A 111176-nucleotide genomic window follows, 5' to 3' on the forward strand; every position below is an offset into this window, starting at 1 on the left:
GATCACCAGCGCCATCAGTGCCGCCGTCGCGCACAGCGCACCCGACGCGTACCAGACCACGTCGTACGAGCCGAAGGCGTCGCGCGCCACACCGCCCAGGAACGCCACCAGTGCCGCGCCCACCTGGTGGGAGGCGAGGACCCAGCCGAAGACGATGGCGCTGTCCTCGCCGTACTGCTCGCGGCACAGGGCCAGCGTCGGCGGCACGGTGGCGACCCAGTCCAGGCCGTAGAAGACGATGAAGAACACCATCGGCGGATGGACCGTCGGTGCCATCAGCATCGGCAGGAAGACCAGCGAGATGCCGCGCAGCGCGTAATAGACGGCGAGGAGCCGGCGGGCGTCGAAGCGGTCGGTGAGCCAGCCGGAGAAGACCGTGCCGATGATGTCGAAGACCCCGATGACGGCGAGCAGCGAGGCCGCGGCGGTGATGGGCATGCCGTGGTCGTGGGCCGACGGCACGAAGTGGGTGCGGATCAGGCCGTTGGTCGAGGCGCCGCAGATCGCGAACGTGCCGGCGAGCAGCCAGAACGGTCCGGTGCGGGCGGCGTCGGCCAGTACGCGCAGGGTCCGCCTCGCCGCCCCGCGAGCGGGCGCGGGCTTCTCCGTGTAGGTGCCGCCGTACGGGGCGAGGCCCACGTCGGCCGGGTGGTCGTGCAGCAGGAGCCAGGCGAACGGGACGACGGCCAGGGCGGCGAGCGCGACGGTCACCGAGGCCGGGCGCCAGCCGTGCTCGTCGACGATCCAGGCGCACAGCGGCAGGAAGACCAGTTGGCCGGAGGCGCCCGCCGCGGTGAGGACGCCGGTGACCAGGCCGCGCCGGGCCACGAACCAGCGGTTGGTGACCGTGGCGGAGAAGGCCATCGCCATGGACCCGGTGCCGAGGCCGACGAGCAGCCCCCAATAGATCATCAACTGCCAGGAGGCCGTCATCCAGACACTGGCCAGCGCCCCGGCCGCCACCGCGCTGAGCGCGACGACGACGACCCGGCGGATGCCGAAGCGGTCCATCAGCGCGGCGGCGAACGGCGCGGTGAGCCCGTAGAGCGCCATGTCGAGGGAGACGGCGAGTCCGATCTCCCCGCGCGACCAGCCGAATTCCGTGTGGAGCGGGTCGATGAGGAGGCCGGGCAGGGAGTTGAAGGCGGCGCCGCCGATGATCGTCACGAAGGTGACGACGGCGACGATCCAGGCGCGGTGAACGCGTCGGCGGGAGCGCGCGCCGGGGGCCGCGGGGGCGGGGGCCCGCCGGTCGTCGTCCCGGGCGGCGCTTTCGGTTGTCTGGGTCACGTCACTCAGCATCCGGTGACCGCGTACGCGCCCACGAGTGGCCGGAGGGTCACCCTTCGCAGGAATCGGGCCACGGGCCGCGGGCGGACCGGCCGCTTCCGGCCCGGACGGACTCGTTTGCGCGTACGATCACCTGTCGTTCGGCGGCCGTGCGCCGCGCCTTCGACGCGTACCGAACCGGGGGATCTCATGCAGTGGCCGGCACGTCAGCGGTTCCACCACCATTCCGCGCTGATGCAGACCTGGGGCGCCGTGCTGCTGATCGCCGCCTGCGCCCTGTGGATCTGGCTGGGTTTCCTGCTGGCGGACCAGCAGGGCACGTACTGCTACCGCGCCTCGCCGTGCGAGGTGGCCACCGAGGTGCCGAAGCAGCTGACCGTCCTCGGAGCCTCCGTCCCCTTGTCCGTCCTCGGTACGGCGCTGCTCGTCGGCGGCAGTGTGCGCAGGCAGACCAGCGCCCATGTCTTCCAGGTCATCGAGATGCAGAAGTCCGAGGAGCGCGAGCGGGCGAAGTAGCCAGGGCCGCCACCGCCCAGGCGCACCCCGCCCCCACCACGTACCAGAACAGATCGGGCGCGTTGAAGGTGGAGCCGAGCACCAGCCGCGCCGCCGTGCTGTGCCGGGAGAGCTCCGCAGGCAGCCCGGTCAGTTGCAGCAGCTCGACCGCCCAGCTGACGGCGAGCGCCGTCCCGGCCGCCGCTGCCGGGCGCGTGCGGGGCGCGATCAGGACCACCACGGCGCAGACCAGCACCGTGTAGAGGGCGTCCCCGGCGTACTTGGCCGCATCGCCGCCGGCCACCGCCCTGGCGCCGAGCCCGGCGGCGACGGTCAGCAGTGCCGCTCCCGCGGCTGCCACCCGTGGCACCGCCACGACCGCCTCCCTCATCCGACCTCACCCGACCTCATCCGATCCGCTCCAGCCGCCGGATCGGCCGGGCCGCCAGCAGTACCGCCACCGCCACCATGTTGATCACCGCTCCGGCCAGCAGCACCTCCGGAGTGCCCACCCGGTCCGCGACCGGTCCGGCCAGCGCCCGGCCCGCCGCCAGCATCAGCAGCGAGCCCGCCACGTCGTACGCGTGCAGCCGGTTCAGCGCCTGGGGCGGCACATGGGTCTGGACCGTCGTCGACCACATCACCAGCCAGAACGCGAACGCGGCACCGGCCACGAACTGCCCGGCCCCGAGCGCGGCCACCGGCATCCCCAGGCCCAGCACGACCAGGTTCACACAGACCGCGCTCAGCGCGACGGCCCCCGCCGCGAGGGGGCGGCGCGGCCTCAGCCGCAGCGCGAGCAGCCCGCCGACGACGCTGCCCGCGCCGTTCACCGCCATCATCACCCCGTACGTCCCCGAACCGTGCGCCTCGGTCACCTCGACCGCGGTGAGCGGGAGCATCGGGCCGAGCACCGCGAAACCGTACACCGTCCAGATCGCGATCACCCCCCACAGCCAGCTCCGGGCGCGGAACTCCCGCCAGCCGTCGACCAGTTCGGCGACGAAGGTGCCGCGCCGCACCTCGTCCGCCGGGGCCGGGGCCAGCCGGAGCAGGAACAGGCAGAGGCCGGAGACGAGGAAGGTCGACGCGTTCGCCGCGTAGACCGCTCCGGCGCTGGCGAGCCCGACGAGCATGCCCGCGAAGGCCGGGCCCGCCATGGTCATCAGCGCCTCGGAGACCCGGAGCACCGCATTGGCGCGCTGCACGTCCGAGGCCACCCGGGGCACGGTCGACGCCACGCCCGGCTGGAAGAGCGCGGCGCCCACCCCGGCGACCGCGCTGAGCGCGTACACCGCCCACAGGGGCGGGTTGCCGGTGGCGAAGGAGACTGCCAGCACCGAGGCACCGACCAGCCGCAGCGCATCCGCGATGATCATCATCCGGCGCGGGGTGAACCGGTCGGCCAGTACACCGCCGAAGAGCACGAAGAGGGCCAGCGGGCCCATCCAGGCCGCGAGCGCGAACCCCACCGACGAGTGCGGCCGGCCCGCCCCCAGCAGGCCGGCGGTGAGCGCCACCGGGATCATGCCGTCGCCGAAGAGCGCGGCGGTCCGGGCGACGAAGAAAAGCCGGAAGTTGCGGTTCCAGAGCTGTGCGGGACGGCCGTCGCTCAGGCCGTCGGCCGGCACGCCCCCCAACGGATCCGGGCTCGACGGACGGGGCGGCGGAGGCGGTGCGCTCTCGGGTTCCGCGGCGGGAATGCGTGCGTGCTCTGCTGACTTTTCCTTCACACCGGTGACATGTATCAGCAGAAGGTCTATACCAGCTAGAGGTGAAGGGAGTCCGCCAATGCCGCACCGAATCGCCGTCCTTGCCCTCGACGGGCTGCTCCCCTTCGAACTGGGCATCCCCCAAAGGATTTTCGGCCGATCGCTCGGTTCCGAGCCGCGCAACAAGGGCCGCAAACTCTATGAAGTCGTGACCTGTTCCGTCCGCCCGCCGGGCCCGGTCCGCACCGACGCGGACTTCACCATCACCGTCGAACGCGGCCCCGAGACACTGGCCACCGCCGACACGGTCGTGATCCCCGCCAGTTACGAACTGGGCCCCGTCTACACGGAGGGCAGGCTCACCGACGAACTGGCCGCCGCCTTCGCGCACATCAGGCCGGGCACCCGGATGGTCTCCATCTGCACGGGCAGCTATGTGCTGGCCGCCGCCGGATATCTCGACGGACGCCCCGCCACCACCCACTGGTCGTCGGCCGACCACTTCCAGCAGCTCTTCCCCGAGGTCCGGGTCGACCCGGACGTCCTGTTCATCGACGACGGGGACGTCCTGACCTCCGCCGGGGTCGCCGCCGGAATCGACCTCTGCCTGCACATCGTGCGCCGCGACCACGGCACCGCCGTCGCCAATGACATCGCCCGCCGCACGGTCGTGCCCCCGCACCGGGACGGCGGGCAGGCCCAGTACATCCAGCGCCCCGTGCCCGAGGCGCAGCTCGCGGCCACGACCTCCGCGCGCGCCTGGGCGCTCGGCCGGCTGGAGCGCCCGATCCTGCTGCGCGACATGGCGCAGCAGGAGTCGATGAGCGTACGGACGTTCACCCGCCGGTTCCGGGAGGAGGTCGGGGTCAGCCCCGCCCAGTGGCTGACCCGGCAGCGGGTCGAACGGGCCCGCCAGTTGCTGGAGTCGACGGACCTGTCGATCGACCAGGTGGCGCGGGACGCGGGCTTCGGGACGCCCACCTCGCTGCGGCAGCATCTGCAGGCGGCGCTGGGGGTGTCCCCCACGGTGTACCGGCGCACCTTTCGCGCGGGAAGGGCCTGACCGGGCGCTCCGGCCGCTCCCCTCCGCGTCGCCCGGATCCGGGCGACGCGGAGGGCGGCCGCATGAAGTACGTCACAGCGCCACCCGTGGACCACGCCCCGCCCCGGGGCCCCGGTACCGGCAACGGCCCACTCCTGCCGACCGATCCGAGGGCTCCTCCGCCAGAGGCCGGGGCCCCTTCGCCCCCGGAGCGACTTAGGTCACCCTTCCCTGTCGCCGGTTCCGCCTGATAGGCATGGGGAGTTCCACCGGCACTTCGGAAGTTTCGCCATGAAAAAGGGAAATCCAGACAGTCTCATACCCTTCACGATCGATCTGACGTTCGAAGAATCTCGGCGCCGAGCCGAGGTCGTGGCCGCACTCGGGCCCGACTGGGACCCGGTCGCCGCCCTCCAGGGCGAGGACGAGGCGTACGCGCTCCTCTACTCGGGCCTGGACGCCGAACAGCAGCGCACCTACGACCTGCTGGTGGCGACCGGCGTTCTGCCGGGAAGGGGGCCGGGTCGTGCGACTGCCCATTGATCCGCAGGCGGACGTGGCCCGCCGCGCCTGGATGCCCTGCCCGGTCTGCGACGACGCCCGTCATTGCGAGAACTGCGCCGACCTCCGTACCTGCCGTGAGCATTGGCGCTATCTGATATCCAACAGCGGACCGGTCGTTCACCTCCAGTGCCCGCAGTGCACCCACATGTGGTCCGTGAACACCCGGCCCGGTGTCACCCGGCGCGACAGCAGCGCCTTCGGCGACTGACCGACGGCAACGCGGCCGGGCGCGGCGCCGGGGCGCGCGGCCCCGGCGGGATCCGGACAAGAGGGCCCGGCAGAGGGCCGGGCTTCGCCGGTCCGGGAAGACTCCGGCCCCGGAGAGCCGTCGCGGGACGGGCGGAACTTTCACCGCACGCCTCAGAACACCAGGACCCCCCGCGCCACCCGGCCGTGGTGCGCGTCGTCCGCCGCCTTGGCGAAGTCCTCCACCGGGTAGGTCTCGGTGACGAGTTCGTCCAGCAGCAGCCTGCCCTGCCGGTACAGCTCCGCGTAGAGGGCGATGTCCCGCTGCGGGCGCGAGGAGCCGTACCGGCAGCCCAGGATCGACTTGTCCAGGAACATCGACGAGACGAGGAACGATGCCTCGGCCGTCGCCGCGGGGACGCCCAGCAGGACCGCCTGGCCGTGCCGGTCCAGCAGGTCGATCGCGGTACGGATCAGTTCCGTACGGCCCACGCACTCGAAGGCGTGGTCGGCGCCGTTCGGCAGGATCTCCCGCACGGCCTGCGCCGACGTCAGGAAGTGCGTCGCGCCGAACTGCCGTGCCACCGCCTCCTTCGCCGGGTTGGCGTCGACGGCGACGATCGTCAGGGCGCCCGCGATCCGGGCACCCTGGATGACGTTGAGTCCGATGCCGCCGGTGCCGATCACCACGACGGAGTCGCCCCGGTCGACCTTCGCCCGGTTGAGTACGGCTCCGACCCCCGTCACCACCCCGCAGCCGATCAGGGCCGCCGAGGTGAGCGGCAGGTCCGCGGGGATCTTCACCGCCTGCACGGCCTTGACCAGGGTCCGTTCGGCGAAGGCCGAGTTGGACGCGAACTGGTACAGCGGCTCGCCCCGCCGCGAGAACGGCTGCCGCGGCATCCCGATCGCCTTGCGGCACATCGTCGGGCGCCCCCGGTCGCACTGTGCGCACGCCCCGCAGCTGGCCAGCGTCGACAGCGACACGTGGTCACCGGGCACCACATGGCCGACGCCCGCGCCGACCGCCTCCACCACGCCCGCGCCCTCGTGCCCGAGCACCACCGGCGACGGGAACGGAATCGTCCCGTCGATCACCGACAGATCGCTGTGGCACAGCCCGGCCGCGGCCACCGCCACCAGCACCTCGCCGGGGCCCGGATCGCGTATCTCCAGATCGTCGACGACCTCGGTCCGCTTGCCGTCGAAGACGACGCCTCTCATCTCGGCTCCCTCGGTAGGCCGAGCACCCGCTCGGCGATGATGTTCCGCTGGATCTCGTCCGAGCCGCCGTAGATGGTGTCGGACCGGGTGAACAGGAACAGCCGCTGCGCCTCGTCGAGTACGTACGGCGATCGCGCCGACCAGTCGTCCGGGCCGACGGCGCCCGCCGCGCCCCGGACCTCCACGGCCAGCTCGCCGAGGCGCTTGTGCCAGCCGCCCCAGAGCAGTTTCGCCACGCTGGGTGCGCCGGGGTCTCCGGTGGAGCCCAGGGTGCGCAGGGCGTTCCAGCGCATGGTCTGGAGCTCCGCCCACTGCCTCACGAGGCGTTCGCGCAGTACCGGGTCGGTGACGGCGCCGCCGTCGACGGCTGCGCGGACCACCCGTTCGAGTTCGGCGGCGAAGCCGATCTGCTGGACGAGTGTGGAGACGCCGCGCTCCAGGGCCAGCAGCCCCATGGCGACCGCCCAGCCGTTGCCCTCGCCGCCGACGCACTCCTCGGCGCGCGCCCCGTCGAAGAAGACCTCGTTGAACTCGCTGGTCCCGGACATCTGACGGATCGGCCGCACCTCGATCCTGCCCGGCTGGTCCATCGGCACGAGCAGGAACGACAGGCCGTGGTGGCGGCTGGAACCGGGCTCCGTACGGGCCAGCACGAAGCACCAGTCGGCGTCCTTCGCCAGCGACGTCCAGATCTTCTGCCCGCTCACGCGGTGGCCGCCGCGGTCCGCGTCGGGTACGGCGGTCGTCCGCACCGCGGCGAGGTCCGACCCGGCGCCCGGCTCGCTGTATCCCTGGCACCACAGTTCTTCGCCGCGTGCGACGGCGGGCAGGAAGCGGCGCCGCTGCGCGTCGGTGCCGTGGGCGATCAGGGTCGGGGCGAGGAGGTTCTCGCCGATGTGGCCGACCCGGGCGGGGGCGTCGGCGCGGGCGTACTCCTCGGCCCAGACGACCTGCTGGGTGAGGCTCGCGCGGCGGTTGCCGCAGCCGGCGCCGTGGTCGCCCCAGCCGAGGCCGATCCAGCCGCCGCGGCCGAGTTCGCGCTCCCATGCGCGGCGGATCTCGATGCCCTCGTGCTCGCTGCCCGGGCCGCCGGTACCGGCGGCCGCGGCGTACGCGCCAACGAGGTGCGCCGCCAGCCACGCGCGGGCTTCCGCACGGAAGGCGGCGTCGTCCGGGCCGAAGGTGAAGTCCACGTTGCCTCCTGTTGCCGCTCAGAAACAAGCCCGTCCGGCGATTGAGGACCGGGGTCCCCGGGGCGGAGCCCCGGCGGGGCCGGAGGTCACGCGTTGGGCCTCGCCTTCGCCGCCGCCGCGGCCGCCATCTCCTCCAGCCGCGCTAGCATCGGCATCGGGTCCGTGCCCACCGTCCCCGGCAGGAAGTCCGCGATCCGCTCCGGGGTCCAGGCCCCCTCCGCGTACCCGGCCCGCAGCTCCCTCGGCTGGGCCCAGACCGCGATCTTCGGGCCCGCGATCGTGTACACCTGGCCGGTGATCTTCTCCTTGCGGGCCCGCTCGCTCAGCAGGTAGACGACGAGCGCCGCCACGTCCTCCGGCTCGCCGATCTCCTTGAGTTCCATGGGCACATTGGCGGACATCCGGGTGCGGGCGACGGGGGCGACGGCGTTCGCCGTGACGCCGTACTTGTGCAGGCCGAGCGCCGCGCTCCGGACCAGCGAGATGATCCCGCCCTTCGCGGCGCTGTAGTTCGCCTGGGCGACGCTGCCCTGGTGGTTGCCGCTGGTGAAGCCGATCAGCGTGCCGCCGTCCTCCTGCTTCCGCATCACCGCCGACGCGGCCCGGAAGACCGTGAAGGTGCCCTTGAGGTGGGTGGCGACCACCGGGTCCCACTCCTCCTCGGACATGTTGAACAGCATCCGTTCCCGCAGGATCCCGGCCACGCACACGACCCCGTCGATCCGCCCGTACCGTGCGAGCGCCGTGTCCACGATCCGCTGCCCGCCCGCCATCGTGGAGATGTCGTCGGCGACGGCCACCGCCGTACCGCCCGCCGCCTCGATCTCCTTGACGACGGACTCGGCCACCTCGCTGCTCGGCTCGCCGCCCTCGATGGACACGCCGTAGTCGTTGACGACGACTCTCGCCCCCTCGGCCGCCGCCGCGAGCGCGACCGCCCTCCCGATGCCGCGCCCGGCACCCGTCACGGCCACCACTTTGCCTGCCAAGAAGTTCCCCATGCCCGGCCCCTTCCCGCGGTTTCTGACGGACCGTTAGATTTTATGGGCCATCAGGTCCGCAAGCACAAGCCCCGGGAGGCCCCATGTCACTGCCGGCCGAGTTCCACGACATCGCCGAGCGGGTGAACAACTGGGGCCGCTGGGGCGCCGACGACGAGATCGGCACGCTCAACCTGATCACCGACGCGGTCGTACGGGAGGCGGCCGCCACCGTCCGCACCGGGCTGCGCGTGCCGCTCGCGCTGCCCCTCCAGCAGGACGGCGTGCAGAGCGGGCTGATCCCGGGGCGGATCAATCCGCTGCACACCATGATCCAGATCAACCAGGAACTCTTCGGCCCCGGCACTGTCGCCACCAGCGACGACACTGCGGTCCTGAGCCTGCAGACGGCCACCCACTGGGACGCCCTCACGCACGCCTCGCACTCGGGGAAGATCTACAACGGCCGCCCGGCCGACACGATCACCGCCCACGACGGAGCGCGGTTCAGCGGGATCGACAAGGTGCCGCACATCGTCTCGCGCGGGGTACTGCTCGATGTGGCCCGCGCACACGGCGTGGACAGGCTGCCCGGCGGCCACGCCGTCACCCCCGAGGACCTGGACGCGGCCGAGGAGCTGGCGGGGGTCCGGGTCCGGGCCGGTGACCTCGTGCTCGTACGGACGGGGCAGGTGCAGGTCCTCCTGGCGGGCGACAAGCACGCGTACGGCTATCCGTCACCCGGTCTCTCGATCCGGACGCCCGAGTGGTTCCGTGCGCGCGATGTGGCGGCCGTCGCCAATGACACCCTGACCTTCGAGCTCTTCCCGCCCGAGATCGAGGACCTCTGGCTGGGGGTGCATGCGCTGGACCTGGTCGAGATGGGCATGCTGCAGGGCCAGAACTGGAACCTGGAGACGCTGTCCACAGCCTGTGCGGAAGAGCGTCGCTACAGCTTCCTGCTCTCCGCGATGCCCGAGCCGTTCGTCGGCGCCACCGGCACCCCGGTCGCCCCGGTCGCCGTCCTCTGAAGACGCTCGGCCCGGTGCCGGACCGCGGTCCGGGCCAACTGCTTTAACCTTTATGCACGTTTGCTAGGCGCGATGTCTCACGGTGCGCGAAGCCCGGTACGCCTCGCAGCCCGCGTCGCCCGCACCCGGTGCGTCGAGGGCACCCTGGGCGCCGTGCACGCCCTGCGCGGCCGGGTGCACCGGCACGACCTGGATCAGCGGGGCGTCCCGGTCGACCTCGCACCAGATGCGCTTCCCCGCGCCCTCCGGCTGCCAGCCCCAGCGGTCGGCGAGCCCGTCGACGAGCTCCAGACCCCGGCCGCCGGTGTCCTCACCCGCCGCGTGGCGCTGCTGCGGCGGGCGGCAGCTGGCGTCGGCCACCTCGACCCGTACGGTCCCGGCCGCCCCGGTCGAGCCGAACAGCATGCGCAGTACGGCCGGACACCCGGTGTGGACCACCGCATTGGTGACCAGCTCCGAGATCAGCAGGATGAGCGTCTCGGCCAGCGGCTCGTCGTCCCCTATCCCGGACCCGATCAGTCTCGACCGCGCCCACCTGCGGGCCCGCCCGACCTCCGCGGGATCCGGCCCGACCTCCAGCTGAACCTGAAGCACCTGCACCGCTCACACCATCCGAACCGGCGGACACATCGCCTCGCGCCTCCTCAGGGTCACGGAACGTGATTCCCTTACGCGACAGCATGGTTGACGTACAGTCACCGCAACAAGCGCTTCGGGCATATTCCAGCGCGAAGGAGTACGCGTGGTGCATACTGTGCGACGCACGCTGCGGGGAGTCGAACAGAGGCGCACCGGGACTGTGGGAGTCGCCCCCCGGGCAGGCCCGGCGCTCCTGCGTGGAACGCGAGCAGGGCACCTCTTCCGGACCGGAGTCGCCGCACGGGCCACACCCGGATCACCCGGTTCCAGAACCTCTCGCATCCCACGGAGCGTACCCGAGCCCGGCACCGACTCCATCCCGTGACGAATCACGCAAAGGACACAACCCGGCATCGGAGTCGGCCGACTGCACTGCGTAACTCCGCTGTGTGAGGCCCGGTAGCCCGCCCGTCACGTGCGCGCACCCCTCATGCACCCGCGGCCGCGCGGACGAAGCCTGCACGGAACCCGTCCGGAATCAGCACAGGTCGGCCGCGAGGGCCTCCTCCGCCGTCGCCGCCGCCAGCCACTGCCCGGAGCGCAGCCAGGCCCGCTTGAGGTGCAGATGGACGTCTGCCTCCCAGGTGAAGCCCATGCCGCCGTGCACCTGGAGGCAGTCGCGCGCATTGCGGACGGCCGCGTCGTCGGCGAGCAGTTTGGCGCCCGCGATCTCGGCCCGGTCCGCGGTGACGGCCGCCGCGTAGACGGCGCTGCGGGCCAGTTCGGTGCGGACCAGCATCCCGGCGCACAGATGTTTGACCGCCTGGAAGGATCCGATCGGCGAGCCGAACTGTTCACGCGCACCGGCGTGTTGGACGGCCATTTCCGTCGTGCGGGCGGCGCTGCCGAGCTGTTCGGCGGCGGCGAGCAGGGCGCCCTCCTCGCGCGGCCGGGCCCCGTCGGGCAGCCGCTCGGCGGGCCGGGCGGGGCCCGTGACCCGCCACAGGGGGGTGAACGGATCGAGCGACCGTACGGGCTCGGCGGCCTCCCGGATCCGTACGACGTCCCGCAGCATCCCGCCGGCCGGGCCCCGCCCCTCCCCCGCCCCGAACCCCGTGTCCCCCGCGTCCCTCGCGTTCCCGGTGTCCCCCACTTCCCCCGCGTCCCACGGTCCGAGCACGAGCAGTCCGTCCGCGTCGCCCAGGTGGGCCACCGGCTGTCCCGCGTCCAGCACGGCGATCACCGCCCGGCCCTCCGCCGCCCCCTTCACCGCACCGGCGGCGAGGTGGGTGGCGATCAGCGGTCCCGGCAGCAGCGACCGCCCCACCTCCTCGAAGAGGAGGACCGACTCGGGCAGGCCGAGCCCGACACCGCCCCGCGCCTCCGGCAGCCGCAGCGCGAAGAGCCCGGCCTCACCGAGCTCCCGCCACAGGGCCCGGTCGATGCCCGTACCGCCGTCGAGGTCCGCCCGCATCCGGTCCCTGCCGAAGCGTCCGGCGAGGAGTTCGCGTATCCCGGCCTTCAGGGCCCGCTGGTCGTCCGAGAGCTGGAAGTCCATGAGTGCGTCAGCGCCCCTTCGGCAGGCCGAGGATCCGCTCGGCGACGATGTTCCGCTGGATCTGCGAGGTGCCCGCGGCGATGGTGTACGAGAGCGAGGAGAGCCGGTCCAGGACCCACTCCCGGTCCAGATCGCCGCTGTCCGCGCCGAGCACCTCGGCGGCCGCCTCGTACAGCTCCTGGCGGGCCTGCGAGTAGCGCAGCTTGAAGACCGAGCCGCCGGTGCCCGGGACGCCCCCGGTGCGTTGCGCCTCGCTGACGTTCCACTGGGTGAGCCGCCACAGCGCCCGGAATTCGGCGTTGAGCCTGCCCAGCCGGCGGCGCAGGACCGGGTCGTCCCAGCGGCCGTTCGCCCGCGCTTCGGCGGCCAGGGCGGACAGCGTGCGGCGGCAGGCGACGACCTCGCCGACGAAGGCCGTGCCGCGCTCGAAGGAGAGGGTGACCATGGTGACCCGCCAGCCGTCGTTCTCCGCGCCGACGCGGTGGGAGACCGGAACCCGCACCTCGTCGAGGAACATCTCGGCGAACTCGGTGGACCCGGCGAGGGTGCGCAGCGGGCGGACGGTGACGCCGGGGGCGTCCATCTCCATCGCGAGCCAGCTGATGCCGCGGTGCCTGGGCGCCGCCGGGTCCGTGCGCACCAGGAGTTCGCACCAGTCGGCGACCTCCGCGTGCGAGGTCCAGATCTTCTGCCCGCTCACCACGTAGTGGTCGCCGTCGCGCACCGCCCGGGTCCGCAGCGAGGCCAGGTCCGAACCGGCGTCGGGCTCGCTGAACCCCTGGCACCAGATCTCGTCGCCGCGCAGCACCGGCGGCAGCCAGCGGGCCCGCTGTCCGGCCGTGCCCTCGGCCGCGATCGTCGGCCCGGCGTGCAGCAGGCCGACGAAGTTCGCGCCGACGTACGGGGCGCCGGCCCGCTCCGTCTCCTCCAGGAAGATCAGATGCTGGGTCGGGGTGGCGCCCCGCCCGCCCGCGTCGGCGGTCCAGTGCAGGCCGGCGTACCCCGCGTCGTACAGCATCCGCTGCCAGGCGGTGTCGTACGCACGCCGCCCCGGCCAGTCGTCGGGGCCGGGCTTCGCGGGCAGTCCGGGGAGCACGGCGGCCAGCCACTCGCGCAGCCGCGCCCGGAACGCTTCTTCTTCCTCCGTGTACGCGAGGTCCACCGGACTCCTACTTGTCGAGGTCGAGACCGAGCATCCGGATCGCGTTTCCGCGCATCAGTTTGTAGACGGTCTCGTCGTCCAGTCCCTTGACGTGGTCGAGCGCGACCTCCTTGGTGTGCGGGAAGGTCGAGTCGACGTGCGGGTAGTCGGTCTCGAAGGTGGCGTTGTCCCGTCCGACGACGTCGAGCGAGGCGACCCCGTGCTTGTCGCGGAAGAAGCAGCAGAAGATCTGCCGGTAGTAGTACGTGGACGGCGGCTCGGGGATCAGACCGCGCACCCCGCCCCAGGCCCGGTGCTCCTCCCACACGTCGTCAGCGCGTTCCAGGGCGTACGGGATCCAGCCCATCTGGCCCTCGCTGTAGGCGAGCTTCAGCCGGGGGTGCTTCACCAGGACACCGCTGAACAGGAAGTCCATCATCGAGGCCATGGCGTTGTTGAACGAGAGGCTGGCCTGTACGGCGGGCGGGGCGTCCGGCGAGGCGGCGGGCATCTGCGAGCTGGACCCGATGTGCATGTTGACGACCGTGCCGGTCTCCTGGCAGGCCGCGAAGAACGGGTCCCAGTAGCCGGTGTGGATCGACGGCAGGCCGAGGTGGGTGGGGATCTCGGAGAAGGTCACCGCGCGCACCCCGCGCGCCGCGTTCCGCTCGATCTCCGCCACCGCCAGGCCGATGTCCCAGAGCGGGATGATGCAGAGCGGGATGAGCCGGCCGCCGCTGCCGCCGCACCACTCCTCCACCATCCAGTCGTTGTAGGCGCGCACGCAGGCGAGGGCCACTTCCTTGTCGTGGGCCTCGGCGAAGGTCTGCCCGCAGAAGCGCGGGAAGGTGGGGAAGCAGAGGCTCGCCTCGACATGGTTGAGGTCCATGTCCTTGAGGCGCTCGGCCGGGTCCCAGCAGCCGGGCCGCATCTCGGCCCGGGTGATCCCCTCCAGCGTCATGTCGTCGCGGTCGAAGCCGACGGCGGCGATGTTCCGCTTGTACGGGAATTTCAGGTCCTCGTAGATCCACCAGTCGGTGGGCGGCCCGTCCGGGTCCATCGTGATGACGTACTTGCCCCCCGTGTACGCCAGCTCCCCGATGCCCGCGGTGAGCGGCTGCGGGCCGCGTTCGCGGTACTTGGCGGGCAGCCAGGTCGAGAAGAGGTGCGGCGGCTCGATCACATGGTCGTCGACGCTGACGATCCGAGGCAGTTCCGTCATGGTGTCCCCTTCGGCGCGCACTGCACGTATCTGATGGTGCGTCAGATCCGGTTCGGCACTCAGGCTAGCCCCGCACCCCTGGACCGACAAGGCGCAGCGCTCTACGCTCTCCGCACTATCTGACTACCCGTCAGCTGTGAGGGGTTCGCCGTGAACGAGACCGCACACGCGCTGAGCGCATCGGGCACCTTCTGGGAGCTCGTCGAGGGCCGGGCCGCCCTGACGCCGGACCGTCCGTTCCTGATCCAGGACGACCGCACGCTGACCTTCGGCGAACTGCGCGTCCGGGGCGAGCGGGTGGCGGCCGGGCTGTGGGAGATGGGGGTGCGCCCCGGCGGCGTCGTCGCCTGGCAGCTGCCGACCCGGATCGAGACGGTGCTGCTGTCGTTCGCGCTGACCCGGATCGGGGCCGTGCAGTCGCCCGTCATCCCGTTCTACCGGGACCGCGAGGCGGGGTTCGCGCTGCGCGCGTCGAAGGCCGGCTTCTTCGCCGTGCCGGGCACCTGGCGCGGCTTCGACCACACGGCGATGGCGCACCGTCTGGCGGCGGCCGCGGAACCTCCGCCGCTGGTCTTCGAGGCGTACGAGTCGCTGCCGGACGGCGATCCGTCCGTGCTGCCGCCACCGCCCGCCGACGGGACGGCGGTGCGCTGGATCTACTGGACCTCGGGCACCACCTCCGACCCGAAGGGCGTCCTCCACACCGACCGCAGCCTGATCGCGGGCGGCTCCTGTCTGGCCCACGCGCTGCGGCTGTCGGCGGACGACATCGGTTCGGTGGCCTTCCCGTTCGCCCATGTCGGCGGGCCGGACTACGCGGTGATGCTGCTGCTGTACGGGTTCCCCGCGGTCCTGTTCGAGCACTTCGCCCTGCCGGACGCGCTGGCGGACTACCGGCGCCACGGAGTGACGGTCGCGGGCGGGTCCACGGCGTTCTACTCGATGTTCCTGACCGAGCAGCGCGCGAACCCCGGCCGCAGGCTGATCCCCACCCTGCGGCTGCTGGCGGGCGGCGGGGCGCCCAAGCCGCCGGAGATCTACCACGCGGTGGTACGGGAGATGGGCGTCCAGCTCACCCACGGGTACGGCATGACCGAGGTCCCCATGATCACGATGGGCGCCCCCGACGACACGGCCGAGCATCTCGCCGGGACGGAGGGGCGCCCGCCCGAGGGGATGGAGATACGGATCACCGACGAGGACGGCGAACCGCTGCCGTACGGCACCGACGGCGAGGTCCGGCTGCGCGGCGAGGCCGTCTGCGAGGGCTATCTGGACCCGGTGGCCTCGGCGGCGGCCTTCGACGCGGACGGGTACCTGATCACCGGCGATGTCGGCCGTGTCGAGGCGAGCGGGCACCTGGTGCTCACCGGGCGGCTGAAGGACATCATCATCCGCAAGGGCGAGAACATCTCCGCCAAGGAGATAGAGGACCTCCTGCACCGGCACCCGGGCGTCGGCGACGCGGCGGTGATCGGGCTCCCGGACCCGGAGCGCGGCGAACGCGTCTGCGCGGTCGTGGAACAGCCGGCGGGGGCGGCCCCGCTGACGCTGCCGGACATCACGGGATATCTGCGGGCGGAGGGGCTCTCCGTGCACAAGCTGCCGGAACAGCTGGAGGTGGTGGCGGCGCTGCCCCGCAACGAGGCGCTGCGGAAGGTACTGAAGTACCGGTTGCGGGAGCAGTTCTCCTGACAGGGAGGCCGGGCGCTGTCCTCATGCGCCGGACGGCCCCGGTCGCGGAACCCGTCCCGGCGCGGGGCGGGGTGGCCCGACGGCACGGAGGCGGCACGACGGTGCAGGGGGCTCCTCCGGAGGAGCCCCCTGCACGGGCGCGTGGGTCCCACACGCCCGCGCCCCCGCCGCGCCGTGCCCCTACGCGTCCGGTGCGATCACCGTGAAGTAGGCGGCGAACGCCGCCACCGCCTCGTCCTCGACGATCCTGCCGTCGTGGTCCGCGTCCAGGCTCCCCGCCGCGAACGCCGCCGTCTCCGGGGCCGCGCCCAGCACCCGGAGCGCCCGCTCCACGGCGGGTACGGAGGCCGCGCCCTCGTTGTCCGGGTCCGCCACGGCGATCGCGGCCCGCAGGAACGGACGGGCGATCTCCGCGAACCGCTCCGGGTTGTCGCGCAGCCGTTTCACGGCCCCGCCCACGAATTCCGCACGGGTGACGCGCTGGTCCCCGTCGACGTCCGCGATGCCCGCCATGCCCTGCCAGAGGGCCTCGGCCCCGGTGTAGAGCGCCTGGCCCTTGTCGCAGCGGGCCGTCGTACCGAATTCGGTGAGCAGACGGGCCGCGGCGGCACTGAAATCCGCGCGATCGATGTATCCGTTGCCGTCCTGGTCGAAGGCGGCGAAGCGGAAGGCGATCTTGCGCTCATACTCTGCGCTGTCCATGCGGGGAGCGTACGACGCCGACCGGCGCCGTGTGTCACTTACGCGCACCACCGATGTGACGACCCGGTCTTCGTCGTCACTCCCGTCATTCCCGTCACCGCTGCTCACGCCGAGAGCGGCTGGGCCTCGTCGTCGACGGCCGCGTACCGGTCGGGGTAGACGTCGAAGAGACGGCGTACCCCGAGGGCGGCGAGCACCCGGTTGACGTGGGAGCCCTCCACCGCGCCCCGGGCCGGGAGGATCAGCCGCAGCCGGCCCCCGCAGGAGCGCATCAGACGGCGGGCGGCGATCAGTACGCCGACACCGCTGGAATCGCAGAACAGGACCTCGGAGAGGTCGAGCACCACGTCGTGGCGGCCGACGGCGACCGCCTCGTGGACGCAATGGCGCACGGCGGGCGACGACGCCAGATCCAGTTCGCCGCGTATCCGCAGCACCGTCCACTCGCCCTGCACGGTCTCGGCCACTTTCAGTGGCGTCCGGGAACGTTCCTGGGTGAGCTGGGGGGCGTGGGTGGTTGCAGCCGGTGGGTGGTTCCCACGAGGGCAAGGATTCCTCACGCGACTGGGCCTCTCGTTCCGGGGATTCCGACGATCCGGAAGTTTCCGTTCCTTCTCGCGGCTGCCCCAGCCGCAGACCCATGAAACACCGCACCGCTCGCCAGCGCGCAGCCGCGCTCGGGATGAAATGATCACTTCAGATCCGATTCCGTCATCCACGGCTGACGCATTCCTTATCATCCCGGGCCTCCTCAGGGGCGTACTTGCCGCAAAGAGGCGTGCGTGCTCAGCGCCGCCGACTACATTCGATGTGACGAGGGGAACAGGGCTGGGGGTCGCATGGCGAGAAACGCACCACCCCGCTGGGACCGCAAGATGCAGCAGCGGCTGGCACGCGGTGAGGCGGCTGCTCTCGGCGAGCTCTACGACCGGTTCGCCTCGCTCGTGCACAGCCAGGCCCACCGCATGCTCGACGACGAGACCGCCGCCGACCTGGTCACCCGCGAGGTCTTCGGTTACGTGTGGGAGAACCCGGACGCGTACGACCCGAAGCAGGGCTCGATGCGCTCCTGGGTGGCCCGGCTCACGCACCGCCAGTCCGTGCGGCGGCTGCGCGAGGAGGCGGACGGCCTCCGGAACGGTACGGACGGGACCGACGGCACGGACGGGACGGACGGGACGGACGGCACGGACGGCGGATCCGCAGCCGCCTCCCCGGCCGATCTGGAGGAGCGGGTGCGCCGGGCCACGGCCGCCGCCCGCGCCGACTACATCGTCGCGTCCATGCCCGCCCCGTTGCGGGCCGCGCTGGAACTGGCGTACGTCCAGCGCCGGGACTACCGGCAGACGGCGGCCGACCTCGGGGTCACCGAGGACGAGGCCCGCCGTCGGCTGCGGCTCGGCCTCCAGCTGCTCTCCACCGCGCACACCCGCCCGCTGGAGGGGTCGTCGCCGCCCGGATACGGACGGCCCCTGTGACCGGTGACGACGACACCGGCGGGCCCGAGGGCGGCGGACGCGGCGACGAAGCGCGGGGCGCACGGCGCATACCGGGACCGCGGGCCGCCGCGGACGACTTCGACCTCGGCGCCATTCCCCTGCCGCCGCCCGTACCCCCGACCCCGCTCCCGCCCCCGCCCGGGGAGCCGCGGCCGACCTCGCGACCGACGACACCGGAGCCGGAATCTGCCGTGGCACCACCGGCCCCATCGGACCCGCCCGCCGCAACGGCCCCGGTGCTTCCCCACCGTGTCCTCAAGGCCCTCCTCGGTGCCTGGGCGCTGGCCGCGTGCTCGGCGGAGGAGACCGGGGCCGTCGAGGCCCATCTGACCGAGTGCGCCGCCTGCGCCGACGAGGCCCTCCGGCTGCGCGACGCGGTCGGGCTGCTCCAGACCGACCGCAGCCTGGACCTCGATCCGACGCTGCGTTCCCGGGTGATCGACACCTGCCTGAGCCGCCGCCCGGCCAAGATCCCGGTGCCGGACTGGGCCGCGCCGTACGACGCGGAGACCGCGCGGCTCGACGCGCTGCTGCGCGACATCGGCGGCTCGGAGTGGCACACCCCGTTGCGGCTGAAGTGGTTCGAGGGCGAGCAGGAGGCCGGCCGCAGGACGACGGTCGCGGGTGTCATCGGCCATCTCATGGCCGTCGACGGGCTGGTCGCCGCCGCCCTCGGTCTCGACGTACCGCTCGGCGACGGCACCACGGGCCGGGGTGACGACTGGCCGCTCCCGCCCGCCGCGCGGACGGAGAAGTACTGGTCCGCGGCCCGGCGACCGCCCACCCGCGCGATCCGTGAGCCGTGGCGCGAGCAGAGCCACACCCTCATCCGCACGGTGTCCTTCGCCGGCCGCGGAGTCGCCGAACTCTCCGTCTCGTACGGCGACTTCGCCCTTCCGATGCACGACGCCCTGCTGGACCGGGCCTTCGAGTGCTGGGTGCACGGCGGTGACATCGCCCATGCGGTGGACTACCCGTACGAGGCTCCGTCCGCCGCCCATCTCAACCGGATGGTCGACCTGGCGGCCCGGCTCATCCCGGCCGCCCTCGCCGAACGCCGCAGATCGGGGCTGGCCGGTCCGGCCCGCCATCTGGTGACGGCCGGTTCACCGGGCCGTTCGCTGCACCTGGAGGTCGAGGGCACGGGCGGCGGCGACTGGTACATCCCGCTGGACTCCCCCGCGGCGCTCGGCTCGGCCGCGCACACGGTGGCGCAGGTCGCGCTGGACGGCGTCGAGTTCTGCCAGCTGGTGGCCGGGCACGTGCCTCCGGTGGAAGCCGCGGCCGGTCAGGAGGGCGACCGAGAGGCGATCCGCGACGTGCTGTTCGCGGCGGCGTCCCTGAGCCGGCTGTAGCAGCGGGGCCCGGCTCCCCGGGGCCTGAACCCGGGCGAAGACCCGGGCGTGAACCCGCGCCTGAACCCGGGTGAAGACTCGGACGTGAACCCGGGTGTGAACCCGCGCCAAGACCGGCGAAGTCCTAGGCGAAGATCACCGTACGGCGGCCGTTGAGCAGGATGCGGCGTTCCGCATGCCACTTCACCGCGCGCGCCAGCGCCTGGCACTCCACATCGCGGCCGAGGGCGACCAGCTGGTCCGGCGTGACCCCGTGGCCCACCCGCTCGACCTCCTGCTCGATGATCGGCCCCTCGTCGAGGTCCGCCGTCACATAATGCGCCGTCGCACCGATCAGCTTCACCCCGCGGGCGTGCGCCTGGTGGTACGGCTTCGCGCCCTTGAAGCTCGGCAGGAAGGAGTGGTGGATGTTGATGATCCGGCCGCTCAGCTGCTTGCAGAGATCGTCGGAGAGGACCTGCATGTAACGGGCGAGGACGACCAGCTCGACCCTCTCCTCGCGGACCAGCTCCAGCAGCTCCGCCTCCGCGGCGGCCTTGTTCTCCTTGGTCACCGGGATGTGCCGGAAGGGGACGTCGTACGAGGCGACGAGCTCGGCGAAGTCCGTGTGGTTGGAGACGACGGCGGCGATCTCGATCGGCAGCGCCCCGATCCGGGAGCGGAACAGCAGGTCGTTGAGGCAGTGGCCGAACTTGCTGACCATCAGCACGACCCGCATCCGATCCGAGGCGCGGTGGATCTGCCAGTCCATCCGGAAGGAGTCGCCGACCGCGGCGAAGCTGGCCCGCAGTTTCTCCACGGTCACCGGGCTGTCCGCCGAGAAGTGGACACGCATGAAGAACAGGCCCGTGTCGTGGTCGCCGAACTGCTGGCTGTCCTCGATGTTGCAGCCGGTCATGAAGAGATAGCTCGACACGGCATGCACGATGCCCTTTTTGTCCGGGCAGGAGAGCGTGAGGACGTACTGCTCCGGTGCGGTCTCGGCAGGCTGCGGCGCGGTCATCCCCGTAGCGTGCCACATCGGGCCGGTATCAGGCCGAACTGGTCAGAATGCGGAGCACGTCGAGGGAGCGCGGCGGCGTGTCCGGATCCTCGCCGTCGTTGGCGGCGAGCAGCACATGGGCCTCGCGGGCGGCCCGTACGGCCTCCGGCCAGCCGTGGTGCTCCAGATACGCCGAGACGGGGGCGTCCGCGCCGACCTGGTGCATGATGCGCAGCACCCGCAGCACGGCGACATCGACGAGAGCGGCCTCGTCGGAGTCGCGGAAGATCGTCCCGACGTACTTCTCGGCGGACCAGTTGTCCAGCCAGGTGTCCTCGACCAGGCGGTACACGGCGTCGGTGACGTCGCCGTACCCTTCCCGGCCGGCCAGCCAGCACTCGTGGTGGAAGACGGGGTCGGAGAGCATGTGCAGCGCCGAGCGCACGTTGCTGCGCCAGCGCCACCAAGGCATGTCATTCAGCGGCATGCCGCCCATGGTGGAGGAGCGACGGCCGCGACGGGAAGTGTTCTCCGAACCTTGCTGCACGGTTGTCGATCGTACGTTCCCTTTCCGGCTCCCCGCACAGGCCCCCGCAATTCACCCGGATGTCACCGAGCGTTGTGCGGAGCACACTGCGGCGTTACCCCGCGGGCGGAAATGTTCGGGTCCATGACCGGACGGCGACGCCCCACCTCCCCCCGCCCCTACGCGTTCCTCACGAGTACGGCGGCGGTCGGGGCCTTGCTGGTCACCGGCTGCGGTGCGCTCCCTGGGGCCTCGGGGGACTCCAGGGAGCCCCTCACCGTGGTGACGTGGGCCCCCGGCGGCGCGGCGACACCGGACAACGTCAACACGGTGGACATGTCGGGCATGACCGCCATGGCGCGTACGTACGCCCGCTGGGTCAACACCAGTGGCGGGCTCGACGGTCACGAACTGCGCGTCGTCACCTGCGACGAGTCGGACACCTCGACCGGCGCGGGGAACTGCGCCCGGCTGGCCGTCAAGGAGAAGGCGGTGGCGGTCGTCGGCTCGTACAGCCGGCACGGGTCGTCGTTCATGCCGCCGCTGGAGAACGCCGGAATCCCCTACATCGGCGGCTACGGAGCCTCCGACGAGGAGTTCACCAGCTACACCTCCTACCCCGTCAACGGCGGCCAGGCGGCGCTCCTGGCGGGCAGCGCCCGCCAGCTCGCCCGCACGTGCGAACGGGTGTCCGTGGTACGGCCCGACACCCTGGCGGGCGACGGCCAGGCCTGGCTCCTCAACACCGGGCTCACCGAGGCCGGCCGGCCGGAGCCCGTCGACATCCGGGCGGCGGAGTCGGCGACTTCGTACGACGAGGCCGCCGAACGGGCGCTCGACGCGGCGGGGACGAGCGACGGCTGTGTGACGGCGGTGCTCGGGGACCGTACGGGGACGTTCTTCGACTCCTTCCGGCGGCTCGGGCCGACGTCCGGGCATGTGCGGATCTCGTCCGTCCTCGGCAGCGTCGGGCAGCCGCTGATCGACAGCACCGGCGGCCGGAACAGCCCGTTCGAGGGGGCGTATCTCACCGGCTGGTACCCGGACTCGGGCGACGCCCGCTGGGACCGGATGCGGGAGGTGATCCGCAAGCACGCCTTCGGCGACAACCGGATCGATCCGGACGACACCGGCGTCCAGACCACCTGGATCGCGTACACCGTGCTGAACGAGCTCGTGAAGGCGATCGACTCACCGCAGATCACCGCCAGGAAACTCGCCTCCGCCCTCAGCCACGGCACCCCGGCCGACACCGGCGGTCTCACTCCGGTGCTGAGCTGGCGCTTCAAGGACATGCTCGGCTCGTCCGCGTACCCGCGCGTCGTGAACACCAAGGTGACGTTCCAGGTCGTGCGGAACGGGCGGCTCGTCGCGGACAAGAAGGGCTTCGTGGACGTCACGAAGACACTGTCGGACGCGAGCGCGAAGGGCTGAGGCGAGCGCGAAGGGCTGAGGCACCAGGGGGCTCCACCCCGGGGCCCCGCCCCGCCCCCCGGTCACCGGAGGGGCTCGGCCCTCAGAGCTCGGTCGCCGCGCGCCGCGTCAGCCCGTACTTCGACGCGATCGAGTTCCACAGCCCTGCCGCCTCCTTCTTCGCCTTGCTCGCCTCACCGCTCTGCACGGTGGCCTGCTGCGTCTCGTTGGTCGTACGGGCCTTGCCGTGCTTGCAGACCTTCTTGCCGTTCTTGGCCTGGCCGGCCCACGCGGCGTAGTGCTCGTCGGCGGCGGCGGACGCCTTCCACGCCCTGGTGAGGGAGGCGGTCAGCCTGTCGTGGTCCGGCAGCTTGTCGACGCTCAGCCCCTGGAGCCGGGTCACCAGATCACGGCGCTGCTGGGCCGCGCCCTTCAGATCGGTCACGGCCTGGTCCAGGTCCGTGCAGCTCTTGGTCTTCTCGACGGCCCCGATGACCGCGGCACGGCTGTTGTTGCTGTCCGCCAGCAGCTTGTCGAGCGCGTCGGCCTGCGACTTCGCCGGATCGGCCGCGGTCTTCGTGGAGGGCTGCTCACCGGATGAACTCGCGGCCGCCACCGGCTGCTTGTTGTCCTCGCCCTTGTCGTCGCCGCCGCTCAGCAGCGCACCCGCGCCGAGGCCGACGACCGCGCAGCCGGCGACGACCGCCGCAATGAGCGTGACGTGCGGCCTCTTGCGCTGCCCGGCCCGCCTCTGCGGCTCGTCGTCCACGGGCTGGTACGGCGGCTGCGGGGCCTGCGGAGGCTGCGGTGCCTGCGGAGGCTGATGGGCCCCCTGGTGCTGCGGCCCCGGGGCGAACCGGGGCATCTGCTGGGTGGCGCCCGCGGGCTCCTGGTTGCGGAACAGGTTGTCGAACTCGGCGGGCGGCTGCCGGTCGCCGGGGGCCCCGGGCCTGATGCCGTACGGAGTGCCGCCGGGGACGGGCGGGATGTACTGGGTCGCTTCGGCGTCGCCCCCGTGCACGGGCGGCTGCTGCGGCTGGTGGTACGCCTGCGGCTGCGGCGCTCCGTGGCCGAGGAACTGGGTGGCCTGGGCGGGGCTCTCCGGCGGCAGCCCGCCCGGCCCGGGTCCGGCGGGCACCGGCGCGATGTACTGCGTGGCCTCCGACTCCCCGCCCATACCCATGCCCATGCCGGGCACGGCCTCGGGCGGCAGCGGCTGCGCGTACGGCTGCTGGGGCTGTACGGGAGGCAACGGCTGGGCCTGGGGCTGCCCGTACGCCTGCGCCGGCTGTCCCTGCCCGTACTGCTGACCACCCTGCCCGTACGCCCCCTGCCCCTGAGCGTGCGCCGGTGGCTGCGACACAGCGTCCTGGTGTGCCGCCTGCGGCCCCCAGGGCTGCCCCCACGGCTGGCCGCCCGCCGGGGCGGCCTGATCCGCGGGCCCCCCTGGTATCCAGGGCTCACCGCCACCCGCGGGCAGCACGACACCTTCGTGCGCGGGCCGTACAGCAGGGAGCTGCTGCTCGTCACCCTGTCCGCTCTGCGTCACCGGGACTCCTACGTGTCAACCTACGGAATCGTCGGCTCACGCTATCGGGTGGTTGCCGCCGTTCGCCAAGCGCGTGTTGCCACTCACCACCCCTTCACACGAGCTGTAACACCCAGCGCTCTCAAGACGCTGTTAAGGGGCGACTGAGCGGCGGGGCCGGTTTCCGGCCCCGCCGCTCGTCCTCCACCGGGGTTCGGAGCCTCGCTCCGTCCGTAGTCCTCCGCGGCCGACGCGGCGGGCGAGATCGACGGTGACGTGGCGGTGGACTCCACCGTCGTGCGCGCGCATTGTCCGGCTGCGGTCATGACCGCTCGACAGCCTGAAGCCACTGGCCGGCGCGGCGGTGGAGCCACGCGCGCGGTACGCCGGAGCGAAGCGCTTGACCCTCACGTGGCGTCATGCCGCATGGCCGGTGGCGTGGAGAAACACCTGACCGTGGGACGCGTGGCCGAGCTGGCCGGCGTGAGCGTCCGCACACTGCATCACTACGACGAGATCGGCCTCGTGCAGCCGTCCGCACGGACCTCGGCCGGATACCGGGCCTACTCGGCGGGCGACGTGGAGCGGCTGCGGGAGGTGCTCGCCTACCGGCGGCTGGGCTTCGGATTGCGCGAAATCGCGGATCTCGTTGACGACCCGGCCACCGACGCGGTCGCACACCTGCGCCGGCTGCGCGGCCTGCTGCTGGACCAGCGCGACCGCGCCGCTGCCATGGTGACGGCCATAGACAGGGAACTGGAGGCACGGGCAATGGGCATCAGGACGACGCCGGAGGAACAATTGAAAGTGCTGGGCGCGCAGTTGTACGACACCATCGGGTCTGCTTACCCGGCGACGCGGCGTACCGAGCCGCGGATCGCCGCGAGAGTCTGGGCTGCGCTCGGGGACGCGCGGACGGTACTGAACGTCGGGGCCGGCACCGGCTCCTACGAGCCCACCGACCGCGACGTCACTGCGGTGGAACCGTCGGCGGTCATGCGGGCGCAGCGTCCCGCGGACGGCTTCTTCGAGGCACACTGGCGCCGGCCCGAGGCGTACCTGGACGAACATGTGCGCCGCGCGGTATCGGTATGGACCAGAGTCGGGCCGGAGGCCGAGCAGAGGGCGGTGAACAGGCTTCGCGACGACCTTTCCTCGGGCCGGTGGGCCGAGCGCAACCGCGACCTCGTCGCCCTCGACGCGGCAGAGCTCGGCCTCCGCCTTCTCGTAGCCTGAACCATCGTGCGCGAGAACGCCGCAAGGAGCCGACCCGCCGGAATCAGTGGACGTTGCCGCGGCGGCGCTTGGTCTCGAAGGCGCGCTCGATCACCTCGAACCGACCGGAGGAGACGGCTTCCGGGCGGGCACCCGGTCACGGGCCCGCGGTCACGCCGCCTGGAGCTCCAGCCGCGCCCCGAACTCCCGCACCGCCGTCTCGTCCCCGTAGGGCACCAGCCGCTGCTGCAGATCCTCCAGGTACTCCGCGCCCCGGCTGGAGCGCACCGACCCCAGCAGCTCCATCGCCCGCGTGCCCGTGTGACAGGCCTGCTCCACCTCGCGCAACTGGACCTGGGCCGTGGCGAGGAGGACCAGGCCGATGCCGCGGCGGCGGGTCCGGGACTCCGGGTGGCCGTCCAGGGACTCCTTGGCCCGGCGTGCGGCCGCCTCCGCCTGGCCGAGGTCGCGATGGCAGTGCGCCAACTCGTCGGCGAGATACGCGTGGTCGAAGTGGGCGATCCAGTCGGGGTCGTCCCCGGTGTCCGGTTCGGCGTGCTCCATGGCCGACAGCGCCCGGCCCGTCACCGCCTGGCAGGTGCGGGCGTCGCCGAGCAGGGCGTGTCCGCGGGCCTCCGCCGCGTAGAACATCGCCTCCGCCCTCGGGGTGACCCGCCCGCGCGCACCTTCCTGCGCGGCCCGTGCCAGCTGGGCGATCTCGCGCGGGTTGCCCAGCTGCGCGGCGAGATGGCTCATCGACGCGGCCAGGACGTAGCCCCCGTACGCCCGGTCGCCCGCCGCCTGGGCCAGCCGCAGCGCCTGGATGTAGTAGCGCTGCGCGAGGCCCGGCTGGCCCGTGTCGACCGCCATGTACCCGGCGAGTTCGGTGAGCCGGGCGACCGCCGCGAAGAGCTGCCGGCCGACCGATTCGCGGTACGCCCCCGAGAGGAGCCCGGAGACCACGCTGTTCAGGTAGTGCACCAGGACCGGCCGCACATGTCCGCTGCCGAACCGGTGGTCGAGGTCGACGAGCGCGGTCGTCATCGCCCGTACCGCCGCCACGTCCGACACCCCGACGCGGGCCCCGGCGGACCGTGCCACCTGCGGGTCCGCGCCGCTGATCAGCCAGTCGCGGCTGGGTTCGACCAGCGCCGAGGAGGCGACCGTCGAACCGGACAGGAAGTCGCGGCGGCCGACGTCGCTGCGCCACAGCTCGCAGACCTGCTCGATCGCGCCGATCACGGTCGGGGCGAACTGCAGGCCGACGCCGGACGACAGGTTCTTGCCGTTGGCCATGCCGATCTCGTCGATCGTGACCGTACGGCCGAGCTTGCGGCCGAGCGCCTCGGCGATGATTCCCGGTGCCCTGCCGCGTGGTTGCTGTCCGCGCAGCCAGCGGGCCACGGAGGTCTTGTCGTACCGCAGATCGAGCCCGCGTTCCGCGCCGACCATGTTGACGCGCCGGGCGAGGCCGGCGTTGGAACATCCGGCTTCCTGAATGAGCGCCTGGAGCCGTTCGTTCGGCTGGCGGGCGACGAGAGGCCTGGCTGCCATGTTTCCCCCTGAGGCCGCAGTGATCGATGAGCGGATCACTGCCCGGCAATTCCATGGAAAATGCGCACATTCATCGTGATCGTCACGTCCGTCGTGTTCCTTGTCATTCATGTCGGCATATGACAAAGGCCGACCGTTCCAGAGGTGCCCGTAACTGGCTACCCGCCCTGCCGGGCGCCGCCTCACGCGCGCCCCCGCCCATGCATCCATGCGCCCCGCATGCCGGACCGGCACGCCGTGGCCGCGCCCGCCGCGCCCGTAACCCCGGGTGGTGGGGGCAGTTGTGCTGGACGTGGAAGAGCCCATCGGAGTCGAAGAGCGCATCGGGGTCGGCAAAGCCGCGCAGATCCCCCAGCAGCGGGGCGAGCAACTGCTCGACGCCGCGGTGCGGTACGCGGAGGAGCGGCACTGGGACGTGTGTCCCGGTACCTGGCTGGAGGCCGCGGAGGGCACCGAGCGGTGCTCGTGCGAGGACGCCGGCTGCGCCTCCCCCGGCGCCCATCCCTCCGGACCCGACTGGGCGGGCCGGGCGACCGGCAGCGGTGCGGCGGCCCGCCGGATGTGGTCCGAACACCCGATGGCGTCGATCCTGCTGCCCACCGGCCGCACCTTCGACGCGATCGAGGTACCGGAGTCCGCCGGATTCCTGGCACTGGCCCGGATGGAGCGGATGGGCCTGCCGCTCGGGCCCGTCACCCGCACCCCCGACCGGCGGATGTACTTCTTCGTCCTGCCCGGCGCGGCAGCCCAAGTGGACGAGCTCGTACGGAAGTTGGGCTGGCGGGCCGCCGCGCTCGACCTCGTCGGCCGCGGTGGCGGCCACTACGTGACCGGGCCGCCGACCCGGGTCGGCGGGCGTGGAGTGGTGCAGTGGGCCCGCCGGCCCACCCACGCCAACCGGTGGCTGCCGGAGGCGGCGGAGCTCATCAGTCCGCTCGCCTACGCCTGCGCGCGGGACGCGGCCGACGCACGGGCCCGCCTTTCGTAGAGCACTCTTTCGTAGGGTGGTCCCCATATACGGGGACATTCGAAAGGCAACACATCATGCAGGACCGGACAGAAAAAGACAGATCCGTACGGGCGGGGGCAGCGGGAGAGGCGGGCGGAGCACCCACGGCGCCGCCCGCCGTTCGCGTGCAGGGGCTGTGGAAGCGGTTCGGGGAACAGACCGCGGTCGCAGGGATCGATCTGGAGCTGCCCGCAGGCAAGTTCATCGGTCTGGTGGGTCCCAACGGGGCGGGCAAGACCACCACGCTGTCGATGGTCACCGGGCTGCTCCGCCCCGACCACGGGCTGGTCGAGATCAGCGGCCACGACGTGTGGCGCGACCCGGTCGAGGTGAAGTCCAGGATCGGCGTGCTCCCCGAGGGGCTACGGCTCTTCGAACGCCTCTCTGGGCGCGAACTCCTCGCGTACACCGGCCGGTTGCGCGGGCTGCCGGGCGCCGAGGTGGACAAGCGGGCCACCCAGCTCCTCGACGTGCTCGGCCTGGCGGGCGCCCAGCACAAGCTGGTCGTCGACTACTCGACCGGCATGCGGAAGAAGATCGGGCTCGCGGCGGCGCTGCTGCACAACCCCGAAGTGCTCTTCCTCGACGAGCCGTTCGAGGGCGTCGACCCGGTGTCGGCGCAGACCATCCGCGAGGTCCTTGAGCGCTACACCCGCTCCGGGGCGACCGTCGTCTTCTCCAGCCATGTGATGGAGCTGGTGGAGTCCCTCTGCGACTGGGTGGCCGTCATGGCCGCCGGCACGATCCGGGCCCAGGGCACCCTGGCCGAGGTGCGCGGCGAGGCGTCCTCGCTGCAGAACGCCTTCCTCGAACTCGTCGGCGCGGGCTCCCGGACCACCGGCGACTCCCTGGACTGGCTGGGCGGCGACCGATGAGCGTGCTCGACACCCCCGTGGGCACCGCCGCCGGCCGGGGCGCCACGAGCGGCGCCGAGGGGCTCGTCCCCGTCTTCGTACGGCTCAAACTGACCCTGCTGCGCAACGGGCTGCGGCAGTCGGCCGGCCGCCGGGCCGCCTACATCACCTCCATCGTCTGCGCCCTGCTGATCGCCGCGAGCCAGCTGATCGCGCTGATCGCACTGCGCGGGCACGCCCATGTCGCCGCCCTCGTCGTCCTGCTGACCGGGGTGCTGGCGGTCGGCTGGGCCGTGATGCCGCTGTTCTTCCCCAGCGGTGACGAGACCCTCGACCCGAGCCGCCTGGTGATGCTGCCGCTGCGGCCGCGCCCGCTGATCTCGGCTTTGCTGGCTGCGTCGCTCGTCGGGATCGGTCCGCTGTTCACGTTCTGCCTGGCGGCCGGTTCGGTGGCCTCGGTGGCGCACGGGGCGGTGGGGGCGGTATTCGCCGTGGTGGCCGCGCCGCTCACACTGCTCCTGTGCGTGGCGCTGACACGTGCCGTGGCCACGGCCAACACCCGGCTGCTGACGTCGCGCAAGGGCCGCGATCTCGCGGTACTGAGCGGGCTCGTGATCGCGGTGGGCTTCCAGGTCGTCAACTTCGGTGCGCAGCGGCTCGGTCAGGCGGGCGGCCTCGCCGCGCTCGAACCGGCCGCGGACGTGGTGCGCTGGCTGCCGCCCGCCTCGGCGATCGGGGCCGTGGACTCGGCCTCGCGGGGCTCCTACGGGCAGGCCGCCGGACAGCTGCTGCTGGCCGCGGCGGCGCTGTTCGCGCTGCTGTGGCTGTGGCAGCGGAGTCTGGTGAAGCTGATGACGGCCCCGGACGGCTCGACCCTCGCTCCCGCCGGACCGGGCCGCGAGAAGTCCGGCGCGAGCGGCTCCAGGCTCTCCGCGCTGCTGCCCTCGGGGCGTACCGGACCGGTGATGGAGCGCAGTCTGCGGTACATCGCACGCGACCCGAAGACCAAGTCCGCCTGGGTCACGGCGCTGGCGATCGGGCTGATCGTGCCGATCATCAACGCGCTGCAGGGCACCGGCTCGATGTACTTCGCCTGCTTCGCGGCCGGAATGCTCGGCATCCAGATGTACAACCAGTTCGGCCAGGACACCTCCGCGTTCTGGATGGTGGCGCTGACGATCTCCTCCACCCGGGACGCCTACCTCGAACTGCGGGCGCGGGCCCTGGCGCTGCTGCTGATCACCCTGCCGTACACGGCCCTGGTGACGGTGGTGACGGCGGCGGTGCTCGGCGACTGGGGTGCGCTGCCGGGGGTCATGGGGCTTTCGTTCTCCCTGCTGGGCGCGATGCTGGCAACGGGTGCGGTGGCGTCGGCGAACTTCCCGTACTCGATCCCGCAGGACGGGGCGTTCAAGAACGTGGCACCGGGGCAGGCCGGGCTCGCCTGGATCTCGATCTTCGGCGGCATGGTCTCGGCGGCGGTGCTCTGCGCGCCCGTGATCGCGGTGACGATCTGGCTGCACGTCGCCGATCTGGAGCAGTGGCTGTGGGTGCTGCTGCCCGCCGGGACCGTGTACGGGGCGCTGATCTCCTGGGCGGGGCTGCGGCTCGCCGCTCCCCGGACGGCGAACCGGCTCCCGGAGATCCTGGCCGCGGTCAGCAAGGGCTGAGAAGAACGGGGCCCGCGGGGCCCGCCCCCGTACGGCCCGTGAGGCCCGCCCTCCGTGCGGCCGTCCCCTTCTCATGGGGAGGCGGGTCTCATGGGGAGACGGCTTCCTACGGGGATACGGGCTCGCGGTGTCCCTGGGGGTCCTCGGCGAACTGCTCCAGGAAGGGTTCGACCGCCGCGCGCCAGCCCTCCGGCTGGTCGTAGTGGACGAGATGACCGGCGTCGGCCACCTCCGCGTACTGCCCGCGCGGCAGTACGCGGACCATCTCCTGGGCCTCCGCCCGGCCCAGCTCGCCGTCGAGACCGCGGAGCACCAGGGTCGGGCACCGGACCTGCGCCAGCTCCTCCCAGTGCGCGTCGAACACCCAGGTCGCGCGGGACCGGAGCATCTGGCGGCGGGAGAAGACGGGGCGCCAGCCGTCGGCCCGCTCGGCCATCACCTCGGCGAAGAACTCGCCCCGGGCCGGGTTGGGCCGCTCCACCCAGGGGTCGTCCTCGCCGAACCACTTCCGTACGTCGGAGAGCGTCGCGAACGGCACCGGCCAGGACGTGAACCAGTCCTCCCACTCCCGCTGCGAGGCCGCGCCGAGCGCGGAGGCCCGCATGTCGCAGATGACCAGCGCCCGGACGAGATCGGGGCGCTTCGCGGCGAGCTGCCAGGCGGTGAGCGCTCCCATCGAGTGTCCGACGAGGGTGACGGGGGCGAGGTCGAGCTGTTCGATCGCCGCCTCGGCGTCGGCGACGTACGCCTCACGGGTGTAGGGGCCCTCGGCCGGCTTCTCGCTGCGGCCGTGCCCGCGCTGGTCGAGGCCGACGGCGCGGTGCCGCTCGGCGAGCCAGCGGGTGGTCGAGGCCCAGTGCGAGGCCCGGCCCATCAGGCCGTGGAGCAATAAGATCCCGGGGGCGCGTTCGCCCTCCGTGCGCCTTTTTGGCGGGTCGGCGAACTCCCAGGCCGCGAGGCGTACGCCGTCGGTCCCGGTCACATCGATGCGCCGCACCATATGTTCTGGCACCCCCTTCTGGTCCTCGATCACCGCTTGATCCCGCTCGATCACCGCGTGGTCGCACCACGCCAGACTATCGAACCTTTATTCGAAAACCGGGTTCCGGCAGCCAAGACCCCTCGTTCGAGTGACCGGCTCCAAGGGTTGATGGCAGCCGCGGAGGGGAGACCTTCACCGGGAGGCGGGCCACTCGGGGATGAGGGCCCGCAGGGACCGACCCCGAGAGCTCGGGGCTCCGGGTCGAAACAGGGGAGGACAGGCCCCGGCGCCGCACGGCGCCGGGGCCCTCTGCTGTCCTACGGGGCACGATCGGCACCGGAGCGCATGCGCGGGCGGCTGGCGCCGGAGCGCATGCGCGGGCGGCCGGGAGCGCGGCAGCGGCCTTCCGGGGCGCGCGCCGGGCATGCCGAATACGCCGAACGAGCACGTACGACGGGCGCATGCGCCTGCTCCCTCCCCGACCGCGCGGCCAGATGGCCGACACTCTCAGGTATGCCTCAGCCACAGCCTGGCACGGGATCCGTCCGGGCGCTGCGGTTCCGGACGGAAAAACAGCAAGCGGACGTCATGATTCAGCGCCTGTCGGCACCCCGTACCTTCGTTCGCGTATCTGTTCGCGTATCTGTTCGTATATCCGTCAGCGCTTGGCCACGAACACGTGCGAGGCGACCTCGGTGTCCAGCTCCGCCGCCTCGCCGCTGCTGCCGACCAGCACCCCGCCGGGCGACTGCGTCACACTGACCACGGAACCGGGCTGCACACCCGCCCGCCGCAGCGTGTACATCAGCTGGGCGTCCGTCTGGATCGGCTCACCGATCCGGCGCACGACGACCGTCTTGCCCTCGGTGCCCGGGTCGAGCTCCGACAGGCTCACCATGCCCTCGTCGAGGAACGGATCCGCCTCGGCCTTCTCGCCCAGCTCCTCCAGGCCCGGGATCGGATTCCCGTACGGGGACTCCGTCGGGTGGCGCAGCAGCTCCAGCACCCGCCGCTCCACGGCCTCGCTCATCACATGCTCCCAGCGGCACGCCTCGGCGTGGACCTGCTCCCACTCCAGGCCGATCACGTCGACGAGCAGGCACTCGGCGAGCCGGTGCTTGCGCATGACGCGGGTCGCGAGGCGGCGCCCCTCGTCGGTCAGCTCCAGGTGGCGGTCGCCCGCGACCTGCACCAGGCCGTCGCGCTCCATGCGCGCCACCGTCTGGCTCACCGTCGGACCGCTCTGGTCCAGCCGTTCCGCAATCCGGGCGCGCATGGGGACCACGCCTTCCTCTTCGAGTTCGAGGATGGTGCGGAGATACATCTCCGTGGTGTCGATCAGTCCGGACATTCGTGCCCCTCGATGCTGTGACAGGAAAAACGTCGTGCGCTGGCCCTCACCCAATTCTGACGCATACCGCTGACAACCGTGTCGTGCCGACCGAACACCGCGCAGCGGAGCGGCGCGGGCGGTATTGACAGGCCACTGGTCCAGACCGCAACGTGATCCGCGGCACGGACGCCTCACGACCATGTCCCCTCGTACTTCTTCCCCGCCGGAAAGGGCTCCTCGATGAGCGACAGCAAGCTGGCCGGTCAGTTCTTCGACGCAGCGATCGGCCTGCTGGAGCGGGTACGCGACGAGGAGTCCGGCAACATCGCGGCCGCCGGTGCCGCGATCGCCGACACCGTCGCGGCGGGCGGCAGGCTCTTCGCCTTCGGCGCCGGTCACTCCTCGCTCGCCGCCCAGGACGTCGTCTACCGGGCGGGCGGCCTCGCCCTGATGAACCTGCTGGCCGTCCCGGGGACGGTCGGCGTCGACGTCATGCCGGCGACCCTCGGCTCGGCGCTGGAGCGGGTCGACGGGCTGGCGGGCGCGGTCCTCGACTCCAGCCCCGCCAGGGCGGGCGACGTCCTCGTGATCATCTCGCTCTCCGGGCGCAACGCGCTCCCGGTGGACATGGCGATGAACGCGCGCGCGCTCGGTCTGAAGGTCATCGGCGTCACCTCGGTCGCGTACGCGGACGGCACCCGGTCCCGGCACGCCTCGGGCGGCTTCCTGCGGGACCACTGCGACATCGTGCTCGACAGCAAGATCTCCATCGGCGACGCGGAGCTGACCACCGAGGGGATCGAGGCGCCGTTCGGGCCCGCGTCGACGGTGGTCACCAGCGCGGTGATGCAGGCGATGATGGCCGCCGCGGCGGAGCAGCTCGTGGCGCGCGGGATCGAGCCGCCGATGCTGCGGTCGGGGAACGTCGACGGCGGTCACGAGTGGAACGGGCGCGTCATGACGGAGTACCGGGACCGGATCTTCTACCGGCGCTGATCGCGCCGGGCCGCCGTCAGGCGCACGTCGGCAGCACGACCCGGACCGTCAGTCCGCCGCCCGGGTTCGCCGTCGCACTCGCCTCGCCGCCGTGCGCCCTCGCGATCGACGCCACGATGGAGAGCCCCAGACCGGCCCCCTCACCGGGAGCGTGGCGGCGGGCCTGCGCCCGGCGGAACGGCTCGAACAGCAGCGGCACGGTCGCCGGGTCCACCACCGGCCCGGTGTTGGCGACCTCCAGACCGCCCGGCCCCACCCGGATCCGTACCGTCCCGCCGGGGTGGTTGTGGCGCAGCGCGTTGGCGACCAGGTTGTGCACGAGGTGGTCCAGCAGGACCGGGTCGCCCTCGACCGGCAGCGGCCGGACCTCCGCATCGACGGTGATGGACCGCGCCTTCGCCTCCGCCTCCAGCGCCTCGGTCACCGTGGCCGCGGTCGCGTCCAGTCCGACCCGCTCGCGCCGCCGCAGGCCCTCGTCGGAGACCGCGAGGAGCAGCAGTCCCTCGATGAGCTGCTCGCTGCCGATGGCGGTGTCGATGAGCTTGTCCCGGATCCAGGCGACCTTCTCGGGCGGCGGGTCGTCGGCGAGGCCGATCTCGGCTGCGGCCCGCTGCACGGCGAGCGGGGTGCGCAGCTCGTGGGCGGCGTTGGCGGCGAACCGCTGCCGGGCGGCGACCAGCTCCTCGATCCGGTCGAGCATCCCGTCGAAGGTGTCGGCCAGTTCCTTGAGCTCGCCGGGCGGGGCCTTCAGCGCGAGGCGTTCGTGCAGGTTGCTGCCGGAGAGCCGGCGGGCGCGGGCGGTGATGACGCCGACCGGCCGCAGCACCCGGCCCGCCATCCACCAGGCGAGCGCGACGGAGAGCGCCGAGTAGACGGCGAGGGAGACCCCGGAGACCGTCAGCAGCTGGTTGAGCGCGGCGTCCCCGGCGGCGGTGCTGACCCTCCGCGCCACCGCGTACTGCCCGGGTTCCATGACCACGGTCTGCGCCCAGTCCGACACAGGCAGCTCGGGCGCGGTGGCCACGCCCGACCGGATGGCGGGGGTGGCCCCGTCGGGGACCGCCGGGGCCACCGCGGTCAGCACACTGGCGTAGAGGCCCTCACTGACCAGCAGGTAGACCAGCCCCATCAGCAGGGCGCCGGCCAGCACCAGCAGTCCGCCGTACAGCGCGGTGAGCCGGGCGCGCTCGCTGCTCACGGACCCTCTCCCCACCAGTCCGCGGAGCCGTCGTCCGGCTGGTCCGCGGGCCCGTTCACCGGTCCGGTCGCGCCGCCGCCCGCCGGTCCGCCCGCGGGGCCGTGGTCCCCCGGCCGGTCAGCGAGGCCGTCCCCGATGCGGTAGCCGGCCCCCGGGACCGTCTCGATCACCGGGGGCGCGCCCAGTTTGGCGCGGAGCTTGGACAGGGTGACCCGGACCGCGTTGGTGCGGTAACTGGTGTCCTCCTCCCACACCTCCTCGATCAGGTCGTCGCCGCTGACGACCGCGCCCTCGGCCCGCAGCAGGGTCTCCAGCACGGCGAACTCCTTGCGGGAGAGCGAGAGGTAGCGGCCGTCGCGGCAGACCTGGCGGCGGGCGGTGTCCAGCGTCAGCCCGGCCCGTTCCAGGACCGGCGGGAGAGCCGGGCGGGCACGGCGGCCGAGCGCCAGGACGCGGGCGAGGAGTTCGTCGTACGCGAACGGCTTGGTCAGGTAGTCGTCGGCGCCGAGCCCGAGGCCGGCCACCCGGTCGCGTACCGTCCCGGACGCGGTGAGCATCAGGATCCGGGTCAGCAGGCGCATTCCGACGACCTGCCGGCACACCTCGTCGCCGTGCAGCCCCGGCAGATCGCGGTCGAGGATCATCACGTCGTACGCGCCGAACCGAAGCCGGTCCAGCGCCGCCCGGCCGTCCGTGGCGATGTCCACCGCGACGGCGTCGCGGCGCAGCCCCTCGGCGATCATCCCGGCCAGGAATTCCTCGTCCTCCACCACCAGCACACGCATGGGTCCTGTGTAACCGAAAGCGGTGTTTCGCCGGTGTAAACATCCGGCCTGAGAGAAACGAAACCGGCTCCTCACGCACGCTCGGGCCATTCGTACCCGGCCTGTCAGCAACGGACGAGGAGCCCTCATGAACCCGACCATGTCCCGCCGGACCACCACCCGCTCACAAAGTCGCGGCGTCGCCGCCGCCTGCCTGATCGCCGCCGCCGTCGTCCTGTCGGCCACCGCCTGCTCGGGCGACGGGGGCGGAAGCGGAAGCGGAACCAAGAGCGCCGGATCTGCTTCGGACACCAAGAAGACGGACGAGGACCGGGCCCTGGAGCACCGCAAGTGCCTGCGGGAGCACGGCCTGGACATCGCGGAGCCGAAGCCGGGCGAGGACGGCCGCGCCATGACCGTCAACGGCGGCGGCAAGAGCAAGGAGGAGATGGAGAAGGCGTTCAAGGCCTGCCAGGACAAGGCGGTCGGCGGCGGGGCCAAGGAGATGACCCAGGCCGACAAGGACAAGATGCTCGCCTTCGCCCGGTGCATGCGCAAGAACGGCATCGACATGCCCGACCCGAAGTTCGACGGCGGGATGGCGCAGGCGCCCGCGACGCAGCAGAAGGACATGAAGAAGTTCGAGAAGGCCAACGCGGCGTGCGAAAGCGCCGGGCGGTGAGGCGCGGACGGGTCGTGGTGGCCGCCGCGGCGGTGCTCGCCGTGGCGGCCGGGTCACTGGCTCTCACCCAGTTCGGCTCCGCCGGGGAGACGGGTGGCCCGAAGAACACCGGGCTGCCCCCGGCCACCGCCGCGATCGAGCGCGGCGACCTGCGCGACAGCGCCCAGGCGGACGGGACGCTCGGCTACGACAAGCAGCGCAAGGTCAACGCGGGCGGGGCGGGCACCATGACCTGGACGCCGCGCACCGGCTCGACGGTCAAGCGGAACGAGCGGCTGTACGAGGTCGACGGCCGGGCGGTGTGGCTGATGTACGGCTCGGGGCCGATGTACCGGACGCTGAAGCCGGGCGACCGGGGCCGGGACGTGGAGCAGCTGGAGCGCAATCTCGTGGAGCTCGGCTACACCGGCTTCACCCCGGACGACGAGTACACCGAGCTGACCGCGGCCGCCGTCAAGCGCTGGCAGAAGTCCCACGACAGCAAGCGGACCGGAACGGTGGGGCCGCAGGACATCGCCTTCGCCCCGGGGGAGGTGCGGATCAAGAGCGTCGAGGCGGCCGTCGGCGAACTGGCCCAGCCCGGCGCTCCGGTCCTCACCACGACCGGCTCCGAGCGCATCGTGACGTTCGAGCTCGACGTCGCCGAGAGCCGGCTCGCCAAGGCGGGCACCAAGGTCACCGTCGATCTGCCGGACGGCAGCAGCGCGGCCGGGTCGGTCTCCTCGGTCGGCCGGACGGCGAAGCCCGGCAAGGACCCGCAGGACAACAGCCCCAAGGTCACCCTGACCGTCTCCTTCGACAAGCCGGACAAGGTCGGCGGCTTCGACCAGGCGCCGGTCACGGTGAACCTGACCGGCGAGCTGCACAAGGACGTCCTCAGCGTCCCGGTGAACGCGCTGCTCGCGCTGCCCGCCGGCGGCTTCGGCCTCCAGGTCGTCCAGGGCGGCACGGTCCGCGACGTGAAGGCCGAGCTCGGCATGTTCGCCGGGGGCCGGGTCGAGGTGTCCGGCGGCGGGCTGCGCGAGGGCATGAAGGTCGGGGTGCCGAAGATATGAGCACGGTCGTCGGCCTCAGCGGCGTCACCAAGGAGTACCCGGGCCCGGTCGCCGCCCTGCGCGGGGTGGACCTCACCGTCGAGGAGGGCGAACTCCTCGGCATCGTCGGCCCGTCCGGCTCCGGCAAGTCCACACTGCTGCACATCATCGGCACCCTGGACCGCCCCACCGCCGGGTCCGTCCACATCGCGGGGCACGACGTGGCGGCGCTCTCCGACCGCAGGCTCTCCGCGCTGCGTGCCCAGCACGTCGGCTTCGTCTTCCAGGCGTTCCACCTGGTGCCGGGCGTCAGCGCCCGCGACAACGTCGCGGAGGGCCTGCTGTACTCGGGCCTGTCCCGTGCCGTACGCCGCCGCAGGGCCGCCGACGCGCTGGAGCGGGTCGGGCTCGCCGACCGCCTCGACCACAGGCCGCACCAGCTCTCCGGCGGACAGAAGCAGCGGGTCGCCATCGCGCGGGCCGTCGTGGGGGAACCCGCGCTGCTGCTGGCCGACGAACCGACCGGGGCGCTCGACTCGGCGTCCGGGGCAGCGGTGATGGAGCTGCTGCGCGACCTCAACCGGGAGGGCGCCACCATCGCGGTCATCACGCACGACACCGAGATCGCCCGGGACCTGCCGCGCGAGGTGCGCATCCGGGACGGCCAGGTGGTCGCGGACGTACGCAATCCGTCCGCGGACACACGCGATGCGTCTGCTGACGTACGCGCCCCGTCCACGGACGTACGCGACCCGTCCACCGGAATGCGCGATCCGTCCGCGGACGTACGCGAGGGAGCCGGGAACGGCCGCTCCCCCGCCGCCACGGCAGCGGACCACGCCGCGACGGGAGCGGACCAGTGAGGGCGCGGCGCGCGGACCGCGACACCGGCGGCCGGGGCCGGGGACAGCTGAGAGCGGCCCGGCTCCGCCCCCGGGACGTGCTGCACGTCGGCTCGGCGGGGCTGCGCAGCCGGCCGATGCGGGTCGTGCTCTCCGCCCTGGGCATCGCCATCGGCATCGCGACGATGATCTCGGTGGTGGGCATCTCCGCCTCCAGCCAGGCCCAGCTGCTCCGGGAGCTCGACAAGCTGGGCACCAACCTGCTCGTGGCCTCCCCCGGCGACTCGATGTTCGCCGGGGAGGACGTCAAGCTGCCCGAGGCCGCGGTCGGGATGGTGGGCCGGATCAAGGGCGTCCACGAGGTGGGCGCGACCGCCGACCTCGACACGACCGCACGGCGCAACGAGAAGATCGACAAGGACGATACGGGCGGGATCACCGTCAAGGCGGCCACCGGCGACCTGCTGCGGGTGCTGCGCGGCGAGGTCCGCAGCGGCGCCTGGCTCAACGACGCGACCGGACGCTACCCCTCCGTCGTGCTCGGCCATGTCTCCGCGGAGCGTCTCGGCATCACCGCTCCGGGCCGGCAGGTGTGGATCGGCGACCGGTACTTCACCGTGGTCGGCATCCTCGCCCCGCTGCCGCTCGCACCGGAGATCGAGCGCTCCGCACTGGTCGGCTGGGAGGGCGCGAAGCGCCTGCTGGGCTTCGAGGGCCACCCGACGTCGGTGTACGAGCGCTCGGCCGACGCGGCGGTGCAGGACGTGCGCAAGGTCATGGCGGCGACCGTCGACCCGCAGAACCCGCAGAACGTGAAGGTCACCGACCCGTCGTCGGCACTCCGGGCGAAGGCGGCGACCGAGGGGGCGTTCAGCAGCCTGCTGCTGGGCCTGGGCGGCATCGCGCTGCTCGTCGGCGGCGTCGGGGTCGCCAACACCATGATCATCTCGGTGCTGGAGCGGCGGTACGAGATCGGGCTGCGCCGCTCGCTCGGCGCGACCCGGGGCCAGATCCGCATCCAGTTCGTCACGGAATCGCTGATGCTCTCCGGCCTGGGCGGCCTGGCGGGCGTGGCGCTCGGCGCGGCGGCGACCGGGGTGTACGCGTACTCCGGCGGGCTGCCCTGGGTGGTGCCGCCGTGGGCGGTCGGCGGCGGCTTCGGCGCGACGCTGGTGATCGGCACGATCGCGGGCCTCTACCCGGCAGTGCGGGCGTCCCGCCTCTCACCGACGCTGGCGCTGCACGCGGCATGAGGACGGGCCCCGGCCGGGGGCGGTGCCGGGCTCCGCGACGGAGCGGCCGGCACCGCCCCCGGCCGGGCCGCGTCACCGCGCTCCCCGCCGGACCCCGCAGCATCGCCATCGGATGCGCAGGCGGTCGCCACAGCCCTGTCGACCGGACTCCGGACTACGGGAGGAAACGCCGGGCGGGAGCCTGACCGCGCCCGGTCGTGAAACCCGGTGAGCCGCCGGTTCCCCTCCACCGAAGCATGCTGCTGCCGGACGCCTCGGAGTTCTCGGCGTCATCCCTGCCGCGCCCCCGCCAGCCGCCCCCGTGCGGCGGCCTGGATCCGGGAGGGCCCGAGCCCCCACTGGAGGGTGCGTCCGACGGCCGTCGCCAGGGGCCGGTCCCAGCCGGTGCGGACGGGGGCCGGGCGGTGGATGCCGAGTTCGGTGCGGGCCCAGTCGGGGAGGAGTCCGACCGAGGCGTTCGTGAGCAGGCTTACGACCAGCCGCTCCCGTCGTGTGCGTCCGAAGCGGCGGAGGAACAGCACCGACTCCAACGCGGCCGCAGTGGCGTGGAGTTGGGGGCGGAGGCGAGCCAGGTACCGCTCGGCTTCGAGGGACGTGCGCGGTACGTTCCGTGCGCCCAACACCTCGGCCATGGGGGCGACTTGGCGGTAGTAGGCGTCGCACTCGGCGGGGGTCAGCCGGAGCGGCCGGGGTGCGTAGGCCTGGTGGCCGGCGAGGAAGCTGCGTACCTCGGCGGTGTGCACCCAGGTGAGGAGGTCGGGGTCGTCCGCGCGGTACGGCCGGCCGTCGGGGGCAGTGCCGTGCACCCGGGTGTGGATCCGCCGGACGAGGTCGATCACCTCGCGGGCGGCGGCCGCGGAGCCGAAGGTGGTCGTGGTGATGAACCGTACGGTTCCGTTCAGCCGCCCGACCGGATCGGCGCGGAAGTCGGAGTGCTGGTCGACCCCCGCCATGGCCAGCGGATGCAGCGACTGGAGCATGAGCGCGGCGAACCCGCCGGTGAGCATCCCCGTGGCCTGCCCGTGCACCCGCCACACCGGATCCCCCGGCGCGATCCCGAACAGCCCGGGATCACCGGGCGGCCCCGCATACCGCTCCAGCTTGAGATCCCCGCCGTGCATGGTCGCCGTGAGTTCCGCCGCGATCCGTTCCCGCAGTCCCACCAGCACCTCCAGGATCCGTGCCCCTCAGCCGAGGGTACCGACCCGCCCGGCGAGCACGGCCACGAGGATGAGCAGTCCGCACAGAGGATTGCTGCCGAACGCCCGCCCGCAGGCTCCGGCATCCGCAGGGTCGGCCCGCCATACCTGCCATCCCAACTGCCCCGCGACCACGCCCAGTCCGGGCCAGTACAGCGACCCGAGCCCGGCCACGATCCCGAACCAGGCGAGCAGCACCACACACCCCGCGTACACGCCGCCCACCACCACCCGGCTGCGCCGCCCCAGCAGCACGGCGGCCGACCGCACCCCGGCCCGCACATCGGCCTCCCGGTCCTGGCAGGCGTAGATCACGTCCGTCACCACGGACCAGCAGATCAGCGCCCCGTACAGCACCCCGTACACCAGGAGCAGCAGCCCGAGCAGGCCCCCGTCCCGGGGCCCGGGGCTTGTGAGGCGACGGTCATACCGATTCATGCCCCTTTCCAGGGGGGATTGCATGCCGATCGGTCCAACCCAGCCCCGGCCAGGTGGTGCCTTCAAATGGTTGAGCGGTGGATCACGATCAGGGGTACGTCGACATGAACTGCCGGATGCCGAGCGGGAGTTCGTCCGGCCGCTGCTGCCCGAGTCGTTGCGGGGCAGGAAGCGGCTGGACGACACCCGCTACGAGAAGACCACCGAGCCCTACCGGACAGCCGTCACCCTCGCATCGCTCTTGATGTGGGCTGACATGTAAAGACAACTCCCGGACGGCTTCTACGACTGGGCGGTGGCGTCGGACCGCCGCTTCGCGAGGATGCGCCGGTTCCCGCCCGGAGCGGGCCGGGTGGTCACCCCCGTGCGGGGCGTGTGCGGCGTGCGGGGCGTGCGGGGCCCTCCGCTGCGGTGTACCAGAACAGGGCCGCGCACAGGAAGGCCGCTGCCGCGAAGACCAGCGATTGTGTGACGGAGTCGTCGCGTGCGCCGGCGGCGAGCGCGCCGGCCGCTGACAGTGCGAGGGCGATGGCCGGCAGCGCACGAGGGCGCCGCATGACGCCCGGTGCGGCGGCGGGTGGCAGCAGCCGGGCCGCGAGGCTGTAGCAGGCACAGGCCAGCAGTGTGGAGCCCAGCACGTCGCTGGGCCGGTGGTGGTAGGTGGCCTGGACGGCGCCGGCGGTGACGGCGAGCCACAGCATGCCGGCCGCTGTCACGTAGGGGCGGATGCGAGGGGAAGCGACGAGGACGGCGCCGAGGGCCAGCCCGGCGGGGATGGCCGCGTGCCCACTGGGGAAGCTCGGCTCGATGAGGCTGACGCGCGCGCCGACCAGGTCGGGGCGGGGCAGGATCGTCCTGGTGAGTTCCTTGCTCCCGAGCGTGGCCATGACGACCCCGATCGCCGCGCACCCTTGCCACCAGCACCTCCGGACCAGGGTGACGGCCACGATGACCGCGATGCCCACGAGCAGGGTGGGCATCGCGGTCTGGTCCAGGGGCGGCAGGGCCGGCGAATCGTAGGCCGTCCCCGACCAGTCGTAGATCCATGCCGGGTTGGCGCCGTTGTTGTTGAACAGGGCATTTTCCGCCCGTTGCCCGAACGGGGTGCAGACGGCGATCAGGTAGACCGCCAGGAACCCCACGAGGCACAGCAGAGCCGAGATCCATGGCCGCATCGTCCGCGAAGGGCTGCGTTCGGCCGTGGCCCCGGGGACCTGTCCGGGGGTGTCCGGGTGCGTGGGCAGGGTCGAGTGATCTTGCTGAGTCATCGTTTTCTTTCCATGTCCGTCGGCAGCAGTTCGGTCACGTGCCTCCTCCGGCACGCAAGGGGCCGACGGGCTCGGCCGGCCCACCGGAATCTGCTCCTATTCGAGGAGCGCCTGGCCCTGCCGGCGCTGGGCGGCGATCGCCAGGGCCGGGAGGGGCGCGATCAGGAGGAGGAGAACGACCAGGTCCGGCAGGGACTGCATGAACCAGTTCGGCTGGATGACGATCGCCTGCGTGCGGATGAACGCGAACGCCGCGACGGGGATCAGCCACCGGTAGTCCCCGGTGGCGGCCGTCGCCACCCACGCGGCGATCAGCGCGGCGACTTCGAGGGCGAACAGGCCGCGTTGGAAGGCCGGACCGATGGAGATGATGTGCAGGCCCCCGGCCACGAACATGGCGAGCACGACGGGGACCAGCCGGCGGTACGAGTGGCGTCGCAGCCGGCTGGGACGGCAGACCGCCAGCACGGCGCACGCGGTGCACAGTACCCCCGACAGCGCCAGGTCACGGGCCGATATCGGGGCGCCCAGCCCGTAATAGCCCAGGCCCACCTTGCCCTCGTCGCCGAAGAGCGTATTGCTGTTGAACGTGGCACCGGCGCAGATCATCGCCGCCGCGGCCGGCAGTGCGATCCACGGCTTGCCGCGCAGCAGGGCGATCAGGCAGACCAGCGGAAGCAGCCCGTAGGGCAGGAGCCGCGTCCGCGTGCCGGGACCTTGCGCCCACGGGTACCAGCCGGAGAAGTGGAAGGCGATGGCATGCCGGCCGGGATCGATGTGCAGTCCCCAGTGCCAGACATCCTGCAGGTACGGCACCAGCGCCAGCGCGGCGAGGACGAGAGCGGTCAGATGGATGCCGTCCAGCCACCACGGCCGGGCCGTGTCGTCGACGACGGCACGGGCGCGGGCCTGCACCCCGGCACGCGCCAAGGCCACGACCTCCTGCGGCGGGGGCCAGGAACGGCCGGGATACGCCTCGGCCAGGCAGTCCAGCAGCTCCTCACCCTGCCGGGAACGGTAGGACTTGGGGTAGGCAGCAAGCAGCAGACGGTTCATGCCCGGGCCACTCCGACATCCCGCGAGCGTCCGATGACGACGGCTGCCGCCTGCTGCATCCGCAGCGCCTCCCGGCCGAGCACCTGGGTGCCGTCCTCCGTGAGCCGGTAGTAGCGCCGCGCCCGCCCGTCCACGATCTCCTCGCGGTCGGCGGCCACCAGCCCGGCCCGCTCGAATCGCTCCAGCGCGCCATAGAGAGTGCCGACAGCGATCCGGAGCCGCCCGTCGGTGGCCCGCTCGGCAGCCTTGATGATGCCGTAACCGTGCAACGGCCCGTCCATGAGCGCAGCAAGGATGAAGTACTGCGGTTCCGTCAGGGACGGGTTCTGCCTTGTCATGCGTCGAGCATATATCGAGCTACGAAATATATCCGCCGGCCCTGGGTGAGCACGGCAGCGCCTCCACGCCCGCAGCGGGCGTCACCCTCTCAGGAACAATCCGACTCCACGTATCCCGCCCCAGGAACAGCCCCACGCCCCACCGCCACACAGGACACCGGCTTAATTCGGTTGTGCGGTCCCGGAAGGGTTCCTAGGCTGCTGTCAGCGATGAAAGGAGGTGATCCGAAAAGTGCAGTCTTATCGGATTCGTGAGGTGGCTGCGGGCTGACAGCCCGTCGTCGCACACAGTGCACCTCGGCAGGCTGTCTGCCGAAACCCAAGCAGTCACCGACCCGCAGGCTCGCCGGTAAGTCCGGCCGGCTCCTCCGCAAGGAGGGACCAGAGCCTGCGGGTTCCTGCGTGTCGGGGGGCCGTTACGGGCACAGGCGCTCGACGCGCCAGCCCTCGCCCTCGCGCACGTACCGCAGGCGGTCGTGCAGCCGGTTCTCGTGGCCCTGCCAGAACTCGATCGTGGCGGGGACGACGCGGAAGCCGCCCCAGTTCGGGGGCGCGGGGACGTGTTCGCCCTCCGGGTAGCGGGCGGCCAGTTCCTCGTAGCGTGCGATCAGCTCGTCGCGGGTGCCGATCACCGTCGACTGGGCGCTCGCCCAGGCGCCCAGCTGGGAGCCGTGCGGGCGGGTGCGGAAGTAGGCGACCGTCTCCTCGCGGCCGACGCGGGACGCCGTGCCGGTGACGATGACCTGGCGGGCCATCGGGTGCCAGGGGAAGAGCAGCGAGACATACGGGTTGGCGGTCAGTTCGCGGCCCTTGCGGGATTCGTAGTTGGTGAAGAAGACGAAGCCGCGTTCGTCGTACTTCTTCAGCAGCACCGTGCGTGAGGACGGCCGGCCCTCGGGGGTGGCGGTGGAGACCACCATGGCGTTGGGCTCGTGGAGCACCCCGCCCGCGGCGACCTGCCGGAACCAGTGGGCGAACTGCTGGATCGGGTCGGCGGCCAGCGTGTCCTCGGTGAAGGCCACGGAACGGTACTGCTCGCGCATCGCGGCCGGATCGGTGGTGGAATCGGAGGGGGAATCTGCGGTGGGCACGGGGTCATCCTGCCGCAGCGGCCGAGTCCGCCCGGCAGGGAGGGGGTGCCAACCGGTCACCGGTGAATCGGGAAGCTGTGCCGGATGTCACGCTTCCCCGCGTCGTGGGAACCCGCCAATATCTTGGGGCAGGCCACTGTGGCCTCCGTACAGCCGCCGACCGAGGGAGCCGCCATGTCCGACTTCGTACCGGGACTAGAGGGAGTCGTCGCGTTCGAGACGGAGATCGCCGAACCGGACAAGGAAGGCGGTTCGCTCCGCTACCGCGGTGTCGACATCGAGGATCTCGTCGGCCACGTGTCGTTCGGAAATGTCTGGGGACTGCTGGTCGACGGGGCGTTCAACCCCGGTCTGCCGCCCGCCGAGCCGTTCCCGATCCCGGTCCACTCGGGTGACATCCGGGTCGATGTGCAGTCCGCGCTGGCGATGCTCGCTCCCGTGTGGGGGCTGAAGCCGCTGCTCGACATCGACGAGGAGACGGCGCGCAACGATCTGGCGCGGGCCGCCGTGATGGCCCTGTCCTACGTCGCCCAGTCGGCGCGCGGACAGGGGCTGCCGATGGTGCCGCAGAGCGAGATCGACAAGGCGCGGTCCGTGGTCGAGCGGTTCATGATCCGCTGGCGCGGTGAGCCGGACCCCCGGCACGTCAAGGCCGTCGACGCGTACTGGACGTCGGCCGCCGAGCACGGCATGAACGCGTCCACGTTCACGGCCCGCGTCATCGCCTCGACCGGCGCCGATGTGGCGGCGGCGCTGTCGGGCGCGGTGGGCGCGATGTCGGGGCCGCTGCACGGGGGCGCGCCGTCCCGGGTCCTCGGCATGATCGAGGAGATCGAGCGGACCGGCGATGCCATCGCGTATGTGAAGAAGGCCCTGGACAGGGGTGAGCGGCTGATGGGCTTCGGACACCGGGTCTACCGGGCGGAGGACCCGCGGGCGCGCGTGCTGCGGCGTACGGCCGAGGAGCTGGGCGCGCCGCGCTTCGAGGTGGCGCTGGCGCTGGAGAAGGCCGCGCTGGAGGAGCTGCACGCACGGCGCCCGGACCGGGTGCTGGCGACGAACGTGGAGTTCTGGGCGGCGATCATGCTGGACTTCGCGGAGGTTCCGGCGCACATGTTCACGTCGATGTTCACGTGTGCGCGTACGGCGGGCTGGTCGGCGCACATCCTGGAGCAGAAGCGGACGGGGCGGCTGGTGCGGCCTTCGGCGCGGTACGTGGGGCCCGGGTCGCGGGATCCCCGGGAGATCGAGGGATACGAGCAGCTCGCGGACCTGGGGAACTGATCGGGGAACCGGGGGCGGTCCCGGGCCCCGCTCCGGGCCCCGGGACTCAGCCCAGTGCCTCGTCCAGCAGCGCCGCCCACTGCGCCACGACCCTTCGGCGCCGGGCGGTGTCGTCGGTGAGGACGTTGGCCAGGCCGAGGCCGCGGGCCATGTCGAGGAGGCCCTGGACCGTTTCGCGCACGCCGGGCTCCGTCTCGTCGGCGGTGAGGAGTTCGACGGCGATGCGGTGGGTCTCGCGGCCGACGCGGGCTTCGAGTTCGGTGACGCGGGGGCGGAGCTGCTCCTCGTTGGACGCGGCGGCCCAGAGCTGGAGCGCGGCGCGGAAGAGCGGGCCCGTGTAGAGGTCGACGAGGGCGGCCACGACGGCCGTGCGGCCCTGGACGGGCAGGGCGCGCAGGGCGGCGGAGCGTTCCTCGGCGACGTATTCGACGGCTGCGGTGAACAGGTCCTCGCGGGTCGGGAAGTGGTGCTGGGCGGCGCCGCGCGAGACGCCGGCGCGTTCGGCGACGACGGCGACCGTGGAGCCGGCCCAGCCGTGTTCGGCGAGGCAGGCGACCGCGGCTTCGAGGAGCCGTCGGCGGGTGGCGCGGCTGCGGTCCTGCTTGGGGGTCCGGTCGGTGGAGGGCGTCACAACACCCATGCGGGGTCCCGTCGTTCGAGAAAGGCCGTCATCCCTTCCCGGGCCTCGGCGGAGGCGAAGAGTGCTGCCGATCGGGCGATGAGGTCTTCGGCGTACTGGTCGAAACTCCTCAGCACAGTAGCCGTGACCAGCTCCTTCGATGCCGCCAGCCCCTGCGGTGAGGCCCTGCGCAGTCCGTCCAGTACGGGGACGAGCGCCTGGTCCACGTCCTGGGCGGCGAGCGTGATCAGGGAGATGCGGGCCGCTTCGGCCGCGTCGAAGCGTTCGCCGGTGAGGTAGTAGCGGGCGGCGGCACGCGGGTCGATGCGGGGCAGCAGCGGCAGGGAGATGACGGCGGGGGCGAGGCCGAGCCGGGACTCGGTGAGGGCGAACGACGCGTCGGGGCCGGCGACGGAGATGTCGCAGGCGCCCAGCAGCCCGAGGCCGCCCGCCCGGACGTGCCCCGTGACCCGGGCGACGACGGGCTTGGGCAGCGCGACGATCTGCCGCATCAGCGCCACGAAGGCCGCCGGGTCGGGCGGTCCGGTCAGGTCCGCGCCCGCGCAGAACGTGTTGCCGGTGTGGGTGAGGACGACGGCCCGTACCGCGTCGTCGGCCGCGCACGCCTCCAGAGCGGTGGAGAGTTCACCGACCAGCCGCGCGGAGAGCGCGTTGCGGTTGGCCGGTGAGTCGAGGGTGAGGATGGCGATGCCGCGGTCGTGGACGGGTGGGGCGAGCCGGCTCATCGGTCACTCTCCTTGCTGCGGGGACGTCGCGTCGAGCGTGGCAGCGGGAGCAAGAACAATCAAGCACGCTTGCATGATTCCTTCCCTGCCTCGCGGCGGGCCGATGCAACGATCCTGCTGCGGATACCTGATTCCCCGGTCCCGTGCCACCGTCACACGACGAGAACTACCCCTGGCCAGCCATACGATCCTCTTCCGTCGGCTAGGCCCTGACCCTACCGAGCCGGCTGCCGTTCAGAGCTCGGCCTCACTTGCGGGACAGCTCTCAGAGAACGTTGCACCTCATTTCATCAACCGCTCTTGGCTCATGTCCTCGCGCCAGCAGGAGCCTCACCCTGCGCCTGTGGCGGTTCGCCGCCTGCTCACAGCAACGCCCCCGCACGGCCGTCTTCGGCTGTACGGAGGCGCTTTGCGTTTCGCGAAGCCGTTGCCCCGCCCGCATGGCCGCGGGCAGGTCCTACAACGCGCCCTCGGCCATGCTTCCGATAAAGGTCTGCCACCCCTCGGAAGCACAGGTCAGGACCGGCCCCGCCTGCTTCTTGCTGTCTCGCACGGCGACCGCGCCGTCAAGGTGTGCCACCTCGACGCAGTTGCCGTTTCCATTGCTGTGGCTCGACTTGAACCACTCGGCGTTCTCAACCGTTTTCATAGCTCCCTGCTACCTCGGAAATCAGACGTAGCGACGCCTGATCGTCCAGCGATGCTTTCCAGATGTCGTCGAAGGCCGCGTCGTACTGTTGCACCTCCCGTTCCTTGTCCAGGTACAGGCCACCGGTGTATCCGTCCGCGTAGACGGTCGGCGGCTCCGTGGCGACGCCGTCACCGGTCAGCGGGAATCGCAGGATCAGGAACGGCCCGGTGACGACTCCCGAGTGAGCACCAGCCTCGAAGGGGACCACCCGAATCGAGATGTTCGGCAGCTTCGCGACGTAGATCAGGTGGGCGAGCTGCTGCGCCATCACCTCGCGGCCGCCCAGAGGACGACGTAACACCGTTTCGCTCAGCACCGCGCGAAGCACAAGCGGGTCGGTGGCGCGGGTCAGGAGTGACTGACGCTCCATGCGGAGCCGCACCCGTCCATCGAGTTCCGCGTCACCAATCCCACGGATGTGCGTACGAATAATTTCGCGTGCGTAGCCTTCGGTCTGAAGCTGCCCGGGAATGAGATCGCTCTCGTACATCGACAGCGATTCCGCAGCCTCCTCAAGTCCTACATAGACATCGAACCCCTCCGGGATCGAGTCGCCGTAGGCGTGCCACCACCCACGCGCCTTGGTCTCCTTCGCCAGCCCCATGAGCGCCTCGGTGAGGTCCGGCGGAGCGCCGTACACCAGGCACATCGCTTGAACGTCGAGGCTTCGCAGTGCGGTTTGCCCCGTCTCGATGCGCCACATCTTCGCCTCGGACCATTCGAGCTTCTTCGCCGCCGCACGCACTGTCAGGCGAGCCCGGTTTCGAAGTTCCCGGAGATTTCGCCCCAGTTGACGACGTGGAACGGTCGACCCGGTCTGACCCTCAGCCATTTTCACCCCTCCTGCAGAACCCAGTATGAGGGACTTTCGCCCCTCGCGATGAAAGCAGTCTGACGCTCAATTCGCAGCACAAGACGTCAGTTCGATGATTTAAGAGCGGTACAGCGCTATGAAGTCTTGCATGTTGCGTACTGCGCCGTGCAGCCTTGAAACCACTCTCCGTGAGCGACCAATCCGCCATGTAGCCGCTCCTAACGGAGCAAAACACCTTCCACACAAGGCACTTGTCCATGAGGAACATGCATGATCGACCTTCCGCAGGCCCCGCCGTCCACCCTGCTGCTGGCGAGCGAACCGCAATCGGTGCGCCGTGCCCGTGACTTCGTCCGCGAGTTCATCGACCAACACGCTCCAGGCACTCCGGGGCCGCACATCGACGCTGTCGTCCTGGTGACCAGCGAACTCGTCACCAATGCCTACCGGTACGGCACCGAGCCGGACGACAAGATCCGCGTCGTTCTTGACGCCGAGGGCGAGCGAACCCGCATCGAGGTGCACGATCCCGTACGCCGCATGCCCCGCCACCAGTTCGCGTCCGCCGAGCGCGACCACGAACGCAATCGCGGACGCGGCCTGGTCATCCTCGACGCGCTGTGCCCGGGGCTGTGGGGGTCCGGGGACCGGCCCCTCGGCAAGTTCGTCTGGGCGGAGATCCCGCGGTCAGGCTGACCATCCGACCGGCCCCGCCGGACAAGGCGACCCAGAGTCGTTGAACGTGCAGATCCAACTGCCGCCATTCGAAGGAAGCAAGGAGTCAGCCCTGTGACAGACATCGAGTACGAGGCGAAAGTCCTCGGTATCGACCCCGCGGACATCGCCCGACGGATCCTCGCCGCCGGAGGGGCCGAGGCGGTCCCGGCGCGCGTCATGCGGCGGTACGTGTACGACACCGTGCCGCCCGTTCCCGGTCGGTGGGTGCGCCTGCGCGACACGGGAGACGCGGTCACTCTGTGCGTCAAAGAGATCAGCACCGACGCCGTCGACGGGACCCGCGAGACCGAGGTGACGGTCGACGACCTCGCCGAGGCCGCCGCCCTGCTCCGGCTCGTCGGGCTGACCCCGCGCGGCTACCAGGAGAACCGCCGCACCTCCTACACGCTCGGCCCGGTCCGTCTGGAGGTCGACGAGTGGCCGCACATCCCGCCCTATCTGGAGATCGAGGGCGACGACGAAGCACAGGTGTGGGAAACGGCCGCTGCCCTCGGCCTCGACCGCGACGGCCTCACCTCGATCAACACCACGAAGGTCTACGGCTTGTACGGCATCGACCTCGAAAGCATCGCCGACCTGCGGTTCGAGTAGGCCGGCACCCGCACCCGTCAGCCGGGGCGCCCGCCCCGGCCGGACCAAGAGAGGGGGCACCATGCACAACCTGTCCAACCTGCCGGTCGAAGTACAGCCGGACCGGACCTTACGTGTGAAGATCATCGATGCGTGCGGCCTCGCCTGTTCCTTCTGCCACAACGAAGGGACGCCCGTGACGACCGACAACATGCACCGTCCCGCCGATCAGTTCACCGGCAGCTCAGGCCGCTCCGGGCGCGTCTCCATCTACCTGGGCACCAACGGCGCCGACTTCTTGCCGGCTCGGATCGCCGCCGACGCCGACTTCGCCCTCGCGCTCGCCGCCGTACGCGGCGCACTGCCGACCTCAGAAGTCCACCTCACCGGCGGAGAACCCACCCTTCACCCGGACCTGCCCGGTCTCATCACCATTGCCCGCCGTCTGGGTCTCACCGTGGGACTCACCTCGAACGGCGAAGCTGGGGCCGCAGTACTGCCCGCCGCCGCGGCCGCCGGCCTCGACCGCATCAACCTGTCCGTCTTCGGAACCACGCCCGAAGAACTCGCTGCCGTACAGGGGCCTCGCCTCGCCTCCCCGAAACTGGCCGAGCGCAAGCTCGCCGCCCTTGATGCCACGATCGAAACTGCGACCACGCACGGGGTAAAGGTGTCCGCGAACATCGTGATCCCCGACCACAGTCACGTGGACCGCGTGCTTCGGATCATCGAGCGGCACGGCCGCGCCGTCGTCGTGCGCATGCTCGTGTCACTGGAGGACGGCGGTGCGTCACTCGACGCGATGCGAGCTGTCGTCGATCACGTCGGCGCCGTACCGGTCCGCCGCATCGTCACAGCCGGGGCGTCCGATCAGCGCGTGCGCTATGTCCTCCCGGACGGACGCACGCTGTACGCCAAGAGCATCCGCCCCGTGCGCCTCCCCGAGACATGCATCGGCTGTCGGTTCAACAATGACCGGGACTGCCAGGAAGGCTATTACGGGGTCCGGCTGTACCGGGCCACGGATGGACCCTTCATGGTCGGGGTGTGCATCCAGCGCATGGATCTGTGCATGAGCCTCGGCGAATTCGTCATGAGCCAGCGGTGCCGCGAGGTAGCCGCGTTCCGCGACGACGAGACCGCGCGTCTCACAAGACTGCACGCCACGACGTCGCGGGCCGCACAGGACTGCCCTTGAGTCCTGCATGCGGTCAGTGGCTCCGTTCCCGGTCGCGCAGTTCGCGCCGGAGGATCTTTCCCGAGGTCGCGCGCGGTACCGCGCCGATGAATTCGACCTGCCGGATCTTCTTGTACGGGGCGACGCGCCCGGCGACGTACGCCATGACGCCGTCCGCCGTGAGGTTCTCGCCCGCCGCGGAGCTCCGGCGGACCAGGTAGGCCTTGGGGACCTCGTTGCCGTCGGCGTCGTGCACCCCGACGACGGCGGCGTCCGCGATCCCTTCGTGGCCGAGCAGCAGTGCTTCGAGTTCGGCGGGGGCGACCTGGTAGCCCTTGTACTTGATGAGTTCCTTCACCCGGTCGACGACGAAGAGCCAGCCGTCGGCGTCGACGTGCCCGATGTCGCCGGTGTGCACCCAGCCGTCGGCGTCGATCATGCCGGCGGTGGCTTCGGGGCGGCCGAGGTAGCCCTTCATCACCTGCGGTCCGCGGATCAGGATCTCGCCGTCGGTGCCGACCGGGGCGTCCTCGGCCCCGTGGTCCAGGGCGGTGATCCGCATCTCGGTGCTGGGCAGGAGCCTGCCCACGGCGCCGGGCGGCGGGTTCTCGGCGGCGAGCGGGACGACGTGCGTGCCGGGCGAGAGTTCCGTCATGCCGTACGCCTGGCGCACGGGCGGCAGCCCCAGGCGCCGGGAGCAGGCGGCGGCGAGCTCGGCGTCGAGCGGGGCGGCGGCGCTGACGACGTACTCCAGCGAGGACAGGTCGTACTCGGCGACCGCGGGGTGCTTCGCCAGTGCGAGAACGATCGGCGGGGCCACGTACAGGCCGCTGATGCGGTGCTTCTCGATCGCGGTGAGGAACTGGACGAGGTCGAAGCGCGGCAGCACGACGACGGTGGCGCCCATCCGCAGCGGGGCGTTCATCAGGGCGGTGAGCCCGTAGATGTGGAAGAAGGGGAGCACGGCCAGGATGCGGTGGCCGGGGCCCATGGGGATGAAGGGGCGCAGCTGCTCCAGGTTGGTGGCCATGGAGCGGTGGGTGAGCATGACGCCCTTGGGGGTTCCGGTGGTGCCGGAGGAGTACGGCAGGGCGGCGACGTCCTCTCCCGGGTCGACGGCGACGCGGGGTTCGGGGGCGGTGGTGGCGAGCATGTCGAGTACGGAGGTGTGTCCCTCCGCCCGGTCGCAGACGAATATCTCCTCGACGGCGCCGGCGAGTTCGGCCGCCCGGCGGGCCGCTTCGAGGAGTGGGGAGACGGTGACGATCCAGCGGGCGGAGGAGTCGCGGAGCTGTTTGGCGAACTCCTCCGGCGTGGCCAGCGGGTGGACGGTGGTGACGGTGGCGCCGGCCCGTGCCGCCCCGAAGAAGACCGCTGGGTAGGCGATGGTGTTGGGGCTGTGCAGGGCCAGTACGTCGCCCTTGCGCACCCCGGCGGCGGCGAGGGCGGCGGCGATCTTCCGGTGGGAGGCGTCGAGCTGCCGGTAGGTGAGGGAGGAGCTGTCGTCCGTCCCGTCGATCAGGGCGACCGTGTCGCCGAACGCCGCGGTGGCCCGCCCGAGGACCGCGTCATGGATGGGCAGGTCGAGTACCTCGACGGCGGAGTGGTCGCTGTGGAACACGTGCACCATGGCGGTAGGTCCCTTCGGAGCGGCGAGGGCTGCGGGAGGCGCAGCCGCGTCGTGGCGAGACAGACCGTCCCGTGTCAGTACGACTTGGGGAGCCCCAGGGACTGGTGGGACACGTAGTTCAGGATCATTTCCCGGCTGACGGGGGCGATCCGGGCGACGCGGGCCGCGGTGACCAGGGACGCGAGGCCGTATTCGCGGGTGAGGCCGTTGCCGCCGAGGGTGTGCACGGCCTGGTCGACGGCCTTGACGCAGGCTTCGCCCGCCGCGTATTTCGCCATGTTGGCGGCCTCGCCGGCACCGATGTCGTCGCCCTCGTCGTAGAGCCGGGCGGCCTTCTGCATCATCAGCCGGGCCAGTTCCAGTTCTATGTGGGCCTGGGCGAGGGGGTGGGCGATGGCCTGGTGGGAACCGATGGGTTCCTTCCACACCTGCCGGGTCTTCGCGTACTCGACGGCGCGGGCGAGCGCGTAGCGTCCCATGCCGATGCCGAACGCCGCGGTCATGACGCGTTCGGGGTTGAGCCCGGCGAAGAGCTGGAGGAGTCCGGCGTCCTCTTCGCCGACGAGGGCGTCGGCGGGCAGCCGTACGTCGTCGAGGACCAGCTCGAACTGCTTCTCCGGGGCCTGGAGTTCCATGTCGATCTGCGAGCGTCCGAAGCCGGGGGCGTCGCGCGGGACGATGAAGAGGCAGGGCTTGAGCCTGCCGGACCTGGCGTCCTCGGTCCGGCCGACGACGAGGGTGGCGTCGGCGATGTCGACGCCGGAGACGAAGACCTTGCGCCCGGTGAGCAGCCAGTCCTCGCCGTCCTTGCGGGCGGTGGTGGTGATGCGGTGGGAGTTGGAGCCCGCGTCGGGTTCGGTGATGCCGAAGGCCATGGTGAGGCTGCCGTCGGCGAGACCGGGGAGCCACTGCCGCTTCTGGGCGCCGGTGCCGAAGCGGGCGATGACGGTGCCGCAGATCGCCGGGGAGACCACCATCATGAGCAGCGGGCTGCCCGCCGCGCCCAGCTCCTCCAGGACGATGGAGAGTTCGGCCAGGCCGCCGCCTCCGCCGCCGTACTCCTCGGGGAGGTTCACGCCGAGGTAGCCGAGCTTCGCGGCTTCGGCCCACAGCTCGCGCGGGTGGGACCCGTCGCGTACGACGGTCGTCATGTAGTCCCGCCCGTAGCGCTTCCCGAGGGCGGCGACGGCTGCGCGCAGGGCCTGGTGCTCTTCGGTTTCGAGGGCGGAGCTGCTCATGCGTTCTCCTCAGCAGGGTCTGCGGATTCGAGGTCCGTGGTTTCGGCGGCCGCGGGTGCTGTGGCGGCGTCCGTGGGTTCGGTCACGACCGCGAGCAGGGCGCCGACCTCCACCTGGAGGCCGGGTGCGGCGTGCAGTGCGATGAGGGTGCCGGAGGCGGGGGCGAGGATGCGGTGTTCCATCTTCATCGCCTCCAGCCAGATCAGTGGCTGCCCGGCCTCGACCGAGGCCCCGGCCCCGAGCCCCTCCGCGACGCGGACGACGGTGCCGGGCATGGGGGCGAGCAGGGAACCGGGTTCGGTCCGGTCGGTGGGGTCGGTGAAGCGGGGCAGGGCGGTGAGGGTGTACGAGCCGGTGGCGGTGTCCACGTACACCGTGTCCCGGTGGACGGTGAGGTGGAAGTGGCGGGTGAGGGAGTCGGCTTCGAGGGTGACGTGGCCGGGGCGGACGGCGACGACCCGTTCTCCGGTCTCCGGGACGGGGCCGGTGCGCCCGGTGCGGTAGGCGGCCTCGTGTTCGGTGCCGCCGGGTTCGGCGCGGTAGCGCTTGACCTGGGGGCGCGAGGAGATGTTGCGCCAGGCACCGAAGCGGGTGGGGCCGGGGCCGTCCTGCCGGGCGGCGGCGTCGGCGAGGGCGGCGGCCAGGGCGGCGAGGCGCAGGTCCGCCTCGTCCGGGGGTGCGGTGAGGGCGGCCAGATGGCGGTCGTAGAAGCCGGTGTCGAGGCGGGCGGCGCGGAAGTCGGGGTGGCGCAGGGACCGTACGAGCAGGTCGCGGTTGGTGACCGGGCCGTGGATGCGGGCACGTTCCAGGGCGCGGGCGAGGAGGCGCACGGCTTCGTTGCGGGTGGGGGCGTGGGCGACGACCTTGGCGAGCATCGGGTCGTAGTGCACGCCGATGGTGTCGCCGCCGGTGTACCCGGTGTCGAGGCGCAGTCCGGGTTCGTCCGGTACCTCCAGGGTGAGCAGTGGACCGGTCTGCGGCTGCCAGTCGCGGGCGGGGTCCTCGGCGTAGAGCCGGGCCTCGACGGCGTGGCCGCGCGGCTCGGGGGGCGCGGGGGCGGGCAGCGGCTCGCCTTCCGCGACGCGCAGTTGCAGGGCGACCAGGTCGAGCCCGAAGACCGCTTCGGTGACGGGGTGTTCGACCTGGAGGCGGGTGTTCATCTCCAGGAAGTACGGCCGCCCGTCGGCTCCGAGGAGGAACTCGACGGTGCCCGCGCCCCGGTAGCCGACCGCGCGGGCGGCGGTCACGGCGGCCTCGTGCAGCCGGTCCCGCAGCGCGTCGCCGAGACCGGGTGCGGGGGCCTCCTCGACGACCTTCTGGTGGCGCCGCTGGAGCGAGCAGTCCCGGGTGCCGAGCGCCCAGACCGCGCCGTGCCCGTCGGCCATGATCTGGACCTCGACGTGCCGGCCGCGCTCCACGTACGGCTCCGCGAACACCTCGCCGTCCCCGAAGGCGGCAGCGGCCTCGGCGGAGGCCGCCGTCAACTCACCCGACAGGTCGGCGAGTTCACGTACGATCCGCATCCCGCGACCGCCCCCGCCCGCCGCCGCCTTCAGCAGCAGCGGCAGGTCGGCGGCACCGGCCTTCTCGGGGTCGACGGGCGCGAGCAGCGGAACCCCGGCGGCGGCCATCAGCTCCTTGGCGCGGGTCTTGGACGCCATCAGCTCGACGGCCTCGGCCGGCGGCCCCACCCACACGAGTCCGGCGTCCCGCACGGACCGGGCGAACGCGGCGTTCTCGGAGAGGAAGCCGTACCCGGGGTGGACGGCGTCGGCGCCCGCCGCGAGCGCGGCGCGTACGACGAGATCGCCGCGCAGATAGGTGTCCGACGGGGCGGCACCCGGCAGCCGTACGGCGGTGTCCGCCTCCCGTACGTGGAGCGCGTCGGCGTCCGCGTCGGAGTACACGGCGACGGTGGCGATGCCCAGCGCGCGGCAGGTGCGGAAGATCCGGCAGGCGATCTCGCCCCGGTTGGCGACGAGCAGTGTGGAGATCGTGCGCGGCCCCCCGCCCGCCCCGGCCGCATCGGTCGCATCCGTCTCACCCGTCGCACCGGCCGCATCGGCCGTCCGAGCCGCTCCCGCCGTCCGAGCCGTCCGAGCCGCTCCCGTCGTCCGAGCCGTCTGAGTCGTCTGATTCGTCCCGGTCATCTGTGGCCTCACATCCGGAAGATTCCGAAGCCGCCACGGGTGCCTTCGACCGGGGCGGTGTGGATCGCGGACAGGCACATCCCGAGGACGGTCCTGGTGTCGCGCGGGTCGATGACCCCGTCGTCGTACAGCCGCCCGGACAGGAACATGGGCAGCGACTCGGACTCGATCTGCTGCTCCACCATCGCGCGCAGCCCGGCGTCGGCCTCGTCGTCATAGGGCCGGCCCTTCGCGGCGGCGGAGGCGCGGGCGACGAGGGACAGCACCCCGGCGAGCTGCTGCGGCCCCATGACGGCGGACTTGCTGCTGGGCCAGGCGAAGAGGAAGCGCGGGTCGTACGCCCGTCCGCACATGCCGTAGTGCCCGGCTCCGTACGAGGCGCCCATCAGCACGGACAGGTGCGGGACCTTCGAGTTCGACACCGCGTTGATCATCATCGCGCCGTGTTTGATGATGCCGCCCTGTTCGTACTCCTTGCCGACCATGTAGCCGGTGGTGTTGTGCAGGAAGAGCAGCGGAATGTCGCGCTGGTTGGCGAGCTGGATGAACTGCGCGGCCTTCTGCGACTCCTCGCTGAACAGCACGCCCTGCGCGTTGGCGACGATGCCGACGGGATAGCCGTGCAGTGCGGCCCATCCGGTCACCAGGCTGGTCCCGTAGAGCGGTTTGAACGCGTCGAAGTCGGAGCCGTCGACGAGCCGGGCGATCACCTCGTGCGGATCGAAGGGCACCTTCAGGTCGCCGGGCACGATGCCGATCAGCTCGTCCTCGTCGTACTTCGGCGGTTCGGCGGGGCCCGGATCGGCGTGCGCCTTGCGCCAGTTGAGCCGGGCGACGATCCGGCGGGCCTGGCGCAGCGCGTCCTGCTCGTCGACGGCGAAGTGGTCGGCGAGCCCGGAGGTGCGGGCGTGCATCTCGGCGCCGCCGAGCGATTCGTCGTCGCTCTCCTCGCCGGTCGCCATCTTCACCAGGGGCGGTCCGCCGAGGAAGACCTTGGACCGTTCCTTGATCATGACGGTGTGGTCGGACATGCCGGGGACGTACGCCCCACCGGCGGTCGAGTTCCCGAAGACGACGGCCACGGTCGGAATGCCGGCCGCCGACAGCCGGGTGAGGTCGCGGAACAGCGCCCCGCCCGGGATGAAGATCTCCTTCTGCGAGGGAAGATCGGCGCCGCCGGACTCGACGAGGCTGATGCAGGGCAGCCGGTTGGCGAAGGCGATCTCGTTCGCCCGCAGGGCCTTCTTCAGGGTCCAGGGGTTGGAGGCGCCGCCGCGTACGGTCGGGTCGTTGGCGGTGATCAGGCACTCCACGCCCGCCACCACCCCGATCCCGGTCACGAGCGAGGCGCCGACTGCGTACGCGGGGGCCTCGCTCCCCCAGGCGGCGAGCGGCGACAGCTCCAGGAACGGGGTGTCCTGGTCGATCAGCAGCTCGATCCGCTCGCGGGCCAGGAGCTTGCCGCGCGAGCGGTGCCGCTCGACGTACTTCGCACCGCCGCCCGCCTGCGCCTTGGTGTGCTCGACGGCCAGCTCGTCGAGTTTCGCGAGCATGGCCGCACGGTTCGCGGCGTATTCGGGGCTCGCGGTGTCGAGTGCGGTGGGCAGGACGGTCATGCGTTCACCTCCGGTGCGTGGACGGCTTCCAGCAGCGCTACGGGGATGGCGAGGCACCGGGACCGCAGCCACTCCCCCACCGCCTTGGCCTGCGGATCGAACCGGTGCCGGCCGGCGACGCCCTCGCCGAGCAGCCCGTGGACCACGAAGTTCAGGGCGCGGAGGTTCGGCAGGACATGGCGTACGACGGTGAGGCCGGCGCTCTCCGGCAGCAGCTCCCGGAACCGCTCGACGGTCAGCTCGTGGGCCAGCCACCGCCAGGCGTCGTCGCCGACGGCCCACACCCCCACGTTGGCGTCGCCGCCCTTGTCGCCGCTGCGGGCGCCCGCGACCCGGCCGAGCGGGGCGGTCCGGGTGGGACCGCCGGACGGCAGGGGTTCGGGCAGGGGCGGCTCCTCGACGTCCCGGAGGGGCCGCGTCCGTACGGGAGGCTCCTGCCGCACCCGCCGTCCGTCCGGGAGCACGGCCACGTGCGGGACGTCGCTCGCCGGTACGTACGCCGCCTCGAACACCCCGTACGGGGCGCCCTTTCCGGGTGGGGCGGTGACATGGAAGCCCGGGTAGCTGCCGAGCGCGAGCTCGACGGCGGCGCCGGAGACCGCGCGCCCGACGGCCTCCGGGTCCTGGTCGCGGACGACGAGCCGCAGCAGCGCGCTCGCGGTCTCCTCGGTGCCGGCATCGGTCCGGTCGGTCCGGACCAACTCCCAGCGCACGTCACCGGGTTGCCGGCCGGACCGGGCCAGAGCATCCGCGAACTGGTCCTGCACCAGCCGCGCCTTGGCCTCGATGTCGAGCCCGGTGAGTACGAAGACGACCTCGTTGCGCCAGCCGCCGAGCCGGTTCAGCCCGACCTTGAGAGTGGCCGGCGGGGCCTCGCCGCGCACGCCGGAGATCCGCACCCGGTCGGGGCCCTCCTGGACCAGCCGTACCGTGTCGAGCCGGGCGGTGACGTCCGGTCCGGCGTACCGGGCGCCGCCGGTCTCGTACAGCAACTGGGCGGTGACGGTGCCGACATCGACGACTCCGCCCGTGCCGTCGTGCTTGGTGACGACGGACGAGCCGTCGGCGTGGATCTCGGCGACGGGGAAGCCGGGCCGCCGCAGGTCGTGGCCCCGGAAGAACGCGTAGTTCCCGCCGGTGGCCTGGGTGCCGCACTCCAGTGCGTGGCCGGCGACGACGGCCCCGGCGAGCGCGTCGTGGTCGTCGGGCCCCCAGCCGAAGTGGGCGGCGGCGGGCCCGGTGACGAGGGCGGCGTCCGTGACCCGCCCGGTGACGACGACATCGGCGCCTCCGGTGAGGCAGGCGGCGATACCGGCGCCGCCGAGGTAGGCGTTGGCGGTGAGGTACCCCTCGGGCACGGGGAGGGCGTCGCCCTCCACATGGGCGACCCGCACCGGCACGCCCACTTTGTGCGCCAACTCCCGTACGGCGTCGGCGAGTCCGGCCGGGTTGAGCCCTCCGGCATTGGTGACGATCTTCACCCCGCGCTCGTGGGCGAGCCCGAGGCCCTCTTCCAGCTGGCGCAGGAAGGTGGTGGCGTACCCGCGCGCGGGGTCCTTGAGCCGGCTCCGGCCGAGGATGAGCATGGTCAGTTCGGCCAGGTAGTCCCCGGTGAGGACGTCGAGGGGGCCGCCGGTGAGCATCTCGCGCACGGCGTCGAAGCGGTCGCCGTAGAACCCGGAGGCGTTGCCGATCCGCAGCGGCCCGGTCATGCGCCGCCGCCCCGCGGCGAGCGGCCGGGTCCGGGCGGCCCGGCGAACGCCTGGGCGATGTCGAGCCACTGGTCGGCGTCGGGCCCGGTGGCCCGGAGGGCGAGGTCGTCGCGGTGGGCGCGCTGGGTGACCAGGAGGCAGAAGTCGAGCAGCGGCCCGGTGACGCGCTGCGGTGCGTCCTCGGCGCCGAACGCGATCGACTCGCCGTCGGGCGCCTTCAGTTCGACCCGGAACTCCTCCCCGGGCGCGGCGATCCCCCGTACCAGGTAGGCGTAGTCCCTGGCCCGCACCCCGATCCGGGCGACGTGCCGCAGCCGGGCGGTGGGGGCCCTGGTGACGCCGAGGGCGTCGGCGATGTCCTGGCCGTGCGCCCAGGTCTCCATGATCCGGGCGGTCGCCATCGAGGCGACGCTCATCGGCGGCCCGTACCAGGGGATGCGCACCCCGGCCGGAGCGCCCCGCAACACCGCCTCCAGCCGCCCGCGCCCGTCCCGCCACCGCGCGAGCAGCGCGTCGGGCGCCAGTGCGGCCGGCTCCTCGGCCCCCTGGTCGACGAAGGATTCGGGCGCCTCCATCGCCTTGGCCACCTCCCCGGCGAAGGCGTCGGCATCGGTGGCGGCCAGCGACGCGACCTCGTCGGTCCAGGTGAGATGGGCGATCTGGTGCGCGATGCTCCAGCCCGGGGCGGGGGTCGCGGCGGCCCATTGCCCGGCGCTCAACTCCCGTACGAGTGCGTCGAGTTCCTGGCTCTCCTCGCGCAGATCGTCGATCACGGCTGCGACATCGGGCACGGTGCGCTCCCCTCGGGGCAAGGCGGTGTGCCCAGGAGCATGGCAGCGGACCCATAAACAAGCAAGCATGCTTGCATTATTTTCCACCCGCCGTCGGGACGCGGAAGACTTCATCCGTGCCATCGCGCGCGAACCATGAGAGGACACCCATGAAGGAAGACAGCCGGCAGCGTTCGTCCTCCTGCGTGGGGGGCGGCAACAACTGCGTAGAAGTCGCCACCCCGGCCCCTCGCCACGTCGCCCTCCGTGACAGCACCCGCCCGGCCCGGGTCGTCACCACCGGACGGACCGCGTTCCACGCGTTGATATCCGGCATCCGCACGGACGAGATATGAGCACCGGGTCATGAGTGCAGCAGAGATCCGCCACCGCCGCGACGGCGACATGGAGGCGTGCGTCGACGCGCTGGCGACCGTGCACGAGGCAGACCGCTACCCGGCCGAGTGGCCGGCCGACCCAAAGAACTGGCTGACGCCTCATGGGCTGCTCGATGCCTGGGTGGCCGTGGACGGTCCGACGGTGCTGGGGCATGTGGCGCTCACACGTACGGAGGAGGTTCTGGCGAAGGAGGCCGGTCTGCCCGTGGCTGAACTGGCGTCGGTCGCCCGGCTCTTCGCGCGCTCCGAGGCACGTCGCCGCGGGGTGGCGAGCGCGTTGCTCGACACGGTGAGGGCGGCGGCGGCAGCCGACGGTGTGCGGCTCGTCCTGGAGGCCGAGGAGGGCGGGGCGGCCGCCATCGCGTTCTACGAACGTGCCGGGTGGCGCTACCTCGGCAGCCGCACCGACGGCTGGACCACGGCCGACGGGCGTGTGGCCCGGATGCGTGCGTACATGGCCCCCGTCGGCCCGGTCGGGGAGCCTTCCGCGATCCGGTGATCCGTCCCGCCGCCGCTCATGGGGCCCGGTGGATACGGGCGGCCAGGGCGTCGGGCGACCGGGCCACGCGCACTCGGCCGCTCAGGCGCGGTCGCGGCTCTTCCCGCCCCGCACCTGGCTGCGTACCGCGCCCATGCTCGCCCCGATGACCAGGGCGATGGCCAGGGCGTCCGTCGTGGAGAGGGCCTGGTCGAGGATCAGGAAGCCGGCGGTGGCCGCGATCGCCGGTTCCAGGCTCATCAGGATCGCGAAGGTGGGCGCGGGCAGACGGCGCAGCGCCATGAGTTCGAGGGTGTACGGGAGGACCGAGCTCAGCAGCGCGACCGCCGCACCCATCCCCAGCGTGGACGGGACCAGCAGTTTCGAGCCCGACTCCAGGATGCCGAGGGGCAGCGAGAGCAGCGCGGCGACCACCAGGGCCAGGGCCAGGCCGTCCGCCTGGGGGAAGCGGCGGCCGGTGCGGGCGCTGAAGAGGATGTAGGTCGCCCACATGGCGCCCGCGCCCAGTGCGTACGCGGCGCCCACCGGATCGAGACGGTCGAAGCCGCCCCCGCTCAGCAGCACGACCCCGCCCAGCGCGAGACCCGCCCACACCAGGTTGATCAGGCGGCGGGAGGCGATCACCGAGAGGGCCAGCGGGCCCAGCACCTCCAGGGTGACGGCCGCGCCCAGCGGGATCCGGTCGGCGGCCTGGTAGAAGAGCGTGTTCATGCCGCCCATGGCCACCCCGAACGCGAGGACCGTGCACCAGTCGGCGCGCGAGTGGCCGCGCAGCTTCGGGCGGCAGACGGCCATCAGGACGAGCGCGGCGACGGCCAGGCGCAGGGTGACCACCCCGAGCGCCCCGGCCCGCGGCATCAGCAGGACCGCGACCGCGGAGCCGAACTGGACGGAGAGCCCGCCCGCGACCACCAGCGCGACCGGGGCGAGCGCCGCCCTCCGGCCCTTGGGGCCCGCGGGGCCTGCCGCGTCGCCCAGGGCGGGAACCGCCTCGGGTACGGCGACGGCTGCGGCCCGCTCCACGGCCGCCGCGGCCGCTGCGGCACTGCGCTGGTCGTTCACCTGCGGTGTTCCTCTCGATCCGAGAGTGCAACTCAATGCACTGTTCGATTGAAGATACTGCACTTCACTCGTGCGGTACGCCCTCTTACGGTAGGTACCTCCGCGTGCCACGTGAAATGTCGATCGAGCTCTGGTTATGCTCCCCGCGCATGAGCATCGGGCGTTCTGGGGAAAGTGCTGGTCGCGGTATCGAAGTGCGGCATCTGCGCGCCTTCCTCGCCGTCGCCGACGAGGGCAACGTCACCCGCGCCGCCGCCCGCCTCCGCCTCACCCAGCCCGTGGTCTCCCGCACGCTGGCCGCCCTGGAGCAGCGCCTCGGTGTCCGGCTCGTCGACCGGTCCACCCACCATCTCGCCCTCACCCCCGAAGGCGTCGCCTTCCGGGACAGGGCCGCCGCCGCGATCGCCGCGTTCGACGAGGCGCTCGACCCCGGCGAACTGCGCCACCGGCCACTGCGGATCGGGCACGCCTGGTCCGCGTTCGGCCCGTACACCACACCGCTGCTCCGCCGCTGGCAGGAGCGGTACCCGCAGACCCCGCTCGAACTGCTGCGGATCGACGACCGCACCGCCGGGCTCACCCGCGGCGAGGTCGATGCCGCGCTGCTGCGGGGGCCCGTCGAGGCACCGGGGCTCGTCACCGAGGTGCTGTTCGAGGAGGACCGGGTGGCGGCGGTGGCGGCGGACGGGCCGCTCGCAGGGCACGCCACGCTCACTCTCGCCGATCTGGCGGGCAGCGCCGTCGTCCTCAACACCGTCTCCGGCACGACCACCGTCGACCTGTGGCCGCCGGACACCCGGCCCGCCGCCACCCTCACCGTCGCCAACACCGACGACTGGCTGACCGCCATCGCCGCGGGGCGCGGCGTCGGGGTCTCCGCCGCGTCCACCGCCGGAATGCACCCGCACTCCGGGGTCGTCTACCGCTCCCTCGTCGACGCCCCGACCGTCCCGGTCCTGCTCGCCCGGCGCGACGCCCCCGGCCATCCCGCGCTGCCGAAGCTCGCCGCGCTCGCCCGCGAGATCGTGGCGCGGGACGCCGTGGAGTAAGGGAATTTCCGCGCACCACAGTGCGGTGAAGGCCGTGCGAAGGTCGCACGGCCCGCCAGGGGGGCACACACCACCATGTCGAACGAGAGCAGCGTCCACGGAACGGTCGCCGCGGGCTTCGAGGGCGTACGGGAGGAATTCGCCGCCGTACTCGCCGAGGGCACCGACGAGCCGGGGGCCCAGCTCGCCGCCCGTCTGGACGGCCGGTCGTCGACCTCTGGGCCGGGGACGGGATCGGCCAGGAGAGCGGCTGGTGGCGGCGGTGCTGGAGGCTGCGGGGGCTTGACGAGGGGTGCGGATGCGGCGGGCTCTCCTCTGCCCGCCGCACCCGCGTCCGAGGTTCCTCCCCGGCCCCCGGCCCCCGGTCCTCGCCACCCGAGCCGGTTCTGTGGGCCGTCGGTGGCAAGGCGGCCCGCGCCCGCTTGCGCCTGCGGCCGGGTTCGCGCACCGCGCTGAACAATCGCCTTGGCCAAGACGTACGGACGCATCTCAGCGGACTGAGGGGAACCCCCGAAATGGACAGAGCGGGACGTCCGGATCGCAGAACTCTGCTCGTCGGCGGACTCGTGGTCGCCTCGGCCGCACTGGCGGGGTGCTCATCGACGAGCGCCACTCCGATGGCAACCGGCACCTCGCCGGAAGCCCGGCCGGCCACACCCGCCGAGGCGCTCGCGAGACTGATGGACGGCAACAAGCGCTGGGTGAGCGGAGACCTTCGGCATCCCGACCGCGATCCGGACCGGCGCGAGTTCGTGGCCCAGAAGCAGGAACCTTTCGGAGCGGTCCTCTCGTGCATCGACTCCCGGGTGCCGCCGGAGCTCCTCTTCGACACCGGACTGGGTGACCTCTACGTGATGCGTACAGGCGGGGAGGCGGTCGGTCCGGTGGTCACGGGGTCCGTGGAATACGGGCCCATGACGAGTGGCACTCCGCTCATCGTGGTCCTCGGGCATCAGCGCTGCGGCGCCGTCGGGGCAGCGTACAAGTCCCTCCGTGACGGCAAGCCGTTGCCCGGCAACCTGGAGGCGATCGCCAAGGCCCTGCGGCCGGCGTACGAGCGGGCAGTCCGCGAAGGCGGTACCGACCCGGTCGAGACCATGGCCCGCGCCCAGGTCGAGCTGACCGCAGCCGGCCTGCGCTCCAACCAGGACCTGGCCCCACTCGTGGGAAAGGGCGCCCTTGCCGTGGTCGGCGCCTACTACTACCTCGACACCGGCAAGGTGCAAGTCCTGGCCGGCGCCCCCAGTTGAACAACGATGCGCCAACAGCCCCGCGCCTCACGCTCCGGACGGACCGGGAGGCCCGGTGGCCGGGGGCTCGTCGTCCAGCCCCTGCGCCAGCACCTCCGCCAGGTGGCGGGCCCGTACACCGCCCAGTTGCTCCAGCTGCGTCCGGCAGGAGAACCCGTCCGCCAGGAACTCCGTACCGAGCTCCGCGGACCGTACGGACGGCAGCAGCTGTTCTTCCGCGCACGCCACCGACACCTCCCAGTGGCCCCGTTCGAAGCCGAAGTTCCCCGCCAGTCCGCAGCAGCCTCCGTTCAACTCGCCGGTCAGTCCGGCCCGTTCGCGCAGCCGGCGGTCCGCCGCGTCACCCAGGACCGCGTGCTGGTGGCAGTGCGTCTGACCGGCGACCGGGCGGTTCAGGCGAGGCGGCCGCCAATCGGGGGCGTACTCCTCCAGGTACTCCGCCAAGGTCCGGACCGAACCCGCGAGTCCGGCGGCGCGGAGGTCGTCCGGGAGGAGCTCCGGCATGTCGGTGCGGAGGGTGGCGGCGCAGCTCGGTTCGAGGACGACGAGCGGGTCTCCGAGCAGGTCGCCCATCCGGTCCAGGGTGCGGCGCATCACCTTGCGGGCCTTGCCCAGCTGACCCGTCGACACATACGTGAGGCCGCAGCACAGCCCGCGGCCGGGCAGCAGCGGTCTTCGGCCCGCCGCCTCCAGGACCCGGACCGCCGCCCGCCCCACCTCGGGCGAGAGGTGGGTGGTGAAGGTGTCGGGCCAGAGGGTGACCGCCCGGTCGCCCGGCGGGATCACCGCCCCCCTGCCCCGGTGCCGCCGGAACCACCGGGTGAACGTCTCCCGCGCCAGGACCGGGAGTGCGCGCTCCGGGGCGATCCCCGCCAGCCGTTTGACCAGGGCCGCCGTCGGGCGGACCCGGGCCAGCGCGTTCAGTGCGCCCGCGAACGGGGCGGCGAGCCGCAGCCACGTCGGCAGCCGCCCCATCGCGTAGTGGGCGGCCGGGCGCAGCCGCCCCCGGTAGTGGTGGTGCAGGAACTCCGCCTTGTACGTGGCCATGTCGACGCCCACCGGGCAGTCGCTGCGGCAGCCCTTGCAGGAGAGGCAGAGGTCGAGCGCGTCGCGCACCTCCGTCGACCGCCAGCCGTCCGTGATCACCTCGCCCGCGAGCATCTCGTGCAGCAGCCGGGCCCGGCCGCGGGTGGAGTGGGCCTCCTCGCCGGTCGCCCGGAAGGACGGGCACATCACCCCCGGGCCCGCCGGTTCCGCCGTACGGCATGCGGCGACACCGACGCATCGGCGTACCGCCGAGGAGAAGTCCCCGCCGTCGTGCGGGTAGCCGAACGCGACCTCCACCGGGCGCTTCGGCAGCACCTCGAAGCGGAGGTTCTCGTCGAGCCGGGCGGGGCGGGCCAGGACGCCGGGGTTCATACCGCCGTCCGGGTCCCAGATGTCCTTGAACCGGGAGAAGAGGGCGACCAGTTCGTCCCCGTACATGCGCGGGAGCAGTTCGGCGCGGGCCTGGCCGTCGCCGTGCTCCCCGCTCAGTGATCCGCCGTGCGCGACGACCAGGTCCGCCAGTTCCTCGGAGAAGCGGCGGAAGCGGGCCACTCCTTCGGCGGTCAGCAGGTCGAAGTCGATCCGTACGTGGATGCAGCCGTCGCCGAAGTGCCCGTACGGGGTGCCGCGCAGACCGTGGGCGGCTAGCAGGGCCCGGAAGTCGCGGAGGTACGGGCCGAGGCGTGCGGGCGGTACGGCGCAGTCCTCCCAGCCGGGCCACGCCTCCGTGCCGTCCGGCATCCGGGTGGCGGTGCCCGCCGCGTTCTCGCGGATGCGCCACAGGGTCCGCTGCCCGGCCGGGTCGGTGACGACCGCGCCGTCCAGCGCGTCCGCCGCCCGCAGGACCCGCTCGGCGTGCGCCCGCGCCTCGGCCGGGGTGGCGCCGCCCGTCTCGACGAAGAGCCAGGCCGCGCCGCGCGGCAGCCCGGCCGGCTCCCGCACAAGATCGGCGGCCATGCCCTCCACGGTCAGGGGGCGGTACGGGAGCAGGCCGGGGGCGGCCTCGGCGGCGGCGGCCTCGTCCGCGTAGCCGAGTACGGCGAGCGCGCGGGCCGCCGGTGCCTCGACCAGCCGTACGGTCGCCTCCGTCACCACACCGAGGGTGCCCTCGCTGCCGCAGAAGGCGCGGGCGAGGTCGGCCCCGCGTTCGGGCAGGAGCGCGTCCAGGGCGTATCCGGAGATGCGGCGCGGGAGTTCGGGGAATCCGGTCCGGAGCAGGGCCAGGTTCGCGCCGATGAGCTCGGGGAGCCCGGGTAGTCCGGTGGGGAATGCGGGGAGCCCGGGGTGCTCGGTGGGGAGTGCGGGGGTCCCGGGGTGCTCGGTGGGGAGTGCGGGCCCCCGCCCCCGGCCCGCCCGGAGCGTGTCGCCGCCGTAGCGGGCCACGGTCAGGCCGTGCACGTTGTCGGCGGTGGTGCCCCACGCGACCGAGTGCGCGCCGCAGGAGTTGTTTCCGATCATGCCGCCCAGCGTGCAGCGGCTGTGCGTGGCGGGGTCCGGACCGAAGGTGAGACCGTGCGGGGCGGCGGCGGCCCGCAGGTCGTCCAGGACCACGCCCGGCTGGACGACCGCGGTGCGCGACCCGGCGTCCAGCTCGACGATCCTGCGCATGTGGCGCGTGAGGTCGAGGACGACGCCGGTGCCGGTGGCCTGCCCGGCGATCGAGGTGCCACCGCCGCGCGGGACCACGGGCGCCTCGTACCGGCGGCAGACGGCGAGCGCGGCGGCCACGTCGTCGGCGTCGCGCGGGGTGACGACGCCGAGCGGCACGCGGCGGTAGTTGGAGGCGTCCATCGTCGTCAACGCCCGTGCGGTGGGGCCGAAGTCGACCTCTCCGCGGACCGCGGCGCGCAGGGCCTGTGCGAGTGCGTCGCGTTCCGTCGGTTTCTGATGTGCGGCCATGGGCCCAGGATGCCGTTGATCCGGTCACTCGGCGGCCCCACGTCCGCGCGAGTCCCCCGAATACGTCAATACGTCGGAATACGTCGGACACGTAGTCACATACGTGACAGAGAACGCCACAAGCACTTCCCAAAGCGCGCGTCAATTCTCATATAGTGACCCCGACTTGCCTAGGAATTATCAGCTCCAGTTGTCGCGTTTACCCCCTCCATACAGAACTGTCCCGATCCGCCCGTTCGTTACGTCCGCCCCCTAGGACTCCACTTGAGCGCCTCATCCCGGCCGACCGCACTGGCCCTGCTGATCTCACTGGCCGTCACCGGTTCCCTGTGCCTGTGGGCGGTCACCGCCGCCCCCGACTCGGTGCGGACCACGGCGGCCTGGGGGGCGGGCGCCGCCGCCGTGCTGCTGTCCGCCGCCGTGGCCACCGCCGTCCATGCCCGCGCCACCGCGAACCGGTTGCGCGCCCGTCTCGCGGCGGAGACCCAGCGGTTCACCGGCGAGATCAGCCGGCTCGTCTCCGCCTCCGCGGCCGAGGGGCAGCGGTTCACCGCCGAGACGGCCCGGATCAAGGCCGCCGCCGAGGCCGAGACCGCGCGGATCTCCTCGCAGGCCGCCGCCGACGTCGCACGGTTCACCGGTGAGGTCGAGCGGCTCACCGCCCGCGCGGCCCGCAGCGACACCGAGCGCTCCGCCGCGGTCGCCGCCTGCGCCAACGCCGCCGGCCGGATGCAGGCCCTGGCCACCAGCATGCTCGCCGACCTGCGCGAGATGGAGCACCGGCACGCCGCCGAGGACGTGCTCGGCGATCTGCTCCACCTGGACCACCGCACCGCCCAGGCGGGCCGGCTCGCCGACTCCATCGCCGTGCTGACCGGTGCCCGCTCCGGGCGGCGCTGGGCGAAGCCGATCGTGATGGAGTCGATCCTGCGCGGCGCGATGGGCCGGATCAGCGGTTACCAGCGGGTGCGCCTCCACTCGACCAGCGATGTCGCGGTCGCCGGCCACGCCGCCGAGGGCGTCATGCACGCACTCGCCGAACTTCTGGACAACGCCGCCAACTTCTCGCCGCCCACGGCAGAGGTCCATGTGTACGTCGAGGAGGTACCGGCCGGCATCGTCCTCACCGTCGAGGACAGCGGCCTGGTCATGAGCGAGGTGCAGCTGCGCCGCGCCGAAAGCGCGGTGTCGGCCGCCAACCAGGACCTGACGAGGCTCTCCGGCACCCGGCTCGGCCTCGCCGTCGTCGGCCGGCTGGCCCGCAAGCACGGTCTGACCGTGTCGTTCCGGCCGTCCGCGCGCGGCGGCACGGGCGCCCTGATGATGCTTCCGCAGGAGCTCCTCACCCGAACCGCGGCGCCGGTCCCGGCGTCCGCGCCGATGGCCACCGAGCCCGTGTCCGCGCCGATGCCCGAGCCGGAGCCCGCGCACGGCACGGCCGCAGCGTCCTCCACGGCTCCCTCGGCCGATCCCCAGCACCCGCAGAACTCGGCACCGGCACCGGCATCGGCAGCCACCCCCGCCCTCTCGGACTCCCCCTCCGAGACCACCCGCAACCTCCCCCGGTTCGGCGAGAGCGGGCTCCCCAAGCGCCCCCGCGGCCGCACCCTCGCCGCCGCCGAGGCCCGCGCCGGCGCCCACTCCGGCGACGCCGAGGCCCCCCGGCCCCGTACCGCCGACCCCAAGGAACAGGCAGCCCGCTTCAGCAGCTTCCGCCAGGCTGTCCGGCCCAATCCCCCGCACCCGGAAGAAGGCAACACCCGATGACCGCGACCACCGACGAGAAGCTCAACTGGCTGCTGGAGGGGCTCCTGGAGCGCACCCCCGGCACCCGCCACGCCCTCGTCCTGTCCAGGGACGGCCTCAAGCTGTGCCGTACCCCCGAGCTCTCCGTCGACCAGGCCGACCAGTTGGCCGCGATCTCGGCCGGGATCCAGAGCCTGTCGCACGGCGCGTCCGTCGAGTTCGGTGACGGCTCCGGCGGCGTACGGTCCGCGATGGCCGAGTTCTACGGCGGCGTGCTGTTCATCGTCGAGGCGGGCGCGGGCGCCCATCTCGCGGTCGTCGCCTCCGACGAGGCCGACGTCGGCCTCATCGGCCACAACATGAGCGAACTCGTCGAGCAGCTCGGCGAGCACCTGAGTGCTCCGCCCCGCTCCTCCCCGGTCGCCGGTGCCGCCGAGACTCCCGCCGCGGCCGTCGACGCGACAGCGAACGTATGACCCGCCCCCGCCCCGGCCGGGACGACGACCCGGACCGGCTGTACACCCTCACCGGTGGCCGCAGCCGGTCCGATTCGGACGCGTTCGACCTGGTGACGCTGGTGGTCTCCGAGTGCGAACCGACCCCCGGCATGCAGTCGGAGCACGTCACGATCCTGCGGATGTGCCAACTGCCCACCGCGGTCGTGGAGATCGCGGCGGGCCTCGGCCTGCCCGTCAGCATCGTCCGGATCATGCTGTCCGATCTGCTGGACACCGGCCGGATCAGCGCTCGCCACCCCCGTACCGCCCGTGTCGCGGACCGGCTCCCCGACCCCGACATCCTGGAACAGGTGCTCGTTGGACTCCGCAACCTCTGACCGTGCCGCCCTGCAGGCGACGGCCGACAACGGACTGAAGATCGTCGTTGTCGGCGGCTTCGGGGTGGGCAAGACCACCATGGTCCGTTCCGTCAGCGAAATCCGGCCGCTGAACACGGAAGAGACCATGACCCGCGCGGGCGAGGCCGTCGACCACCTCGACGGTGTGCAGGCGAAGACGTCCACGACCGTCGCCTTCGACTTCGGCCGGATCTCGCTCGACGAACGCTCGGTGCTGTACCTCTTCGGCGCCCCGGGCCAGGAACGGTTCTGGTTCCTGTGGGACCGGCTGTTCTCGGGCACGCTCGGCGCCGTCGTCCTCGTCGACACCCGCCGGCTCGCCGACTCCTGGTACGCGATCGACCGCCTGGAGCACCACGGCACACCGTTCATCGTGGCGTGCAACGACTTCGGCGGCCCGCTCCACACCGAACAGCAGATACGGGAGGCGCTCGACCTCTCGGACGACGTACCCCTGGTGGAGTGCGACGCCCGGGACCGTTCGTCCAGCAAATACGTACTGATCACGCTGGTCGAGTACCTGCACGCCCTCTCGCGGGGCAGCGCCCCCGCCCCGTCCGCCGCCCGTCCGGAGACCACGCCGGAGAAGACCCCGGAGCCCACCTCGTGACCCAGCCCCCGGCGCCGCCCGCCGGCTGCCCCGTGTCCCAGGGCCGCGCGCCGCTCTCCGGCCCCCGGTTCCAGACCGAACCGACCCGGCTGTACCGGGAGATGCGCCGCGACCACGGGGCCGTGGCGCCCGTCGTCCTCGACGGCGACGTACCCGCCTGGCTCGTGCTCGGCTACCGCGAACTGCACCAGGTCACCGGTGACCCGGTGCTGTTCAGCCGCGACTCCGACCTGTGGAACCAGTGGGACCGCATCCCCGACGACTGGCCGCTGCTGCCGATGATCGGCCGCAAGCAGCCGTCGATCCTCTACACGGTCGGCCCCCGGCACACCGAGCGCGCCGCGATGATCAGCAACGCGCTGGAGTCCGTCGACCCGTTCGCCCTGAAGCGGTACGCGGAGGAGTTCGCCGACGGACTCATCGACCGGTTCTGCTCCACGGGCCGGACCGACATCATCGCCGAGTACGCGATGCTGCTCCCCGCCCTCGTCCTGGCGAAGATCTACGGCTTCAGCGACGCCACCGGCCACGCGCTCGTCGGCTCGCTCAACGACATGATCGACGGCCGGGAGCGGGCGCTGGCCGGCCAGCAGCACCTCGCCTCGTCCATGTTCCAGCTGCTGGCCGACAAGCACGCCGAGCCCGGCGACGACGTCGCCTCGCGGATGATCGCCGACCGCGGCCACTTCACCGACGAGGAGGTCGCCCAGGACCTGATGGTCATGATGGCCGCGGGCCACCAGCCGACCGCCGACTGGATCGGCAACTCGCTGCGGCTGATGCTCACCGACGACCGGTTCGCCGCCTCCCTCTCGGGCGGCCGGCACAGCGTCGCCGAGGCCATGAACGAGGTGCTCTGGGAGGACACCCCGACACAGAACGTCGCGGGCCGCTGGGCCTCGCGCGACACCCATCTCGGCGGGCGCCACGTCCAGGCGGGCGACCTGCTGCTGCTGGGCATCGCCGCCGCCAACGCGGACCCGCAGGTCCGCACCGACGGCTCCGCGCTGACCGGCGGCAACAACGCGTTCCTCTCCTTCGGCCACGGCGAGCACCGCTGCCCGTTCCCGGCCCAGGAAACCGCCGAGGTCATCGCCCGTACCGGCATCGAGGTCCTGCTGGACCGGCTCCCGGACATCGACCTCGCCGTCCCCGCCGAGCGACTCACCCGGCGCCCGTCCCCGTGGCTGCGGGGCCTGACGGACCTGCCGGTGGTCTTCACGCCCACCCCCGCCGTCGGAACCGTCGCCGCACCCGCCATCAGACCCGCCACCGGAGGCCAGAGATGACCCGGATCGCCCTCGACCCCTTCGTCACCGACCTCGACGGCGAGAGCGCCCGGCTACGGGCGGCGGGCCCGCTCGCCGAGGTGGAACTGCCGGGCGGGGTGCACTGCTACGCGGTCACCCGCCACGCGGAGGCCCGGCAGCTGCTCACCGACAGCCGGATCGTGAAGGACATCAACGTCTGGGGCGCCTGGCAGCGCGGCGAGATACCGATGGACTGGCCGCTGATCGGCCTCGCCAACCCCGGCCGCTCCATGCTCACGGTCGACGGCACGGACCACCGCCGGCTGCGCACCCTGGTCGCGCAGGCGCTGACCGTGAAGCGGGTGGAGCGGCTGCGGGCCGGCATCGAGGCGCTGACCACGGCGAGCCTGGACCGGCTGGCCGCGCTGCCCAAGGGCGAGAAGGTCGACCTGAAGGCGGAGTTCGCGTACCCGCTGCCGATGAACGTGATCAGCGAACTGATGGGCGTGGACCGCGCGGACCACCCCCGGCTGAAGGAGCTCTTCGAGAAGTTCTTCTCGACGCAGACGCCGCCGGAGGAGGTCCCGCAGATGATGGCGGACCTCGGCGCGCTCTTCACGAAGATCGTCGACGCCAAGCGGGAGAACCCGGGCGACGACCTCACCAGCGCCCTGATCGCGGCCTCCGAGGACGGCGACCACCTCACCGACGAGGAGATCGTCAACACCCTCCAGCTGATCATCGCCGCCGGTCACGAGACCACGATCAGCCTGATCGTCAACGCCGTCGTCGCCCTCCAGACCCACCCCGAGCAGCGCGAGCAGGTGCTGAGCGGACAGGTGCCGTGGGAGAACGCGATCGAGGAGACCCTGCGCTGGAACACCCCCACGTCCCATGTCCTGATCCGGTTCGCCACGGAGGACGTCGAGGTGGGCGACAAGGTCCTGCCGAAGGGCGAGGCGCTGATCGTCTCCTTCGGCGCGCTCGGCCGCGACGAGGCGCAGCACGGGCCGACGGCCGGGGACTTCGACGTCACCCGCTCCCCCAACCGCCACATCGCGTTCGGCCACGGCCCGCACGTCTGCCCGGGTGCGGCGCTCTCCCGGCTGGAGGCGGGGGTGGCCCTGCCCGCGCTGTACGAGCGGTTCCCTGATCTGGAGCTCGCCGTCCCCGCGTCCGAGCTGCGGAACAAGCCGATCGTCACCCAGAACGACCTGTACGACCTGCCGGTGGAACTGGGCTGAGCCGGCGGTCCCCGGTACGCCGTCAACGGACCGGGGCGGGTGTCTCATCGGGCCGGAGCGGGCGTCTCCACGGACCCGGAGCGGGCGTCTCCACGGACCCGGAGCGGGCGTCTCCGCGGACCGGAGCAGGTGTCTCATCGGACGGACACGGTCCTCGACCGTGCCCGTGAGGTACTACGCTCCGGTCCGTGGCCGATATCCAGATTCCCGCTGACATCAAGCCCGCCGACGGACGCTTCGGCGCCGGTCCTTCCAAGGTGCGAACGGAGGCGCTCGACGCGCTGGCCGCCACCGGTACGTCTCTTCTCGGTACGTCCCACCGCCAGGCCCCGGTCAAGAACCTGGTCGGCGCGGTGCGTCAGGGCGTACGCGACCTCTTCTCCCTCCCCGAGGGATACGAGGTGATCCTGGGCAACGGCGGGTCCACCGCCTTCTGGGACATCGCGACGCACGGACTCATCGAGACGAAGTCCCAGCACCTCAACTTCGGCGAGTTCTCGTCGAAGTTCGCGAAGGCCGCCAAGCTCGCCCCGTGGCTGGCCGACCCGACCGTGATCGCCTCCGACCCGGGCACCCACCCGGACCCGCGCGCCGAGGCGGGCGTGGACGTTTACGCGTTCACGCACAACGAGACCTCGACCGGCGTCGCGGCGCCGGTCAAGCGCGTCGCAGGCGCCGACGAGGGCTCCCTGGTCCTGGTGGACGCCACCTCGGGTGCCGGCGGCCTGCCGGTCGACATCACCGAGTCGGACGTCTACTACTTCGCTCCGCAGAAGTCCTTCGCCTCCGACGGCGGTCTCTGGATCGGCGTCTTCTCCCCGGCGGCCCTGGAGCGCGCCGCGCGCGTCCACGCGTCGGGCCGCCACATCCCGGAGTTCTTCAGCCTGCCCACGGCGATCGACAACTCCCTCAAGAACCAGACGTACAACACCCCGGCCCTGGCCACGCTGTTCCTCCTGAACGAGCAGCTGACCTGGCTGAACACCCAGGGCGGCCTGGACTTCTCGGTCCGCCGCACGGCCACCTCGGCGCGGAACCTGTACGGCTGGGCGGAGGAGTCCAAGTACGCGACCCCGTTCGTCACCGACCCGGCGAAGCGCTCGCAGGTCATCGGCACGATCGACTTCGCGGACGAGATCGACGCCGCGGCCGTCGCCAAGGCGCTGCGCGCCAACGGCATCGTCGACACCGAGCCGTACCGCAAGCTGGGCCGCAACCAGCTGCGCGTGGCGATGTTCCCGGCGATCGACCCGGCGGACGTCCAGGCGCTGACGGCCTGCATCGACTACGTGATCGAGAAGCTGTAGCGCATACACGGTGACGCATACGGAGGGCCCCGCGCACGTCAGGTGCGCGGGGCCCTCCGCCGTTCACCTGCCCGGGGGTCACCGCCTACGCCGAGGCCAAGATCCCGGTGTACGTGATCGTCGACCGCAAGCACGGCCGAGTGCATGTCCTGACGGAACCCATGGGCGGCGGCTACGACAGTCACGAGGTGTACGCTCCCGGGCAGACGGTCACACTGCCCGATTCGATCGGCGCCCCGGTGACCCTCGACGTCGACGGGCTCATCCAGGCCGGCCGCCCCCGCGCCTGATCATCCGGCCGCCGCCACCAAGACCTCCCGCAGCCGGGTTATGCCCGGGGCCCATTCCTTGTCCCCCGCGTCGTCCCACAGCTCGCGCAGCTCCGAGTTCTCGCCCAGCACCGCGTCGAGGGCCTTCACCGCGAGGGGGCGCAGGTCCGTCGCGAGGACGGGCAGCGGCTTGTCGGGGCCGTACGCGGTGGTCACCGGCTCGCCGTCCGGGCACTGGGAGGCGACCAGCGCGGCCGCCGCGACCGCGGTACCCCCTTCGTCGCTCTCCAGGTAGGTTGCCTCGATCGCGAGGGCCAGCGCGTTGCGGATCACCGCTTCGCGCCCGGCCTCCGGCGCGTCGTCGATCCGCCCCGAGAAGTCCGCGGCGGTGTCGTTGTCGAAATGACCGATGTCCCAGGTACCCATGAGGCCCTCCGTGAGCGCTGTTCCCCGGTGATCGCCACCGAGGGGCACCATCCTCACAGCCACCACTGACAACGACGGCGGGTCAGCCCTCTCCCGTGCTCCGCTCCCAGCGCCGTTCGCCGTCGCACCACTGCTCCGTCGCCACCAGCCCCGCCGCCGCGGCCACGGCGGCGGACGCGGCGTGGTCCGGATGGATGTGGGCGACGACGGTGCGGACGGACCCCTCGCGCAGCAGATGCGCCACCAGTCCCGTCGCGGCCTCCTTCGCGTAGCCCCGCCCCTGCCACCGCGTCCCCACCACCCAGGCGATCTCCGCCTCCGCGTCCGGCGCCTTCACCGTGGCCTGTACCCAGCCGCCCAGGCAGCCGTCGTCCCGTACCCGCAGCACCCAGTTCCACCAGCGTTCCGCAGGGTCGGGGGAGCCGGACTCCCAGCGGGTGTAGCGGGCCCGGAGAGAGTGGAGGTCTTCCGGAGCTCCGCCCGTGTAGGTGTGCAGGGCCGGGTCGGCGAGGACCGTCGCCATCTCTTCGGCGTGCGCGGTGCGCAGCGGCAGGGCGTCGAGCCGTTCGGTGGAAAAGGCCTCGGGCCCATGGTTCGTCATGGCGCCCACCCTAGGTACACCGGTCGGCCGTCGACTCAGCGGTTCAGTCGCCGGAACCGCCGCACCGCCGGCGGCAGGAACAGCGCGGTCAGTGCCGGCGGCCACACCACCGCCATCAGCGGGGCATGTTCTTCGGCCCGGGTGCCGCCGCTCGCCACCGGGTTGCCGAAAAGTTCGCGGGTTGCCGCGACCGTCGACGAGATCGGGTTCCAGGCCGGCCGATCGCGAGGGCCGTCGCCGCGAGGATCGTCAGCTCGGCGGCGGCGATGAGCAGATCGGCGAGGATCGGGAATCCCAACTGCCGGACGATGGCGGCTGGTTGGCGCCGGTAGTGGGTGAGGCTGCGCCGGGTGACGTTCCAGCTGCCAAGGGGTGACGCGGGCGGGGATACGAGCCCCGCACCGCCGGAAGGCCGGTCAGCGGTCAGCGGTCAGCCGCGGTTTCGGCGCCGGTTCATGAAGACGAGTGCGCCCACGGCGGCGAGCACCAGTGCCCCGACCAGGGTGCTGCCCTTCGTCCGATCGCCGCTCCCGCCACCGGCGGACGACGACGCACCGCCGCGGTCCGTGGGCGGCGACGTGCCGTTGCCACCGCCGCTGCCACCGCCGCTGCCGTCGGCGATGTCCACCCGCACCACATCGCTCCGCTTCCCCTCCGTGCCGAACATCAGCGCCGAGCCGTCCGCCGTGTACGTCACCGACTCGGCCTGCCGCTGGAACGGTGCCCCGATCGCGTGGTCGGCGCCGAGCCTGCCGTGCTCGAAGGCGTAGCCGCGGGCGCTGAAGTACGAACGCAGCACCAGCTCCTTGCCGTCCGGCGAGAACGCCCCGTCCGTCACCCACGGCACCTCCCCCACCCTCCGGAAGACGTTGGTGGTGCCGGTGGTGAGCTCGGTGGGGCCCTCGTACAGCCCGCCGCCGTCCTCGTTCTTCGACGCGATGTAGACGCGTCCGGTCGTGGGGTGGACCATCAGTGCCTCGGCGTTGCGCGGGCCGTCCGCGTACTTCACGTCGAACTGGGTGGCGTCGACCGTCGCGTCCCGCAGCTGCTTCGGCTCCGGGAAGCGGTAGATCCAGACGTGGTCCCAGCTGCCGTTCAGGTTGTCGCCGATGTCACCGACGTACAGATTGCCGTCCGGCCCGAGCGAGATGGCCTCCACGTCGCGCGGCCGGCCCACCCCCCGCATGGTGATCGTCGCGACGGTCTTCCCGGTGCGGGAGTCGACGGCGTAGACGTACGGCCCGTCGTCGCTGTCGTTGTGCGTCCAGTAGATGCCGGGGTGGGCGCGGCTGGCGGCGAGGCCGCTGGATTCGGTGATCCGGGGGTCCTCGATCGTGAAGCTCCGATCGGCTCCGTCTCCGGCCGCCACGGCGGGAGCCGCCCCGGCGAGGAGGAGCAGCGCGGCGGCTGCGGACACAGTCAGGTACGAACGCATGCCACAAGTGTCCATCGTCACGTCGCAGGCCGGAGGAGTGATCCGCGATGATGACACCATGCGTTTCATGTTTGTCGGCGATTCCATGACGATCGGCTGCGCCGGCGACTTCACCTGGCGCTACCGGATGTGGCAGCACCTCGCTTCCACCCTCGGCACCCCGTTCGCGATCGTCGGCCCGCGCAGCGAGCTGTACGACACCGGAGTGGACACCCCCCTGTCGTACATGTACGGCGCACCGGACTTCCCCGTCGACGCCCGCGCCCATCTGGCCGGGTGGGGTGAGGGCTGGCTGCACATGGCCCCGGTGATCGCCGGTGCGGTCGCCGAGCACCGCACGGACGTCCTGCTCGTCTCGCTCGGCCTGATAGACCTCGGGTTCTACACGGACAGTGCCCAGACCGCCGGGAACGCGAGGGCGTTCATCACGGCGGCCCGCACCGCGAACCCGCACGTCAAGATGGTGCTCCTGCCCGTGATACCGAACATACGGGCCGAGTCGGACGCCCCGTTCGCCGCCGAGTGCGGCCGCTTCAACGAACTGCTGGCGAAGGCCGTCGCCGACCTCGACGAGCCGACGTCCCCGATCCTGCTGGCCTCCCGCCCGCCGGGATACGACATCCACCGGGACACGTACGACGGGACGCACCCCGGACCCACCGGCGAACACAAGCTGGCGGCCGCGTTCGCCGACGCGATGCACCAGGCGTGGGGCCTGGGCGGCCCCTACGCGCCCCGTCCGCAGCCGACCGAGAGAACCCCAAGGAGACCTACATGACAGGAACAGCCACTCGCTATCTCTATCTCGCCCGGCACGGTGAGGCGCAGGCCCCGGCGGAAGCGGACGCGGACGCGGACGACGCCGTACTGACGGAGAACGGCCGCCGCCAGGCGCACCTGCTGGGCCAGCGGCTCCGGGAGCGCCCCATCTCGGCGATACACCACGGCCCGCTGCCCCGGGCCGCCGAGACCGCGCGGCTGATCGGCGATCAGCTCGGCGACGTCCCCCTGCGGGTCGCGGAGACCGCCGGGGACTACGTCCCCCACTTCCCGGACCGGACCGAACTGCCGCCGGACGGCGCCGACACCTTCCTCCGCTTCCTCGAACCGTGCACGGCCGAAGAGCGCGTGCAGGGACCGGAGTTGGCGCGCCAGGCCCTGGAGGCGTACACGGGCCCGGTGGCGGGCGACGAGGACGTCCACGAACTGGTCGTCACCCACAACTTCCTGGTGGCGTGGCTGGTACGGCACGCCATGGCCGCACCGGAATGGCGCTGGCTCGGGCTGCACTACGGCAACGCGGCACTGACAGTCATCCGCTACAGCCCCGACCGCCCGGCATCGGTCCTGGTCTGCAACGACATGCGGCACCTCTCCGACGAGCTGTGCTGGACGGGTTTCCCGCCGGACCTGCGCTGCTGAGAGCCCGCCCGCCACCCCGGCCCCCCGGCACCTCACCGCGCCGAGGGCCGGGCCCTCACATGCATCCGCTCCCCCTGCTGCCCGAACAGGCTGAGGAATTCGACCGGATCGGGTCCGGCGCTGGCCCACGCGTGCGGCGTACGCGTGTCGAACTCGGCGACCTCACCGGCCGCGAGCACCAGATCGTGCTCGCCCAGCACCAGCCGCAGCCGCCCCGCCAGTACGTACACCCACTCGTACCCCTCGTGCACCCGCTGCTCCAGCGGACCCGTCGCCCCGCGCCCACCGGGCAGGATCTGCTTGTACGCGTGCAGCCCGCCGAGGTGCCGGGTCAGCGGCACGAAGGTCATGCCGTCCCGGGTGAAGGGGCGGAAGTGGATGCGCGGGTCGCCGGTGGCCGGGGCGCCGACGAGTTCGTCCAACTGCGCCCCGTACGCCTTGGCCAGGGGCAGCAGCAGTTCGAGCGTGGGTCTGCGGCCGCCCGATTCCAGGCGCGAGAGGGTGCTGAGGGAGATCCCGGTCGTCTCGCTGAGTTGCGCCAGAGTCGTGCCGCGTTCCTGACGCAGGGCGCGCAACCGCGGCCCGACGCCCGTCAGGACGGTCGAGATCTCGTCGTCTGTACGCGCCCCGGGCTCTCCGTGCTCTCCGTCTTCGTCCATCTCGCCATTATTCGCCGTCCCCCGTCCCCGTCCCCGTTGCCGTCCCGGCAACGGGGCGTGTCAGGACGGCAGGATCATGGCCAGCGAGAGCCGGGTGAGCTCGTCGGTCAGCCACTCGGCGTCGACCTGCCGGGGCCGTCGGCCGTGGTGGGCCATCAGTTCGTCCACCGAGTGGTTCAGCACCGCGACGGTCACGGCGTGGTCGCTCGCCACCGCCTCGCCCCGCCGCACGGCACGCTCGGCCTCGGAGGTCAGGAACTCGATCCACATCGCCCGCCAGGTCGCGAGGTGGTTGTCCACCTCGTGGCTCACCCCCAGCGCCTCGACGAACGCCACCCTGGCCGCGCACCGGTCCTCGGTGACGGCCTTCACGTAGGCGTCGAAGAGCAGCCGGACCCGTTCCGATGTGGGGCAGTCCTCCATCCCCTCGGCCATCAGAGCGTTCTCGGCGGCGCGCAGCCCCTGGGTCGCCACCTCGTCGTAGATCGCCATCAGGAGCACCTCCCGCGAGACGAACTCCTGTTGGAAGACGTGGACGGGCACCTTCGCGTGCTCGCACAGGTCCTCGACGCTCGTGCGCGCGTACCCGTACACGGCGAACAACTGGCATCCGGCGCGCAGGAGTCGGTCTCGCGCGTCCGGCCCCTCCACGGCCTGCCCGGCCGCCCCGTTCCGCTGGTTCGCCACGACACCCACCATCGGTCCTCCTTAGTCGTCCGTACCGCCGTCCCCCACTCTCCACGCTCAGCCCCGCCGGTGGGGTGTCCGCCACGCACTCGACCACGCGTAGGGAGGCACCTTGGTCAAGTCCGAATGCGCATCGAACCGTTGCTGCTACGGTGTGACTTTCTCGGCCCCCGGCCGGTGTGCGCGCACAAGCGGAAGCACCGGACGGCCGGTGACGCCGGGGCGTCACCGGCCGTGGGGCCGCTCCTGTCAGGCCTTGGTGGTGCAGATCGTGTTGTACGGCCTGCCCGGACTCGGGAACAGGTCCAGCGGGTGGTCGGTCCCGGACGGGCATTCCTCGGCCGTCTTCGTCAGGTCGAGCACCTTGCTCACCCCGCTGCCCCCACTGCCGCAGGCGACTTCCTTGGCCTGGTCGTCCACGCAGTCGCCCTTCACCAGCTGGCCGCCGCCCGCGCCCGCGTCACCGGGGTGGTCGCCGGTGAGGTTGCGGCCGCAGATGGTCTTGCTGGGGATGCCCGCGCTCGCGTCGCTGTTGCCGATGGCGACCTTCACCGAGATGATCGCGTCCGTCCCGGCCGGGCACTGGATGGAGTCGGAGAACATGGCACCGTCCTCGATCACCAGAGCCTTGATCGTCGCCTTGGAGTCGTCGCAGTCCATGGCCTGGTAGCCGTCCTTCGACTCGCTGTGGTCGGGCCCGGCGCAGTCACCGACCTTCCAGTCCTTGGCCTCGTGGCTCCCCCCGTCGGACGACTGGCTGCAGGCGGTGGCGGCGCCCAGGACGAGTGCGAGCGCGAGCACCGCCTTCGAGCAGTCCAGGAGAGCCGTACGAGAACCGCGCCGCGTCGAGGAAACGGTGCTGCCGCTTCGGCTGCCGCCCCGGAATCGCGTGCTGCCGTTGACGCTCAATGCTGCTCCTCGGGTAGGTGACTGGGATGTGGCCCGCATGGTGGCGCGCGCGTGAGGACGACAGGAACGAGCGCCGCGGTTCCCGGGACGAACCGACCGGTCCACGAAGGACCGGCGCGGGAGTTTAGCGGTGAACTCCCGCCGCCCGTAAGCGACTTGGTACTTACTTCAGCGCAGCCGGGGCAGCGCCGTGAACGCGACGTCCGCGGCGTGGGCGACGACCTCCAGCTCGCTGCCGAGTGCCCATTCGGCAACCCGTGAGACCGCGGAGCTCCCTGACGCGGGGCGGCGCCGCGGGGAGGGGAGCGGTGGGCGGCGGGGGCTCGGGAAGTTTCCGTACCAGGCGGTGGCGCAGGAATCCGACCGCTGATCGCACGCCGTCCGGGGGCAGTTCGCTGGTCAGCGCCCGGCGGAGATCCGCGGTCGTGATGCCGCGCCGAATCCACTCCGCGGCGAGCCCGGCGAGCCCCCGGGCCTCGCGGGTAGCACCCCCCGGGGGCCGCCCTGCGCATCGTGATACCACAGAGCGTGATGACGCGATCACCGTGCCGCACGTCGCGAGAGCGCGTCCCGCACATGTCTCACGATCACCCTGATCCCGGGCATTCGGTCAGGTCCGGCCTGTTGGGTGCGCCCGCCTTGTCCATCAGGGCGTAGAGGTGCTTCTTGTAGAGCTCCTCCCACTGCCCGTCCGCCATGATCCTGCCCAGCGCGGAACACACTTCGGTCTTCAGTTCCTTTTCCTCGGGCTTCATGGCCACCCCGTAGCCCTCCGCTCCCGGACCGCTCGGGAGCCGCTTCAGTCGCTTCGGGTCGTTCTTGACGAATCCGGCGACGATGACGTCGTCCGTGCTCACCGCATATACATCCGATGCCGGACTCAGCACGCGCCTCACGCACTCCTCGTAGCTGTTCGGCAGCGTTTTCGTCATGGTGAATTTCGCCTCGGCGAGCCAGTCCACGTACGTCGACCCCCTGGCGGTACACACCTCCAGGTTGTCCCGCATCAGGTCACTGGAGTCCTCGACCCTGTGCAGCTTCGTCTTCGTGCTCACCAGAAAGCTCCGGTTGGCCACGTAGTACGGGCCCGCGAAGGCGACGCTGTACTCGGGCAGCTGCGCGTGCTTCCTCTTGTCCGTGATGCTGTACGTGGCAATGACCAGGTCCACCGCACCGCTCTGCAGGAGGCTGCTCCGGTTCTCGGTGCTCACGGGCTTGAACTCGACATCGTCGCGGCCGTAGCCCAAGTCTTTCGCGATGGCGTAGGCCATATCGATCTCATAGCCCCGGTACGGCTTGTTCGCCGGCTTCTCGCCCAGTCCGGGCTGATCGTCCTTGACACCGACCTTCAGGGTCTCGTGCGTCGCTCTGTACTTCTGTACCCCGGCGCCACCTCCCGGTCCGGCGTTCGCGTGCGTGCCCGTCTCACCGCCCCGCTGGAACCGGTCCACGGCGTACCAGCCGACACCCGCCAGCAGGGCGGCGCACAGCACCGCGGCCAAGATCCTCTGCCTGCCTCCGCCTCGCGCCTCCGGTGCCGGGGCGGCGGCCGACGGCGGCGCAGAGGGCGGCGCCGACGGCGACGCAGGTACCGGCGCAGGCACCGCCGCAGACACCGGCGCCGGTGGTACGGAATGCGGAGGCGCTACGACTACGGGGTCCGGCGGGCGGACCGGGCCGGAGCTCCGCGACGGCTGGGCCTCCGGAGCCTCGGACTCCTGGAGGACCGCCCGGAGCATCTCCTCCGCGTCCGCAGCCCCCAGGCGCTCCCCGGGATCCTTGCGCAGCAGCTCTTCCACCACCGGGACCAGCGGCCCGGCGTACCTCATGCGCGGCAGGGGCGACTCGCACACGGAGATCAGGAACTCCACCGGGGACAGCCCGTCGAACGGGGTCCTGCCCTCGACCATCTCGTACAGCGTGATGCCCAGCGCCCACAGGTCGGACGCGGGCGTCGCGACACGCGGCTGGGCCGCCAGGCGGTCGAACAGCTCGGGCGCCAGATACTTCATCGTCCCGACCAGCTCCCCGGACCGGGTGACCGGCACGGCGCCGTCGAAGGTCGCGATCCCGAAGTCCGTCAGGATCGCGAACTCGTCCGGCCGGAAGAGGACGTTGTGCGGCTTCACGTCCCGGTGGACGACCCCCGCTTCATGCACCGCCCGCAGCCCGCGCAGTACCTGAAGACCGATCCTGGCCGTCCGCCGCACCGTGAGCTGCTGCTCCGCACGCAGCAGATCGGCCAGCGAATGGGCGTTGAGCAGCTCCATCACGATCCAGACCTGGCTGTCGGTCTCGACCCTGTCGTGCACCGCCACCACGTTCTGGTGCTTGATCCTCGCGATGGCCTCCGCCTCGCGCCGCGCCCGCTTCATCAGCTGCGCCTGCGTGCCGGCTCCCACGGCGCCCCGGTCGAGCAGGCCCTTCACGGCGACCTTCCGGTTGAGGCGCGTGTCCAGGGCTTCCCAGACCTCGCCCATCCCGCCGTGTCCGAGCCGGTGCAGGAGCTGGTAGCGGTGGTCGATCATCTCGTACGGCGCGGTCACCGTCTCCGGCATCGGCTGAGGCTGCTCCGCGCCGTCCCGCCCGCCGCCGCCGCCCGTACCGCGGTCCGCCGTGCCGTCGCTGTGCATGCGATCCCCTGTCCGCTTCATGGATCAACCGCGCCCAGACTAAGGGCTGTCCCGTAGTCCCTGGCGGGCGTGCGACGACAGCTACGGCACCTCGCCGCGTTGCCGGAACGCCCGAATACCTCCAGCATTCGGGCGTCCCTCCGCCGTGCGATGCACCGCATCCGACTCCGCACGCCGATCCACCAGGGCTACGGGACAACCCTTGGGGGCAGCGCCATATCCACACCGGGCAGGCGCACTTGGTACCGCGCCATGGCCGGCCCCCTTACCCTTCCCGGGCCACCACCTCCAGAACCGGTTCATGCGGCAGGCCACCGTCCGCGATCCCGGTCCGCGCGACCGGCCCTGCCCGGGAGTCGGTGAACTGCATTACCTCGTACGCGACTTGCTCGCCGAACTCGCCGCCCGGCCGACTTCCTGCCGTACGCGGCGCAGCAGGCCGGGGGAACAGCGGGCGCGGCACACGCGATCATGTGCCACATGATCAACACATCCCGGCGCAGTCTGCTGACTGCCCTCGCCGCCTCCGCCGCCTCCGTTCCGCTCACCGGCCTGGCCACCGCTCCGGCGCGCGCCGCCGGCTCGGCCGTGTCCGTGCAGCCCTTCGCGGCGCCGGCCGGTCCGGCCTCGGCCTGCTTCTCCGTGACGATGCCCCCGCTGGACGCCTCCTACTTCACCTCCGTGACACTGAGCACCCCGCTCACCCCCGCCGTGCTGCCGGGTACCCCGGCCCGTACCGAGGTCACCTCCGGCGGCAGACGCGTCGCGCTGCTGACCCACGGCGCGCGGACCGTCGTACTGCCGGGTCCGCAGCGTACGTTCAGCGAGAACAAGCGGCCCTTCGCGGACGACTTCCGGCGCACGCTGCCGGACGTGTCGCTGCCGACCGCGGAGCGGCAGTACTGGGGCACTTCCCCGGGCGGCGGCAGCTGGTCCACGCTCGGGCCCGCCGGCACCGACTACTCGGTGGTGCCGGGTACCGGCGTCATCGCCCTGACCACCGAGAACGCCAGCCGTCACGCCAGCCTGCGCGACGACGAGATCACCGACGTCGATGTGCGCTCCGTGGCCGGGTTCGACAAGGTGCCCACCGGTCAGGCGTGCTCGTACGCGCTGTCCTTCGGCTATCAGGACACCCACAACAACTACCGGGCCCGGCTGTCCTTCCTCACCACGGGCGCGGTCGAACTGCGCGTCGAGAAGGAGGTCGCCGACACGGTCACCCAGCTGACGTCGGCCCTGACACTCGCCACGGGCGTGCCCGCGGGCACCGAATGGACGATCCGGGTGCGCCGTGAGGGCCCCCGCATCCAGGTCAAGGCGTGGCGTTCGACATCGGCGGAACCCTCCGCGTGGGCCGTCGACGTCAGTGACTCCACCTTCACCAAGGGCCGGGTGGGCCTGCGGGCACTGGCCAACACCGGCTGCACCAACCTGCCGGTCAAGCTCTCCGTCAGCCGCTTCCAGGTGGATGCCGCGAACTGGAACGTCCCGCCGAGCGTCACTCACGGCGACTGGGTGCGTGTGCTGCCCCGGCCCTTCGACGGCACGTGGACCGACGAGGTGGAGCGGAGCATACGCGGCTGGGCCGGTTCCACGGCTCCGGACGTGCTCGCGTACGCCGCGATGTTCCTCGGCGGGGCGCCCGCGGTGACGGCCGGGGCGGGACCGGCCCAGGGCAAGCAGGTGCTGGGCGAGGCCGGGTACGGGTACCTGAATCCTCAGGGCTACCGCTACGAGGGCGCCGACTTCCACGAGTACATGGGCATCGGCTGGACCTTCGACGACGGTGCCTACACCGGGCCGTCCAGCAAGCAGGTCGGCAATCTCGACTGCTCCGGCTACACGCGCATGGTGTACGGCTACCACATGGGCGTGCCGCTGGCCGCGGGCGAGGACACCTCCGGGCTGCGAATTCCCCGCAAGTCCCGGGACATGGCCGACTACTCGCCCGGTGTGCGCGTCGACCGGACCAACGGCACCAATCCGCCCGCCGCGACGCAGCTGCAACCCGGCGACCTGGTGCTGTTCAACGCCGACTCCGGCGACGACAGCACGACGGCCACCGTCGACCACGTCGGCATCTACCTGGGCGAGGACGCCGCCGGCAAGCGGCGCTTCCTCTCCAGCCGCAAGACCGTCAACGGGCCCACCATGGCCGACCTCGGCGGTGCCTCCCTGCTGGACGGCACGGGCACCTACGCCAGGACTCTGCACACGGTCCACCGCCTCTGACACCACGCCATAGGGGCCGGTTCCGGCGGTGCTGCGCGCCCACTCGGGCGCGTACCCGCCGGAACGGCGGTGCTCAGCGGGCGAGGCGCCCCAGCAGGGAACCGGCGGCGACGATGCCGACCAGTGCCGCGACAGCGAGGACCGCGAAGTCCAGGGGCAGGTGGGCGTGGGTGCCGATGAGGAGGCCGCGCAGGGCGTCGACCTGGTAGCTCAGCGGGTTCACCCTGCTGATGACCTGGAGCCAGCCGGGCATCAGGGCGACCGGGTAGAGCGCGTTGGAGGCGAAGAAGAGCGGCATCGTGATGGCCTGGCCGATGCCCATCAGCCGGTCGCGGGTGAGGACGATCCCGGCGATCGTCATCGACAGGCAGGAGAAGAACGCCGAGGCGAGCACGACCACCACCACGACGCCGAGCAGCCGCAGCGGGTTCCACGTCATGCCCACGCCCAGCAGGGCGGCGATCAGTATCACGACCGCGGCCTGGATCAGCGCCTTCACCCCGGCGGCGAAGGCCTTGCCCGTCACCAGGGCGGTGCGGGGCGTGGGGGTGACCATGAGTTTGGTGAGGACGCCGGAGTCCCGCTCCCAGATGATCATGATGCCGTAGAAGATCGCGATGAACATGGCGGACTGGGCGATGATGCCGGGCGCGAGGAAGTCGAGGTACGGGACGCCCCCGGTGGGGATGGCGTGGATGCGGGAGAAGGTCTCGCCGAAGATCAGGAGCCAGAGGGCGGGCTGGATGGCGCGGGTGTAGATCTCGGTGCGGTCGTGGAGCAGCTTCTGGAGTTCGACCGTGCACATCGCGGCCACTCTCGCCGGTACGACGCGCCAGCCGGTGCGGGGCGGCGGCGGCGACAGCAGCAGCGCGAAGCGCCGGTCGGGCGGGCCGGACTCAGCCGAGACGGGATGCGGTGCGACGGGTACGGCGGACATCTCGGAACGCTCCCTTCCCTTCGTCGGAACCGGAGCCGGAACCGAAACCGGAACCGGAGCCGGGGTCGTTCAGTCCGCGTCCGGAGTGGTGGCGGAAGACGTCCTCCAGGGAGGGCGGCGGCAGGCCCGTTTCGCCCGACTCCCGGCGGTGGGCGACGAGTTCGTCCTTCAGTTCGGCGGGGGTGCCGAGCGCGCGGAGCCTGCCGAGGTGCATCAGCGCGAGCCGGTCGCAGCGCTGGTCCGCCTCGTCCATGGAGTGCGTCGTGACCAGCACGGTCATGCCGGTGCCGGTCCGTATCTCGTTGATGCGGTCCCAGACGCTGTCCCGCGCGATCGGGTCGAGGCCGATGGTCGGCTCGTCCAGGATCATCAGCCGGGGCGCGCTGACCAGGGCCTGCGCGAGTTCGAGGCGGCGGACCATGCCGCCGGAGTACGTGGCGGCGAGCCGGTGCGCGACCTCACCGAGCCCGACCGCGTCCAGCGCCTGGGAGACCCGCGCGGCACGCTGGCGACGCGGCACGTCGAAGACGCGGGCGAAGAGCTGGACGTTCTCCCGGCCGGTCAGGCTCGCGTCGGCCGACAACTGCTGCGGTACGTAGCCGAGCAGGCGCCGTACCGCCATCTTCTGCCGGGCCGCGTCGTGGCCGAACACCTCGATGACGCCGGGCGCCACGGGCAGGAGTGTGGTGATCGCGCGCATGGTGGTGGTCTTGCCCGCGCCGTTGGGCCCCAGGAGACCGAACACCTCCCCCGGGCCGACCAGCAGGTCCAGGCCGTCGACGGCCTTCGCGTCGCCGAAGCTGTAGCTCAGGCCGGTGCAGTTGAGGGCGGGGGCCTCCGGCGCCTGCGGGCCCTCGGGGGGTGTCGGCGTGGTCACGGGGTCGTCTCCTCCCCTTCTCGCAGTGACTCGGCGAGTCTGCGCAGTGACGGGAGCGCGGCGGTCAGCGCGTCCCGCTCGGCCGCATCGAGTCTCGCCACGTGTTCACGGAAGAGCGCGTCGCGCCGCGCACCCCACTCGCGCATCCTCCCGATGCCTGCGGCGGTCGGGTACAGCAGCGCGGCGCGCCCGTCACCGGGGTCCGTGTCCCGCCGCAACAGCCCTTCCGCGACGAGGCGGTTGACCAGGGTGCTGACCGAGTTGGCCGCGAGGCAGAGGTCGTGCGCGGCGGCCGAGACCCGGATGCCGGGCTCGGCGGCGACGAGCCGGAGCAGTTCGGCGTGCGCGCCCCGCAGCCGCGGGCCGCTCAGGCCGCTCCACAGCCTTCGCCGGGCGAGCCGCTGGATACGGGGCAGAAGTCCGGCGAGCTCATCGGACAGATCAGCCGCCGCCATCTGTCCATTTTAGCTCTGTTTGCGAGGTATTGCGCATACGGAATGCCCGGCAGGCGCAAGGAGCAGGGGCAGGCGCAAGGGGCAGGGGATCAGCGCCTCGCCCGCTACGGGGAGGGAGCAGGGCCGAGGGGGCCGGAGCGGTCCGCGAACCGCTCCCCGCACCGGCTGCAGAACACCGGCTCCGGGTCCTGCGAGAGCCGGCCGCACGCGGGGCAGACCCGGTCCGGCATGCAGGGCGCCTCGCCGCCCTCGTGCGCCGCCGGGGACACCGCGGCCGAGGACCTGACGGACAGGCCGGGGCGGCGGCGGTGGACGGTCACGTACGCCAGCCCCTCCGGTCCCGCCGCGAGAGCGCGGCGGGAGGTGCGGGGCAGCCAGAGGACGGTGGTCGGGGTCAGCCGCAGCTCGTCGCCCCCGACGGCCACCCGGCCGCTGCCCGCGACGACGACGAGGAGGACGTCCAGGACGTCCTCCTGATGCTCACCGACCTCCGCACCCGGCGGGAGACGCACCAGATTGGCGTCCAACTCCCGCCCCTGCTCGGCAAGTTGCCACAGCGCGCCGCGATCACTGGGGGCGGCGGCGGTCAGCAGCTCGTCGAGTACGGCCAGTATCCGGGGTACGGAATTCACAGCGCCCAGGCTACGCCCGCCCTAGGCTGGCTCCTTTGCCCGCCGAACCGAGGGAGCTCCGCGCCATGGACCGCAGACCCGACGAGAAGTACCCGCCGGCCGAACCGTACGAGCACGGCATGCTCGATGTCGGCGAAGGCAACCTCGTGTACTGGGAGGTGTGCGGCAACCCGGAGGGCAGACCCGCACTCGTCGTGCACGGCGGCCCCGGCTCGGGATGCACGGAGCAGCCCCGGCAGTACTTCGACCCGGACCGCTACCGCGTCGTCCTCTTCGACCAGCGGGGCTGCGGCCGCTCCACCCCGCACGCGAGCGACCCGGCCGCCGACCTGCGGTACAACACGACCGACCGGCTGATCGCCGACATGGAGCGGCTGCGCCGCCACCTCGGGATCGACAAGTGGCTCCTGTACGGCGGTTCCTGGGGCTCGACGCTGATCCTCGCGTACGCCGAGCAGTACCCGGAACGGGTCTCCGAGATCGTCATCGCGGCCGTCACGACGACCCGGCGCTCCGAGATCGACTGGCTGTACCGGGGCGCCGGGCAGATCTTCCCCGAGGCGTGGGAGCTGTTCCGGGCCGGTGTGCCGGAGGCCGGGAGCGACGCGACGGCGGACGTCCTCACCGCGTACGCCCGGCGGATGGAGAGCCCCGACGCCGGGGTGCGGGAGAAGGCGACGGCCGACTGGTGCGCCTGGGAGGACGCGGTGCTCTCCCAGGAGGCGTACACCGGACCGCCGCCGTACAGCGGGCGCCCCGGCCGGGCCCGGCAGGCGCTGGTGCGGATCTGCTCGCACTACTTCTCCCACGGCGCCTGGCTGGAGGAGGGGCAGCTGATCCGGGACGCGGGGCGGCTGGCCGGGATCCCGGGCGTGCTGGTGCACGGGCGGTTCGACCTGGGCGGGCCGCTGATCACCGCGTGGGAACTGGCGAAGGCGTGGCCGGACGCGGAACTGACCGTGATCGACGGAGCGGGGCATCTGGGCGGTCCGGCGACGAGCCGGGCGGTGCTGGCCGCCCTGGACCGGTTTGCCCGGCGGTGAACGGAAGCGGAATTCACCCCGCGCCCGGGCGGCACGCACAGGGGGGAGGGCCGAGTCGCCGCCGCGGCATGGCAAGCTGAGCCTCCACTGCGTGCGCGGTAGCAGTCGTACCCCCCACTGGTCCCTGACATGACCAGCTGTCACCGACCGCAGCACCTGAGAACCATCAGTCCCGCACGACCCTTGGGGTACGACGTGAGAGCGAAGAAGAGAATCTGGGTCACGGCCGCCGTGGCCACCTCCGCCGTGGCGGGCGTCCTGGTCTTCGAGGGGGTGACGGGCAACCCCTCGGTGCCCGCCGACGCCAAGTCCGGCCCGGCCAGGGCCGATGTGCGCGCGACCGCGCTGAAGGTCGCCGGCGACGGCACGTCCGCCTCCCTCGGCAAGCGGGACACCGCGCCGTTCAGCATGCTGGGCGTCACCTGGACCGACCCCGGGGCCAAGGTCACCGGAGCCGTGGAGGTGCGGACCCGGTCCGCCGCCGACGGGAGCTGGACGTCCTGGCTGCCGCTCGAAACCGATGTCGACGGCCGTACGGAGACCGGCCGGGCCGGCGTACGCGGAAGCACCGAGCCGCGCTGGGTGGGTCCGTCCAACGGTGTCGAGGTACGGATCAACGCGGGCGGCAGGATCTCCGCCAAGCTGCCCGCGGGGCTGCGGCTGGACACCGTGGACCCGGGCCGGAGCGGCACCCTGGACGCGGACCCGGCCGCGTTCGCCGCCGACATCCCCGCGGCCGATGCCGCGACCGGCCCCTCTGCGGACCCGGCGGACCCGGCGGACCCGGCCGCGCCCGAGGCACCCGCGCCGAGCGACAGCGCGGACCCGTCCGCCGACGCCACGCCGTCCGCCCCGGTGCCGCCGTCCCCGTCCGGTCCGGCCCCGGCGGAGCCCACTCCCCCGGTGGACCAGAGCCCCTCGCCGTCCGCGAGTACGCCCCCGGCCGGGACCCTGCCGCCCGCGCCGCCGTCGACCGTGCCGGAGCCCCCCATCACCTCGCGTGCGGGCTGGGGCGCCGACGAGTCGATGAGCCCGGAGGCGCCGGAGTACCTGAACACCGTCAAGGCCGTCTTCGTCCACCACACCGCGGGGACCAACAACTACTCGTGCGCCGACTCCGCGGCGGTCGTGCGCAGCGTGTACGCGTACCACGTCCGGAGCGAGCAGTGGAAGGACATCGGCTACAACTTCCTGGTCGACAAGTGCGGGACGATCTTCGAAGGCCGCAAGGGCGGGGTGGACCGGCCGGTCTTCGGCGCGCACACCTACGGCTTCAACCGGGACACGGCCGGCATCGCGGTCATCGGCACGTACACGGACGCGGCCGCCCCCGGCGCGGTGACCACCTCGGTGGCCCGGATCGCGGCATGGAAGCTCGGCCAGTACAAAGGTGACCCGGCGGGCACCACCCAGCTCACCGCGGGCGCCACGGGGGGCAACTACTCCGGTACGAAGTTCACCGCCGGTGCGAAGTACTCCTTCAAGCAGATCTCCGGGCACCGCGACGGCTTCAACACCCAGTGCCCCGGCACCAAGCTGTACGGGCAGCTGCCCGCGATCCGCAGCCTCGCCGCCGGCCCCGTCACCGGACTGGCCGTCACGTCGGTGACCGGAGCCGGGCTCTCGGGCACGACGTACTACACCAAGTCCGCGGTCACCGTCGGCTGGTCGGCGGCCACCCCGAGCGCGTTCGTCTCCACGTACGAACTGCTGGTCGACGGCAAGGCCGTCGCGACCACCGCGGGCACCGCCACCTCCGCCAAGGCCACCCTCGCCGCCGGCTCCCACCGGGTCCAGGTCCGCGCCACCCACCAGTCGGGCAAGGTCACCACCTCCGCCGCGGCCACGGTCGTCGCCGACCTGACGGCGCCCGCCTTCACCACCAGGCCGAACCTGGCCCTGCGCACCGGCACGGTGAACACCACGGCCGTCCCGGTCACCTTGAAGTGGAAGGCCGCCGACGCCGCCTCGCTCAAGGAGGTCAGGCTCACCGCCCCGGTCGCCAGGACCTACGGCCCGACGACCACCAGCGCCTCGCACACCGCGAAGCCGGGTGCGGCGACCGGTTGGGCCATGACCGCGTACGACCGGGCCGGCAACACCGCCGCCGCCTCGGTCTCCGGCACGCCGGTCATCCTGCAGGAGAGCTCGGCGGCGAAGACCGGCACCTGGGCGACGAAGTCCTCGACCAGCTACCTCGGCGGCACGTCATACTCCAGCTCGTCCAAGGGCGCGAGCCTGAGCTGGACGTTCACCGGCCGCTCGGTCGCCCTGGTGGCCTCGCGGGCCTCCACCTCCGGCCAGGTGTACGTCTATGTCGACGGGGTCAAGGTCTCCACGGTGGACCTGAAGTCCGCCACCGCCAAGTACCGCGACGCGCTGTGGACGCAGAGCTGGACCGGCAGCGCCAAGCACACCGTCAAGATCGTCGTCGTGGCCACGTCCGGCCGCCCGGCGGTCACCACCGACGGCATCGTGTACCTGAAGTAGCCGTCCGCACCGGGCCGTTCGGGCCGGCCGTTCGCCCGACGCCCCGCCCCCGGCACTCCCGCCGGGGGCAGGGTTCGTTCCGGGCCGCGCCCGAAGCCGCTCGCTCTTGCTTCGAGCGGACTCGAAGGCGTTGGCTTGGTGCCCATGGAGTACACGCAGCTCGGACGCACCGGACTCAAGGTCAGCCGCCTCGTCCTCGGCACCATGAACTTCGGCCCGCAGACCAATGAGGTCGACAGCCACGCCATCATGGACGCGGCGCTGGACACCGGCCTGAATTTCTTCGACACCGCGAACGTCTACGGCTGGGGCGAGAACAAGGGCCGTACCGAGGAGATCATCGGCACCTGGTTCGCCCAGGGCGGCGAACGGCGCGACAAGGTGGTCCTGGCCACCAAGATGTACGGGAACATGGCCGCCGACGGCGAGGCCTGGCCCAACCACGACAAGCTCTCCGCCGTGAACATCCGGCGCTCGGTCGAGGCGTCGCTGAAGCGGCTCCAGACCGACTACATCGACCTCTACCAGTTCCACCACGTCGACCGGAGCACCCCCTTCGAGGAGATCTGGCAGGCGATCGACGTCCTGGTCCAGCAGGGCAAGATCCTCTACGCGGGTTCGTCGAACTTCGCCGGTTACAAGATCGCCCAGGCCAATGAACTGGCCGCCCGGCGCGGCTCGCTGGGCCTGGTCAGCGAGCAGTGCATCTACAACCTGATGGAGCGCCGCGCCGAGATGGAGGTCATCCCGGCCGCGCAGGAGTACGGCCTCGGCGTCATCCCGTGGTCCCCGCTGCACGGCGGCCTGCTGGGCGGTGTGCTGAAGAAGGAGCGCGAGGGGACGGCGGGGCGTTCGGCCTCCGGCCGCAGCGCGGACGCGCTGAAGAACTCGGCACAGCGCGAGAAGATCCAGGCGTACGAGGACCTGCTCGACAAGCACGGCCTGGAGCCGGGCGAGGTCGGCCTGGCGTGGCTGCTCACGCGGCCGGGGGTGACGGGGCCGATCGTCGGACCGCGCAACCAGGAGCAGCTGGACTCGGCGCTGCGGGCGCTGGAGCTGGACCTCTCCGCGGAGTTGCTGGCGTCGCTCGACGAGATCTTCCCGGGTCCGGGGCCGTCGCCGGAGGCGTTCGCCTGGTGAGGGCGGTCTGACCCCTCTTCACGGACCGCCGCGTACCGGCCGGAGCCGAGCGGATCCCGCATCGGGTCCGCCCCCTCCTCACGGGCCGCCGTCGCCCCGTCGTCCCCCCGCACCTCGGGGGCGCGGGTGACGGCGGCCCGTTCCGTACCCGCCTCGGCGCGGAACCTCAGCGCGGAGCTCCTCAGCGCGGAGCTCCTCAGCGCGGGGCCTCAGCACGGAGCTCCTCAGCGCGGGGCTTCGAGTTCCTTCAGCGTCTCCCCGAGCCAGCTCAGCTCCGTCTCACTCGTCGCGCGGGCGATCCGCAGCAGCCCCCGCCGGAACGGGTCCTCGAACGCCTCGGCGCCGAGCGGCCGCTCGCCCTCGTAGAAGAAGCTGCTCGGCTCCTCCAGGAACGCGAGCCGGCGCCGCAGCACCTCCGCCTGCTCGGCCGGGGCCGCCAGGTGGCGGAGGAAGGCGAGGACGGTGAACCAGCGGTTCTCGTCACTGATGTCCACGTCGTCGGCCTCCCGCAGCCGGCGCCGCAGCACCTCACGGCCCTGCTCGGTCAGGGTCAGGGTGTGGCGGGGGGCGGCCCTGCTGCCCGGCTCGGTCCGCCGCTCCAGCCATCCGGCGCGCTCCAGGCGCTTGATCGCCGTGTAGAGCGTGCCGTCCGCGATGGGGCGGACGTGCCCGGTCAGGTGGGCGACGCGGCGCTTCAGCTCCTAGCCGCGCACAGCATGGGCGGCGCGGTGGCCGTCGTACTCGCGGCCCGCCACCCCGGGCTGGTGGCGCGGCTGGTGCTGGTCGACGCCAATCTGGACCCGGTCGCCCCCGGTCCGGCGCGGCCGGGCAGCAGCGGCATCGCCGCGTACACGGAGGAGGAGTTCCTGGCCGGCGGCCGGGAGGAAGTGCACGACCGGGTGGGACCCCACTGGTGGTCGGCCATGCGCCTCGCGGGCCCCGAGGCACTGCACCGCAGCGCCGTGCAGCTCGCCCGGGGAACGACACCGACGATGCGCGAGCTCCTGCTGGACCTGGAGATTCCGCGTACGTATCTGCGGCCCCTGGACAACGGACCGCTGCCCGGCGAGGACGCGCTCGTCGAGGGCGGGGTGCGGGCCGTGGCGGTCCCGGAGTGCGGGCACAACATCATGCTGGACAACCCGGAGGCGTTCGCCAGGGAAACGGCACTGGCCGTCGCCGCCTGACGGGAGGGGTGCACGGCCGGACGGGTCGGGCGCGACGAGCGCGACGGGCGCGACGAGCGCGACGAGCGCAGGCTCGCGCTCATGGCTCGCGCTCATGGGTCGGTTCGTACCGCCAGGTGCCGGTCCCGTCGCCGGACGGCGCGGGGCGGCCGGGGCCACCGGACGGGGAGCGGAGGGCGCAGCGGCCGCCCGCGGCACGGCCGCCGGCGCCGGCCGTCACTGACCGACGGCGGCTGCCACGGCGACGACGACGAACATCAGCACGAGCGCGGCCGCCATGATGCGGTTTCTGGTCTTCGGATCCACCCTTCGAGCGTAACCGCCGGTCTCAGTGGCCCAGCGACCAGGATCCGATCACCTCGTACCGCGGCTGCTCCCCCACCACCCCGGAAACGGGCAGGTTGCTGCGTACGAGGGCGACCTCGCCGACCTCCCACGGGGTGCCCTCGAAGTCTTCGAGGGCCGCGACGTAGGGGCGCAGGTCGGTCTCGGTGCGGCCGCGGGCCAGGGTGAGGTGCGCGCTGTAGCGGCGGTGCTGGTCCATCGGGACACCGGAGCGGCGGGCGGCGGCGTCCGCGCGTTCGGCGAGGAGCCGCAAGGTGTCGAGTGCGCCCCCGGCCCCCACCCACAGCGCCCGCCCGCCGAACCGGCCGCCACCGCGGAGGCGCAGCGGGAAGGGCTCGGTGCGGCGGGCCGCCCGTGCGAGGCGCGCACGCAGCTCGGGCAGCAGTTCCTCGTCCACGGAGCCGAGGAACGCGAGCGTGAAGTGCCGGCCGGACGTACCGGTCCAGCGCAGATTCCCGGCACCGGGCAGCGCGTGCAGCGGGGCGACGGCACGGCCCAGTTCCTGGAGGACGGGGTCGGGCGGCAGAACGGCGACAAAGAGTCTGAGGCTGCTCATGGGCCGAGTGTCGCACCGTAACGGCGTGTCCCCCCGCGACTGACACCCCCTCGCACACGGCACGGCCCCGACCGGTGTCCACCGCTCGGGGCCGTGCCGTGTGCCGCGGGTGGCCCTCAGGCCGCCGTGGCCAGCTCCTCGCGCGGGACGAACCGCACGTGCGGGCGGCCCGGTCGGAGGTCGACCCGGAGGCGGAGGCCGCCGACACGGGCCAGCATGAGGCCGACACCGACCGCGGCGACCAGCGAGAACGCTCCGCCGACCGCCATGCCCGTACGGACCCCGTAGGCGTCGCTGATCCAGCCGACGATCGGGGCGCCCACCGGCGTACCGCCGGCGAAGACCATCATGTACAGGCTCATGACCCGGCCGCGCATCGCCGGGTCGGCGGCCATCTGGACGCTCGTGTTCGCGCTGATGTTGGTCGTCAGGCCGATCATGCCGATGGGGACCAGCAGGATCGCGAAGAGCCAGACGGACGGCGACAGGGACGCGATGATCTCCAGCAGACCGAACGCCGTGCCCGCGGCCACCAGCATCCGCAGCCGCGAGGAACGGCGGCGGGCGGCGAGCAGGGCGCCCGCGAGGGAACCGGCCGCCATGAGGATGTTGAAGAACGAGTACATCCCGGCGCCGCCGTGGAAGATCTCGTCCGCGAAGGCCGTGAGCCAGATCGGGAAGTTGAAACCGAACGTGCCGACGAAGCCGACCAGGACGATCGGCCAGATCAGCTCGGGGCGGCCGGAGACGTAGCGCAGTCCCTCCCGCAGCTGCCCCTTGGCGCGCGGCACGACGGTCGCCTTGTGCAGCTCGCTCGTACGCATCAGCGTCAGGCCGACGAGCGGGGCCGCGAAGGACAGGCCGTTGAACATGAACGCCCAGCCGCTGCCGACCGTGGTGATCAGGACACCGGCGACCGCGGGGCCGATGAGGCGGGCGGACTGGAAGTTCGCCGAGTTGAGGCTGACCGCGTTCCGCAGCTGGGCGGGACCGACCATCTCCGAGACGAACGACTGGCGGGCCGGGTTGTCGACGACCGTCACCATGCCGAGCAGGAACGCGATGAGGTAGACGTGCCACACCTGGACGACACCGGAGAGCGTGAGCACCGCGAGGGCGATCCCGCACAGGCCGAGCGCCGCCTGGCTGACGAGGAGAAGCTTCCGCTTCGGGAGACGGTCGGCGATGACGCCGCCGTACAGGCCGAAGAGAAGCATCGGCAGGAACTGGAGGGCCGTGGTGATGCCGACGGCGGTGGCGGATCCGGTGAGGCTCAGGACGAGCCAGTCCTGCGTGATGCGGGACATCCAGGTACCGGTGTTGGAGATCACGGCGCCCGTGGCGAACAGGCGGTAGTTGCGGATCTTCAGCGACGAGAAGGTCCCGCCGGGCTTGCTCTCGTGGGTGGAAGTCGGTGCGGGGGCGGAGTCTGCTCCGGATCCCGTACTCAAAAGGGTTCGCCTCCTCGGGCGGATGGATTGCGCTGACTGACGGGGATGCGGCGGGGCGGGCGGTGCGCCGGCTGTGTCCCGGCGCGGCCGGCCCCGCTACAGGTGGGCGAGCTTCTCCAGCACGGGCGCCGCCTTGCGCAGCGTCTCCCACTCGTCCTCGTCCAGGCCCTCGGCGAGGGTGGCCAGCCAGGCGTTCCGCTTCGAGCGGCTCTCTTCGAGCATGGCTTCCGCCCGCTCGGTCTGGCTGACCATCTTCTGACGACGGTCATCGGGGTGCGGTTCCAGTCTGACCAGCCCCTTCGCCTCCAGCAGCGCGACGATGCGAGTCATCGACGGAGGCTGCACATGCTCCTTGCGGGCCAGCTCACCGGGCGTGGCCGAGCCGCAGCGGGCGAGCGTGCCGAGCACCGACATCTCGGTGGGGCTCAGCGACTCGTCGACGCGCTGGTGCTTGAGGCGTCGGCCGAGCAGCATCACGGCTGAGCGGAGGGAGCTCACGGCGGCCGCACTGTCGCCGTCGTGGATCAGGTCAGGCATGTTTATTAGCGTAACTCATTACCTACCCTAAAGACCATTCGTGTTACACGCGCGCGACGCAGATTGCCCAATCGATCACCCGAACGAGTGAGTCAGATCCGGAAAGTGACGCGAACCGGCTTCCTGGGCCGTAACCCTGCTTGCCATGGGATCGACTGTGCTCAGCCTGCGGATAGACGGTGAGCTGCTCGACCGGCTCCGGCAGCATGCCGCCAAACGCGGAATGAGCGTCCAGGACTATGTCGTCCGGACGCTCATTCGCGATGACTTCGACGAGCGCTTCAAGGCGGCCGTCGACGAGACGGAGAAGTTCTACGGTTCGGAGGGGGCCGCAGGGGTCGGGGCGGAAGAGGTCACCTGAGACCCCGGGCGGCAACAGCGGTCGCCCGAGACCTCGGGCCGGAAGCGGTCACGCGGGACCTCCGGGCGGCAGCGGTCACGTGAGGCCGAGGGCCGGCATCGCGTAGTAGAAGACGAAGACCGCCGACACCGCGTACATCGCCACCGGCACCTCGCGCCAGCGCCCGGCCGCGACCCGCAGCACCGAGAAGGCGATGAAGCCCATGCCGATGCCGTTGGTGATCGAGTACGTGAACGGCATCATCACCATGGCCAGGAAGGCCGGGATGGAGAGCGTGTAGTCGCTCCAGTCGATGTCCCGCACCGAACCCGAGATGATCAGGAAGCCGACCGCCAGCAGCGCCGGGGTGGCCGCCTGCGACGGGACCATGGTCGCCAGCGGGGTGAGGAACAGCGCCACCGTGAACAGCAGACCCGTCACGACGCTCGCCAGGCCGGTACGGGCGCCCTCGCCGACACCTGCCGTGGACTCCACGAAGCAGGTCGAGGCGGAGGAGGAGCTCGCGCCGCCCGCGGCGACCGCGATGCCGTCGACGAACAGCACCTTGTTGATGCCGGGGAAGTTGCCGTCCTTGTCCGTCAGCTTCGCCTCGTCGCCGACACCGAGGATGGTGCCCATCGCGTCGAAGAAGCAGGACAGCAGCACGGTGAAGACGAACAGGATGCCGGTGAGGACGCCGACCTTGTGGAAGCCGCCGAACAGGCTGACCTGACCGACCAGTCCGAAGTCCGGGGTGGCCACCGGGTTGCCCGGCCACTGCGGGACGGTCAGCCCCCACGCCTCGGCCGGCAGATCGGCGATCGCGTTGATGATCAGCGCGACGACCGTCATCGAGACGATGGAGATCAGGATCGCGCCCGGCACCTTGCGGACGATCAGCGCGAGCGTGAGCAACGTACCGAGGATGAAGATCAGGACGGGCCAGCCGAGCAGGTGACCGCCGTCGAGGACGCCGCCGAGCTTGAGCGGGACGGTGGTCTGCGCCTTGTCCACGTAGCGCGAGACGAAGCCCGAGTCGACCAGGCCGATCAGCAGGATGAAGAGGCCGATACCGATCGCGATGCCCTTGCGCAGCGACTTCGGCACGGCGCTCATCACGCGTTCCCGCAGCCCGGTCGCGACCAGCAGCATCACCACGATGCCCGCGAGGACGACCATGCCCATCGCGTCCGGCCAGGTCATCCTGGGGGCGAGCTGGAGCGCGACGACGGTGTTGACGCCGAGACCGGCGGCCAGCGCGATCGGCACATTGCCGATGACGCCCATGAGCAGGGTGGTGAACGCGGCGGTCAGCACGGTGGCGGTGACCAGTTGGCCACCGTCGAGGTGGTGACCGTACATGTCCTTGCCGCTACCGAGGATGATCGGGTTCAGCACGATGATGTACGCCATCGCGAAGAACGTGGCGAATCCGCCGCGGATTTCGCGCGCAACCGACGACCCCCGCTCGGAGATCTTGAAGAAGCGGTCCAGGCCGTTCTGCGGCTGAGGGGCCGGGGACTGGACGGAATCGACCGGAGCGGTGGCCGAGGGGGACATGTATGACCTCAGTCGTACGTAGAGGGGGTTAAAAGTGGTCAGCTTTGGACTTTCAGACGAATAATTCGAGACAGTCGTAAGCAGATTCAGTATGAATACATAAGACGAAGATCGCTATCTCCGCGCGTAGACCCATGGGCCGCCCGGCCGGGCAGCCTTTATGTATGCCGTCTTTACGGGCTCCGGGAGGGGGTCGCAGGGGGCCCCATACACTGAGGTCATGGCGAAGTGGACACCGAAGCACGAGGCACCCGAGCCCCTGGAGGGGCCCGTCGTCGCCACCATCACGGGCGGCACGATCCTCTGGTTCGTCCTCTTCCTGGTCCAGCTCCCGTTCTACGGCTGGTTCGACGACCACGGGTACGCGTGGTGGGTGTGGACCTGCCTGGCCGGTGCGGGGCTCGGCCTGATCGGCATCTGGTACGTACGGGGACGGGACGCGGCGATCAAGCGCGCGGCTGCGGCCGCCGCCGAGGAGGAGTCGGCCGGAACCCCCGTGCCCAACACCGGGACGGACGACAAGGGCTCTTCGGGCACCCCCGCGTAACGCGTTCCGGCCACCGGGGGCGTCCCACGCCCCCGGCATCGCCCCGGCTGCCCCGGGGCGCCCGCCACCCCCGGCATCGTCCCGGCCGCCCCGGCGTCCACCGCCCCCGGCGTCGTCCCCGCTGCCCCGGGCCGTCCACCGCCCCGGCCTCAGGGTCTCCGTCCACCCGCAGGACCATTACCCCCCGTTCCCCCTCCTCCCCCGGTCTGATCTTCGGACCCCCGATGGGTGATTCGGACGATCCACCCGTACCGTCGGAACCATGACGCAGCGGGCACCCCATGACTACGGCGAGCAGACCCCCGAGGCCGCCGCCTCCGCCGACCGCCCCGGGCCGGGCATGATCGACGCCGGGTCCGAGCTCGACCCGGTCCATCCGGTGAAGCTGCCGGCCCCGCCCGTGAACACCCGTGGGCTGACCGCGGCCGAGGTGGCCGAGCGGATCGCCCGGGGCGAGGTCAACGACGTACCCGTCCGCTCGTCCCGCTCCCTCCGCGAGATCGTCCACGCCAACGTCTTCACCCGGTTCAACCTGATCATCGGCGTGCTCTGGCTGATCATGCTGTTCGTCGCGCCGATCCAGGACAGCCTCTTCGGCTTCGTGATCATCGCCAACACCGGCATCGGCATCGTCCAGGAGTGGCGCGCCAAGAAGACCCTGGACAGCCTCGCGGTCATCGGCGAGGCCAAACCCACGGTGCGGCGCGACGGGGTGTCGGCCGAGATCTCCACCTCCGAGATCGTCCTCGGGGACCTCGTCGAGCTGGGCCCCGGCGACAAGGTCGTCGTGGACGGCACGGTCGCCGAGGCCGACAGCCTGGAGATCGACGAGTCGCTGCTCACCGGCGAGGCCGACCCGGTGCTGAAGCATCCCGGCGACCCCGTGATGTCCGGCAGCTTCGTCGTCGCGGGCGGCGGCTCGTTCGCCGCCACCAAGGTCGGCCGCGAAGCCTACGCCGCGCAGCTCGCCGAGGAGGCGTCCCGCTTCACCCTCGTCCAGTCCGAGCTGCGCACCGGCATCTCCACCATCCTCAAGTACGTCACCTGGATGATGGTGCCGACCGCGATCGGCCTGATCATCAGCCAGTTCGTCGTCAAGGACAACAACGTCAAGGAGTCGATCGCCCGGACCGTCGGCGGCATCGTGCCGATGATCCCGGAAGGACTGGTGCTGCTCACCTCGGTCGCCTTCGCGATCGGGGTCGTACGGCTCGGCCGCAAGCAGTGCCTGGTCCAGGAGCTCCCCGCCATCGAGGGCCTGGCCCGCGTCGACGTCGTCTGCCTGGACAAGACCGGCACCCTCACCGAGGGCGGCATGGACGTCACCGAGGTGCGGACGCTCGGCGGCGCGGACGACACGTACGTACAGCGCGTGCTGGGTGCCCTCGGCGCCTCCGACCCACGGCCCAACGCGAGCCTGCAGGCCATCGTCGACGCCTACCCGGACGGCGAGGAGTGGCGGTGCACGCAGGCGCTGCCCTTCTCCTCGGCCCGCAAGTACAGCGGCGCCGCGTTCGACGAGGGCGGCGGCCGGCAGTCGGCATGGCTGCTCGGCGCCCCCGACGTACTGCTCCCCGAGCGGGACCCGGCGCTCACCGAGATCGAGCAGCTCAACGAGCAGGGGCTTCGGGTGCTGCTGCTGGCCCGCGCACAGGGCGGGCTCGAAGGACCGGACATCGCCACCGGGGCCGTACCCAGCGCGCTGGTCGTCCTGGAACAGCGGCTGCGGCCCGACGCCGGGGAGACGCTGGCCTACTTCGCCGACCAGAGGGTGACCGCGAAGGTCATCTCCGGCGACAACGCGGTCTCCGTCGGCGCGGTCGCCGGAAAGCTCGGCATGCCCGGCGCAGGGAACACCCTGGACGCCCGCCGGCTGCCCACCGACCCGGACGACATGGCCACGGCCATGGAGGAGAACGCGGTCTTCGGCCGGGTCACCCCGCAGCAGAAGCGGGACATGGTCGGCGCGCTCCAGTCCCGCGGCCACACCGTCGCGATGACCGGCGACGGCGTCAACGACGTACTGGCGCTGAAGGACGCCGACATCGGCGTCGCCATGGGGTCGGGCTCCGAGGCGACCCGGGCCGTCGCCCAGATCGTGCTGCTCGACAACAGCTTCGCGACGCTGCCGTCCGTCGTCGCCGAGGGCCGCCGGGTGATCGGCAACATCACCCGGGTCGCCACGCTGTTCCTGACCAAGACCGTCTACTCAGTGCTGCTGGCGGTCCTGGTGGTCTGCTTCCAGGTCGACTACCCGTTCCTGCCGCGCCACCTGACCCTGCTGTCGACGCTGACGATCGGCATCCCGGCGTTCTTCCTGGCCCTCGCGCCCAACAAGGAACGGGCCCATCCGCACTTCGTGCGCCGCGTCATGCGGTACGCGATCCCCTCGGGCACCATCGCGGCCGTCGCCACCTTCGTGACGTACCTGATCGCCCGGAGCCACTACTCCGGTGCGGGCGCGCTGGACGCGGAGACCAGCGCGGCCACGCTCACGCTGTTCCTGGTCTCGATGTGGGTCCTGGCGATCATCGCCCGCCCGTACACCTGGTGGCGGATCTGCCTGGTGGTGGCGATGGGGCTGGCGTTCCTGATCGTGCTGGTGGTGCCGTGGCTGCAGAACTTCTTCGCGCTCAAGCTGGTGGGAGCGGTGATGCCGTGGACCGCGGTGGCGATCGCGGTGGTGGCGGCGGTCGGCCTGGAGTTCGCCTGGCGGCTGGTCAGCCGCCGCTTCCCGGTCTAGCCCCCCGCGGCCGCGGGCGGCTTCACGTCGTCACCTGACGTCGACGAAGTCGCCCGCGGTCGTGACGGCCGGGGTGGTGGACGTACCGGCGAAGCTGTAGCGCCAGTAACCGTCGACCGACGCCTTGACCGTCGTCTTCAGGTTGCCGGTGCCGTTCGTCCTGACCGTCTTGACCGTGGTGTACGTGGAGCCGGTCTTCTTGCGGAACTGGAGCCTCACCGGCTGCCCGGTGTAGCCGTGGTACGCGTGGTCCTCCCAGTTCGCCCGGGACAGCTTCCCGGTGACCGTGATCGTCCTGCCCTTCTTCACCGGCTCCGGGGCGGCGTTGACCGTCAGCTTCGACAGCCGCTGCACACGCGCGGTGGTGTACGAGTCGTAGGACGTGAGGCCGCCGTCCTTGGCGGACGCACCCGCGAGGACGTGCCAGGAGCCCGCCACCTTGTTCCAGCGCAGGTCGGCCTTCGGGTCGATCGTGAGGGTGAGCGCGCAGGTGGCGGCGGTGGCGCTCGCGTTCTTGCAGGTCGCGCCCCCTTCGGGCACCAGAGCACCGTCCATGCCCTCGTCCGGGTCGGTCCCGTGCCACAGGAGCACCCAGCCGTCGGCGATGCCTGAGGCGTGCGAGGCGGTGACCGAGAGGGTGATCGTCTTCGGGGCCGTCGTCCCCAGGACGATGTCCTTTCCGCCGTTGACCAGGACCTGGGAGAGAACGGGCTCCGCCGCGGCGGCGGGCTTTCCGGTCCCGCCCGCGGGAGCCGCCGACGCGGGCAGAGCGGTCAGGGCGGTCAGGGCGGTCAGGGCGAGAGCACCGGAAACAGCGGCGACTGCACGGATACGCATGTGTTTCTCCAGTCTGTTGGCTCGCCCGACTCGACGAACCGGCGATACGGGATGCGAACGGGCCGTGCCCGGGAGGACGGGAGCCGTCCCCGGACACGGCCCGGAAAGGTGCGCGATGGTGCGTGTCTCGCGAAAGAACTACTTCACGTCGACGAAGTCGCCCGCGGTCGTGACGGCCGGGGTGGTGGACGTACCGGCGAAGCTGTAGCGCCAGTAACCGTCGACCGACGCCTTGACCGTGGTCTTCAGGTTGCCGGTGCTGTTCGTCTTGACCGTCTTGACCGTGGTGTACGTGGAGCTGGTCTTCTTGCGGAACTGGAGCTTCACCGGCTGCCCGGTGTAGCCCTGGTACTTGAAGGTCTCCCAGTTGGCCCGCGAGAGCTTGCCGGTGACCGTGATCGTCTTGCCCTTCTTCACGGGCTCCGGGGCGGCGTTCACCGTCAGCTTCGACAGCCGCTGCACACGCGCGGTGCTGTAGAAGTCGGTGTAGGCGACGTCGGTGTAGTTGCCCGCGAAGGCGCCCGCGGAGACGTGCCAGGTACCGGCCAGGGAGTTCTTGTACAGGTCGTAGCGCGGGTAGATCGTGAACGTCAGCTTGCAGGTGGAGGTCGTCGCGTTGACCTTGGTGCACTTGGCCGCGTCCTCGTTCGGCAGGATGGCCCCGTCGATCGTGTTCTCCGAGGACGGGTCCGTGCCGTGCCACAGGTCGGCGTAGGCGTCGACGACACCGGCCGGGTGCGACGCCGTGACCGAGACGGAGATCGTCTTCGCGGCCGTGGTGCCCAGGACGATGTTCTTGCCGCCGTTGACGACGACCTTGGAGATGACGGGTTCCGCGGTGGCGGCGCGGGAGGCCGCGGCGGCCTTCGAGGACCCCTTGGCGGCGGTGCCGAAGACCTCGGCGGCCGACGTCGGCTTGTGCGGGTTCGCAGCAGAGTGGTCGCCCGCGTGGGCGGCCGGGACGGCCAGAGCGGTCAGAGCCAGGGCGCCGGAAACGGCTGCGACAGTGGCACGAATACGCATGTGTTTTCCCCAGTGGAGAAAGGGCCCCGCGAGTACGTGGTGCGACCCGTGCGGGGCTCGTTCGGTCTGTGAGTCTGCTGACTCGACAGACCAGACCCGCCACACATGTGAAGGGTTGTACACCAAACCGAACTTCTTGCGAAGATCCTCCCGCGGCGCTCGGAAGATCCCCCCTCGGCGCTCGTGGGGCCCTTGGGCGCCCCGCCTCAGTCGAACCAGCGGTCCCGGGCCAGTTCGGCCGTGCGGGACGGGTCCTCCAGCAGCGCCGCGACCTCGAAACGGCGCGGCCACTGCCCCGCCGCCCAGGCCAGGCCCGCCGCGACACCCTCCAGCGTGGCGGCGTGCACGGTCCCGTCGGGCGTGCGGCGCCAGTCCAGTTCGACGCCGCCCGCGCGCAGTTCGCCGTGCTCGATGTACGTGTCCGGGGTTCCGGCACCGAGGAGGACCCGTACCGCATCCGGAACCCGGTGTTCCTCGCCCTCCGTCGTCACCTCCGCCGCCACGGTCTCGCCGAGCCGCCGCACCTGGAACAGCTCGGCCAGATCGGCCGCGCGCGTCGGGGCGACCGGGAGCAGCGGGAGACCGGCGGTGAGCGGCAGCAGATCCGGGGCGTCCGCGATCACGGCGTCCGCCGCGTCGACGACCCGGACCTCGCCGTCGACCACGGCCCGCAGCGCGTCGGGCAGCGTCACCTGTTCGGGGTCGAGATCGGCCAGCGCCGTGTACAGGGAGTGCAGTTGTACGGGGCCGACCTCACGGTCCTCGTCCGCGAGCCGGGCAAGGAGCTCGGCGGCGCCGCCGGGCTCGTCGAGCAGGGCGGCCACGGAGGTCCGTACGCCGAGGGCGCGCAGCACCTGGGCGTCGTCGAACCCGGTCGCGTCGGCGGAGTCGTACAGTCCGGCCAGCCGCGGGTCGCCGGAGGCCGCCCGCAGACCGGCCGGCCGGCGGCCGTCGAGCACGGGGTGGTCGCGCAGCCACCAGGCCGTGTACGGGCGGACGGACCGGGTCGTGCCGTCGGGCAGCAGCACCCGCACCGGCTGGGTCAGCGCGTCGCGCAGCGGCGGCCGGGCGAGCAGGGCGAGCGCCTGCGGCCAGGCGTCGTCGTCGACGAGGTCCAGGTCGCGGACGGCGACGAGTTCGGTGGCGACCGGCGGCACGGGGGTGTCGGGCAGCTGGTCGAGTACGTCCTCGCACCACACGTCCACGGCGTCGAGCAGACCCGCGTCGTCGGGCTCGGCGAAGTCGCCCTCGCGGGGGTCCAGTTCGTCCGGGTCCAGGACGACGTCGGCGGCCCGGACGAGGGCGAAGGTGGCGAGCACACCGCAGGCGGTGAGCGGCTGCTCGCCCCAGCGTTCGGTCAGCTCCTGGTCGCAGAGCGCGAGTTCGCCCTCCCGCATGACGGCCGCGAACGGGCTGCCGGGCAGCACGAGTTCACTGGCGGGGGCCGGTTCGCCGTCCTCGTCGGGCAGGGCGAGCGCGCCGAGCCAGGGCTCGTCGCCGGGGGCCAGCTCGGCGTCCCGTACGAGGGTGAGGACGGTCTCGGCGAGCTCGTCGGCGTCCAGCGCGTCCTCGTCCCAGATCTCGCCCGCGTCCAGCGATCCGGCGACGGCGGCCCGCACCTGCGGGGTCGCCAGCACGGCGCGCGGGGTGGCGGGCAGGGCGCCCAGCTTCTCCAGCAGCGGATGGGCGGCGTCCGGGTGCGCGACCTTGAGCCCGAGCCGGGCGAGCCGGTCCAGGACGGGGCCGGTGAGCGCGTCGGGGAGCGGAAGGAGGACCTGGCGGGGGCCGATGGTGGTGCGGGGGGCGGCCGGTGCCCCGGCGTCCGGCGCCTGAGGCGTCCCGGCCAGCGGGACGGGCAGGCCGGAGAGGCGGTCCGGGTCGGTGCCGGACAGGCTGTCGTACAGCCGCCGCCACCAGCCGGGGTCGCGCTCCAGTCCGGCGAGCCGGTCGATCGCCTCGGTCAGCGGAACGCGGGCGACGCCGAGCGTGCGCAGTTCGCTGCGGCGCTCCAGCCCGGCGGGCAGCAGGCACGGCAGGACCTCGGCGAGCACCCGTACGGTCTCGGCACCGACGCCCTCCAGCACCTCGGCCTCGATGGGGCGCAGCGCGGTGGTGGCCGCCTCGCGGATGCCGTCCGCCGCGTCCCAGGTGTCCCACCGGTCCGCTTCGGCGGCTGCGTCGCGCGGGGCGGCGGGCGCCAGGAACGCGACGCGCGGCAGCCGCGCCAGGATCGCGCCGCGCAGGGCCCCGTCCAGTTCGCCCTTGCCGAGCGGCCCGGGGACGAGGTCGATGGTGTCGACCGCCGTCGGCTGCCAGCCGGCGAGCAGTTCGGCGTACGCCTCGGCCGCGCGCTGCACCAGGAAGTCGGTCAGCGGGCCGGGCGCGGGGTGGCGGCGGGCGGTGTCGAGCGGCAGCGACGCGATGAGCAGCGCGGGGATGCCGAGGGGTTCGTCGGTGGGCGTCGGCGCGTGGACGACGGGGGCGGTGCGGGGGCGTACCGGGGCGCCCTCCGCGTCCACGGGGACCGCCCAGGTGACCGACCAGTGCGGGCGCAGCCGTTCCTCGCGGGGCCGGTCGACGAGCAGGGCGGGCTCGACGGGGCCGTGGCGGGTGACGGTGCGCCAGCGGTGCGTTCCGTGAGCGGAGTCCTCGACGTGGATGTACGGGCCGTGCTGCGAGCGGCGCAGCGTCCGTACGGCGTCCTGGGTCTCGATCACGATCTCGTCGAGGCCGCGCAGGGTGAGCAGGAGCGCGTCGTCGACCGCGTCGAGCAGCCGGAGCACGAGGTCCTCGGCGCCGCCGTCGCGCAGCGGGAGGACGACGACGGTGTCGTACCCGTCGGGTGCGGTGCCCTCGGCGGGCAGCGGGAGCCGCAGCAGCGGTACGTGGCCGTCGCGGCGGCGGAGCTCGTCACCGAGTCCGGGGCTGGCGACGGCGGCGCGGGCGGCGAGGTCGCGGGCCTCGGCGAGGGACCAGCGGACGCCGCCGTGCCGGCCGACGACGGCGGGCTCGTCGCTCACCGCGAGCACGGCGGCGAACCCGACGCCGAACCGGCCGACGGCTCCCTCGTGCCCCTCCCGCTTGGCGGAGGCGCGCAGGGTGGAGAGCGACTCCACGCCGGTGGCGTCGAGGGCGGCGCCGGTGTTGGCGGCGGCGAGTACGGCGGGGGCGTCCGCGGTCGCCGGGTGAAGGGTGAGGCGGAGCCGGCCGGGGACCTGGGCGCGGGCGGCGGCGTCGGCGGCGTTCTGGGCCAGCTCGACGACGAGGCGGTCGCGGTAGCCGCCGAGTGCGAGGTCCTCCTCGGCGTTGGCGTCCTCGCGGAACCTGGCGGGGCCGGCTCCCCAGGAGTCGAGCACGCCGCGTCGCATCCGTGCGGTCCCGAACGGATCGGCCCCCTCGGTCGCATTCATGCTCACGCTCTGACTCCGCTCTTTCCGGTTACGCGTTGCCCGTGCCGCCAGTGTGCGCTTGAAGGTACCGGGTCCTCTCGCCGGGCGGGGCGCCGTGTCTGCGGGGTCGCCCGCGGCAAGGCCGGATTCTGTCGCACCGCACACCGCCGCCCCGGCCGCGTCCTCGACGCCGGACGGTCCGGGGCATGCCGGACAGAGCCTGCCCGGCGATCGGGGAAAAACGGCCCACCGGCCAGACCCGCGGGCCCGTCGGGCCAAGAGGAGAAAGCGGTTTCGCGGGTGGGCCGACAGGCGCACCCGGGACGTGCCGTCGGCCGACCCGCAGGCGCACCCCGGGGCCGCGTCCCGCACATGAAAACGAAGCGGTTCGCGGCGCGCCCCGCACGCTCGCTCAGGACGTACTCCTGGTCGCCCCGCACGCTCACCCGGGACATGCCCCGGTCGCCCCGGACGTGCCGGGGCCCAACCCCGGCAGGCGCCGGGCGGCGGGCCCGTCAGGAGTGGCCGAGGTCCTCCGTCGGGGTGTCCGGCTCCACCGGTACCGAGCCGGAGTCCCGCGCCGGCCGCAGCGGATACTCGTCCACCTGCATCGTGTCGAGCGCATGCGGCGCAGGCTTCGGCGGCTTCGGCATCACCGCCGCCTCCGAATGCCCACCGCACCCGTACGACAGCGACACCACATGGCCGTCCGCCGGACCGAACTCGTTCGCGCACACCCCGAACGCCTGCTTCAGCGAACCCGCCAACGGCACCAGGAACGCGCAGGTGACGCACGATGCCGGAGCCGCCTGGGCCATCGGCGTCTTCGCGCCGAACCCCTCGTCCCACCGGTCGGCCGCCGTATGCAGCCCGTACCGCGACAGCACCCGCGCCCGCCGCATGCCGAGCTCCTCCGCGACCGCCGCGATCGAGCCCCGGTCCGTCGTCGCGGGACGCGTCGTCAGCTCCGCGTCCTCCACGTCGACGATGTCGGCCATCTCCTCCGACATCTCGGAGACCGCGGAGTTCGGCGGCGGCTCCTCCTCGCCGGTGTAGCCGGGCTCCAGGCGGAGGTCGTCCGCCTCGGTGGGCAGCAGATCGCCGGGCCCCATGTCCCCGGGGCGCAGCCGCTCGCTCCACGGCACCCACTCGGGGGCGAGGAGCGCGTCACTGCCAGGCAGCAGAACCGTCTCGTCAAGGGTGACGTTCTTCGCGCGGGACGCCCGCGCGACCGTCACCGCCCAGCGCCAGCCCCGGTAACCGGGCTCCTGGCACTCGAAGAAATGCGTGACGACCCGGTCGCCCTCGGCGACCAGGCCCACATGCTCACCGACGACCCCCGGTGCGGCTGCCTCCTCGGCCGCCGCGCGTGCGAGGTCTACCGCCTCGGCGCACAAGCGGTCGGGGACAGGGGTACGGGCCGTACGGCTTCGCGTCGTCGCAGCACTCACAGGTCTCGCTTCTCTCCTACGCCAGTCTCACGAGCGCGCCAGCACATCCATCGATTTCGGCCATGACGGGTGCGGGCGGAGCGGACCTGGGGGCCGCGTCGACGTCCACACCCGTTGTGCCTGCCTCGGGCGCACCTTCTGCCATCCATTCTGCGGGATCGCCGATAGGCGCGCGGCCGAGAACAACCGCCGGTGGCGCGCTACGCACGCTACCCTCTCCGCCGCTCCCCGCCCACCTGCCCGTCCGGAACAGGGTCGTATCCGGGGTCGCGCTCCCGTGCGAAGACCGTCTCGCGGCCCGTGCGATCACCGGCCGGTTCAAGCCGGTCGGGCCGGGCGGAGCACTGGCCCGACAGGGCGGAGTGCACCGCGTCCCGCGCCGATGCCGGTTCGTCACCGCCGTGACTGGGGCACTATGACGAAGTGACTTCCGCCAGGTCGCACAAGGATTCCGGCCCGCTCCGCAGGACGGGCCGGGCGGTCGGTCATGCCCTGCGCACCCCGTTCACCGGCACCGCGAAAGGAATTCGGAAGGCGACGCACGCCCACGGCGCCGGGGAGTCCGGGCTCGGCAAGCTGATCGAACTGCACGCGGTGAACGGCGCGGGCGATGTGATGATCACGGTTGCGCTCGCCTCGACGGTGTTCTTCGCCGTACCGACGGACGAGGCCCGGGGCCGCGTCGCCCTCTACCTCGCCGTCACCATGGCGCCCTTCACCCTCCTCGCGCCCGTGATCGGCCCGCTCCTGGACCATCTGCCGCACGGCCGCCGCGCCGCGATGGCCGCCGCGATGCTGGCCCGTGCGGTGCTCGCGCTCACCATGTCGGGCGCCGTCGCCACCGGCGGCCTGGAGCTGTATCCGGCCGCACTGGGCGTCCTGGTCTGCTCGAAGGCGTACGGAGTCGTCCGCAGCGCCGTCGTGCCGCGCCTGCTGCCGCCCCGCTTCTCCCTGGTCAAGGCGAATTCCCGGGTCACCCTGGCCGGGCTCCTGGCAACCGGTGTCGCCGCCCCGATCGGGGCGGGGCTCCAGATCGTCGGCTCCCCCTGGCCGCTGTACGGGGCGTGCGTGATCTTCGTCGGAGGGACCGTCCTCGCCTTCACGCTGCCGCACAAGGTCGACTCCTCGAAGGGCGAGCGGAAGGCCCAGCTGGTGCCCCCGCTCGGCGCGACGTCCCCCCGACCCGCGGTGGGGCGGAACGGGAAGGCGAAGGGCCGGGAGAAGAACGGCGAGAAACGGCCCGGCCTGCGGTCCGTGGGACCGTCCGTGCTGAACGGGCTCCAGGCCAACACCGCGCACCGCGCCCTCTCCGGCTTCCTGATCTTCTTCCTGGCGTTCCTGCTGCGTGAGCAGCCGCTCGCCGGGCAGAGCGCCGCCGTCTCGCTCGGCATCGCCGGCGTGGCGGCCGGGGCCGGCAACGCGCTCGGTACGGCGGTCGGCTCCTGGCTGAGGGCCCGCGGGCCCGAGATGATCGTCGCCTCCGTGCTGGCCCTGGCGCTGGGCGTCGCCGTGCTCGCGGCGCTCTTCTTCAGCACCGTCATGGTCGCCGCGCTCAGCGCGACGGCGGGCTTCACCCAGGCCCTGTCGAAGCTCTCGCTGGACGCGATGATCCAGCGCGATGTGCCCGAAGAGGTGCGGACCTCCGCGTTCGCCCGGTCCGAGACCGTGCTTCAGATGGCGTGGGTGGTCGGCGGC

The 111176-nt window shown here is 72.0% G+C and carries 102 protein-coding genes and 3 pseudogenes (2 of these 105 only partly in view); 46 read left to right on the plus strand and 59 right to left on the minus strand.

The window, feature by feature from the left end; genetic code table 11:
- Positions 1–1290: the 5' portion of an MFS transporter gene (locus ACIOMQ_RS03705; RefSeq protein ID WP_362195566.1), read on the minus strand. The gene continues 48 nt to the left of window position 1, outside the view; 1290 of the gene's 1338 nt are visible here — the first part of the coding sequence; it begins with the start codon at positions 1288–1290; its stop codon lies beyond the left edge, outside the window.
- A 189-nt stretch (positions 1291–1479) separates the two neighbouring features.
- Between ACIOMQ_RS03705 and ACIOMQ_RS03710 the strand changes: the two genes are divergently transcribed.
- A complete protein-coding gene (locus ACIOMQ_RS03710) occupies positions 1480–1806 on the plus strand; it encodes a hypothetical protein (protein ID WP_362195563.1) in 327 nt (108 codons plus the stop codon).
- On the opposite strand, the gene ACIOMQ_RS03715 is transcribed toward ACIOMQ_RS03710, so the two are convergent.
- The gene (locus ACIOMQ_RS03715; RefSeq protein WP_401753675.1) at positions 1763–2176 is read right to left on the minus strand and encodes a DUF2809 domain-containing protein; all 414 of its coding nucleotides are present in this window, start codon (positions 2174–2176) and stop codon (positions 1763–1765) included. The genes ACIOMQ_RS03710 and ACIOMQ_RS03715 overlap by 44 nt on opposite strands.
- A gap of 16 nt (positions 2177–2192) precedes the next feature.
- Positions 2193–3518: an MFS transporter gene (locus ACIOMQ_RS03720; protein ID WP_401263106.1), complete on the minus strand. Its 1326-nt coding sequence runs from the start codon at positions 3516–3518 to the stop codon at positions 2193–2195.
- Between the two features lie 58 nt (positions 3519–3576).
- Here ACIOMQ_RS03720 and ACIOMQ_RS03725 point away from each other — a divergent pair, with 58 nt between their 5' ends.
- From ACIOMQ_RS03725 to ACIOMQ_RS03735, 3 genes are all read left to right on the plus strand, one after another.
- Positions 3577–4560, plus strand: a complete 984-nt coding sequence (locus tag ACIOMQ_RS03725) for a GlxA family transcriptional regulator (RefSeq protein WP_402187747.1) — start codon at positions 3577–3579, stop codon at positions 4558–4560.
- Positions 4561–4830: 270 nt separating this feature from the next.
- Positions 4831–5082 (plus strand): DUF6400 family protein, encoded by a 252-nt coding sequence (locus ACIOMQ_RS03730; RefSeq protein WP_362195551.1) that lies wholly within the window; start codon positions 4831–4833, stop codon positions 5080–5082.
- Entirely contained in the window at positions 5066–5311 is a 246-nt protein-coding gene (locus ACIOMQ_RS03735; RefSeq protein WP_362195548.1) for a hypothetical protein, read from the plus strand. Before ACIOMQ_RS03730 ends, ACIOMQ_RS03735 begins: the two co-directional genes overlap by 17 nt.
- Positions 5312–5463: 152 nt before the next feature.
- Here ACIOMQ_RS03735 and ACIOMQ_RS03740 read toward each other — a convergent pair whose 3' ends face one another.
- The 3 genes from ACIOMQ_RS03740 to ACIOMQ_RS03750 all read right to left on the minus strand — a co-directional run bounded on the left by ACIOMQ_RS03740 (position 5464) and on the right by ACIOMQ_RS03750 (position 8707).
- Complete coding sequence (locus ACIOMQ_RS03740; RefSeq protein ID WP_401263104.1) at positions 5464–6513, minus strand: Zn-dependent alcohol dehydrogenase; 1050 nt, start codon at positions 6511–6513, stop codon at positions 5464–5466.
- Positions 6510–7706: an acyl-CoA dehydrogenase family protein gene (locus tag ACIOMQ_RS03745; protein WP_401937036.1), complete on the minus strand. Its 1197-nt coding sequence runs from the start codon at positions 7704–7706 to the stop codon at positions 6510–6512. Before ACIOMQ_RS03745 ends, ACIOMQ_RS03740 begins: the two co-directional genes overlap by 4 nt.
- 86 nt (positions 7707–7792) lie before the next feature.
- On the minus strand, positions 7793–8707 hold the full coding sequence (locus ACIOMQ_RS03750) for an SDR family oxidoreductase (protein WP_401263100.1): 915 nt from the start codon (positions 8705–8707) through the stop codon (positions 7793–7795).
- Between the two features lie 83 nt (positions 8708–8790).
- On the opposite strand from ACIOMQ_RS03750, the gene ACIOMQ_RS03755 reads away from it, so the two are divergent.
- A complete protein-coding gene (locus tag ACIOMQ_RS03755; RefSeq protein ID WP_362195536.1) occupies positions 8791–9717 on the plus strand; it encodes a cyclase family protein in 927 nt (308 codons plus the stop codon).
- 63 nt (positions 9718–9780) lie between these two features.
- Here the strand turns inward: ACIOMQ_RS03755 and ACIOMQ_RS03760 are convergent, their stop codons facing one another.
- The 4 genes from ACIOMQ_RS03760 to ACIOMQ_RS03775 all read right to left on the minus strand — a co-directional run bounded on the left by ACIOMQ_RS03760 (position 9781) and on the right by ACIOMQ_RS03775 (position 14217).
- A complete protein-coding gene (locus ACIOMQ_RS03760) occupies positions 9781–10317 on the minus strand; it encodes an ATP-binding protein (RefSeq protein ID WP_362195533.1) in 537 nt (178 codons plus the stop codon).
- Between the two features lie 517 nt (positions 10318–10834).
- The gene (locus ACIOMQ_RS03765; RefSeq protein ID WP_362195530.1) at positions 10835–11854 is read right to left on the minus strand and encodes an acyl-CoA dehydrogenase family protein; all 1020 of its coding nucleotides are present in this window, start codon (positions 11852–11854) and stop codon (positions 10835–10837) included.
- Positions 11855–11861: 7 nt separating this feature from the next.
- Positions 11862–13016 carry an acyl-CoA dehydrogenase gene (locus ACIOMQ_RS03770; protein WP_401263098.1) on the minus strand — a complete coding sequence of 385 codons (1155 nt, stop codon included), beginning with the start codon at positions 13014–13016 and terminating at the stop codon, positions 11862–11864.
- Positions 13017–13023: 7 nt separating this feature from the next.
- Entirely contained in the window at positions 13024–14217 is a 1194-nt protein-coding gene (locus ACIOMQ_RS03775) for an amidohydrolase family protein (protein ID WP_362195524.1), read from the minus strand.
- Between the two features lie 150 nt (positions 14218–14367).
- Here ACIOMQ_RS03775 and ACIOMQ_RS03780 point away from each other — a divergent pair, with 150 nt between their 5' ends.
- Entirely contained in the window at positions 14368–15912 is a 1545-nt protein-coding gene (locus ACIOMQ_RS03780) for an AMP-binding protein (RefSeq protein ID WP_362195521.1), read from the plus strand.
- A 180-nt stretch (positions 15913–16092) separates the two neighbouring features.
- Here the strand turns inward: ACIOMQ_RS03780 and ACIOMQ_RS03785 are convergent, their stop codons facing one another.
- Both ACIOMQ_RS03785 and ACIOMQ_RS03790 read right to left on the minus strand, forming a co-directional pair.
- A complete protein-coding gene (locus tag ACIOMQ_RS03785) occupies positions 16093–16614 on the minus strand; it encodes an EF-hand domain-containing protein (protein WP_362195518.1) in 522 nt (173 codons plus the stop codon).
- 104 nt (positions 16615–16718) lie between these two features.
- A complete protein-coding gene (locus ACIOMQ_RS03790; protein ID WP_362196045.1) occupies positions 16719–17087 on the minus strand; it encodes an STAS domain-containing protein in 369 nt (122 codons plus the stop codon).
- 366 nt (positions 17088–17453) lie between these two features.
- On the opposite strand from ACIOMQ_RS03790, the gene ACIOMQ_RS03795 reads away from it, so the two are divergent.
- Entirely contained in the window at positions 17454–18092 is a 639-nt protein-coding gene (locus ACIOMQ_RS03795) for a sigma-70 family RNA polymerase sigma factor (protein WP_362195515.1), read from the plus strand.
- Positions 18089–19468, plus strand: a complete 1380-nt coding sequence (locus ACIOMQ_RS03800; RefSeq protein ID WP_402187750.1) for a zf-HC2 domain-containing protein — start codon at positions 18089–18091, stop codon at positions 19466–19468. Before ACIOMQ_RS03795 ends, ACIOMQ_RS03800 begins: the two co-directional genes overlap by 4 nt.
- A 124-nt stretch (positions 19469–19592) precedes the next feature.
- On the opposite strand, the gene purU is transcribed toward ACIOMQ_RS03800, so the two are convergent.
- Positions 19593–20471, minus strand: a complete 879-nt coding sequence (gene purU, locus ACIOMQ_RS03805; RefSeq protein ID WP_362195512.1) for a formyltetrahydrofolate deformylase — start codon at positions 20469–20471, stop codon at positions 19593–19595.
- 28 nt (positions 20472–20499) lie between these two features.
- Complete coding sequence (locus tag ACIOMQ_RS03810) at positions 20500–20937, minus strand: hypothetical protein (protein WP_362195509.1); 438 nt, start codon at positions 20935–20937, stop codon at positions 20500–20502.
- Between the two features lie 183 nt (positions 20938–21120).
- Between ACIOMQ_RS03810 and ACIOMQ_RS03815 the strand changes: the two genes are divergently transcribed.
- A complete protein-coding gene (locus ACIOMQ_RS03815; RefSeq protein WP_401937027.1) occupies positions 21121–22410 on the plus strand; it encodes an ABC transporter substrate-binding protein in 1290 nt (429 codons plus the stop codon).
- Between the two features lie 82 nt (positions 22411–22492).
- Here the strand turns inward: ACIOMQ_RS03815 and ACIOMQ_RS03820 are convergent, their stop codons facing one another.
- Positions 22493–23938, minus strand: a complete 1446-nt coding sequence (locus ACIOMQ_RS03820; protein ID WP_362195503.1) for a hypothetical protein — start codon at positions 23936–23938, stop codon at positions 22493–22495.
- A gap of 405 nt (positions 23939–24343) precedes the next feature.
- Here ACIOMQ_RS03820 and ACIOMQ_RS03825 point away from each other — a divergent pair, with 405 nt between their 5' ends.
- Positions 24344–25153: a MerR family transcriptional regulator gene (locus tag ACIOMQ_RS03825; RefSeq protein WP_402187752.1), complete on the plus strand. Its 810-nt coding sequence runs from the start codon at positions 24344–24346 to the stop codon at positions 25151–25153.
- Positions 25154–25303: 150 nt separating this feature from the next.
- Here ACIOMQ_RS03825 and ACIOMQ_RS03830 read toward each other — a convergent pair whose 3' ends face one another.
- Positions 25304–26686: a transcriptional regulator gene (locus ACIOMQ_RS03830; RefSeq protein ID WP_362195500.1), complete on the minus strand. Its 1383-nt coding sequence runs from the start codon at positions 26684–26686 to the stop codon at positions 25304–25306.
- 268 nt (positions 26687–26954) lie between these two features.
- Here ACIOMQ_RS03830 and ACIOMQ_RS03835 point away from each other — a divergent pair, with 268 nt between their 5' ends.
- From ACIOMQ_RS03835 to ACIOMQ_RS03845, 3 genes are read left to right on the plus strand one after another with little or no spacing between them, the layout of a single operon-like run.
- Positions 26955–27674, plus strand: a complete 720-nt coding sequence (locus ACIOMQ_RS03835; protein WP_362195497.1) for a bifunctional DNA primase/polymerase — start codon at positions 26955–26957, stop codon at positions 27672–27674.
- 56 nt (positions 27675–27730) lie between these two features.
- Positions 27731–28570 (plus strand): ABC transporter ATP-binding protein, encoded by an 840-nt coding sequence (locus ACIOMQ_RS03840; protein WP_402187754.1) that lies wholly within the window; start codon positions 27731–27733, stop codon positions 28568–28570.
- Positions 28567–30219 carry a transporter gene (locus ACIOMQ_RS03845; RefSeq protein ID WP_401937023.1) on the plus strand — a complete coding sequence of 551 codons (1653 nt, stop codon included), beginning with the start codon at positions 28567–28569 and terminating at the stop codon, positions 30217–30219. Before ACIOMQ_RS03840 ends, ACIOMQ_RS03845 begins: the two co-directional genes overlap by 4 nt.
- Before the next feature lie 106 nt (positions 30220–30325).
- On the opposite strand, the gene ACIOMQ_RS03850 is transcribed toward ACIOMQ_RS03845, so the two are convergent.
- The gene (locus ACIOMQ_RS03850; protein ID WP_362196036.1) at positions 30326–31219 is read right to left on the minus strand and encodes an alpha/beta hydrolase; all 894 of its coding nucleotides are present in this window, start codon (positions 31217–31219) and stop codon (positions 30326–30328) included.
- A gap of 640 nt (positions 31220–31859) precedes the next feature.
- Entirely contained in the window at positions 31860–32552 is a 693-nt protein-coding gene (locus tag ACIOMQ_RS03855; protein WP_362195488.1) for a metal-dependent transcriptional regulator, read from the minus strand.
- A gap of 222 nt (positions 32553–32774) precedes the next feature.
- On the opposite strand from ACIOMQ_RS03855, the gene ACIOMQ_RS03860 reads away from it, so the two are divergent.
- On the plus strand, positions 32775–33530 hold the full coding sequence (locus ACIOMQ_RS03860) for an SIS domain-containing protein (RefSeq protein WP_362195485.1): 756 nt from the start codon (positions 32775–32777) through the stop codon (positions 33528–33530).
- Positions 33531–33546: 16 nt separating this feature from the next.
- On the opposite strand, the gene ACIOMQ_RS03865 is transcribed toward ACIOMQ_RS03860, so the two are convergent.
- Positions 33547–34728, minus strand: a complete 1182-nt coding sequence (locus ACIOMQ_RS03865) for a sensor histidine kinase (RefSeq protein WP_402127450.1) — start codon at positions 34726–34728, stop codon at positions 33547–33549.
- The gene (locus ACIOMQ_RS03870) at positions 34725–35513 is read right to left on the minus strand and encodes a response regulator transcription factor (protein WP_401263082.1); all 789 of its coding nucleotides are present in this window, start codon (positions 35511–35513) and stop codon (positions 34725–34727) included. Before ACIOMQ_RS03870 ends, ACIOMQ_RS03865 begins: the two co-directional genes overlap by 4 nt.
- Before the next feature lie 127 nt (positions 35514–35640).
- Here ACIOMQ_RS03870 and ACIOMQ_RS03875 point away from each other — a divergent pair, with 127 nt between their 5' ends.
- Genes ACIOMQ_RS03875 through ACIOMQ_RS03890 form a run of 4 tightly spaced genes read left to right on the plus strand, consistent with a single transcriptional unit; the run spans position 35641 to position 39303 of the window.
- A complete protein-coding gene (locus ACIOMQ_RS03875; RefSeq protein WP_402127449.1) occupies positions 35641–36174 on the plus strand; it encodes a hypothetical protein in 534 nt (177 codons plus the stop codon).
- Entirely contained in the window at positions 36153–37229 is a 1077-nt protein-coding gene (locus tag ACIOMQ_RS03880) for a peptidoglycan-binding protein (RefSeq protein WP_402187757.1), read from the plus strand. The genes ACIOMQ_RS03875 and ACIOMQ_RS03880 overlap by 22 nt, the downstream gene beginning before the upstream one ends.
- The gene (locus tag ACIOMQ_RS03885) at positions 37226–38071 is read left to right on the plus strand and encodes an ABC transporter ATP-binding protein (protein ID WP_401263079.1); all 846 of its coding nucleotides are present in this window, start codon (positions 37226–37228) and stop codon (positions 38069–38071) included. The genes ACIOMQ_RS03880 and ACIOMQ_RS03885 overlap by 4 nt, the downstream gene beginning before the upstream one ends.
- A complete protein-coding gene (locus ACIOMQ_RS03890; RefSeq protein ID WP_362195470.1) occupies positions 38068–39303 on the plus strand; it encodes an ABC transporter permease in 1236 nt (411 codons plus the stop codon). Before ACIOMQ_RS03885 ends, ACIOMQ_RS03890 begins: the two co-directional genes overlap by 4 nt.
- Positions 39304–39572: 269 nt before the next feature.
- On the opposite strand, the gene ACIOMQ_RS03895 is transcribed toward ACIOMQ_RS03890, so the two are convergent.
- Positions 39573–40472, minus strand: a complete 900-nt coding sequence (locus tag ACIOMQ_RS03895) for an oxygenase MpaB family protein (RefSeq protein ID WP_402187759.1) — start codon at positions 40470–40472, stop codon at positions 39573–39575.
- Between the two features lie 18 nt (positions 40473–40490).
- Positions 40491–40940, minus strand: a complete 450-nt coding sequence (locus ACIOMQ_RS03900) for a UbiA family prenyltransferase (protein ID WP_402187761.1) — start codon at positions 40938–40940, stop codon at positions 40491–40493.
- A 70-nt stretch (positions 40941–41010) separates the two neighbouring features.
- Between ACIOMQ_RS03900 and ACIOMQ_RS03905 the strand changes: the two genes are divergently transcribed.
- Entirely contained in the window at positions 41011–41202 is a 192-nt protein-coding gene (locus tag ACIOMQ_RS03905; protein WP_362195458.1) for a hypothetical protein, read from the plus strand.
- 94 nt (positions 41203–41296) lie between these two features.
- On the opposite strand, the gene ACIOMQ_RS03910 is transcribed toward ACIOMQ_RS03905, so the two are convergent.
- The 4 genes from ACIOMQ_RS03910 to pdxH all read right to left on the minus strand — a co-directional run bounded on the left by ACIOMQ_RS03910 (position 41297) and on the right by pdxH (position 44645).
- Positions 41297–42208 carry a phosphatase PAP2 family protein gene (locus tag ACIOMQ_RS03910; protein ID WP_401263074.1) on the minus strand — a complete coding sequence of 304 codons (912 nt, stop codon included), beginning with the start codon at positions 42206–42208 and terminating at the stop codon, positions 41297–41299.
- Between the two features lie 96 nt (positions 42209–42304).
- Positions 42305–43264: a hypothetical protein gene (locus tag ACIOMQ_RS03915; RefSeq protein WP_362195455.1), complete on the minus strand. Its 960-nt coding sequence runs from the start codon at positions 43262–43264 to the stop codon at positions 42305–42307.
- On the minus strand, positions 43261–43602 hold the full coding sequence (locus ACIOMQ_RS03920; RefSeq protein WP_362195452.1) for a PadR family transcriptional regulator: 342 nt from the start codon (positions 43600–43602) through the stop codon (positions 43261–43263). The genes ACIOMQ_RS03915 and ACIOMQ_RS03920 overlap by 4 nt, the downstream gene beginning before the upstream one ends.
- Positions 43603–44018: 416 nt before the next feature.
- On the minus strand, positions 44019–44645 hold the full coding sequence (pdxH, locus tag ACIOMQ_RS03925; RefSeq protein WP_362196030.1) for a pyridoxamine 5'-phosphate oxidase: 627 nt from the start codon (positions 44643–44645) through the stop codon (positions 44019–44021).
- Positions 44646–44867: 222 nt separating this feature from the next.
- Here pdxH and ACIOMQ_RS03930 point away from each other — a divergent pair, with 222 nt between their 5' ends.
- Complete coding sequence (locus ACIOMQ_RS03930; protein ID WP_401263071.1) at positions 44868–45977, plus strand: citrate synthase 2; 1110 nt, start codon at positions 44868–44870, stop codon at positions 45975–45977.
- Between the two features lie 46 nt (positions 45978–46023).
- Here ACIOMQ_RS03930 and ACIOMQ_RS03935 read toward each other — a convergent pair whose 3' ends face one another.
- The 4 genes from ACIOMQ_RS03935 to ACIOMQ_RS03950 all read right to left on the minus strand — a co-directional run bounded on the left by ACIOMQ_RS03935 (position 46024) and on the right by ACIOMQ_RS03950 (position 48865).
- On the minus strand, positions 46024–46617 hold the full coding sequence (locus ACIOMQ_RS03935; RefSeq protein WP_362195446.1) for a TetR/AcrR family transcriptional regulator: 594 nt from the start codon (positions 46615–46617) through the stop codon (positions 46024–46026).
- Positions 46605–47342, minus strand: a complete 738-nt coding sequence (locus ACIOMQ_RS03940) for an enoyl-CoA hydratase family protein (RefSeq protein WP_401985673.1) — start codon at positions 47340–47342, stop codon at positions 46605–46607. The genes ACIOMQ_RS03935 and ACIOMQ_RS03940 overlap by 13 nt, the downstream gene beginning before the upstream one ends.
- A 457-nt stretch (positions 47343–47799) precedes the next feature.
- A complete protein-coding gene (locus tag ACIOMQ_RS03945; protein WP_362195440.1) occupies positions 47800–47991 on the minus strand; it encodes a DUF397 domain-containing protein in 192 nt (63 codons plus the stop codon).
- Positions 47978–48865 (minus strand): helix-turn-helix transcriptional regulator, encoded by an 888-nt coding sequence (locus tag ACIOMQ_RS03950; RefSeq protein WP_362195437.1) that lies wholly within the window; start codon positions 48863–48865, stop codon positions 47978–47980. The genes ACIOMQ_RS03945 and ACIOMQ_RS03950 overlap by 14 nt, the downstream gene beginning before the upstream one ends.
- Before the next feature lie 252 nt (positions 48866–49117).
- Here ACIOMQ_RS03950 and ACIOMQ_RS03955 point away from each other — a divergent pair, with 252 nt between their 5' ends.
- From ACIOMQ_RS03955 to ACIOMQ_RS03965, 3 genes are all read left to right on the plus strand, one after another.
- On the plus strand, positions 49118–49543 hold the full coding sequence (locus tag ACIOMQ_RS03955; RefSeq protein WP_362195434.1) for an ATP-binding protein: 426 nt from the start codon (positions 49118–49120) through the stop codon (positions 49541–49543).
- Between the two features lie 93 nt (positions 49544–49636).
- Positions 49637–50176, plus strand: a complete 540-nt coding sequence (locus ACIOMQ_RS03960; RefSeq protein WP_362195431.1) for a CYTH domain-containing protein — start codon at positions 49637–49639, stop codon at positions 50174–50176.
- A gap of 61 nt (positions 50177–50237) precedes the next feature.
- Positions 50238–51353, plus strand: coding sequence for a radical SAM protein (locus ACIOMQ_RS03965; RefSeq protein ID WP_362195428.1), 1116 nt, complete (start codon positions 50238–50240; stop codon positions 51351–51353).
- A gap of 13 nt (positions 51354–51366) precedes the next feature.
- On the opposite strand, the gene ACIOMQ_RS03970 is transcribed toward ACIOMQ_RS03965, so the two are convergent.
- The 6 genes from ACIOMQ_RS03970 to ACIOMQ_RS03995 form a co-directional block, all read right to left on the minus strand.
- Entirely contained in the window at positions 51367–52962 is a 1596-nt protein-coding gene (locus ACIOMQ_RS03970) for an AMP-binding protein (protein WP_402187764.1), read from the minus strand.
- 74 nt (positions 52963–53036) lie between these two features.
- The gene (locus tag ACIOMQ_RS03975) at positions 53037–54200 is read right to left on the minus strand and encodes an acyl-CoA dehydrogenase (protein WP_362195422.1); all 1164 of its coding nucleotides are present in this window, start codon (positions 54198–54200) and stop codon (positions 53037–53039) included.
- Complete coding sequence (locus tag ACIOMQ_RS03980; RefSeq protein ID WP_402187766.1) at positions 54197–56350, minus strand: acetyl/propionyl/methylcrotonyl-CoA carboxylase subunit alpha; 2154 nt, start codon at positions 56348–56350, stop codon at positions 54197–54199. The genes ACIOMQ_RS03975 and ACIOMQ_RS03980 overlap by 4 nt, the downstream gene beginning before the upstream one ends.
- Positions 56351–56358: 8 nt before the next feature.
- Positions 56359–57966, minus strand: coding sequence for an acyl-CoA carboxylase subunit beta (locus ACIOMQ_RS03985; protein ID WP_401985665.1), 1608 nt, complete (start codon positions 57964–57966; stop codon positions 56359–56361).
- Entirely contained in the window at positions 57963–59678 is a 1716-nt protein-coding gene (locus ACIOMQ_RS03990) for an acyclic terpene utilization AtuA family protein (RefSeq protein ID WP_402187768.1), read from the minus strand. The genes ACIOMQ_RS03985 and ACIOMQ_RS03990 overlap by 4 nt, the downstream gene beginning before the upstream one ends.
- Entirely contained in the window at positions 59675–60469 is a 795-nt protein-coding gene (locus tag ACIOMQ_RS03995) for a TIGR03084 family metal-binding protein (RefSeq protein WP_402187770.1), read from the minus strand. Before ACIOMQ_RS03995 ends, ACIOMQ_RS03990 begins: the two co-directional genes overlap by 4 nt.
- A gap of 149 nt (positions 60470–60618) precedes the next feature.
- On the opposite strand from ACIOMQ_RS03995, the gene ACIOMQ_RS04000 reads away from it, so the two are divergent.
- Both ACIOMQ_RS04000 and ACIOMQ_RS04005 read left to right on the plus strand, forming a co-directional pair.
- On the plus strand, positions 60619–60804 hold the full coding sequence (locus ACIOMQ_RS04000) for a DUF397 domain-containing protein (RefSeq protein ID WP_402187773.1): 186 nt from the start codon (positions 60619–60621) through the stop codon (positions 60802–60804).
- Between the two features lie 10 nt (positions 60805–60814).
- Positions 60815–61345: a GNAT family N-acetyltransferase gene (locus ACIOMQ_RS04005; RefSeq protein WP_362195399.1), complete on the plus strand. Its 531-nt coding sequence runs from the start codon at positions 60815–60817 to the stop codon at positions 61343–61345.
- An 81-nt stretch (positions 61346–61426) separates the two neighbouring features.
- Here the strand turns inward: ACIOMQ_RS04005 and ACIOMQ_RS04010 are convergent, their stop codons facing one another.
- The gene (locus ACIOMQ_RS04010; RefSeq protein WP_402187775.1) at positions 61427–62407 is read right to left on the minus strand and encodes an EamA family transporter; all 981 of its coding nucleotides are present in this window, start codon (positions 62405–62407) and stop codon (positions 61427–61429) included.
- Between the two features lie 149 nt (positions 62408–62556).
- On the opposite strand from ACIOMQ_RS04010, the gene ACIOMQ_RS04015 reads away from it, so the two are divergent.
- Together ACIOMQ_RS04015 and ACIOMQ_RS04020 are read left to right on the plus strand one after the other, a co-directional pair.
- Positions 62557–63456 carry a LysR family transcriptional regulator gene (locus ACIOMQ_RS04015; RefSeq protein WP_402187777.1) on the plus strand — a complete coding sequence of 300 codons (900 nt, stop codon included), beginning with the start codon at positions 62557–62559 and terminating at the stop codon, positions 63454–63456.
- Positions 63457–64073: 617 nt separating this feature from the next.
- Positions 64074–64706 (plus strand): carbonic anhydrase, encoded by a 633-nt coding sequence (locus ACIOMQ_RS04020; protein ID WP_362195390.1) that lies wholly within the window; start codon positions 64074–64076, stop codon positions 64704–64706.
- Between the two features lie 27 nt (positions 64707–64733).
- Here ACIOMQ_RS04020 and ACIOMQ_RS04025 read toward each other — a convergent pair whose 3' ends face one another.
- A complete protein-coding gene (locus tag ACIOMQ_RS04025) occupies positions 64734–67652 on the minus strand; it encodes an FAD-binding and (Fe-S)-binding domain-containing protein (protein WP_402187779.1) in 2919 nt (972 codons plus the stop codon).
- Positions 67653–67916: 264 nt separating this feature from the next.
- Here ACIOMQ_RS04025 and ACIOMQ_RS04030 point away from each other — a divergent pair, with 264 nt between their 5' ends.
- The 8 genes and pseudogenes from ACIOMQ_RS04030 to ACIOMQ_RS04065 form a co-directional block, all read left to right on the plus strand.
- Positions 67917–69419, plus strand: a complete 1503-nt coding sequence (locus ACIOMQ_RS04030; protein WP_402187782.1) for a sensor histidine kinase — start codon at positions 67917–67919, stop codon at positions 69417–69419.
- Positions 69416–69874, plus strand: coding sequence for a roadblock/LC7 domain-containing protein (locus tag ACIOMQ_RS04035; RefSeq protein WP_362195381.1), 459 nt, complete (start codon positions 69416–69418; stop codon positions 69872–69874). The genes ACIOMQ_RS04030 and ACIOMQ_RS04035 overlap by 4 nt, the downstream gene beginning before the upstream one ends.
- Positions 69871–70233, plus strand: a complete 363-nt coding sequence (locus tag ACIOMQ_RS04040; RefSeq protein WP_362195378.1) for a DUF742 domain-containing protein — start codon at positions 69871–69873, stop codon at positions 70231–70233. Before ACIOMQ_RS04035 ends, ACIOMQ_RS04040 begins: the two co-directional genes overlap by 4 nt.
- Positions 70214–70864 (plus strand): ATP/GTP-binding protein, encoded by a 651-nt coding sequence (locus tag ACIOMQ_RS04045; protein ID WP_362195375.1) that lies wholly within the window; start codon positions 70214–70216, stop codon positions 70862–70864. Before ACIOMQ_RS04040 ends, ACIOMQ_RS04045 begins: the two co-directional genes overlap by 20 nt.
- Positions 70861–72153: a cytochrome P450 gene (locus ACIOMQ_RS04050; protein ID WP_362195372.1), complete on the plus strand. Its 1293-nt coding sequence runs from the start codon at positions 70861–70863 to the stop codon at positions 72151–72153. Before ACIOMQ_RS04045 ends, ACIOMQ_RS04050 begins: the two co-directional genes overlap by 4 nt.
- Positions 72150–73358: a cytochrome P450 gene (locus ACIOMQ_RS04055; RefSeq protein WP_362195369.1), complete on the plus strand. Its 1209-nt coding sequence runs from the start codon at positions 72150–72152 to the stop codon at positions 73356–73358. Before ACIOMQ_RS04050 ends, ACIOMQ_RS04055 begins: the two co-directional genes overlap by 4 nt.
- Positions 73359–73546: 188 nt before the next feature.
- Positions 73547–74665, plus strand: coding sequence for a phosphoserine transaminase (gene serC, locus ACIOMQ_RS04060; protein ID WP_362195366.1), 1119 nt, complete (start codon positions 73547–73549; stop codon positions 74663–74665).
- A gap of 77 nt (positions 74666–74742) precedes the next feature.
- Positions 74743–74955: pseudogene (locus ACIOMQ_RS04065) on the plus strand (Uma2 family endonuclease); the annotation flags it as partial.
- Here ACIOMQ_RS04065 and ACIOMQ_RS04070 read toward each other — a convergent pair.
- The 4 genes and pseudogenes from ACIOMQ_RS04070 to ACIOMQ_RS04085 all read right to left on the minus strand — a co-directional run bounded on the left by ACIOMQ_RS04070 (position 74956) and on the right by ACIOMQ_RS04085 (position 77396).
- The gene (locus tag ACIOMQ_RS04070) at positions 74956–75360 is read right to left on the minus strand and encodes a DUF4259 domain-containing protein (RefSeq protein WP_362195363.1); all 405 of its coding nucleotides are present in this window, start codon (positions 75358–75360) and stop codon (positions 74956–74958) included.
- Between the two features lie 82 nt (positions 75361–75442).
- The gene (locus tag ACIOMQ_RS04075) at positions 75443–75961 is read right to left on the minus strand and encodes a GNAT family N-acetyltransferase (RefSeq protein WP_401985657.1); all 519 of its coding nucleotides are present in this window, start codon (positions 75959–75961) and stop codon (positions 75443–75445) included.
- A 35-nt stretch (positions 75962–75996) separates the two neighbouring features.
- Positions 75997–76388 (minus strand): annotated as a pseudogene (locus ACIOMQ_RS04080) (hypothetical protein).
- Positions 76389–76391: 3 nt separating this feature from the next.
- The gene (locus tag ACIOMQ_RS04085; protein WP_402187784.1) at positions 76392–77396 is read right to left on the minus strand and encodes a WD40 repeat domain-containing protein; all 1005 of its coding nucleotides are present in this window, start codon (positions 77394–77396) and stop codon (positions 76392–76394) included.
- A 58-nt stretch (positions 77397–77454) separates the two neighbouring features.
- On the opposite strand from ACIOMQ_RS04085, the gene ACIOMQ_RS04090 reads away from it, so the two are divergent.
- Positions 77455–78174 (plus strand): GDSL-type esterase/lipase family protein, encoded by a 720-nt coding sequence (locus ACIOMQ_RS04090; RefSeq protein ID WP_401753707.1) that lies wholly within the window; start codon positions 77455–77457, stop codon positions 78172–78174.
- Entirely contained in the window at positions 78171–78818 is a 648-nt protein-coding gene (locus ACIOMQ_RS04095; RefSeq protein ID WP_362195350.1) for a histidine phosphatase family protein, read from the plus strand. Before ACIOMQ_RS04090 ends, ACIOMQ_RS04095 begins: the two co-directional genes overlap by 4 nt.
- A 32-nt stretch (positions 78819–78850) precedes the next feature.
- Here the strand turns inward: ACIOMQ_RS04095 and ACIOMQ_RS04100 are convergent, their stop codons facing one another.
- From ACIOMQ_RS04100 to ACIOMQ_RS04115, 4 genes are all read right to left on the minus strand, one after another.
- Positions 78851–79477, minus strand: coding sequence for a helix-turn-helix domain-containing protein (locus ACIOMQ_RS04100; protein WP_401263042.1), 627 nt, complete (start codon positions 79475–79477; stop codon positions 78851–78853).
- 60 nt (positions 79478–79537) lie between these two features.
- Entirely contained in the window at positions 79538–80176 is a 639-nt protein-coding gene (locus tag ACIOMQ_RS04105; protein ID WP_362195344.1) for a TetR family transcriptional regulator, read from the minus strand.
- Between the two features lie 237 nt (positions 80177–80413).
- The gene (locus ACIOMQ_RS04110; protein WP_362195341.1) at positions 80414–81073 is read right to left on the minus strand and encodes a hypothetical protein; all 660 of its coding nucleotides are present in this window, start codon (positions 81071–81073) and stop codon (positions 80414–80416) included.
- 587 nt (positions 81074–81660) lie between these two features.
- Positions 81661–83706, minus strand: a complete 2046-nt coding sequence (locus ACIOMQ_RS04115; RefSeq protein WP_362195338.1) for a serine/threonine-protein kinase — start codon at positions 83704–83706, stop codon at positions 81661–81663.
- A gap of 480 nt (positions 83707–84186) precedes the next feature.
- Between ACIOMQ_RS04115 and ACIOMQ_RS04120 the strand changes: the two genes are divergently transcribed.
- Entirely contained in the window at positions 84187–85941 is a 1755-nt protein-coding gene (locus tag ACIOMQ_RS04120) for an NlpC/P60 family protein (RefSeq protein WP_402187787.1), read from the plus strand.
- 73 nt (positions 85942–86014) lie between these two features.
- On the opposite strand, the gene ACIOMQ_RS04125 is transcribed toward ACIOMQ_RS04120, so the two are convergent.
- From ACIOMQ_RS04125 to ACIOMQ_RS04140, 4 genes are all read right to left on the minus strand, one after another.
- On the minus strand, positions 86015–86878 hold the full coding sequence (locus ACIOMQ_RS04125; protein ID WP_362195330.1) for an ABC transporter permease: 864 nt from the start codon (positions 86876–86878) through the stop codon (positions 86015–86017).
- Positions 86838–87755 (minus strand): ATP-binding cassette domain-containing protein, encoded by a 918-nt coding sequence (locus ACIOMQ_RS04130; protein ID WP_362195327.1) that lies wholly within the window; start codon positions 87753–87755, stop codon positions 86838–86840. Before ACIOMQ_RS04130 ends, ACIOMQ_RS04125 begins: the two co-directional genes overlap by 41 nt.
- Positions 87752–88210 carry a MarR family transcriptional regulator gene (locus tag ACIOMQ_RS04135; RefSeq protein WP_362195324.1) on the minus strand — a complete coding sequence of 153 codons (459 nt, stop codon included), beginning with the start codon at positions 88208–88210 and terminating at the stop codon, positions 87752–87754. The genes ACIOMQ_RS04130 and ACIOMQ_RS04135 overlap by 4 nt, the downstream gene beginning before the upstream one ends.
- 104 nt (positions 88211–88314) lie before the next feature.
- Complete coding sequence (locus tag ACIOMQ_RS04140) at positions 88315–88842, minus strand: hypothetical protein (protein WP_402187789.1); 528 nt, start codon at positions 88840–88842, stop codon at positions 88315–88317.
- Positions 88843–88907: 65 nt separating this feature from the next.
- On the opposite strand from ACIOMQ_RS04140, the gene pip reads away from it, so the two are divergent.
- The 3 genes from pip (at position 88908) to ACIOMQ_RS04155 (ending at position 93515) form a co-directional block, all read left to right on the plus strand.
- A complete protein-coding gene (gene pip / locus ACIOMQ_RS04145; RefSeq protein ID WP_401263032.1) occupies positions 88908–89885 on the plus strand; it encodes a prolyl aminopeptidase in 978 nt (325 codons plus the stop codon).
- Positions 89886–90080: 195 nt separating this feature from the next.
- Positions 90081–92375 (plus strand): peptidoglycan recognition protein, encoded by a 2295-nt coding sequence (locus tag ACIOMQ_RS04150; protein WP_402187792.1) that lies wholly within the window; start codon positions 90081–90083, stop codon positions 92373–92375.
- 144 nt (positions 92376–92519) lie between these two features.
- Positions 92520–93515 (plus strand): aldo/keto reductase, encoded by a 996-nt coding sequence (locus tag ACIOMQ_RS04155; protein WP_362195311.1) that lies wholly within the window; start codon positions 92520–92522, stop codon positions 93513–93515.
- A gap of 224 nt (positions 93516–93739) precedes the next feature.
- On the opposite strand, the gene ACIOMQ_RS04160 is transcribed toward ACIOMQ_RS04155, so the two are convergent.
- Entirely contained in the window at positions 93740–94213 is a 474-nt protein-coding gene (locus ACIOMQ_RS04160) for a PadR family transcriptional regulator (protein WP_402187937.1), read from the minus strand.
- A 3-nt stretch (positions 94214–94216) separates the two neighbouring features.
- Here ACIOMQ_RS04160 and ACIOMQ_RS04165 point away from each other — a divergent pair.
- Positions 94217–94702, plus strand: a pseudogene (locus ACIOMQ_RS04165) (alpha/beta fold hydrolase); the annotation flags it as partial.
- Between the two features lie 328 nt (positions 94703–95030).
- Here ACIOMQ_RS04165 and thpR read toward each other — a convergent pair.
- The 3 genes from thpR to ACIOMQ_RS04180 all read right to left on the minus strand — a co-directional run bounded on the left by thpR (position 95031) and on the right by ACIOMQ_RS04180 (position 97591).
- Positions 95031–95603: an RNA 2',3'-cyclic phosphodiesterase gene (thpR, locus tag ACIOMQ_RS04170; protein WP_362195305.1), complete on the minus strand. Its 573-nt coding sequence runs from the start codon at positions 95601–95603 to the stop codon at positions 95031–95033.
- Positions 95604–95719: 116 nt separating this feature from the next.
- Entirely contained in the window at positions 95720–97054 is a 1335-nt protein-coding gene (locus ACIOMQ_RS04175) for an MFS transporter (protein ID WP_401985643.1), read from the minus strand.
- A gap of 96 nt (positions 97055–97150) precedes the next feature.
- The gene (locus ACIOMQ_RS04180; protein WP_362195299.1) at positions 97151–97591 is read right to left on the minus strand and encodes a MarR family transcriptional regulator; all 441 of its coding nucleotides are present in this window, start codon (positions 97589–97591) and stop codon (positions 97151–97153) included.
- Between the two features lie 145 nt (positions 97592–97736).
- Between ACIOMQ_RS04180 and ACIOMQ_RS04185 the strand changes: the two genes are divergently transcribed.
- Complete coding sequence (locus ACIOMQ_RS04185; protein ID WP_362195296.1) at positions 97737–97952, plus strand: ribbon-helix-helix protein, CopG family; 216 nt, start codon at positions 97737–97739, stop codon at positions 97950–97952.
- Positions 97953–98027: 75 nt separating this feature from the next.
- Here ACIOMQ_RS04185 and ACIOMQ_RS04190 read toward each other — a convergent pair whose 3' ends face one another.
- Positions 98028–99491 (minus strand): NCS2 family permease, encoded by a 1464-nt coding sequence (locus tag ACIOMQ_RS04190; protein WP_362195293.1) that lies wholly within the window; start codon positions 99489–99491, stop codon positions 98028–98030.
- Positions 99492–99711: 220 nt separating this feature from the next.
- Here ACIOMQ_RS04190 and ACIOMQ_RS04195 point away from each other — a divergent pair, with 220 nt between their 5' ends.
- Positions 99712–100038 carry a DUF2530 domain-containing protein gene (locus ACIOMQ_RS04195; protein WP_362195290.1) on the plus strand — a complete coding sequence of 109 codons (327 nt, stop codon included), beginning with the start codon at positions 99712–99714 and terminating at the stop codon, positions 100036–100038.
- 262 nt (positions 100039–100300) lie between these two features.
- Positions 100301–102781 carry an HAD-IC family P-type ATPase gene (locus ACIOMQ_RS04200; protein WP_401753713.1) on the plus strand — a complete coding sequence of 827 codons (2481 nt, stop codon included), beginning with the start codon at positions 100301–100303 and terminating at the stop codon, positions 102779–102781.
- 30 nt (positions 102782–102811) lie between these two features.
- Here ACIOMQ_RS04200 and ACIOMQ_RS04205 read toward each other — a convergent pair whose 3' ends face one another.
- From ACIOMQ_RS04205 to ACIOMQ_RS04220, 4 genes are all read right to left on the minus strand, one after another.
- Positions 102812–103618: a DUF5707 domain-containing protein gene (locus tag ACIOMQ_RS04205; protein WP_402187794.1), complete on the minus strand. Its 807-nt coding sequence runs from the start codon at positions 103616–103618 to the stop codon at positions 102812–102814.
- Positions 103619–103756: 138 nt separating this feature from the next.
- Positions 103757–104641: a DUF5707 domain-containing protein gene (locus tag ACIOMQ_RS04210; RefSeq protein ID WP_362195281.1), complete on the minus strand. Its 885-nt coding sequence runs from the start codon at positions 104639–104641 to the stop codon at positions 103757–103759.
- A gap of 206 nt (positions 104642–104847) precedes the next feature.
- The gene (locus ACIOMQ_RS04215) at positions 104848–108051 is read right to left on the minus strand and encodes a sacsin N-terminal ATP-binding-like domain-containing protein (RefSeq protein ID WP_362196027.1); all 3204 of its coding nucleotides are present in this window, start codon (positions 108049–108051) and stop codon (positions 104848–104850) included.
- 494 nt (positions 108052–108545) lie between these two features.
- On the minus strand, positions 108546–109481 hold the full coding sequence (locus tag ACIOMQ_RS04220; RefSeq protein WP_362195279.1) for a DUF3027 domain-containing protein: 936 nt from the start codon (positions 109479–109481) through the stop codon (positions 108546–108548).
- A 423-nt stretch (positions 109482–109904) separates the two neighbouring features.
- On the opposite strand from ACIOMQ_RS04220, the gene ACIOMQ_RS04225 reads away from it, so the two are divergent.
- Positions 109905–111176 carry the 5' portion of an MFS transporter gene (locus ACIOMQ_RS04225; RefSeq protein WP_362195277.1) on the plus strand. The gene runs 141 nt beyond the window's last position, so 1272 of the gene's 1413 nt are visible here — the first part of the coding sequence; its start codon is at positions 109905–109907; the stop codon falls past the right edge of the window.

The organism is Streptomyces sp. NPDC087845, assembly GCF_044742755.1.
In the GTDB taxonomy this organism is placed as follows: domain Bacteria; phylum Actinomycetota; class Actinomycetes; order Streptomycetales; family Streptomycetaceae; genus Streptomyces.

Coding starts and splice junctions, on each gene's coding strand:
- ACIOMQ_RS03755 (WP_362195536.1), top strand. CDS start 8,791: ATGTCACTGCCGGCCGAGTTCCACGACATCGCCGAGCGGGTGAACAAC.
- ACIOMQ_RS03910 (WP_401263074.1), bottom strand. CDS start 42,208: ATGACTCAGCAAGATCACTCGACCCTGCCCACGCACCCGGACACCCCC.
- ACIOMQ_RS04180 (WP_362195299.1), bottom strand. CDS start 97,591: ATGCCTGACCTGATCCACGACGGCGACAGTGCGGCCGCCGTGAGCTCC.
- ACIOMQ_RS04115 (WP_362195338.1), bottom strand. CDS start 83,706: ATGCACAGCGACGGCACGGCGGACCGCGGTACGGGCGGCGGCGGCGGG.
- ACIOMQ_RS03765 (WP_362195530.1), bottom strand. CDS start 11,854: ATGGACTTCCAGCTCTCGGACGACCAGCGGGCCCTGAAGGCCGGGATA.
- ACIOMQ_RS03920 (WP_362195452.1), bottom strand. CDS start 43,602: ATGACAAGGCAGAACCCGTCCCTGACGGAACCGCAGTACTTCATCCTT.
- ACIOMQ_RS04005 (WP_362195399.1), top strand. CDS start 60,815: ATGAGTGCAGCAGAGATCCGCCACCGCCGCGACGGCGACATGGAGGCG.
- ACIOMQ_RS03985 (WP_401985665.1), bottom strand. CDS start 57,966: ATGACCGTCCTGCCCACCGCACTCGACACCGCGAGCCCCGAATACGCC.
- ACIOMQ_RS03855 (WP_362195488.1), bottom strand. CDS start 32,552: ATGTCCGGACTGATCGACACCACGGAGATGTATCTCCGCACCATCCTC.
- ACIOMQ_RS04040 (WP_362195378.1), top strand. CDS start 69,871: ATGACCCGCCCCCGCCCCGGCCGGGACGACGACCCGGACCGGCTGTAC.
- ACIOMQ_RS04120 (WP_402187787.1), top strand. CDS start 84,187: ATGATCAACACATCCCGGCGCAGTCTGCTGACTGCCCTCGCCGCCTCC.
- ACIOMQ_RS03810 (WP_362195509.1), bottom strand. CDS start 20,937: ATGCCGCTGAATGACATGCCTTGGTGGCGCTGGCGCAGCAACGTGCGC.
- ACIOMQ_RS03970 (WP_402187764.1), bottom strand. CDS start 52,962: ATGGTGCACGTGTTCCACAGCGACCACTCCGCCGTCGAGGTACTCGAC.
- ACIOMQ_RS03990 (WP_402187768.1), bottom strand. CDS start 59,678: ATGACCGGGCCGCTGCGGATCGGCAACGCCTCCGGGTTCTACGGCGAC.
- pdxH (WP_362196030.1), bottom strand. CDS start 44,645: ATGCGCGAGCAGTACCGTTCCGTGGCCTTCACCGAGGACACGCTGGCC.
- pip (WP_401263032.1), top strand. CDS start 88,908: ATGGACCGCAGACCCGACGAGAAGTACCCGCCGGCCGAACCGTACGAG.
- ACIOMQ_RS04085 (WP_402187784.1), bottom strand. CDS start 77,396: ATGCGTTCGTACCTGACTGTGTCCGCAGCCGCCGCGCTGCTCCTCCTC.
- ACIOMQ_RS03850 (WP_362196036.1), bottom strand. CDS start 31,219: ATGGTGCGGCGCATCGATGTGACCGGGACCGACGGCGTACGCCTCGCG.
- ACIOMQ_RS04055 (WP_362195369.1), top strand. CDS start 72,150: ATGACCCGGATCGCCCTCGACCCCTTCGTCACCGACCTCGACGGCGAG.
- ACIOMQ_RS03775 (WP_362195524.1), bottom strand. CDS start 14,217: ATGACGGAACTGCCTCGGATCGTCAGCGTCGACGACCATGTGATCGAG.
- ACIOMQ_RS04135 (WP_362195324.1), bottom strand. CDS start 88,210: ATGGCGGCGGCTGATCTGTCCGATGAGCTCGCCGGACTTCTGCCCCGT.
- ACIOMQ_RS03885 (WP_401263079.1), top strand. CDS start 37,226: ATGAGCACGGTCGTCGGCCTCAGCGGCGTCACCAAGGAGTACCCGGGC.
- ACIOMQ_RS03825 (WP_402187752.1), top strand. CDS start 24,344: ATGGCCGGTGGCGTGGAGAAACACCTGACCGTGGGACGCGTGGCCGAG.
- ACIOMQ_RS03730 (WP_362195551.1), top strand. CDS start 4,831: ATGAAAAAGGGAAATCCAGACAGTCTCATACCCTTCACGATCGATCTG.
- ACIOMQ_RS04025 (WP_402187779.1), bottom strand. CDS start 67,652: ATGGCCGCACATCAGAAACCGACGGAACGCGACGCACTCGCACAGGCC.
- ACIOMQ_RS03830 (WP_362195500.1), bottom strand. CDS start 26,686: ATGGCAGCCAGGCCTCTCGTCGCCCGCCAGCCGAACGAACGGCTCCAG.
- ACIOMQ_RS03845 (WP_401937023.1), top strand. CDS start 28,567: ATGAGCGTGCTCGACACCCCCGTGGGCACCGCCGCCGGCCGGGGCGCC.
- ACIOMQ_RS04090 (WP_401753707.1), top strand. CDS start 77,455: ATGCGTTTCATGTTTGTCGGCGATTCCATGACGATCGGCTGCGCCGGC.
- thpR (WP_362195305.1), bottom strand. CDS start 95,603: ATGAGCAGCCTCAGACTCTTTGTCGCCGTTCTGCCGCCCGACCCCGTC.
- ACIOMQ_RS03715 (WP_401753675.1), bottom strand. CDS start 2,176: ATGAGGGAGGCGGTCGTGGCGGTGCCACGGGTGGCAGCCGCGGGAGCG.
- ACIOMQ_RS04070 (WP_362195363.1), bottom strand. CDS start 75,360: ATGGGTACCTGGGACATCGGTCATTTCGACAACGACACCGCCGCGGAC.
- ACIOMQ_RS04105 (WP_362195344.1), bottom strand. CDS start 80,176: ATGGTGGGTGTCGTGGCGAACCAGCGGAACGGGGCGGCCGGGCAGGCC.
- ACIOMQ_RS04210 (WP_362195281.1), bottom strand. CDS start 104,641: ATGCGTATTCGTGCCACTGTCGCAGCCGTTTCCGGCGCCCTGGCTCTG.
- ACIOMQ_RS03930 (WP_401263071.1), top strand. CDS start 44,868: ATGTCCGACTTCGTACCGGGACTAGAGGGAGTCGTCGCGTTCGAGACG.
- ACIOMQ_RS03915 (WP_362195455.1), bottom strand. CDS start 43,264: ATGAACCGTCTGCTGCTTGCTGCCTACCCCAAGTCCTACCGTTCCCGG.
- ACIOMQ_RS04190 (WP_362195293.1), bottom strand. CDS start 99,491: ATGTCCCCCTCGGCCACCGCTCCGGTCGATTCCGTCCAGTCCCCGGCC.
- ACIOMQ_RS03940 (WP_401985673.1), bottom strand. CDS start 47,342: ATGAGCCGGCTCGCCCCACCCGTCCACGACCGCGGCATCGCCATCCTC.
- purU (WP_362195512.1), bottom strand. CDS start 20,471: ATGACCGCGCCGCAGCCTGCCGAGACCGCACCGGAGCAGTACGTCCTC.
- ACIOMQ_RS04215 (WP_362196027.1), bottom strand. CDS start 108,051: ATGAATGCGACCGAGGGGGCCGATCCGTTCGGGACCGCACGGATGCGA.
- ACIOMQ_RS04185 (WP_362195296.1), top strand. CDS start 97,737: ATGGGATCGACTGTGCTCAGCCTGCGGATAGACGGTGAGCTGCTCGAC.
- ACIOMQ_RS04015 (WP_402187777.1), top strand. CDS start 62,557: ATGAGCATCGGGCGTTCTGGGGAAAGTGCTGGTCGCGGTATCGAAGTG.
- ACIOMQ_RS03795 (WP_362195515.1), top strand. CDS start 17,454: ATGGCGAGAAACGCACCACCCCGCTGGGACCGCAAGATGCAGCAGCGG.
- ACIOMQ_RS03980 (WP_402187766.1), bottom strand. CDS start 56,350: ATGACCGGGACGAATCAGACGACTCAGACGGCTCGGACGACGGGAGCG.
- ACIOMQ_RS03785 (WP_362195518.1), bottom strand. CDS start 16,614: ATGGACAGCGCAGAGTATGAGCGCAAGATCGCCTTCCGCTTCGCCGCC.
- ACIOMQ_RS03950 (WP_362195437.1), bottom strand. CDS start 48,865: ATGGCTGAGGGTCAGACCGGGTCGACCGTTCCACGTCGTCAACTGGGG.
- ACIOMQ_RS04200 (WP_401753713.1), top strand. CDS start 100,301: ATGACGCAGCGGGCACCCCATGACTACGGCGAGCAGACCCCCGAGGCC.
- ACIOMQ_RS03750 (WP_401263100.1), bottom strand. CDS start 8,707: ATGGGGAACTTCTTGGCAGGCAAAGTGGTGGCCGTGACGGGTGCCGGG.
- ACIOMQ_RS04095 (WP_362195350.1), top strand. CDS start 78,171: ATGACAGGAACAGCCACTCGCTATCTCTATCTCGCCCGGCACGGTGAG.
- ACIOMQ_RS04100 (WP_401263042.1), bottom strand. CDS start 79,477: ATGGACGAAGACGGAGAGCACGGAGAGCCCGGGGCGCGTACAGACGAC.
- ACIOMQ_RS03815 (WP_401937027.1), top strand. CDS start 21,121: ATGACCGGACGGCGACGCCCCACCTCCCCCCGCCCCTACGCGTTCCTC.
- ACIOMQ_RS03945 (WP_362195440.1), bottom strand. CDS start 47,991: ATGAAAACGGTTGAGAACGCCGAGTGGTTCAAGTCGAGCCACAGCAAT.
- ACIOMQ_RS04155 (WP_362195311.1), top strand. CDS start 92,520: ATGGAGTACACGCAGCTCGGACGCACCGGACTCAAGGTCAGCCGCCTC.
- ACIOMQ_RS03860 (WP_362195485.1), top strand. CDS start 32,775: ATGAGCGACAGCAAGCTGGCCGGTCAGTTCTTCGACGCAGCGATCGGC.
- ACIOMQ_RS04000 (WP_402187773.1), top strand. CDS start 60,619: ATGAAGGAAGACAGCCGGCAGCGTTCGTCCTCCTGCGTGGGGGGCGGC.
- ACIOMQ_RS03935 (WP_362195446.1), bottom strand. CDS start 46,617: ATGGGTGTTGTGACGCCCTCCACCGACCGGACCCCCAAGCAGGACCGC.
- ACIOMQ_RS04195 (WP_362195290.1), top strand. CDS start 99,712: ATGGCGAAGTGGACACCGAAGCACGAGGCACCCGAGCCCCTGGAGGGG.
- ACIOMQ_RS03840 (WP_402187754.1), top strand. CDS start 27,731: ATGCAGGACCGGACAGAAAAAGACAGATCCGTACGGGCGGGGGCAGCG.
- ACIOMQ_RS04205 (WP_402187794.1), bottom strand. CDS start 103,618: ATGCGTATCCGTGCAGTCGCCGCTGTTTCCGGTGCTCTCGCCCTGACC.
- ACIOMQ_RS04035 (WP_362195381.1), top strand. CDS start 69,416: ATGACCGCGACCACCGACGAGAAGCTCAACTGGCTGCTGGAGGGGCTC.
- ACIOMQ_RS03740 (WP_401263104.1), bottom strand. CDS start 6,513: ATGAGAGGCGTCGTCTTCGACGGCAAGCGGACCGAGGTCGTCGACGAT.
- ACIOMQ_RS04020 (WP_362195390.1), top strand. CDS start 64,074: ATGGCAACCGGCACCTCGCCGGAAGCCCGGCCGGCCACACCCGCCGAG.
- ACIOMQ_RS04125 (WP_362195330.1), bottom strand. CDS start 86,878: ATGTCCGCCGTACCCGTCGCACCGCATCCCGTCTCGGCTGAGTCCGGC.
- ACIOMQ_RS03875 (WP_402127449.1), top strand. CDS start 35,641: ATGAACCCGACCATGTCCCGCCGGACCACCACCCGCTCACAAAGTCGC.
- ACIOMQ_RS03955 (WP_362195434.1), top strand. CDS start 49,118: ATGATCGACCTTCCGCAGGCCCCGCCGTCCACCCTGCTGCTGGCGAGC.
- ACIOMQ_RS03870 (WP_401263082.1), bottom strand. CDS start 35,513: ATGCGTGTGCTGGTGGTGGAGGACGAGGAATTCCTGGCCGGGATGATC.
- ACIOMQ_RS04075 (WP_401985657.1), bottom strand. CDS start 75,961: ATGACGAACCATGGGCCCGAGGCCTTTTCCACCGAACGGCTCGACGCC.
- ACIOMQ_RS03900 (WP_402187761.1), bottom strand. CDS start 40,940: ATGAATCGGTATGACCGTCGCCTCACAAGCCCCGGGCCCCGGGACGGG.
- ACIOMQ_RS03965 (WP_362195428.1), top strand. CDS start 50,238: ATGCACAACCTGTCCAACCTGCCGGTCGAAGTACAGCCGGACCGGACC.
- ACIOMQ_RS03710 (WP_362195563.1), top strand. CDS start 1,480: ATGCAGTGGCCGGCACGTCAGCGGTTCCACCACCATTCCGCGCTGATG.
- ACIOMQ_RS03725 (WP_402187747.1), top strand. CDS start 3,577: ATGCCGCACCGAATCGCCGTCCTTGCCCTCGACGGGCTGCTCCCCTTC.
- ACIOMQ_RS03975 (WP_362195422.1), bottom strand. CDS start 54,200: ATGAGCAGCTCCGCCCTCGAAACCGAAGAGCACCAGGCCCTGCGCGCA.